Source organism: Pantoea sp. ICBG 985 (genome assembly GCF_002928365.1).
Taxonomy (GTDB): Bacteria; Pseudomonadota; Gammaproteobacteria; order Enterobacterales; family Enterobacteriaceae; genus Pantoea; species Pantoea dispersa.
Genome location: NZ_POWM01000004.1, coordinates 458,654 through 572,381 on the forward strand (window position 1 = coordinate 458,654; position 113,728 = coordinate 572,381).

The 113,728-nt window shown below is 58.4% G+C and carries 107 protein-coding genes, 3 tRNA genes and 1 other RNA gene (2 of these 111 cut by a window edge); 44 read left to right on the forward strand and 67 right to left on the reverse strand.

The annotated features are described in order from the left end of the window. The 3 genes from C1Y42_RS14700 to C1Y42_RS14710 all read left to right on the forward strand — a co-directional run. Positions 1-1,237, forward strand: partial view of an ATP-binding protein gene (locus C1Y42_RS14700; protein WP_104093851.1) — the final stretch only. Its footprint begins 2,438 nt before the window's first position; 1,237 of the gene's 3,675 nt are visible here — the last part of the coding sequence; its start codon lies off the left edge, out of view; its stop codon occupies positions 1,235-1,237. Positions 1,238-1,336: 99 nt separating this feature from the next. Further along, complete coding sequence (locus C1Y42_RS14705) at positions 1,337-1,960, forward strand: response regulator transcription factor (RefSeq protein ID WP_021509694.1); 624 nt, start codon at positions 1,337-1,339, stop codon at positions 1,958-1,960. A 318-nt stretch (positions 1,961-2,278) separates the two neighbouring features. Next, positions 2,279-4,285: an NADPH-dependent 2,4-dienoyl-CoA reductase gene (locus C1Y42_RS14710; RefSeq protein WP_104093852.1), complete on the forward strand. Its 2,007-nt coding sequence runs from the start codon at positions 2,279-2,281 to the stop codon at positions 4,283-4,285. Here C1Y42_RS14710 and rlmG read toward each other — a convergent pair whose 3' ends face one another. Beyond that, positions 4,286-5,404: a 23S rRNA (guanine(1835)-N(2))-methyltransferase RlmG gene (gene rlmG, locus C1Y42_RS14715; RefSeq protein WP_104093853.1), complete on the reverse strand. Its 1,119-nt coding sequence runs from the start codon at positions 5,402-5,404 to the stop codon at positions 4,286-4,288. It lies immediately after the preceding gene. Positions 5,405-5,485: 81 nt separating this feature from the next. On the opposite strand from rlmG, the gene C1Y42_RS14720 reads away from it, so the two are divergent. Beyond that, positions 5,486-5,986: a M48 family metallopeptidase gene (locus C1Y42_RS14720; protein WP_021509697.1), complete on the forward strand. Its 501-nt coding sequence runs from the start codon at positions 5,486-5,488 to the stop codon at positions 5,984-5,986. On the opposite strand, the gene C1Y42_RS14725 is transcribed toward C1Y42_RS14720, so the two are convergent. Continuing rightward, complete coding sequence (locus tag C1Y42_RS14725) at positions 5,983-7,671, reverse strand: chloride channel protein (RefSeq protein ID WP_058771350.1); 1,689 nt, start codon at positions 7,669-7,671, stop codon at positions 5,983-5,985. The genes C1Y42_RS14720 and C1Y42_RS14725 overlap by 4 nt on opposite strands. 137 nt (positions 7,672-7,808) lie before the next feature. Between C1Y42_RS14725 and C1Y42_RS14730 the strand changes: the two genes are divergently transcribed. The 3 genes from C1Y42_RS14730 to sstT all read left to right on the forward strand — a co-directional run bounded on the left by C1Y42_RS14730 (position 7,809) and on the right by sstT (position 11,486). Beyond that, a complete protein-coding gene (locus C1Y42_RS14730) occupies positions 7,809-8,795 on the forward strand; it encodes a Gfo/Idh/MocA family protein (protein WP_104093854.1) in 987 nt (328 codons plus the stop codon). Between the two features lie 255 nt (positions 8,796-9,050). After that, positions 9,051-10,022 carry a TerC family protein gene (locus C1Y42_RS14735; protein ID WP_021509700.1) on the forward strand — a complete coding sequence of 324 codons (972 nt, stop codon included), beginning with the start codon at positions 9,051-9,053 and terminating at the stop codon, positions 10,020-10,022. A 228-nt stretch (positions 10,023-10,250) separates the two neighbouring features. Beyond that, entirely contained in the window at positions 10,251-11,486 is a 1,236-nt protein-coding gene (gene sstT, locus C1Y42_RS14740) for a serine/threonine transporter SstT (RefSeq protein WP_031280144.1), read from the forward strand. A 46-nt stretch (positions 11,487-11,532) separates the two neighbouring features. Here the strand turns inward: sstT and C1Y42_RS14745 are convergent, their stop codons facing one another. Continuing rightward, positions 11,533-13,023, reverse strand: coding sequence for a UxaA family hydrolase (locus tag C1Y42_RS14745; RefSeq protein ID WP_059009853.1), 1,491 nt, complete (start codon positions 13,021-13,023; stop codon positions 11,533-11,535). Between the two features lie 4 nt (positions 13,024-13,027). Next, positions 13,028-14,476, reverse strand: a complete 1,449-nt coding sequence (locus tag C1Y42_RS14750; RefSeq protein ID WP_059009854.1) for a tagaturonate reductase — start codon at positions 14,474-14,476, stop codon at positions 13,028-13,030. Between the two features lie 298 nt (positions 14,477-14,774). Here C1Y42_RS14750 and exuR point away from each other — a divergent pair, with 298 nt between their 5' ends. From exuR to C1Y42_RS14800, 9 genes are all read left to right on the forward strand, one after another. After that, positions 14,775-15,527, forward strand: coding sequence for a transcriptional regulator ExuR (gene exuR, locus C1Y42_RS14755; RefSeq protein WP_104093855.1), 753 nt, complete (start codon positions 14,775-14,777; stop codon positions 15,525-15,527). A gap of 335 nt (positions 15,528-15,862) precedes the next feature. After that, positions 15,863-16,537: a DedA family protein gene (locus tag C1Y42_RS14765; RefSeq protein ID WP_021509705.1), complete on the forward strand. Its 675-nt coding sequence runs from the start codon at positions 15,863-15,865 to the stop codon at positions 16,535-16,537. After that, a complete protein-coding gene (mzrA, locus tag C1Y42_RS14770) occupies positions 16,537-16,905 on the forward strand; it encodes an EnvZ/OmpR regulon moderator MzrA (RefSeq protein WP_031280145.1) in 369 nt (122 codons plus the stop codon). The genes C1Y42_RS14765 and mzrA overlap by 1 nt, the downstream gene beginning before the upstream one ends. 173 nt (positions 16,906-17,078) lie before the next feature. After that, positions 17,079-17,453 (forward strand): DUF1090 domain-containing protein, encoded by a 375-nt coding sequence (locus C1Y42_RS14775; RefSeq protein ID WP_146068801.1) that lies wholly within the window; start codon positions 17,079-17,081, stop codon positions 17,451-17,453. A 34-nt stretch (positions 17,454-17,487) separates the two neighbouring features. Beyond that, positions 17,488-17,793: a YqjD family protein gene (locus C1Y42_RS14780; protein ID WP_021509708.1), complete on the forward strand. Its 306-nt coding sequence runs from the start codon at positions 17,488-17,490 to the stop codon at positions 17,791-17,793. Position 17,794: 1 nt separating this feature from the next. After that, the gene (locus C1Y42_RS14785; protein ID WP_059009861.1) at positions 17,795-18,190 is read left to right on the forward strand and encodes a phage holin family protein; all 396 of its coding nucleotides are present in this window, start codon (positions 17,795-17,797) and stop codon (positions 18,188-18,190) included. Beyond that, positions 18,187-18,471, forward strand: a complete 285-nt coding sequence (locus C1Y42_RS14790; RefSeq protein ID WP_010618800.1) for a YqjK-like family protein — start codon at positions 18,187-18,189, stop codon at positions 18,469-18,471. The genes C1Y42_RS14785 and C1Y42_RS14790 overlap by 4 nt, the downstream gene beginning before the upstream one ends. A 206-nt stretch (positions 18,472-18,677) precedes the next feature. Further along, the gene (locus C1Y42_RS14795; RefSeq protein ID WP_010618799.1) at positions 18,678-19,088 is read left to right on the forward strand and encodes a DoxX family protein; all 411 of its coding nucleotides are present in this window, start codon (positions 18,678-18,680) and stop codon (positions 19,086-19,088) included. A gap of 81 nt (positions 19,089-19,169) precedes the next feature. Further along, positions 19,170-20,144 carry a glutathione S-transferase family protein gene (locus tag C1Y42_RS14800; protein WP_021509710.1) on the forward strand — a complete coding sequence of 325 codons (975 nt, stop codon included), beginning with the start codon at positions 19,170-19,172 and terminating at the stop codon, positions 20,142-20,144. 70 nt (positions 20,145-20,214) lie between these two features. Here C1Y42_RS14800 and mdtI read toward each other — a convergent pair whose 3' ends face one another. The 4 genes from mdtI to rsmI all read right to left on the reverse strand — a co-directional run bounded on the left by mdtI (position 20,215) and on the right by rsmI (position 22,714). Beyond that, entirely contained in the window at positions 20,215-20,544 is a 330-nt protein-coding gene (gene mdtI, locus C1Y42_RS14805; RefSeq protein WP_021509711.1) for a multidrug/spermidine efflux SMR transporter subunit MdtI, read from the reverse strand. After that, a complete protein-coding gene (gene mdtJ / locus C1Y42_RS14810) occupies positions 20,531-20,881 on the reverse strand; it encodes a multidrug/spermidine efflux SMR transporter subunit MdtJ (RefSeq protein ID WP_058759849.1) in 351 nt (116 codons plus the stop codon). The genes mdtI and mdtJ overlap by 14 nt, the downstream gene beginning before the upstream one ends. Positions 20,882-21,440: 559 nt before the next feature. Continuing rightward, positions 21,441-21,817, reverse strand: an RNA gene (gene rnpB / locus C1Y42_RS14815) — RNase P RNA component class A. A gap of 33 nt (positions 21,818-21,850) precedes the next feature. Beyond that, positions 21,851-22,714 (reverse strand): 16S rRNA (cytidine(1402)-2'-O)-methyltransferase, encoded by an 864-nt coding sequence (rsmI, locus tag C1Y42_RS14820; RefSeq protein ID WP_058759850.1) that lies wholly within the window; start codon positions 22,712-22,714, stop codon positions 21,851-21,853. Between the two features lie 62 nt (positions 22,715-22,776). Between rsmI and C1Y42_RS14825 the strand changes: the two genes are divergently transcribed. The 4 genes from C1Y42_RS14825 to dolP are packed head-to-tail and all read left to right on the forward strand — an operon-like array spanning position 22,777 to position 26,364. Next, positions 22,777-24,822 carry a penicillin-binding protein activator gene (locus C1Y42_RS14825; RefSeq protein ID WP_104093856.1) on the forward strand — a complete coding sequence of 682 codons (2,046 nt, stop codon included), beginning with the start codon at positions 22,777-22,779 and terminating at the stop codon, positions 24,820-24,822. After that, complete coding sequence (locus C1Y42_RS14830) at positions 24,780-25,175, forward strand: YraN family protein (RefSeq protein WP_021509715.1); 396 nt, start codon at positions 24,780-24,782, stop codon at positions 25,173-25,175. Before C1Y42_RS14825 ends, C1Y42_RS14830 begins: the two co-directional genes overlap by 43 nt. A 14-nt stretch (positions 25,176-25,189) precedes the next feature. Then, positions 25,190-25,777: a DnaA initiator-associating protein DiaA gene (gene diaA / locus C1Y42_RS14835; RefSeq protein ID WP_021509716.1), complete on the forward strand. Its 588-nt coding sequence runs from the start codon at positions 25,190-25,192 to the stop codon at positions 25,775-25,777. Between the two features lie 14 nt (positions 25,778-25,791). Continuing rightward, a complete protein-coding gene (dolP, locus tag C1Y42_RS14840) occupies positions 25,792-26,364 on the forward strand; it encodes a division/outer membrane stress-associated lipid-binding lipoprotein (RefSeq protein WP_021509717.1) in 573 nt (190 codons plus the stop codon). Between the two features lie 30 nt (positions 26,365-26,394). Here the strand turns inward: dolP and C1Y42_RS14845 are convergent, their stop codons facing one another. Further along, positions 26,395-27,096 carry a pirin family protein gene (locus tag C1Y42_RS14845; RefSeq protein WP_031280148.1) on the reverse strand — a complete coding sequence of 234 codons (702 nt, stop codon included), beginning with the start codon at positions 27,094-27,096 and terminating at the stop codon, positions 26,395-26,397. A gap of 129 nt (positions 27,097-27,225) precedes the next feature. Between C1Y42_RS14845 and C1Y42_RS14850 the strand changes: the two genes are divergently transcribed. After that, positions 27,226-28,125, forward strand: a complete 900-nt coding sequence (locus C1Y42_RS14850) for a LysR family transcriptional regulator (protein WP_021509719.1) — start codon at positions 27,226-27,228, stop codon at positions 28,123-28,125. 347 nt (positions 28,126-28,472) lie between these two features. On the opposite strand, the gene C1Y42_RS14855 is transcribed toward C1Y42_RS14850, so the two are convergent. From C1Y42_RS14855 to pmbA, 11 genes are all read right to left on the reverse strand, one after another. Further along, positions 28,473-30,383 carry a transcription antiterminator gene (locus C1Y42_RS14855; protein ID WP_021509720.1) on the reverse strand — a complete coding sequence of 637 codons (1,911 nt, stop codon included), beginning with the start codon at positions 30,381-30,383 and terminating at the stop codon, positions 28,473-28,475. 24 nt (positions 30,384-30,407) lie between these two features. After that, on the reverse strand, positions 30,408-31,145 hold the full coding sequence (locus C1Y42_RS14860) for a KDGP aldolase family protein (protein ID WP_059012418.1): 738 nt from the start codon (positions 31,143-31,145) through the stop codon (positions 30,408-30,410). Then, on the reverse strand, positions 31,142-32,263 hold the full coding sequence (locus tag C1Y42_RS14865) for a DgaE family pyridoxal phosphate-dependent ammonia lyase (protein WP_058759854.1): 1,122 nt from the start codon (positions 32,261-32,263) through the stop codon (positions 31,142-31,144). The genes C1Y42_RS14860 and C1Y42_RS14865 overlap by 4 nt, the downstream gene beginning before the upstream one ends. Further along, entirely contained in the window at positions 32,247-33,380 is a 1,134-nt protein-coding gene (locus C1Y42_RS14870) for an amidohydrolase/deacetylase family metallohydrolase (protein WP_104093857.1), read from the reverse strand. Before C1Y42_RS14870 ends, C1Y42_RS14865 begins: the two co-directional genes overlap by 17 nt. 92 nt (positions 33,381-33,472) lie before the next feature. Further along, positions 33,473-34,120 (reverse strand): DUF4310 family protein, encoded by a 648-nt coding sequence (locus tag C1Y42_RS14875; protein WP_021509724.1) that lies wholly within the window; start codon positions 34,118-34,120, stop codon positions 33,473-33,475. 12 nt (positions 34,121-34,132) lie between these two features. Continuing rightward, positions 34,133-34,909 (reverse strand): DUF4311 domain-containing protein, encoded by a 777-nt coding sequence (locus C1Y42_RS14880; RefSeq protein WP_021509725.1) that lies wholly within the window; start codon positions 34,907-34,909, stop codon positions 34,133-34,135. A 25-nt stretch (positions 34,910-34,934) separates the two neighbouring features. Beyond that, on the reverse strand, positions 34,935-35,231 hold the full coding sequence (locus C1Y42_RS14885; protein ID WP_104093858.1) for a DUF4312 family protein: 297 nt from the start codon (positions 35,229-35,231) through the stop codon (positions 34,935-34,937). A gap of 2 nt (positions 35,232-35,233) precedes the next feature. Next, positions 35,234-35,590 (reverse strand): SFCGS family glycine-rich protein, encoded by a 357-nt coding sequence (locus C1Y42_RS14890; protein WP_021509727.1) that lies wholly within the window; start codon positions 35,588-35,590, stop codon positions 35,234-35,236. A 19-nt stretch (positions 35,591-35,609) separates the two neighbouring features. Next, positions 35,610-35,948 carry a glycine dehydrogenase gene (locus C1Y42_RS14895; RefSeq protein ID WP_010617110.1) on the reverse strand — a complete coding sequence of 113 codons (339 nt, stop codon included), beginning with the start codon at positions 35,946-35,948 and terminating at the stop codon, positions 35,610-35,612. A 263-nt stretch (positions 35,949-36,211) separates the two neighbouring features. Beyond that, entirely contained in the window at positions 36,212-36,598 is a 387-nt protein-coding gene (gene cybC, locus C1Y42_RS14900) for a cytochrome b562 (RefSeq protein ID WP_104093859.1), read from the reverse strand. A gap of 72 nt (positions 36,599-36,670) precedes the next feature. Further along, positions 36,671-38,011 (reverse strand): metalloprotease PmbA, encoded by a 1,341-nt coding sequence (gene pmbA / locus C1Y42_RS14905; RefSeq protein WP_058775743.1) that lies wholly within the window; start codon positions 38,009-38,011, stop codon positions 36,671-36,673. Positions 38,012-38,126: 115 nt separating this feature from the next. On the opposite strand from pmbA, the gene yjgA reads away from it, so the two are divergent. Continuing rightward, positions 38,127-38,669 (forward strand): ribosome biogenesis factor YjgA, encoded by a 543-nt coding sequence (gene yjgA / locus C1Y42_RS14910; RefSeq protein ID WP_010617112.1) that lies wholly within the window; start codon positions 38,127-38,129, stop codon positions 38,667-38,669. Between the two features lie 237 nt (positions 38,670-38,906). Here the strand turns inward: yjgA and mpl are convergent, their stop codons facing one another. After that, complete coding sequence (gene mpl / locus C1Y42_RS14915) at positions 38,907-40,262, reverse strand: UDP-N-acetylmuramate:L-alanyl-gamma-D-glutamyl-meso-diaminopimelate ligase (RefSeq protein ID WP_058759858.1); 1,356 nt, start codon at positions 40,260-40,262, stop codon at positions 38,907-38,909. 168 nt (positions 40,263-40,430) lie between these two features. On the opposite strand from mpl, the gene fbp reads away from it, so the two are divergent. Beyond that, positions 40,431-41,438 carry a class 1 fructose-bisphosphatase gene (fbp, locus tag C1Y42_RS14920; RefSeq protein ID WP_021509731.1) on the forward strand — a complete coding sequence of 336 codons (1,008 nt, stop codon included), beginning with the start codon at positions 40,431-40,433 and terminating at the stop codon, positions 41,436-41,438. A gap of 177 nt (positions 41,439-41,615) precedes the next feature. Here fbp and C1Y42_RS14925 read toward each other — a convergent pair whose 3' ends face one another. After that, a complete protein-coding gene (locus C1Y42_RS14925; RefSeq protein WP_168715054.1) occupies positions 41,616-41,906 on the reverse strand; it encodes a helix-turn-helix transcriptional regulator in 291 nt (96 codons plus the stop codon). Between the two features lie 64 nt (positions 41,907-41,970). Here C1Y42_RS14925 and C1Y42_RS14930 point away from each other — a divergent pair, with 64 nt between their 5' ends. Then, positions 41,971-42,261, forward strand: coding sequence for a helix-turn-helix domain-containing protein (locus C1Y42_RS14930; protein WP_021509733.1), 291 nt, complete (start codon positions 41,971-41,973; stop codon positions 42,259-42,261). A 97-nt stretch (positions 42,262-42,358) separates the two neighbouring features. Here C1Y42_RS14930 and C1Y42_RS14935 read toward each other — a convergent pair whose 3' ends face one another. Then, positions 42,359-43,918: a methyl-accepting chemotaxis protein gene (locus C1Y42_RS14935; RefSeq protein ID WP_104093891.1), complete on the reverse strand. Its 1,560-nt coding sequence runs from the start codon at positions 43,916-43,918 to the stop codon at positions 42,359-42,361. 172 nt (positions 43,919-44,090) lie between these two features. On the opposite strand from C1Y42_RS14935, the gene C1Y42_RS14940 reads away from it, so the two are divergent. The 3 genes from C1Y42_RS14940 (at position 44,091) to ppa (ending at position 45,652) form a co-directional block, all read left to right on the forward strand. Beyond that, positions 44,091-44,504, forward strand: a complete 414-nt coding sequence (locus tag C1Y42_RS14940) for a lysozyme inhibitor LprI family protein (RefSeq protein WP_021509735.1) — start codon at positions 44,091-44,093, stop codon at positions 44,502-44,504. A gap of 67 nt (positions 44,505-44,571) precedes the next feature. Next, a complete protein-coding gene (locus tag C1Y42_RS14945; RefSeq protein WP_021509736.1) occupies positions 44,572-45,021 on the forward strand; it encodes a DUF441 domain-containing protein in 450 nt (149 codons plus the stop codon). A 100-nt stretch (positions 45,022-45,121) separates the two neighbouring features. Next, positions 45,122-45,652 (forward strand): inorganic diphosphatase, encoded by a 531-nt coding sequence (gene ppa, locus C1Y42_RS14950; RefSeq protein ID WP_021509737.1) that lies wholly within the window; start codon positions 45,122-45,124, stop codon positions 45,650-45,652. Positions 45,653-45,732: 80 nt separating this feature from the next. On the opposite strand, the gene C1Y42_RS14955 is transcribed toward ppa, so the two are convergent. From C1Y42_RS14955 to C1Y42_RS14965, 3 genes are read right to left on the reverse strand one after another with little or no spacing between them, the layout of a single operon-like run. After that, positions 45,733-46,086 carry a gamma-glutamylcyclotransferase gene (locus tag C1Y42_RS14955; RefSeq protein WP_031280151.1) on the reverse strand — a complete coding sequence of 118 codons (354 nt, stop codon included), beginning with the start codon at positions 46,084-46,086 and terminating at the stop codon, positions 45,733-45,735. Positions 46,087-46,088: 2 nt separating this feature from the next. After that, positions 46,089-49,859: a translocation/assembly module TamB domain-containing protein gene (locus C1Y42_RS14960; RefSeq protein WP_104093860.1), complete on the reverse strand. Its 3,771-nt coding sequence runs from the start codon at positions 49,857-49,859 to the stop codon at positions 46,089-46,091. Further along, entirely contained in the window at positions 49,856-51,595 is a 1,740-nt protein-coding gene (locus tag C1Y42_RS14965) for an autotransporter assembly complex family protein (protein WP_031280152.1), read from the reverse strand. Before C1Y42_RS14965 ends, C1Y42_RS14960 begins: the two co-directional genes overlap by 4 nt. A gap of 454 nt (positions 51,596-52,049) precedes the next feature. Between C1Y42_RS14965 and C1Y42_RS14970 the strand changes: the two genes are divergently transcribed. Continuing rightward, positions 52,050-53,393 (forward strand): hemolysin family protein, encoded by a 1,344-nt coding sequence (locus tag C1Y42_RS14970; RefSeq protein WP_104093861.1) that lies wholly within the window; start codon positions 52,050-52,052, stop codon positions 53,391-53,393. Between the two features lie 56 nt (positions 53,394-53,449). On the opposite strand, the gene C1Y42_RS14975 is transcribed toward C1Y42_RS14970, so the two are convergent. Beyond that, the gene (locus C1Y42_RS14975; RefSeq protein WP_031280153.1) at positions 53,450-53,656 is read right to left on the reverse strand and encodes a DUF1107 domain-containing protein; all 207 of its coding nucleotides are present in this window, start codon (positions 53,654-53,656) and stop codon (positions 53,450-53,452) included. Positions 53,657-53,969: 313 nt separating this feature from the next. Here C1Y42_RS14975 and C1Y42_RS14980 point away from each other — a divergent pair, with 313 nt between their 5' ends. Next, positions 53,970-54,527, forward strand: coding sequence for a YtfJ family protein (locus tag C1Y42_RS14980; protein WP_058759862.1), 558 nt, complete (start codon positions 53,970-53,972; stop codon positions 54,525-54,527). Between the two features lie 31 nt (positions 54,528-54,558). Here the strand turns inward: C1Y42_RS14980 and cysQ are convergent, their stop codons facing one another. Next, complete coding sequence (gene cysQ, locus C1Y42_RS14985) at positions 54,559-55,305, reverse strand: 3'(2'),5'-bisphosphate nucleotidase CysQ (protein WP_021509744.1); 747 nt, start codon at positions 55,303-55,305, stop codon at positions 54,559-54,561. 281 nt (positions 55,306-55,586) lie between these two features. Here cysQ and C1Y42_RS14990 point away from each other — a divergent pair, with 281 nt between their 5' ends. Then, positions 55,587-57,545 (forward strand): bifunctional 2',3'-cyclic-nucleotide 2'-phosphodiesterase/3'-nucleotidase, encoded by a 1,959-nt coding sequence (locus C1Y42_RS14990; RefSeq protein ID WP_104093862.1) that lies wholly within the window; start codon positions 55,587-55,589, stop codon positions 57,543-57,545. Positions 57,546-57,579: 34 nt separating this feature from the next. Here C1Y42_RS14990 and fklB read toward each other — a convergent pair whose 3' ends face one another. Then, positions 57,580-58,200 (reverse strand): FKBP-type peptidyl-prolyl cis-trans isomerase, encoded by a 621-nt coding sequence (fklB, locus tag C1Y42_RS14995; protein ID WP_021509746.1) that lies wholly within the window; start codon positions 58,198-58,200, stop codon positions 57,580-57,582. Between the two features lie 184 nt (positions 58,201-58,384). On the opposite strand from fklB, the gene C1Y42_RS15000 reads away from it, so the two are divergent. Next, complete coding sequence (locus C1Y42_RS15000; RefSeq protein ID WP_150360361.1) at positions 58,385-59,044, forward strand: OapA family protein; 660 nt, start codon at positions 58,385-58,387, stop codon at positions 59,042-59,044. A gap of 55 nt (positions 59,045-59,099) precedes the next feature. On the opposite strand, the gene rplI is transcribed toward C1Y42_RS15000, so the two are convergent. The 4 genes from rplI to rpsF are packed head-to-tail and all read right to left on the reverse strand — an operon-like array spanning position 59,100 to position 60,540. After that, a complete protein-coding gene (gene rplI, locus C1Y42_RS15005) occupies positions 59,100-59,549 on the reverse strand; it encodes a 50S ribosomal protein L9 (RefSeq protein ID WP_021509748.1) in 450 nt (149 codons plus the stop codon). 39 nt (positions 59,550-59,588) lie between these two features. Further along, a complete protein-coding gene (gene rpsR / locus C1Y42_RS15010; RefSeq protein WP_000135199.1) occupies positions 59,589-59,816 on the reverse strand; it encodes a 30S ribosomal protein S18 in 228 nt (75 codons plus the stop codon). Between the two features lie 4 nt (positions 59,817-59,820). Further along, complete coding sequence (priB, locus tag C1Y42_RS15015) at positions 59,821-60,138, reverse strand: primosomal replication protein N (RefSeq protein WP_031280155.1); 318 nt, start codon at positions 60,136-60,138, stop codon at positions 59,821-59,823. A 6-nt stretch (positions 60,139-60,144) separates the two neighbouring features. Further along, positions 60,145-60,540 (reverse strand): 30S ribosomal protein S6, encoded by a 396-nt coding sequence (rpsF, locus tag C1Y42_RS15020; RefSeq protein ID WP_021509750.1) that lies wholly within the window; start codon positions 60,538-60,540, stop codon positions 60,145-60,147. A 386-nt stretch (positions 60,541-60,926) separates the two neighbouring features. Between rpsF and C1Y42_RS15025 the strand changes: the two genes are divergently transcribed. Then, positions 60,927-61,133, forward strand: coding sequence for a hypothetical protein (locus C1Y42_RS15025; RefSeq protein WP_021509751.1), 207 nt, complete (start codon positions 60,927-60,929; stop codon positions 61,131-61,133). A gap of 51 nt (positions 61,134-61,184) precedes the next feature. Here the strand turns inward: C1Y42_RS15025 and yjfP are convergent, their stop codons facing one another. Next, on the reverse strand, positions 61,185-61,934 hold the full coding sequence (gene yjfP / locus C1Y42_RS15030) for an esterase (RefSeq protein WP_021509752.1): 750 nt from the start codon (positions 61,932-61,934) through the stop codon (positions 61,185-61,187). Between the two features lie 159 nt (positions 61,935-62,093). Between yjfP and C1Y42_RS15035 the strand changes: the two genes are divergently transcribed. Both C1Y42_RS15035 and bsmA read left to right on the forward strand, forming a co-directional pair. Further along, complete coding sequence (locus C1Y42_RS15035) at positions 62,094-64,025, forward strand: methyl-accepting chemotaxis protein (protein WP_104093863.1); 1,932 nt, start codon at positions 62,094-62,096, stop codon at positions 64,023-64,025. A 55-nt stretch (positions 64,026-64,080) separates the two neighbouring features. Beyond that, entirely contained in the window at positions 64,081-64,407 is a 327-nt protein-coding gene (bsmA, locus tag C1Y42_RS15040; protein WP_104093864.1) for a biofilm peroxide resistance protein BsmA, read from the forward strand. Here the strand turns inward: bsmA and C1Y42_RS15045 are convergent. From C1Y42_RS15045 to nnr, 15 genes are all read right to left on the reverse strand, one after another. Beyond that, a complete protein-coding gene (locus tag C1Y42_RS15045; protein ID WP_104093865.1) occupies positions 64,381-66,009 on the reverse strand; it encodes an isovaleryl-CoA dehydrogenase in 1,629 nt (542 codons plus the stop codon). The genes bsmA and C1Y42_RS15045 overlap by 27 nt on opposite strands. A 95-nt stretch (positions 66,010-66,104) precedes the next feature. After that, positions 66,105-66,839, reverse strand: coding sequence for a 23S rRNA (guanosine(2251)-2'-O)-methyltransferase RlmB (gene rlmB / locus C1Y42_RS15050; RefSeq protein WP_021509756.1), 735 nt, complete (start codon positions 66,837-66,839; stop codon positions 66,105-66,107). Positions 66,840-66,977: 138 nt separating this feature from the next. After that, on the reverse strand, positions 66,978-69,416 hold the full coding sequence (gene rnr / locus C1Y42_RS15055; protein WP_058771339.1) for a ribonuclease R: 2,439 nt from the start codon (positions 69,414-69,416) through the stop codon (positions 66,978-66,980). Between the two features lie 16 nt (positions 69,417-69,432). Next, entirely contained in the window at positions 69,433-69,876 is a 444-nt protein-coding gene (nsrR, locus tag C1Y42_RS15060; protein ID WP_021509758.1) for a nitric oxide-sensing transcriptional repressor NsrR, read from the reverse strand. 195 nt (positions 69,877-70,071) lie between these two features. Continuing rightward, a complete protein-coding gene (locus C1Y42_RS15065) occupies positions 70,072-71,370 on the reverse strand; it encodes an adenylosuccinate synthase (RefSeq protein WP_058759868.1) in 1,299 nt (432 codons plus the stop codon). A gap of 175 nt (positions 71,371-71,545) precedes the next feature. Then, positions 71,546-71,746 (reverse strand): DUF2065 family protein, encoded by a 201-nt coding sequence (locus tag C1Y42_RS15070; protein WP_031280157.1) that lies wholly within the window; start codon positions 71,744-71,746, stop codon positions 71,546-71,548. 57 nt (positions 71,747-71,803) lie between these two features. Further along, a complete protein-coding gene (gene hflC, locus C1Y42_RS15075; protein WP_021509761.1) occupies positions 71,804-72,808 on the reverse strand; it encodes a protease modulator HflC in 1,005 nt (334 codons plus the stop codon). 3 nt (positions 72,809-72,811) lie between these two features. Next, positions 72,812-74,047 (reverse strand): FtsH protease activity modulator HflK, encoded by a 1,236-nt coding sequence (gene hflK, locus C1Y42_RS15080; RefSeq protein ID WP_021509762.1) that lies wholly within the window; start codon positions 74,045-74,047, stop codon positions 72,812-72,814. A gap of 79 nt (positions 74,048-74,126) precedes the next feature. Further along, the gene (gene hflX, locus C1Y42_RS15085; protein WP_021509763.1) at positions 74,127-75,407 is read right to left on the reverse strand and encodes a ribosome rescue GTPase HflX; all 1,281 of its coding nucleotides are present in this window, start codon (positions 75,405-75,407) and stop codon (positions 74,127-74,129) included. A gap of 80 nt (positions 75,408-75,487) precedes the next feature. After that, positions 75,488-75,802: an RNA chaperone Hfq gene (gene hfq / locus C1Y42_RS15090; RefSeq protein ID WP_010618006.1), complete on the reverse strand. Its 315-nt coding sequence runs from the start codon at positions 75,800-75,802 to the stop codon at positions 75,488-75,490. A gap of 110 nt (positions 75,803-75,912) precedes the next feature. Beyond that, the gene (gene miaA, locus C1Y42_RS15095; protein ID WP_031280158.1) at positions 75,913-76,854 is read right to left on the reverse strand and encodes a tRNA (adenosine(37)-N6)-dimethylallyltransferase MiaA; all 942 of its coding nucleotides are present in this window, start codon (positions 76,852-76,854) and stop codon (positions 75,913-75,915) included. Then, positions 76,847-78,706, reverse strand: coding sequence for a DNA mismatch repair endonuclease MutL (mutL, locus tag C1Y42_RS15100; protein ID WP_104093866.1), 1,860 nt, complete (start codon positions 78,704-78,706; stop codon positions 76,847-76,849). Before mutL ends, miaA begins: the two co-directional genes overlap by 8 nt. 42 nt (positions 78,707-78,748) lie before the next feature. Further along, complete coding sequence (gene amiB, locus C1Y42_RS15105) at positions 78,749-80,404, reverse strand: N-acetylmuramoyl-L-alanine amidase AmiB (protein ID WP_370445709.1); 1,656 nt, start codon at positions 80,402-80,404, stop codon at positions 78,749-78,751. Next, positions 80,404-80,880: a tRNA (adenosine(37)-N6)-threonylcarbamoyltransferase complex ATPase subunit type 1 TsaE gene (gene tsaE, locus C1Y42_RS15110; protein WP_058771343.1), complete on the reverse strand. Its 477-nt coding sequence runs from the start codon at positions 80,878-80,880 to the stop codon at positions 80,404-80,406. The genes amiB and tsaE overlap by 1 nt, the downstream gene beginning before the upstream one ends. 3 nt (positions 80,881-80,883) lie before the next feature. Then, positions 80,884-82,401, reverse strand: a complete 1,518-nt coding sequence (gene nnr / locus C1Y42_RS15115) for a bifunctional ADP-dependent NAD(P)H-hydrate dehydratase/NAD(P)H-hydrate epimerase (RefSeq protein ID WP_104093868.1) — start codon at positions 82,399-82,401, stop codon at positions 80,884-80,886. Here nnr and queG point away from each other — a divergent pair. Beyond that, entirely contained in the window at positions 82,400-83,539 is a 1,140-nt protein-coding gene (queG, locus tag C1Y42_RS15120; protein WP_104093869.1) for a tRNA epoxyqueuosine(34) reductase QueG, read from the forward strand. The genes nnr and queG overlap by 2 nt on opposite strands. A 431-nt stretch (positions 83,540-83,970) precedes the next feature. Here the strand turns inward: queG and C1Y42_RS15125 are convergent. The 4 genes from C1Y42_RS15125 to orn form a co-directional block, all read right to left on the reverse strand. Continuing rightward, positions 83,971-84,046 (reverse strand) — tRNA-Gly (locus tag C1Y42_RS15125). 199 nt (positions 84,047-84,245) lie between these two features. Then, positions 84,246-84,321 (reverse strand) — tRNA-Gly (locus C1Y42_RS15130). Positions 84,322-84,412: 91 nt separating this feature from the next. Further along, positions 84,413-84,488 (reverse strand) — tRNA-Gly (locus C1Y42_RS15135). Between the two features lie 236 nt (positions 84,489-84,724). Further along, positions 84,725-85,273, reverse strand: a complete 549-nt coding sequence (orn, locus tag C1Y42_RS15140) for an oligoribonuclease (protein WP_021508132.1) — start codon at positions 85,271-85,273, stop codon at positions 84,725-84,727. 102 nt (positions 85,274-85,375) lie between these two features. Here orn and rsgA point away from each other — a divergent pair, with 102 nt between their 5' ends. The 3 genes from rsgA (at position 85,376) to mscM (ending at position 90,768) form a co-directional block, all read left to right on the forward strand. Then, positions 85,376-86,425, forward strand: a complete 1,050-nt coding sequence (gene rsgA / locus C1Y42_RS15145; protein WP_104093870.1) for a small ribosomal subunit biogenesis GTPase RsgA — start codon at positions 85,376-85,378, stop codon at positions 86,423-86,425. Positions 86,426-86,518: 93 nt separating this feature from the next. Continuing rightward, entirely contained in the window at positions 86,519-87,415 is an 897-nt protein-coding gene (asd, locus tag C1Y42_RS15150) for an archaetidylserine decarboxylase (protein ID WP_021508134.1), read from the forward strand. A gap of 17 nt (positions 87,416-87,432) precedes the next feature. Continuing rightward, positions 87,433-90,768, forward strand: coding sequence for a miniconductance mechanosensitive channel MscM (gene mscM / locus C1Y42_RS15155; RefSeq protein WP_104093871.1), 3,336 nt, complete (start codon positions 87,433-87,435; stop codon positions 90,766-90,768). Positions 90,769-90,814: 46 nt separating this feature from the next. Here the strand turns inward: mscM and mdh are convergent, their stop codons facing one another. Next, on the reverse strand, positions 90,815-91,750 hold the full coding sequence (mdh, locus tag C1Y42_RS15160; RefSeq protein ID WP_021508136.1) for a malate dehydrogenase: 936 nt from the start codon (positions 91,748-91,750) through the stop codon (positions 90,815-90,817). 420 nt (positions 91,751-92,170) lie between these two features. On the opposite strand from mdh, the gene argR reads away from it, so the two are divergent. The 4 genes from argR (at position 92,171) to yhcN (C1Y42_RS15180) (ending at position 94,124) form a co-directional block, all read left to right on the forward strand. Further along, the gene (gene argR, locus C1Y42_RS15165; RefSeq protein WP_021508137.1) at positions 92,171-92,641 is read left to right on the forward strand and encodes a transcriptional regulator ArgR; all 471 of its coding nucleotides are present in this window, start codon (positions 92,171-92,173) and stop codon (positions 92,639-92,641) included. A gap of 492 nt (positions 92,642-93,133) precedes the next feature. Continuing rightward, the gene (gene yhcN / locus C1Y42_RS15170; RefSeq protein ID WP_021508138.1) at positions 93,134-93,397 is read left to right on the forward strand and encodes a peroxide/acid stress response protein YhcN; all 264 of its coding nucleotides are present in this window, start codon (positions 93,134-93,136) and stop codon (positions 93,395-93,397) included. Positions 93,398-93,487: 90 nt separating this feature from the next. After that, positions 93,488-93,754 (forward strand): YdgH/BhsA/McbA-like domain containing protein, encoded by a 267-nt coding sequence (locus C1Y42_RS15175; RefSeq protein WP_021508139.1) that lies wholly within the window; start codon positions 93,488-93,490, stop codon positions 93,752-93,754. Positions 93,755-93,857: 103 nt separating this feature from the next. After that, the gene (gene yhcN / locus C1Y42_RS15180; protein ID WP_021508140.1) at positions 93,858-94,124 is read left to right on the forward strand and encodes a peroxide/acid stress response protein YhcN; all 267 of its coding nucleotides are present in this window, start codon (positions 93,858-93,860) and stop codon (positions 94,122-94,124) included. A gap of 59 nt (positions 94,125-94,183) precedes the next feature. On the opposite strand, the gene C1Y42_RS15185 is transcribed toward yhcN (C1Y42_RS15180), so the two are convergent. The 5 genes from C1Y42_RS15185 to aaeX form a co-directional block, all read right to left on the reverse strand. Next, positions 94,184-94,453 carry a hypothetical protein gene (locus C1Y42_RS15185; protein WP_021508141.1) on the reverse strand — a complete coding sequence of 90 codons (270 nt, stop codon included), beginning with the start codon at positions 94,451-94,453 and terminating at the stop codon, positions 94,184-94,186. Positions 94,454-94,468: 15 nt separating this feature from the next. Then, positions 94,469-95,923: an NAD-dependent succinate-semialdehyde dehydrogenase gene (locus C1Y42_RS15190; RefSeq protein ID WP_081316069.1), complete on the reverse strand. Its 1,455-nt coding sequence runs from the start codon at positions 95,921-95,923 to the stop codon at positions 94,469-94,471. 111 nt (positions 95,924-96,034) lie between these two features. Beyond that, positions 96,035-97,987 carry a p-hydroxybenzoic acid efflux pump subunit AaeB gene (aaeB, locus tag C1Y42_RS15195; RefSeq protein ID WP_021508143.1) on the reverse strand — a complete coding sequence of 651 codons (1,953 nt, stop codon included), beginning with the start codon at positions 97,985-97,987 and terminating at the stop codon, positions 96,035-96,037. Positions 97,988-97,998: 11 nt separating this feature from the next. After that, complete coding sequence (aaeA, locus tag C1Y42_RS15200; protein WP_058759877.1) at positions 97,999-98,928, reverse strand: p-hydroxybenzoic acid efflux pump subunit AaeA; 930 nt, start codon at positions 98,926-98,928, stop codon at positions 97,999-98,001. A gap of 8 nt (positions 98,929-98,936) precedes the next feature. Next, complete coding sequence (gene aaeX, locus C1Y42_RS15205) at positions 98,937-99,140, reverse strand: p-hydroxybenzoic acid efflux pump operon protein AaeX (protein ID WP_021508145.1); 204 nt, start codon at positions 99,138-99,140, stop codon at positions 98,937-98,939. A gap of 258 nt (positions 99,141-99,398) precedes the next feature. Here aaeX and aaeR point away from each other — a divergent pair, with 258 nt between their 5' ends. Then, entirely contained in the window at positions 99,399-100,316 is a 918-nt protein-coding gene (gene aaeR / locus C1Y42_RS15210) for an HTH-type transcriptional activator AaeR (protein ID WP_104093872.1), read from the forward strand. 326 nt (positions 100,317-100,642) lie between these two features. On the opposite strand, the gene tldD is transcribed toward aaeR, so the two are convergent. The 8 genes from tldD to csrD form a co-directional block, all read right to left on the reverse strand. Continuing rightward, complete coding sequence (gene tldD, locus C1Y42_RS15215) at positions 100,643-102,088, reverse strand: metalloprotease TldD (RefSeq protein ID WP_104093873.1); 1,446 nt, start codon at positions 102,086-102,088, stop codon at positions 100,643-100,645. A 64-nt stretch (positions 102,089-102,152) separates the two neighbouring features. Continuing rightward, complete coding sequence (gene yhdP / locus C1Y42_RS15220) at positions 102,153-105,971, reverse strand: AsmA2 domain-containing protein YhdP (RefSeq protein WP_104093874.1); 3,819 nt, start codon at positions 105,969-105,971, stop codon at positions 102,153-102,155. A 47-nt stretch (positions 105,972-106,018) separates the two neighbouring features. Then, positions 106,019-107,488 carry a ribonuclease G gene (gene rng / locus C1Y42_RS15225; RefSeq protein ID WP_021508149.1) on the reverse strand — a complete coding sequence of 490 codons (1,470 nt, stop codon included), beginning with the start codon at positions 107,486-107,488 and terminating at the stop codon, positions 106,019-106,021. Beyond that, the gene (locus C1Y42_RS15230; RefSeq protein ID WP_021508150.1) at positions 107,478-108,071 is read right to left on the reverse strand and encodes a nucleoside triphosphate pyrophosphatase; all 594 of its coding nucleotides are present in this window, start codon (positions 108,069-108,071) and stop codon (positions 107,478-107,480) included. The genes rng and C1Y42_RS15230 overlap by 11 nt, the downstream gene beginning before the upstream one ends. Before the next feature lie 8 nt (positions 108,072-108,079). Then, positions 108,080-108,568 carry a rod shape-determining protein MreD gene (gene mreD, locus C1Y42_RS15235; protein WP_031279826.1) on the reverse strand — a complete coding sequence of 163 codons (489 nt, stop codon included), beginning with the start codon at positions 108,566-108,568 and terminating at the stop codon, positions 108,080-108,082. Continuing rightward, positions 108,565-109,599, reverse strand: coding sequence for a rod shape-determining protein MreC (mreC, locus tag C1Y42_RS15240; protein ID WP_021508152.1), 1,035 nt, complete (start codon positions 109,597-109,599; stop codon positions 108,565-108,567). Before mreC ends, mreD begins: the two co-directional genes overlap by 4 nt. A 268-nt stretch (positions 109,600-109,867) precedes the next feature. Beyond that, on the reverse strand, positions 109,868-110,911 hold the full coding sequence (gene mreB / locus C1Y42_RS15245; RefSeq protein WP_003855260.1) for a rod shape-determining protein MreB: 1,044 nt from the start codon (positions 110,909-110,911) through the stop codon (positions 109,868-109,870). Between the two features lie 311 nt (positions 110,912-111,222). After that, positions 111,223-113,169, reverse strand: a complete 1,947-nt coding sequence (gene csrD, locus C1Y42_RS15250) for an RNase E specificity factor CsrD (protein ID WP_058775722.1) — start codon at positions 113,167-113,169, stop codon at positions 111,223-111,225. Positions 113,170-113,474: 305 nt separating this feature from the next. On the opposite strand from csrD, the gene msrP reads away from it, so the two are divergent. Then, on the forward strand, positions 113,475-113,728 hold the 5' portion of the coding sequence (gene msrP / locus C1Y42_RS15255) for a protein-methionine-sulfoxide reductase catalytic subunit MsrP (protein ID WP_021508154.1). The gene runs 751 nt beyond the window's last position; only the first 254 of its 1,005 coding nucleotides appear in the window; its start codon is at positions 113,475-113,477; its stop codon lies beyond the right edge, outside the window.

Sequence of the window (113,728 nt, forward strand, 5' to 3'; positions counted from 1 at the left end):
CGCGGCCTACTGGGTACAGACCGATCCGCTGATGATCAACCAGATCCTGTCTAACCTATTGAGTAACGCCATTAAATTTACCGATCGCGGCAGCGTAACCGTGGTGCTGATGCAGGGGATTGGCCAGGAAGAGGAAGGTTGTGAGTTCGTCATAGAAGTGAGCGATGACGGCTGCGGCATGACCGAGGAGCAGCAGCAGGCGATTTTTGAGCCATTTGTCCAGGTCGGAGAACGTCAGCAGCAGCAGATTGGCACCGGTCTTGGCCTGAGCATCTGCCGCAATCTGGCAGAGCTGCTGGATGGCGAACTGATTGTGGAGAGTACGCCAGGTGAAGGATCGGTGTTCTCCTTCTACTTCCGCGCGCCGGCCGGCGAACCGCGCGATCAAACCCAACCGCATCTGTCACAGCCGCTGGTCACCGACAAGCTGTCGGTGCTGGTGATTGATGATCATGCGCCTAATCGCCTGCTGCTGGGTAAACAGCTGGAGCTGGCGGGCCATCAGGTGGTGGTGAGCGAAAGCGCCGTCGAAGCGCTGAAGCTGTGGCAGCAGGATCCGCTGCGCTTTGACCTGATCATTACCGACTGCAATATGCCTGGCATGAACGGGTTTGAATTTGCCCAGGCGCTGCGCCAGCATGAACGCCACTATCATCTGCCGCCGATCACGCTATACGGCCTGACCGCCTCCGCCGAGCAGCACATCATGCAGCGTTGCCTGCAGGCTGGCATGAACGACTGCCTGTTCAAGCCGCTTAATCTGGATACGTTGCTGGCGCAAATCACCCACTGTCCGCGCCGCACGCCAAACGCGCCTGACAGCGAGGCAGCAGCCGTGACCGGGCAACCTGTTGCTGATACCGCCGTCGCCGCGCTGCCGGCCCCTGCGGCGGTTCCGACTTTTGCGCCGCTGCTGATGCAGCTGGCTGAGCGCGATCCTGCCAGCTGCATCACCCTGCTGGAAAGTATTCGCACCAGCCACGATGAATTGCTGGCGGCGCTGCAGCAAACCACTGATGCTCACGCGCTGTCACAGCTTGGCCATAAGCTGAAAGGCGGTGCCAGTATTCTTAATGCCAGCGCGCTGATGGAGCTGGGGCGCAAGCTGGAGAAACACCAGCAGGAAGGACACGATGTCGCGCAGCTGATTGCCGCCATCGCGTGCGAAATTAACGCCGTCAATGAAACATTAATTATCTTTGAACAATATCGGCTGAAAAATCAGCAGGTTTTATAAAAACATAATCTTATCAAGACATTTCTCGGTTCGCCGGGATAAGCCGCCAGACATAATGTCCGCCAGCGCCATCATATCGGTGTCGTAAAAGGGAGATCTATGTTTAATGCAAAAATTCTCATCGTTGATGAGCATCGCCTTGTTGCGGCTGGGGTGCAGGCTTTATTATTAATGAATGGCTTTAATTGTGTCACTACAGCAAACACAATTAATGATGGTATTGACGATGTTATTCATCAGCACATCGACATCCTGATTTTAGATCCTGATTTTAAAGAGAAAAATGGCATCGCCTTTTTACGCGATATCGTAAAATCTAAAACCTGGATGAAAGTCATTCTGCTCAGTCAGAGCAGTAACAATCACCTGCTTATACAATCGCTTAGTCAGGGCGCTAACGGCTTCGTGTCGAAATACGACCCGATTCAGACGCTGATCGCCGCCATTGGCTGCGTATTTAATAATGTAAATTATCTGCCCGGCGATATTCTTGACCGGCGCCAGCGCTATGTGAATGAACAGGATATGCTGTCGCGCCTGACCGAGCGGGAAACGCTTATTTTACGTCAGCTGGCGCAGGGAAAATCCAATAAAATCATTGCCTGTGAATTAGGATTAAATAACAAAACTATCAGTACTTATAAAACTAAGATTTTTCAAAAGCTCGAATCAAAGAATCTGGTCGATATTATCGAACTGGCACGGCGAAATGGTGCCTGCTGAAGCCAAAATCAAGACCAGTCTTGCGGATTAATTCGACTGAGGCATGGCATCATCACCTCGTCCTCACCCGGGATTGTTATAGAGATTGAGTCATACAGGAATTTATAACCACAGAGCTAATTTATTAGCCCAATCTTCATGCCATTACAGGGCGCGCAGGTTTCTTCCCGTGCCTGGCGAAAGTGGTCCGATACTTTCGTCTGCGACTTGCCGCCCTGCTTTTTTTTGATGTTTCTCACAGGCTGAGCGCCGCAAATTTCCAGCCCGCACTTTTCCCGCTAGAGTTCACTCATCCGACCACTCACTGAGTAAGTGATCATGACTGAGCGTTATCCGCATCTGTTTGCCCCGCTGGATCTGGGCTTTACGCAACTGAAAAACCGTTTCCTGATGGGCTCAATGCACACCGGTCTGGAAGAGCATGCTGATGGCGCTCAGCGCCTCGCTGCCTTCTACGCCGAGCGCGCCCGGGAAGGCGTTGCGCTGATTGTGACCGGCGGCATCGCGCCCAATGCGCAGGGCGTGGTGGCGCAGGGCGGAGCCATGCTGACGAACGAAACCCAGTGCGGCTGGCACCGCCAGATAACTGATGCGGTACATGCTCAGGGGGGCAAAATTGCGCTGCAGATCCTGCACGCCGGGCGCTACAGCTATCAGCGCGATCTGGTGGCGCCCTCGGCGCTACAGGCGCCCATCAACCCGTTTACACCGCAGGCACTGAGCGAAGCGCAGATTGAACAAACCATCGCGGATTTCGCGCGCTGCGCCCGGCTGGCGCAGCAGGCCGGTTACGACGGCGTCGAAATCATGGGTTCCGAAGGCTACCTGATTAATCAGTTCCTGGTCGCCCATACCAATCAGCGCGACGACGGCTGGGGCGGTGATGTGGCGCGCCGGCAGCGCTTTGCGCTGGAAGTAACACAGGCGGTGCGCGCCGCCGTCGGTGATGCCTTTATTATTATTTTTCGCCTGTCGATGCTCGACCTGGTGAATAACGGCAGCTCGCTGCAGGAGACGCTGCAGCTTGCCACGGCGCTGGAGCAGCGCGGCGTGACGCTGTTCAACAGCGGCATTGGCTGGCATGAAGCACGCATTCCCACCATTGCCACCTGCGTGCCGCGTGCCGGTTTCGCCTGGGTCACGCAGCATCTGCGCCAGCACGTCAGCGTACCGGTTATCGCTACCAACCGTATTAATCATCCCCAGGTAGCGGAGGAGATTGTGCGCGACGGTATTGCCGACATGGTGTCGATGGCGCGGCCATTTCTTGCCGATGCCGCGTTTGTCAGCAAAGCGCAGGCGGGCCAGCCCGACGCCATCAATACCTGCATCGCCTGTAATCAGGCCTGTCTCGATCAAATCTTTGCCGGCAAGGTCACTTCCTGCCTGGTCAATCCGCGCGCCTGTCACGAAACGCTGATGCCGGTCATCGCCGTCGCGCAGCCAAAACGGCTGGCGGTGGTGGGTGCCGGTCCGGCCGGTATGGCGTTCGCGCTGCAGGCGGCGCAGCGCGGCCATCGCGTCACCCTGTACGAAGCCGATGCGCAGATTGGCGGCCAGTTCAACATTGCCCGCCAGATCCCCGGCAAGGCGGAGTTCAGCGAGACGCTACGCTATTTTCGCCATCAGCTGGCAGCAGCAGGCGTTGCGTTGCGCCTCAATCACCGCGTCAGCGCCGAAGAGCTGGAGCTGGCGGATGAAGTCATCATTGCTACCGGCATCACACCGCGCCAGCTAACCATTCCCGGCATCGATCACCCCAGCGTTCTGAGCTACCTCGATGTGATACGCGATAAAAAACCGGTTGGCCAGCGCGTGGCGATTATCGGTGCCGGCGGCATTGGTTTCGACACCGCGGAGTTTCTGCTGCAGCACGCCGGTCGCGAGGAAGACTTCTACCAAAACTGGGGCATCGATCGCAGCCTGCAGGCGCGCGGCGGTTTAATGCGTCCACAGCCGGCTCCTGCCGACCGCCAGATCTGGCTGCTGCAGCGTAAATCCGGCAAACCGGGCGCCGGGCTGGCGAAAACCACCGGCTGGATCCATCGCGCCAGCCTGCAGGCGCACGGCGTGCAGATGTGGGGCGATGTCGAGTATCTGAAGATTGATGATGACGGGCTGCACCTGCGCCATCAGGGGGAAGCGCTGACGCTGGCGGTAGATAACATCGTGATTTGCGCCGGTCAGGAACCGCTGCGTACGCTGGCGCAGGCGCTGACCGCACGCGGCAAAGCCGTGCGGCTGATCGGCGGCGCCGACGTCGCGCAGGAGCTGGATGCACGGCGCGCCATTGCTCAGGCCACCGAACTGGCGCTCAGCTTGTGATTAACGCAGCTTGACCGAACGCAGTACCACAAATTTGGCGTTAGAGGCCACCAGTTCGCAGTTGCCAAACAGCTTCTTCATTTTCTGATGATAGCCAAGGTGGCGGTTGCCGACGATGCGCAGCTCGCCGCCATACTGCAGGCAGCGTTTGGCGTCACGCAGCATCTGCCACGCCAGGTGGTCGGTCACCGCGTGCTGCTGATGGAACGGCGGATTGCACAGCACCGCATGCAGCCGGTCCGACGGAAAACCGCTCAGCACGTTGTTAACCCGAAACTGGCAGCGCGCCAGATCCTGTGGTCGGTTCAGCTCAACGTTGAGCTGGCTGGAGGCCACCGCCATGTAAGATTCATCGACGAACAGCACCTCGGCCTGCGGATTCTGTTCCAGTGCCTGCAGGCCGATCACGCCGTTACCGCAGCCGAGATCGACGATTTCGCCTTCAATATCGTGCGGCAGATGTTGCAGAAAGAAGCGCGCGCCAATATCCAGCGCCGCGCGGGCGAACACATTGGCGTGATTGTGGATGTGATACGGCGTCTCGTCGAGCGGCCACACGGTGGTCGCCGGCACGTCCGCCAGCGCCGGGGCGCTGAAATGGCTGTAAATCAGACGCGCTTTTTTCCACGCCAGCGAGGTTTTGCTCTCACCGAGAATGCGTTCAAACAGCTGCAGCGTGGAATTATGGATATCTTTGGCTTTACCGGCCGCCAGAATCAGGGTATCCGGCGTGACGACCGTCCGCAGCGCGCGCAGCTGGTGCTCAAGCAGCGCCAGCGCTTTGGGCAGCTTAATCAGTACCGCCGCCGGGGCAGCCGGCAACGGCGCCAGGCTATCAAGAAAGTGTACCGACGCTTCATCCAGACTGTTGAGACGCAGATTCTGCCGGGCAGCCTGCTGGCTGAGCCACGAGTCGCTGACGTGCCAGATTTCCCGATCGCTCAGCCCGCAGGTCAGCGCGCCAAAGCTGTCATTGAATACCAGCACCGGGCCTGCCGGCAGCGCCTGCTGCAGCAAATATTCATCTGCGGCGTCCCACGCCTGTAGCGGGCTCTCTTCGCGCATCGGCGGGAAGCGCTGAAGCGTCAGCGTGCGATCGGTCAGTTCAAGTTGGCTCATGGAATCTCCGGCGTGGTACACTTTGCGCGATTTTCGCCCTGAAAAGGGGGCGCAGTATACTGTCTTTCGTCGGGAATCCCAATGTCATTAATCTATCTGCAGGGTTACCCTGAAAACATCCTCGAACAGGTGCAAGTGCTGATTGATAATCAGCGATTAGCCGCCTTTTTGCAGCAGCGTTATCCCGATACGCACGACGTCGTCAGCGACCGCGCGCTTTATGACTACACGCAGGCGCTGAAAAACCGCTATATGCGCAGCGCACCGCCGGTGAGCAAGGTCATCTGGGATAATAAAATCAAAGTGATGAAGCATGCACTTGGCCTGCATACCGCCATTTCCCGCGTGCAGGGCGGTAACCTGAAAGCCAAGGCCGAAATTCGCATCTCGACCTTTTTCCGCCTCGCGCCGGAACCCTTTCTGCGCATGATCGTGGTGCACGAACTGGCGCACCTGAAAGAGAAAGATCACAGCAAAGCCTTTTATCAGCTGTGCTGCCACATGGAACCGGACTACCACCAGCTGGAGTTCGACGCGCGCCTGTGGATGACCGAACAGGCGCTGCGCGGCAACGCGGCCTAAAGAAACTCCTGCGCTTTCTGAATCAGACTGGTTTTGGTCAATGCGCCGAGGAAGCGACGCTCCTGCGCATTATTCAGCACCGGTAAACGCTCCAGCGTCACGCGTGCAAACGCCTCCCAGCCTTCACGCATGCTCTGATGCTGGTAAATGCAGGGGAAATTATCATCCATCACGCTGCTGACCGGCGAATCCAGCGTGATCTCCTGTGCCAGCACTTTGCGCGAAATGTCATGAATTGATACTACGCCAAGAAACTGACCGGCCTGATTAATGACGTAGACGTAGCGCTCGCGCTTGAGTGAACTCACCGCCAGCGCCTGCCCGACCGATTCCGCCGGCTGCAGCGCCGCGCCGGGGATGATCAGCTGATCAACCCGCATATTATCAAAATCATATTTCGCTTCTGAACGATTAAGGTGATGGCTTACCACCGGATAGGTACTGGCAGACTGCAGCCGGTAGACCAGCATTGACGCCAGCACCGAGGCGATCATCAGTGGGAACAGCAGGCTGCTGTTGAGCGTCATCTCCAGCACCATCAGCATCGCCATCAGCGGCGCCTGACTGACCGCTGCCAGCACCGCCGCCATGCCCACCGCCGCATACAGCAGTGTATTGCCCACCGGCAAATGCAGCAGCACGCCAGTCTGCGCCAGCGCCACGCCGAGCAGCGCACCAATCAATAATGAGGGCGTGAACAGGCCGCCTACCGCGTTGGAGCCGACCGAGAGCGTGGTCGCCAGCATTTTCAGCACCAGCAGGCCGAGCAGACCCGCCAGCAGATAGTTGCCTTCAATGATTTTCACGATCACTTCATAGCCGTTACCGAGGATATCGGTGGAGATCAGCGCCAGTAAGCCAACCGCAAAGCCGCCTGCGCCCAGCCTGAACGGCAGCGAGTGCACGCGGCTGAATAACGCTTTGCTGCGCGCAATCAGCTTGATTAACAGCCAGCCTGCCACGCCCGCAGCAAACCCAATGATTACCGTCATCAGCAGGCTGGTGAGATCCATTTGAAACAGCGTGTCGGAGAGCGGATAGAGCGCGCTGCGAAAGCCCAGTGACCACATGGTCATCACCGCCACTGCCGAGGCGACAATCAGCGGAATCAGCCGCTGTAGCGCAGAGATACCAAACGCAATTTCCGCGACAAAAATCGCCGACGCCAGCGGGGCGTGATACACCGACGACAGACCGGCGGCGGCGGCCATCGCGACGATGTCGCTGTTGCGCATATTGAGGGACGCTGGCAGCCAGCGCCCCAGCAGGCTGCCGCTCAGCGCCGACAACTGCACCATCGGCCCCTCTTTACCAATCGACGCCCCGCTGCCGATACTGGCAATCGACGACAGTGCGCGAAACAGTGAGGTTTTGGTGGGCACCGCATCCAGCCGCGCGTTAATCACTTCAAGGTAATCGGTTTTCACCGTCTCCTGCTGCTCAATCGCCACCGCGTAGCGCAGGAACCAGCCGGCCAGCAGCCCGCCCGCCCCCACCAGCAGCGGCCAGAAGATCCACGGCCAGACGTGCATCGCGACCGTGATTTCGCTGTCGCTGTGAAACAGCAAATGATTGATGAGATCGATGATGCCGCGAAACGCCAGCGTGACCAGCGAGGCCACCAGGCCCACCGGAATGGCGATCAGCAGTGTGGTCCAGTTCAGTGCGTGTTTGCTTCCGCTCACCCGGCGTCCCCGCATATCGGTTAAAAAAGGGTTTGGCATCATCATATTGGAATGCGGATCGCAGGATCAAATTTCGCCTGCCTGCGCCGCCAGGGAACATGCTACTCTGCCGCTTTCAGAGTGCAGGAGAGCCAGCCGTGATACGTTTTGCCATTGTGGGAACCAACTGGATCACCCGCCAGTTTATCGACGCCGCGCACGAGAGCGGCAAAATGAAACTGAGCGCCGTCTATTCACGCAGCCAGCAGCAGGCCGACGCCTTTGTCGCGGATTATCCCTGTCCGCTGACCTTTACCTCACTGGAGGCGCTGGCGGCAAGTGCGGAAATCGACGCGGTGTATATCGCCAGCCCCAATGCGCTGCACTGTGAGCAAGCGCTGCTGTTCATGTCGCACGGCAAACACGTCATCTGCGAAAAACCGCTGGCCTCTAACCTGCGTGAAGCTGAGGCGATGATTGCCTGTGCGCGTCAGCATCAGGTGGTGCTGTTTGAGGCGTTCAAAACCGCCAGTCTGCCGACATTCCTGCGCCTGCAACAGGCGCTGCCGCAGTTAGGCACGCTGCGCAAAGCGCTGTTCAACTACTGTCAGTATTCGTCACGCTATCAGCGCTATCTCGACGGTGGGAACCCAAATACCTTCAACCCGCGCTGGTCCAACGGTTCGATCATGGATATCGGCTACTACTGCCTCGCCGCTGCCGTTACCCTGTGGGGCGCGCCGCAGCAGGTGAAAGCTGAGGCCTCGCTGCTGGCAAGCGGCGTCGATGCGCACGGCGTGGTAGTGCTGGACTACGGCGATTTCGACGTCACGCTGCTGCACTCGAAAGTCAGTGATTCCCTGATTCCCAGCGAAATCCAGGGCGAAGCCGGCTCGCTGGTGATAGAGAAAATTTCCGAGTGCCAGCAGCTGCGCCTGATTCCGCGCGGCGGCGAGAGCCAGAACCTGACGCAGCCACAGCACATCAATACTATGCTGTATGAAGCAGAGACCTTCGCCCGGCTGGTGGAAACGCGCCAGGTGGAGCACCCTGCGCTGGAGGTGTCACGCATTACCGCCCGGTTGCTGACAGAGATTCGTCGCCAGACCGGCGTGGTATTTCCGGCGGATCGGAAAGAAGTGTAAATATTGCAAAATATTACAGCTCCCCCATTGAATCTGCTCGCGGTTGCACGTATGTTGGCCGCAGCAAAGGGGAGTAACTTGTAAGCTGACCGATCGTCATTACGATGCGTAGCGCATCCGGTCGTCAGGCAACCCGGAATTGATTCTGTGTTGTAAGTGAGACCTTGCCGGAAGGCGAGGTTTGCTTGCAGCTCTATAAAGCGGCTGACGTCTTCTGACTCAGCCGTTTTTTCATTTTCAGGACAGGATACGACTATGCACTCTGTAGGCACACCGTTACTCTGGGGCAGCTTCGCTGTCGTCGTGCTCATCATGCTGGCGATCGATCTCTTCTTACAGGGACGACGCGGCGCACAAACCATGTCATTCAAACAGGCCGCCGTCTGGTCGCTGGTGTGGATCTCCGTTTCTTTGCTGTTTGCCGCCGCGTTCTGGTGGTATCTCGACGGCAGCGCCGGGCGCGAAGTCGCAACCGCGCAAACCCTGGCTTTCCTGACGGGTTACGTACTGGAAAAAGCGCTGGCGGTCGATAACGTCTTCGTCTGGCTGATGCTGTTCAGCTACTTCGCCATTCCGTCTAATCTTCAGCGCCGCGTGCTGATTTACGGCGTGCTGGGCGCGATTGTGCTGCGTACCATCATGATCTTTGCCGGCAGCTGGCTGGTCACACAGTTCAGCTGGATTCTCTACATCTTCGGCGCTTTCCTGCTGTTTACCGGCATCAAAATGGCCTTCGCTAAAGAGGGCGATGACGCTGCCGTCGGCGATAAGCCGGTGGTGCGCTGGCTGCGTAAGCATCTGCGCATGACCGATGAACTGCATGGCGAAAAGTTCTTCACCCGCAAAAACGGCGTGCTGTTTGCCACACCGCTGCTGCTGGTGCTGATTATGGTGGAGCTGAGCGATGTTATTTTCGCTGTCGACAGTATTCCGGCTATTTTTGCCGTCACTACCGACCCGTTCATCGTGCTGACCTCTAACCTGTTCGCCATCCTTGGCCTGCGCGCTATGTACTTCCTGCTGGCCAACGTGGCAGAGCGCTTCTCGATGCTGAAGTACGGTCTGGCGATCGTGCTGGTGTTTATCGGTATCAAGATGCTGATCGTCGAGTTCTACCACATTCCGGTGGCGATCTCGCTGACGGTGGTCGGCGTGATTCTCGGCGGTACGCTGCTGATTAACGCCTGGGTAAACCACAGAAACGACCAGAAAGGCATCTCACGATAATCTTCTGCAGGGGCGCTAATCGCCCCTGCTTTGTTTCGCCAGCGCCAACCTTCGCGTTTCATATCTCTGTCACACTTCCCGTCATCAGCAGATCAAAAAACCGATCTGGCGCTCACCGGCAGAATTATCTCTTTTCTCGTCAGCTCTTTTCCTTATACTCCGCCGGGCAAACCGTTTGGCGCGGAGCAACCGCGCACAACACTCATACCGCGATAAAAAGACCGTAATATGCTAAATAATCTTCTTCGACCGCTGGGTGCGCTGTTCTCAGGAAGCCTGGTAAAACAAATCATGATCGGCCTGATTGCCGGCGTGGCGCTGGCGTGGCTTTCACGCGATGCCGCGCTGGCCGTCGGCCTGCTGGGTGAACTGTTCGTGCGCGCGCTGAAAGCCGTGGCACCGCTGCTGGTGCTGGTGCTGGTGATCTCTTCGATTGCCAACCATCAGCAGGGGCAAAAAACCAATATTCGCCCGATCATTATGCTGTACCTGCTCAGTACCTTCTTCGCGGCGGTGGTCGCGGTGATTTTCAGCCATCTGTTCCCACAGACGCTGTCGATGGACGTCGGCGCGACCGAAATTACCCCGCCGTCCGGCATCACCGAAGTGCTGCACGGCCTGCTGATGAGCATGGTCGCCAATCCGATTGAAGCGCTGATGAACGCCAACTACATTGGCATTCTGGTGTGGGCGATTGGTCTTGGCCTGGCGTTTCGTCATGCCAGCCCGAGCAGCAAAGCCTTCCTGAACGACGCGTCGAATGCCGCGACCTGGGTGGTGCGCTGTGTGATTCGCTGCGCGCCGTTGGGCATTTTTGGCCTGGTGGCATCGATTCTGGCCTCAACCGGCTTCGGCGCGCTGTGGCAATATGCCCACCTGCTGACGCTGCTGATTGGCTGCATGCTGATTATGGCGCTGGTGGTCAACCCGATGCTGGTGTTTCAGAAAATCCGCCGCAATCCTTATCCGCTGGTGTTTACCTGCCTGCGCGAAAGCGGCGTAACGGCATTCTTTACCCGCAGCTCGGCGGCGAATATTCCGGTCAACATGGCGCTGGCCAAACGCCTGAATCTGGATGAAGACACTTATTCGGTATCGATTCCGCTCGGTGCGACCATCAGCATGGCGGGTGCGTCAATCACCATTACCGTACTGACGCTGGCTGCGGTGCACACGCTGGGCATTGCCGTGGACGTGCCCACCGCTATTCTGCTGAGCCTTGTCGCCTCGCTGTGTGCCTGTGGCGCGTCCGGCGTGGCGGGCGGTTCACTGCTGCTGATTCCGGTTGCCTGCAACATGTTTGGCATTCCTAACGATCTGGCGATGCAGGTGGTTGCGGTCGGTTTTATCATCGGCGTACTGCAGGATTCCGCCGAAACCGCACTGAACTCCTCAACCGACATTCTGTTTACCGCCGCCGTATGTCAGGCGGAAGCGGAACGTCAGCCGCGTACGGCCGGTTAACCCGCGTCGCGGCACCCACCGGTGCCGCGCTTTAACCGCTGCCGCTTTAAAGCGTCACGCCACTCTTGAAGATCGCCAGCTCGCGGAAATCATTGACTTCATTGCGCACCGGCTGGCCGTTCGCAATCGCCACAATAGTCTCAACAAACTCCGCCAGCAGCGTCTCCATGCTGGTGCCCTCCAGCAGTCGTCCGGCATTGAAATCAATCCAGTGCGGCTTTTTCTCCGCCAGCGGCGTGTTGGTGGCGATTTTCACGGTGGGCACGAAGCCGCCGTACGGCGTGCCGCGTCCGGTGGTAAACAGCACCATATGGCAGCCGGCTCCGGCCAGCGCGCTGGTGGCGACCGCATCGTTACCGGGCGCGCTGAGTAAATTGAGCCCCGGCGTGCGCAGCCGCTCACCGTATTTCAGCACATCCACCACCTGACTCTGCCCGGCTTTTTGCGTACAGCCCAGCGACTTCTCCTCCAGCGTGGTAATGCCGCCCGCCTTGTTGCCCGGCGATGGATTTTCATAAATCGGCTGCTGATGATCGATAAAGTAGCGCTTGAAGTCGTTAATCATCGCCACCGTTTTGTCGAAAATCGCCGCATCACGGCAGCGGCTCATCAGGATGCGCTCGGCACCAAACATCTCCGGCACTTCGGTCAGCACCGTGGTGCCGCCGTTGGCGATCATCTGGTCAGAGAAACAGCCGAGCAGCGGATTAGCAGTGATGCCGGAAAAGCCGTCCGAGCCACCGCATTCGAGACCAAACTTCAGCTCGCTCAGTTTGCCCGGCTGGCGGCGGTCGTGACGCATCACGTTGTACAGCGCATGCAACCGCTGCAGGCCGGCTTCCACTTCATCATCCTGTTTCTGACACTCCATAAACTGCACGCGCTGACTGTCGAAGTCGCCCAGCGTGTCGCGAAAGATATCGACCTGATTGTTTTCGCAGCCGAGCCCAATCACCAGCACCGCGCCGGCGTTAGGATGGCGCACCATATTTTGCAGCATGGTGCGGGTATTTTCGTGATCCTGCCCCAGCTGTGAACAGCCGAAGGGATGACTGAACAGGTGCACGCCGTCGATGCCGGCCGCGTCGTCACTCTCCCGCAGAAAACGTGACACAATCTGCCGGGCGATACCGTTCACGCAGCCGACGGTCGGTAAAATCCACAGCTCGTTACGAATGCCAACCTCGCCCGTGGCGCGACGATAGATCTGCACCTCACGATCCGCCGCCTGCGGTGGCAGCGTGAGGTGTTCCGGCTGGTATACGTACTCGTCGACATCGCTCAGATTGGTGCGCGCATTGCTGGAGTGAATCAGCTCGCCAACGGCGATCGGCTGAGTGGCATGGGCAATCGGCAACCCATACTTAAGCACCTGCTCGCCACTGTTGAGCGGTTGCAGCGCAAACTTGTGGCCGCGCCCGATATCCTGATGCAGCGTAATCCGCTGTTCTGCGACGATAACCTGGATGCCAGCCGCCAGATCCTGCAGCGCGACGGCGACGTTGTCGCGTGAATGTATTTTGATTGCCTGTTGCATCGCGTTATCTCAGTTGGCTAAGGGCCGTCCGCATGCCGTGGACGAGAATGTTGTGCAGTTGCTGGCTGACCGCCGGGACCAGGCCGGGCCGCTGGGTTAAATCTTCGCCCCAGTGCTGCGCGTCGCTCAGTACGTCGCTCACCAGCTGCTGCGGGGTGAGTTGATCGGTGAGGACCGCCGGCCACAGCCGGGCAAAACGCTGCAGCCAGTGCGCGTCATCCTGCAGCGGCCACTGCCGGTCATCCTGCTGGCCGCGATAAAACGCCAGCAGCGCGGCAAAGGCAAAGATGAGGCGCGGCGGCCAGTCGCCACGCTGCTGCTGCGCCTGCAACAGCGCCGGCAGCAGGCGCGTACGGAATTTGGTCATGCCGTTGAGCGCAATCGCCAGCAGCGCATGGTGAATAAACGGATTGCGAAAGCGGCGCTGCACCGCATCGGCAAAGGCGTGCAGCTCGGCACGCGGCAAATCCAGCGTCGGGATCACCTCTTCGCGCAACAGGGCGTCGACAAAAGCGGCCAGCTGCGCATCGTTCATTGCCTCGCCCACGCTCGCCAGCCCGGCCTGAAACGCTACCGGCACCAGCGCAGTGTGCGCCCCGTTGAGGATCGCCACCTTCTGCGCTTTGTACGGCGTGATGTCATCCACCCGCCTGACGGCAGGTGCCAGCGCCGTCAGCTGCAGCTCGTGCATCAGCGTATCCGGTCCCTGAAGCACCAGCTGATAGTCGCGCTCCCCGGCCACCAGATAGCGGTCGACATAGCCCAGTTGCGCTGCAATCTGTGCGCCATCCGGCGGATAGCCGCTGACAATGCGATCCACCAGCGTGTTGTAAAAGGCGCAGTGCTGCGTCACCCACTGCGCAAAGGCCGCTGGCAGCTGCCACTGCTGGCAATAACGCAGCACTAACGCGCGCAGCGTGTCGCCATTATGGTCGATCAGCTCACACGGCACGATCAGCCAGCCTTTATCGGCGGCACCGGCAAAGTGCTGATAACGCGCCCACAAAAGCTGCGTCAGTTTGCCGGGAAACGACGACGCAGGTTGATCCTCCAGCCGATCCTGTTCGGCATACGCGATGCCGGCCTCGGTGGTGTTGGAGAACACAAAACGCATCTGCGGCGCGCGTGCCAGAGCCAGGAATTCTCCGAACTGCTGATAAGGCTGAATTTCACGATTGAGGCTGCGGATCAGCCGGGTTTCGCTGAGCGGTTCCCCGGCGTCATTTAGCCCGCGCAGCAGCGTGGTATAGAGGCCATCCTGCTGATTGAGCGTCTCCGTCTGCATCCGGTTGCGCGGTCGCACCACCACCACGCCGGCATCGGTGCCCTGATGTTCATTGAGCCAGTCGAGCTGCCAGTCGATAAAGGCACGTAAAAAGTTGCCTTCGCCGAACTGGATCACGCGTTCGCTATAGCGTGCGCCGGGGAAATCGCGGCGGTTGAGTCGCAACATGTCGCTTCCTTGAAGATGAAATCGGTCAGCTAATGCGCAAAAGTTATCATACCAATTTCAGCGACAGGGAGATTTGTTTGCCAACTGCGTCACATTATCCATCATTGCCATACGGCGAAAGCCGGCGTGCCTCTTATTTTCATCAACTTAAATATATGTATATTCTATAAATTAAACATAAAACCTGAGCAGGCGCGCAGGTTCTTAACTTGCCAGATGGTATAACAGCTTCAGCGCTTTGCGACATCGCAGGGTAAGTGGTATAACAACTTACCGTCTTTCACAGAACCGAAAAATCATGGACCTGAACGAATCCCGCCGCCTCTACCAGCAACTCGCCAGCGAACTCAAGCAGCGCATCGAAGCGGGCAGTTATGCCGTGGGGGCAAAGTTACCGGCAGAGCGGATGATTGCGGAATCGCACCAGGTGAGCCGCACCGTGGTAAGGGAAGCGATCATCATGCTGGAGGTGGAAGGCTACGTGGAGGTGCGCAAAGGGTCGGGCATTCATGTGATCAGCGACCAGCCACAACCGCGCGACAGCGCCGCCGATCAGCTGGAGTTTGCCAGCTATGGCCCCTTTGAACTGCTGCAGGCGCGCCAGTTGATTGAGAGCAATGTCGCCGAATTTGCCGCCACGCAGATCCGTCCACAGGACATCGTGGCGCTGCTGGCAATTCAGGAAAAAGCCCGGCAGGAAGATCACGCGCGCGATTCGACATGGGATATGGAGTTTCACGTGCACATTGCCCAGGCCACCCAAAACAGCGCGCTGGCCGCCATCGTAGAGAAAATGTGGCGGCACCGGCTGCATAATCCTTACTGGCTCAAGCTGCACGAACACATTGACGCGCGCCATATCACCAGCTGGTGCGACGATCACGACCAGATTTTAAAAGCGCTGATGCGCAAAGATCCCGCCGCCAGCAAACTGGCGATGTGGCAGCATCTGGAAAATACTAAACAGATGTTGTTCGACGCCACCGCCGATGATTTCGAGTTCAACGTTGACCGCTACATGTTCGCAGAAAATCCGGTGATCCTGCCCTGAAGCCGTAATGGCTGAAACGCTGCATTTTCAGGCTAAAAAGTCAGTTAATCTGCAATAGTGTCAGCTCGTGTAAAGCTCCTTTTGACCATCTGCGTCAAAAGGTAAAACTCCTGTGCGACCGCGACTTTACACTGTCTGAATCCCGCGATTTTTGTTACAGTTATCGCCCTTTTCTTACCCTTTGCGACAGGGCTATAAAAAGTCGCTGATTTAACAATCAATTCTGGATGGATCCGGAAATCCTGCTCAGGTGGCATACCTAAAATGTATAACTTAACCCGCCTGCGCCTAAGCCCCTCACGGGCACGTTTAACAATGATGTTCAGGAATGATTGATGGATATTTTGCAAGCATTGCTACATGCCCTGTGGCAGCAGGATTACGAAATGCTCTCCGACCCCACGCTGGTGTGGGCGATTTATGGCGTGTTGTTCATGATTCTGTTTCTCGAAAATGGCCTGCTGCCCGCCGCGTTTCTGCCCGGTGATAGTCTGCTGATTCTGGTCGGCGTGCTGATCGCGAAAGGCACCATGAGCTTCCCGCTCACCCTGCTGGTGCTGACCACCGGCGCCAGCCTTGGCTGCTGGGTCAGTTACATTCAGGGCCGCTGGCTTGGCAATACGCCGACGGTGCAGAAATGGCTCTCCCATCTGCCCGCGCAGTATCATCAGCGCGCCCACAGTCTGTTCCATCGCCACGGCTTGTCTGCGCTGCTGATTGGCCGCTTTATCGCCTTTGTCCGTACCCTGCTGCCGACCATTGCCGGCCTTTCCGGCCTGAGCAATGCCCGCTTCCAGTTCTTTAACTGGATGAGCGGCTTCCTGTGGGTGCTGATTCTTACCGTGCTCGGCTTTGCGCTGGGGAAAACCCCCATTTTCCGCCGCTATGAAGATGAGCTGATGTTCTGCCTGATGCTGTTGCCGCTGGTGCTACTGGTCATCGGTCTGGTGGGTTCACTGGTAGTGCTGTGGCGTAAACGTCAGGCGGGTCAGAACGGGAAGTCACAGTAATGACAGGGTTGCGTAATTTCCCCAGGCGTTTACTCCCCTGGCTGTGCGCTGGTGTGCTGGCGCTGCTGGCTATCGGCATTGTGCCCAAACTGATGCAGCATGAAACGGTGGTGAAGATCCGCGTGGCACACAGCGGCACCAATCTGCCGGACGGCTTTTATCTCTATCAGCAGCTTTCTGCGCAGGGCGTGCGGATTAAAAGTATTACCTCGGCAGGCGATGCGCTGGTCATTCATTTTGAGAATGAAGAGCAGAGCCTGGCCGCGCAGAAAGTACTGCGCCGCCTGCTGCCACAGGGCTTTGTCGTGGCGGCGGGTCCGCAGGCGTCACAGCAGGTGGTGGACGCTAATCGCCCCACTTATAGCTGATCCCCGCCGTCGGGTTCACCGCCCGGCGGCACCTCAATCCTCGCTATCCCCGCGTGTTTTTTGAATTTTTTCGTCTGCTGTCTATTCTTAAGTAAGCGCGAGCAGACGACAAGCTGGGATGCCCCTCCTGTCCGGTTTGCGACAGGTCGTCAACAATGGAAGGTAAAAACCTGATGAAACAACAACTACTGCTGGGTGCGATTCTTTTCTCTCTCTCGGGTTCACTGCTGGCAGCGGAATCGCTGTGTCAGCAAAAACAGCAGGATATTCAGCACGAAATTGAGATGGCGAAACAGCACGACAACCAGCGCCGGGTCACCGGACTGGAACGCGCACTGACCGAAGTCCGCGCCAACTGCACTGACGAGAAACTGAAATCCGCCCACGCTGAACGCATTGAAGCCCAGCAGCATAAAGTGGCTGAGCGCGAGCACGAACTGCAGCAGGATCGCCAGGAAGGCAAAGACCAGGAGAAGATCGGTAAGCGCGAACGGAAGCTGGAAGAGGCACGCCAGGAGCTGAAAAAGCTGCAGGCCGAGCCTTATTAATCGGACTTAAATAAATGATGTAATGGAGAACACCATGGCTAAAGACACCACATCTGAACATCTGCGTGCGGAACTGAAAAACCTTGCCGACACCCTGGAAGAAGTGCTGAGCAGCTCGGCTGATAAGTCGAAAAGCGAGCTGGATAAACTGCGTCACAAAGCACGCGGTGCCATTGAGAGTTCACGCGAGCGGCTGGGCGAATCCGGCGAACGCATCGCGCAGACCACGCGTGAAGCGGCGGAGAAAGCGGACGTCTACGTGCGTGAAAATCCGTGGCACGGCGTGGGTATCGGCGCAGCAGTCGGCGTGCTGATCGGCATCCTGATTTCACGTCGTTGATATGAGCGAGAATCAGAGCCACGGCCCAGGCAAAGGGGTCTTCAATGTAGGTCAGCGCGTGGTGACAACGCTGGTTGGCATGGTCGAGACACGCGTGCGGCTGGCCGTTGCCGAGCTGGAAGAGGAAAAGGCCAATCTGATCCAGATGCTGATCATGATAGGCCTGACCATGCTGTTTACCGCTTTCGGATTGATGAGCCTGATGGTACTGATTATCTGGGCGGTGGATACGCAGTACCGGCTGATGGCGATTGCCATCACCACCGGCGTGCTATTCGCGCTGGCGCTGATTTTTGGTTTATGGACGTTGCGTAAATCCCGGCAGTCCACGCTGTTGCGCCATACGCGCAAAGAGCTGGACACCGATCGCACCTTACTCGAGGAGCATCGCTCATGAGTCAGCGTGAACGTGAAGCACGCATTCATGAATTGCTTAATCAGGTACAGCAGCAGCGGCTGGATCTCAGCGCTGCCCGCCGCGACTGGCTGGAAAGCACCGCGCAGTACGATCGCGGCTGGCTGACGTTTCTCAGCCTGCGCCGCTATCTGGCGATTGGCAGCAGCGCGCTCGCCATCTGGTCGATCCGCAGCCCCAACCGCATCATGCGCTGGGCCAAACGCGGACTCGGTCTGTGGAGCACCTGGCGCATGATCAAATCGGCGATGCCGCCACGCTAACTTCCCCACCTTAAACCGGATCGAAAAGGTTCGGTTTTCCTCTTTCAGAATTCCTGAATAACATCGACAGTTTATCTCGCTTACAACTATTGCTGCGCGCGACTATCATCTCCCTCCATCAGCCCGACGAACTGTTTAACGCGGTTTAGCGGGAAAATAACCCGGCAGGCCAACAACCTGCGCCAAAAACCTTGTTGGAGTAAATGATGAAAAAATTCGAAGACTCAGGCCTGCTGCTGGCACGCGTATTAATGACCATCCTGTTTATTACTGCCGGCTGGGGCAAAATCACCGCCTATGCAGGCACCGCACAGTACATGCAGGCGATGGGCGTGCCGGGCTTCCTGCTGCCGCTGGTGATTCTGCTGGAACTGGGCGGCGGCCTGGCGATTCTGTTCGGCTTCCTGACGCGCTTCACCGCGCTGTTCACCGCCGGCTTCACGCTGCTGACCGCGTTCCTGTTCCACAGCAACTTTGCGGAAGGCGTTAACCAGCTGATGTTCATGAAAAACCTGTCCATCGCCGGTGGTTTCCTGGTGCTGGGTCTGGTAGGTCCGGGCGCCTACAGCATTGACCGTCTGATTCGTCAGCGCTTTATGCCAGCAACCGCACGCTAAGCACACAAGCTGTGCAACAGCACATATACTGAATAGCAGGGGCGGGGATTTTCCTCGCCCCGTTTTTTTTATGGAGGGCTTATGGGACAACTGATTGACGGTGTCTGGCATGACACCTGGTACGATACGAAGTCAACCGGTGGCCGCTTCAAACGCACAGAAGCAGTCTGGCGTAACTGGATCACGGCAGACGGCAGCGCCGGGCCAACCGGGAAAGCCGGCTTTGCCGCCGAGCGCGATCGTTACCATTTATACGTTTCGCTGGCCTGCCCGTGGGCGCATCGCACCCTGCTGATGCGTCAGCTGAAGGGGTTAGAAGAGATGATTTCGGTGTCAGTGGTGCACCCGCTGATGCTGGAGAACGGCTGGACCTTTGACGATGACTTCCCCGCCGCGACCGGCGATTCGCTGTATCAGAACGAATTCCTCTATCAGCTCTATCTGCATGCCGATCCGCAGTACAGCGGGCGCGTGACCGTGCCGGTGTTGTGGGATAAAAAGCAGCACACGATTGTCAGTAATGAATCCGCCGATATCATCCGTATGTTTAACAGCGCCTTCGACGCGCAGGGCGCTCGCGCCGGCGATTACTACCCGCCCGAGCTGCGTGACAAGATCGACGAACTCAACGGCTGGATTTATGACACCGTCAATAACGGCGTCTACAAAAGCGGATTTGCCACGTCACAGTCGGCCTATGATGAAGCCGTAACCGCGCTGTTCCATTCGCTGGCACGGCTGGAGCAGATTCTGGGTCAGCATCGCTATCTGACCGGCGATCGCCTCACCGAAGCCGATCTGCGCCTGTGGACCACGCTGGTGCGCTTTGACCCGGTCTACGTGACCCACTTTAAGTGCGATCGTCATCGCATCAGCGATTACCGTAACCTGAACGGCTTCCTGCGCGATATTTATCAAATGCCGGGCATTGCCGATACGGTGAACCTGCCGCACATCCGCCATCACTACTACTGCAGCCACAAGACCATCAATCCGAACGGCGTTATTTCGCTGGGACCGGCTTTTGACTGGGATGAGCCGCACGGCCGCGGTTAACGGCTGGCTTACGCATGCCTGCCCTTCTCTCCCGCCATTGGGAAAGGAAGGCAGGCAGTATCGCGCTGCCTCAGGCAAATTTAATCAACACCATCCCGGCCAGCAGCAGTGCCACGCCCAGCCAGCCGCGGGTGTTCAGGCGTTGCCCGAACAGAATCCAGCCTGCCGCTACGGTAGCCACCAGACCGAAACCGCCCCACAAGGCGTAGGCCACCGAGAGATCGATCCCCTTCACTGCCTGCGACAGGGCGCTAAATGCCGCCAGGACAGCCACCAGCGATACCACGCCATACAGCGGACGACGGAAGCCGTTGGCGTATTTCAGCGCGATGTTCGCCACAATTTCCAGCACGATGGCCAGCGCCAGCCAGGCCAGATGCACGACGTTAAGCGTGGTCATGACGCAGCTCCTTACGGCTGAATGTCCCCGCTTTGATCAGCGCGATACCCGCGATCAGCGTGATCAAACCCGCCGCCTTCATCACCGACAGCGCCTCGTCAAACAGCATCACGCTGAACAGGGTGATAAACAGAATACCGACGCCTTCCCACATGGCATAAGCCACGCCAAGGGCAATACGTTTAACGGCAAAGGTGAGGAAGATGTATGACAGGGCGATCATCAACAGCATAAAAATATAGCCGGCGCTGCCGCCATTAACGCTGGCCCATTTCATTGAGACGGTGCCCGTAATTTCGGCAGCAATCGCTAACGCTAATAAAATCCAGTACAGCATGATTTCTCTCCTGTGAGAAATAAACGCCATCCACGCACAAACCGCAGCGTGATAGCTGAAAAAGATAAAAAGCTAAGAAGGAGAGAAAAAACTACAGCGCGAAGCGCCAGTGCCGATCGCTCAGTGAGCAGGAGAAAACGCAGGTGGGTGAAGAGGTTAATACGTAAAGTGTAACGAAATGGTTATCCATAATTTTACAACTTATCCACGTTGTTGCTTTTCCCGGTGTGGATGAAAAATTGTCCTCAGTAGTTGAACACGCGCCTATTCTGGCACAGGGAAAAGAATGTTTTTGCGGATTTGCGTTTCTTTACGCAGAGAAATGGGGGTTTTGTGCTGTTTTATCTGGCTACGTGCGGTTTTCTGCCCTCACCCTAACCCTCTCCCACGGGGAGAGGGAATAGTTAAGTGTGGTGTTGGAGGCCGAATACTCAACTCATCCCACACACAATCGGTCCCTTCTCCCGCTTGCGGGAGAAGGTTAGGATGAGGGGCAGCACGCACCCTCCCCCAAAAACAAGACGCCCGCAGATTCTCACCTGCGGGCGTCTTTATAAAAAGTCGAAACTGACCGATAAGCCGGGTTCTGTCGTGGACAGTCATTCATCTAGGCCAGCAATCGCTCACTGGCTCAAGCAGCCTACCCGGGTTCAGTACGGGCCGTACCATGTGAACCCCTATTTGGCCTTGCTCCGGGTGGAGTTTACCGTGCCACGGACTGTTGCCAGCCGCGCGGTGCGCTCTTACCGCACCCTTTCACCCTTACCTGATCCCATTACTGGGCCATCGGCGGTTTGCTCTCTGTTGCACTGGTCGTAGGCTTGCGCCCCCCAGGCGTTACCTGGCACCCTGCCCTATGGAGCCCGGACTTTCCTCCCCTCTGCCCGTCTCCCCCGAAAGGGACGACGACAAAGCGGCGACTGTCTGGTCAGCTTCGGCGCGGGATAATAGGCGATCCGCCCGCGTTTGTCACGCCTCTTGCTGCTCCAGCGCATACTTGTACAGGGCGTTTTTCTTAACGCCATGAATTTCCGCCGTCAGCGCCGCCGCCTTTTTCAGCGGCAGCTCAGCCTGCAGCAGCGCCAGCGTGCGCAGCGCCTCTGCCGGCAGCGTCTCTTCATCCGCTTTATGGCCTTCGACAATTAGCACCATCTCGCCCTTGCGGCGATTCTCATCCGCCTGCACCCACGCCAGCAATTCCCCCACCGGCGCACCGTACAATGACTCCCAGGTTTTGGTCAGCTCCCGTGCCAGCACCACGTAGCGCGCCGCGCCCCATACGCTGACCATATCCTGTAGCGTATCCAGCACGCGATGGGTCGATTCGTAGAAAATCAGCGTGCGCGGCTCGTCACTCAGTGCACGCAGCGCATCGCAACGTCCTTTACTTTTGGCCGGCAGAAACCCTTCGTAACAGAAACGATCGGACGGTAATCCCGCCGCGCTCAATGCTGTGATCGCCGCGCAGGCACCGGGCAACGGCACCACACGCACCCCGGCCTCGCGGCAACGGCGCACCAGATGGTAGCCCGGATCGTTGATTAACGGCGTGCCCGCATCGGAAACCAGCGCAATGCTCTGGCCCTCCTGCAGCTTCGCTAACAGCACGTCGGCCTTCTGCTGTTCGTTATGGTCGTGAAGTGCGAACAGTCGCGCATTGATGGCGAAATGTTGTAGCAACAGCCCGGTATGACGTGTATCTTCCGCAGCGACCAGATCGACGCTCGCAAGCACCGTCAGCGCACGCTGCGTGATATCACCCAGGTTACCGATCGGGGTAGGAACGATATAGAGCGTGCTGGCAGAAATCTCTGCCCGATCGAGTTGTTTCATTGTTTCATCCGAATTGCCGATTTAATATTGAGCATCTTGAAAAAAACATCACTGGATACAGTATGCTTCCTTCGAAAGTCGTACGTCATAAAGCAGGACGCCTGGTCCCTGTTTTGCTCGCGGGCCTGATTCTGGCCGCCTGTAGCGGCCAGGGACCGCAGCAAACCTCAAGCGTAAACGTTCAGGGGCCTGCCACGGGCCGCTCTGACTATTATCTGCAGCAGGTGCAGCAAAGCAGCGATGATAGCAAGACCGACTGGCAATTACTTGCCATCCGTGCCCTGCTGAAGGAAGGAAAGTATCCACAGGCGCAAAACCAGCTCGGTCAGCTGCCACAGCAGCTCTCTGATGTACAACAGCAGGAACTGCTGCTGCTGCGCGCCCAGCTGCAAATTGCCCGGCAGGATTTCAACGGTGCTCAGCAGCTGCTGGGACAGATAAAAGCCGCTGACCTGTCGCAGGATCAGCAGGTGCGCTACTACGCGCTGCAGATTGCCGCTGCGCAAAATCGTCCGTCGCTCGCGCTGCTGCGCGCCTATATTGCTCAGGAACCGCTGCTGAAAGGCGCCGATCACCAGAGCAATATTGACGCCACCTGGCAGGCGCTGACCCAGCTAACCCAGGATCAGCTCAACAGCGTGGTGATCAACGCCGACGAAAATACGCTGCAGGGCTGGCTCGACCTGCTGAATACCTGGCACGCCAACAGTCAGGATGCCCAGATGCTGAAAGCCGCCATTAGCGACTGGCAGACGCGCTATCCGCAAAACCCTGGCGCGAAAACCCTGCCGACCCAGCTCAGCCAGGTGCAGAACTTCACTAAAGCTTCGACCAGCACTATCGCGCTGCTGCTGCCGCTTAATGGTCAGGCGCAGGTGTTCGCCAGTGCCATCCAGAAAGGCTTCAACGATGCGAAAAACGGTGTGCTGACTGCGCCGGCAGCCCCTGCCGCACCCGCCAGCAGCGATGCCAGCGCCTCCACGCAACAGCCCGCCAGCACGGCAACACCAGCCAGTGGCGATGCCAACGCGGTAGTCAGTCCGTCGGCCGCGGCCATCACGCCGTCAGACAGCGCACAGCCGCAGCAGCCCGCCGCACAGCCAGCCGTCGCGCAGCCTGCCAGCAGCGCCCAGGTGAAAGTGTATGACACCAGCAGCCAGCCGATTGCTCAGGTGATGCAGCAGGCGCAGCAGGATGGCGCCACCCTGGTGGTCGGTCCGCTGTTAAAAAATAACGTGGAACAGGTCGCCAACAGTCAGACACCGCTGAACGTGCTGGCGCTCAACGAGCCAGAGCAGATCCAGAACCATCCGAATATTTGCTATTTTGCGCTTTCTCCTGAAGACGAAGCGCGCGATGCCGCGCACCATATCTGGGATCAGGGCAAACGCCAGCCGTTGCTGCTGATGCCGCGCAGCAGCTATGGCGACCGCGTGGGCAAAGCGTTTGCGCAGGAGTGGCAGAAGCTGGGCGGCGCAACCGTGCTGCAGCAGCGTTTCGGCGGCGTGGGCGAGCTGAAACAGGGCATCAACAGCGGTGCCGGTATTGCACTGAGCGGCACACCGCTGACGGTCCAGCCGGACCAGCCGCAGGGCGTGGCGGTCGCCGGTCTGACGATTCCGGCACCGCAGACCAGCGCTCCTGCACCTGAGAGCGCCAGCAGCAGCGGCAGCGTTGATGCGGTTTACATTATTGCCACTCAGGACGAACTGCAGCTGATCAAGCCGATGATTGCCATGCGCACCAGCAGCCGCAATAACATCGCCCTGTATGCCAGCTCGCGCAGCGCGCAGGCCGGTGCCGGTCCGGACTTCCGGCTGGAGATGGATGGCCTGCAGTTCAGCGATATTCCGCTGCTGTCCGGTGCCAATCCAGGCCTGATGCAGCAGGCGGCGCGCAGTTTCAACAATGACTATTCGCTGGTACGCCTCTATGCGATGGGCATTGATGCCTGGACGCTGGCGAACCAGTTTAACCAGATGCGTCAGGTACCGGGCTTCGCCATTGATGGCAACACCGGCAAGCTGAGCGCCGACACGGATTGCGTGATCAACAGGAAGTTGGCATGGAACCAGTATCGTCAGGGACAAATCGTTCCGGTGCAGTAAACCGCCAGCGCCTCGGCGCTGAGCAGGAGCAGCAGGCGCGTCGCTACCTTGAGCGCGCCGGACTGCAGTGGGAAGCCAGCAATGTGCGCTGCCGCAGCGGGGAAATCGACCTGATTATGCGCGACGCAGATTGCTGGGTGTTTGTTGAAGTGCGCTATCGGCGCGATGCACGTTTTGGCGGCGCGGCTGCCAGCGTGACGCGCCAGAAACAACAAAAGCTGCTGCGTACCGCTGCGCTGTGGTTGCTGGCACGCGGCGGCAGTTTTGATACGGTGAATTGCCGTTTTGACATCATCGCCATCACCGGGCGCGAACTGGTGTGGCTGGCCGATGCCTTTCGTGCGGATGGATAGAACCAGGTGGTCTTGTGCAGGACAGAATTAAAGCGTGTTTTACCGAAAGTATTCAGACGCAAATCGCCGCAGCCGAAGCGCTGCCAGATGCGATTTCCCGCGCCGCGATGACGCTGGTGCAGTCACTGCTGAACGGCAACAAAATCCTCAGCTGCGGTAACGGCGCCTCGGCGGCTAACGCCCAGCATTTTGCCGCCAGCATGATTAACCGTTTTGAGACCGAGCGTCCCAGCCTGCCGGCGCTGGCGCTGAGTGCGGACAATGTGATGCTGACGGCGATCGGTAACGACCGTCTGCACGACGAAATTTATGCCAAGCAGGTTCGTGCGCTTGGACAGGCCGGCGACGTTCTGCTGGCCATCTCCACCCGTGGCAACACCCGCGATATTGTTAAAGCGGTGGAAGCTGCGGTTACCCGCGATATGACTATCGTCGCGCTGACCGGCCATGACGGCGGTGAGCTGGCGGGCCTGCTCGGTCCGCACGATGTGGAAATTCGCATTCCGTCACATCGCAGCGCACGCATTCAGGAGATGCATATGCTGACGCTGAACTGCCTGTGCGATTTGATTGATAACACTTTGTTCCCACACCAGGAATGACTGAAGGAGCTCAAATGAAAGCATTGAACGCTATCGCCATTCTGTTAACCGCCATGCTGCTGCAGGGCTGCGTGGCGGTTGTCGCCGGCGGCGCTGCGGTCGCCACCAAAACCGCCACCGACCCGCGTACCGTGGGCACGCAGGTTGATGACGGCACGCTGGAGCTGCGCGTCACTAACGCGCTGGCAAAAGATGAGCAGATCAAAAATCAGGCGCGCGTGGTCGTGACCGCGTATCAGGGCAAAGTACTGCTGACCGGTCAGGCACCGTCAGCCGATCTCGCCAGCCGGGCGAAACAGATCGCCATGGGCGTTGATGGCGCGACAGAGGTGTATAACGAGATTCGCACCGGGCAGAAAGTGAGCCTTGGCACGTCTTCATCGGATACATGGATCACCACCAAAATCCGCTCGCAGCTGCTGGGCAGCGATCAGGTGAAATCGTCCAACGTGAAAGTCACCACTGAGAACGGGGAAGTGTTCCTGCTGGGTCTGGTAACGCAGGAAGAAGCGAAGGCAGCAGCAGATATCGCCAGCCGTGTCAGCGGCGTGAAGCACGTCACCACCGCCTTTACCATTCTGAAATAATGCCACAGGCGGCCAGCAGGGCCGCCTTTTTTATACCGGAATATCAATCACCAGCGCGCGCAGCGGCGTTTCCGCCTGCAGCGTAATCTGCGCCTCTTCACTGACAAACGCCCCATCGCCACAGCGCAGCTGCTCCTGATGCGCACTGCTGGCCCGTACCTCAAGCGCACCGTGAATCGACTGCAAATAGGCGCGCGGTCCGTGCAGCGCCAGGCTGTACTGCTCGCCCGGTGCCAGCGTGACCTGATGTACCCACACCTGCTGGCGCAGCTGCAAACTGCCGTCCGCGCCATCCGGTGACGCAATCAGTACATGGGTTTGCTGCGGCAGCGCGCGTTTTTGCAGCAGCGGATTTTCCCGTTCCGGACAGGCGGCCAGCCACAGCTGCATGCGCGTCAGTGGGCGATCCTTGCTGATATTGTGTTCGCTGTAATTGACGCCCTGGCGGGCCGACAGCAGCATCGCTTCGCCCTCGCGCGCCACCAGGTGATTGCCTTCGCTGTCGCGGTATTCAGCTTCACCCTGCAGCACCAGGTTGAGCACATCCACCTGCGGATAGGTGCGCGGCTGAAATGCCGCACCGGGTGCCAGCACTTCCTGATTCAGCACGCGCAGCGAGGCGTAGCCCATCAGCTGGGGATCAAAATAGTGGCCAAATGAGAAGCTATAGCGCGCCTGCAACCAACCGAAATCGGCCTGGCCACATGCGGACGCGCAGCGGGTTGTCATCATGCTTTACCTCCGACGCACTGCGGTGAGAATCCACCACAGGCTTTATACGTCAATGGTAAAAGGCTGGACGCCGGATTGTTAGCCAGTTAATCTGCCTGGCATATTCAAATTTACTGACAGAGAGTCGGCATGGCTAAAGAGCGCGCGTTAACCCTGGAAGCTTTACGTGTGATGGATGCTATTGACCGTCGCGGCAGCTTCGCCGCTGCGGCCGACGAGCTGGGACGCGTGCCATCGGCGCTGAGCTACACCATGCAGAAGCTGGAAGAGGAGCTGGATGTGGTGCTGTTTGACCGCTCCGGCCATCGCACCAAATTCACTAACGTCGGGCGGATGCTGCTGGAACGCGGCCGCGTGCTGCTGGAAGCCGCCGATAAACTCACCACCGATGCCGAAGCGCTGGCGCGCGGCTGGGAAACCCATCTGACCATCGTGGCCGAAGCGCTGATCCCGACCGAGCTGCTGTTCCCGCTGGTCGAGAAGCTGGCCGAGAAAGCCAATACGCAGATTTCGCTGGTCACCGAAGTGCTGGCGGGCGCGTGGGAACGACTGGAACAGGGGCGCGCCGACATCGTGATCGCGCCGGATTTGCATTTTCGCGCCTCCACCGAAATCAACACGCGCAAGCTGTACAGCATTATGAGCGTGTATGTTGCCAGTCCGGATCACCCGATTCATCAGGAAGCCGAGCCGCTGTCCGAGGTCACGCGCGTTAAGTATCGCGGCATCGCTGTGGCGGACACCGCGCGCGAACGTCCGGTGTTGACGGTGCAGCTGCTGGACAAACAGCAGCGTCTGACGGTCAGCAGCATGGATGATAAACGCCGCGCGCTGCTGGCGGGTCTCGGCGTAGCGACCATGCCCTATCCGATGGTGGAGAAAGATATCGCCGAAGGCCGCCTGCGCGTCGTCAGCGCCGAGTACACCCGTGAGGTGGATATTATTATGGCGTGGCGCCGCGATAGCATGGGTGAAGCCAAAGCATGGTGCCTGCGTGAGATTCCGAAACTGCTGGCGAAACGCGGCTGATTTTGGGTGCTGGCGGCATTTCGCCCTCACCCCAGCCCTCTCCCGCACGCGGGAGAGGGAGCCGACCGAACACGGTTTTAAGAGGGAATCTACTTACACACCGCTGAATCGGTCCCCACATGCGGGGAAGAATTATTTGAGCAGGATTTGAGAGGGAAGCTGAGGATCAGCGCCTGAACTCACACGCCGCTGGATCGGTCCCCTCTCCCGCTTGCGGGAGAGAATAATTTGAGCAGGTTTTGAATATGTAGCCAGGCTTAGTGCCTGAACTCACTCACCGCTGGATCGGTCCCCTCTCCCGCTTGCGGGAGAGGGTTAGGGTGAGGGACAAACCGCACCCATCCCCATCACAACCGGCTCAGACAATCCATCGCCACCGCTTTAAAGCTGACGAAATCAGCGCAGTCGCGCAGTCTTGTCACCGCCCTTTCGCGCAGGAAGGTGACAAACAGATCGTAAATCGCCATCGCCTCCTCATATTCGCTCTTACTGATCGCCAGCAGGAAAATCACTGAGGCCGTCTCATCGCCCCAGCTCACGCCGTGCGGTGCCAGCACGGTATAAACCACGGTTTTTTTAGCCAGTAATCCCAGCGAGTGTGGCAGCGCAATCCCTTCGCCCAGCATGGTACTGACAATCGCTTCACGCTCTTCGACTGAAGGATAAAAATCAGCATCGACATAGCCCTCCGCCTCGAGCCGATCGCACAGCAGGCGGAACAGCGCCGACTGGCTCATTGGCCGGTCGAGCACCATGAAATGCTGCGCGTCGAAGTACTTCTCCAGCATGTAAGGCCGGGTGCGATCCACCAGCACCAGCTTGCCGAGCTGTTCCAGCTGAAACTCCGTAGGGAATGGCGACATCATCACTACCGGCTTGTTCTTCTCGCTGAGCCGCGCGGTTGAAATAACAAAATCTTCATCAATGTGTGCACGCACTTCGTAGTCGCGCTGCGACAGCCGCGCCGTCACCACCAGCTGCGGGTATTTGCGCAGCAGCAGCGCCTCGATCATGCGCAGCGTGGAGTTGCCGCTGTCGCAAACCAGCAACACCTGCGGGTGTCGCTGGTAGCCGACATCATAATGTCGCTCCAGCCCGACGCCGATGTGCAGCACCAGAAAGCCAATCTCGTTTTCGCTGATGGTATACGGCGTGTATTTGCCCCAGCTGGTGACGGCCGCCAGCGTCACATCGTAGGCCATCGGGTAGTGCTGTTTGATGTTACTCAGCAGCGGATTGGGGATGTGGATCTGATAGCGCACGCGGGTAATCATGGTTTTGATGTGCGTGAGCAGATCGGCGCGCAGCTGCTCATCCTGCTGCAGCCGGTAGTTGTAATGGGTGTTGATGTAGTTAAGCAGGTAATCCACCAGCGCATCCGCGTCATCGGCGTTGATGGTGCTGGGGGCCAGCGCCTGAATCTGCCGCGCCGCAATATTGACGCGCAGCCAGTTCTCTTCCGCCTGCGAGATGCCTTTGCCCACCAGCGGGCGCATCAGATTAACCAGATCGTGCGCCGCCTCGCGTATCTCCTCGCCGACATCCTCCGCGCCGGGATCGCTGAGCGGGAAGCCTTCGCTGATGCGGCGCACCGCCACCGCGCAGTAGATCAGCAGATAGCGCTCGCCCTCATCGCTCAGCCGGATGGCGTGCTGCGTGAAGCACTGCGCCAGCAACGGCTGCAGCTGCGCCAGCATGCCGCTGTGCAGCGCCTCGACCGTCAGCAGCGGGCTGTCCGGCGTCTGCTGGTCGATTTGCCACAGCAGATCGGTCAGGCAGGTGCGAATCGCCGCCTCGCTGCCAAACAGTTTCATACCGTAGCGCGGCTTGGTTTCGATGTTGAGATGATAGCGGCCCAGCCACTCGCGCACTTCCGCCATATCGCTCTGCAACGTGGCGCGGCTGACGAACCACTCTTCCGACAGATCTTCCAGCTTGAGCGAATACGCGGCGGTGAGAAAGCGGCTCAGCAAATAGCGCACCCGATCCTGCGAGGTGCGCGGCACCCGCAGCGGTGCCGCACTCTCCTGCTGCAGGCGGCCGAAGCGCACCGCGTCGTCGATTTTTAGCTGATAGCCCGCGCCGCGCGCCAGCACGAACTGAGCGCCGTGCTGTTCCAGCAGCGCATTGAGCGCGGTGATGTCGGTGCGCACCGTGCGCGTTGAAACGGAAAAACGCCGCGCCAGCTCATCCTGTGGCAGCGTTTCGCTTTGCAGCGCCGCGAAGAGTTGAGCTAAACGCTGATTGGGAAATCTCACGGAGCCTCACCTGTTACTCATTTGTTACAGCAGTTTCTTGCACGTTGCCAGAAGCTGACGCACATCGTCAATGCGCGTGTCGCCGCTGGCGCTATCAATGATCGAGCTGTAAACGTGCGGGATGACTTTACTGACCCCGGCCTCCAGAGCAATCCGCACGATCTCTTCGAAATTACTAAGATCGATACCGCCGGTCGGCTCCAGCCAGAAATCATGGCGCGCACAGGCGTCCGCCACCGCGCGATACTCCTCCACCGCTTTCAGGCCGCCCATCGGGAAATACTTCACCGAACTGCCGCCCATATCCTGCAGCATGGCGATCGCCGTGGCGATCGGCACAATACCGTCCGCCGCCTGCGAACTGCGCGGACCGGTGGAGATTTTCACCTTGCCCGGCGTGCCGGTTGGTGAAACCAGACCGTTCACGATGGTGTGTGGCTGTCCGAGCAGCGCGCGGCTGGTGGCCACGCCGGTAAAGACCTGATTAACGTGCTGCGGCTGCAGTTCTGCCGAGATTTCACTGACCATCGCCGACTGATTCGGGTCGCCCGCGCCCAGCCCGACCGACAGCGCATTATCAATCAGCGCCGCATACTCGCGCATATCGGCAATCGCGGCCTCATTCGAGGCATAGTTCTTCGACAAAACGCCGACCAGCACATGCCCTTCTGCCGCCTGCCAGATCGCCTGCGCATTCTGCTTTGAACCGGCCAGCACGTTGAGGCACAGACGGCCCTGATAGAAATTGGGGTTGAGATTCATGCGCGTTTTCCTCCGCTGAGCAGCGCCTGGATGCGGCTAAAGATGATGTGCAGCTGTTCCGCGCTGACGCTGCGCACATCCGCTTCGATAATGCCTTCGTTGGCTTTATAGCCGCGGAAATAGATGGCGATGTCGCCGTTTTTCAGCGCCTGCACCAGCTCGCCGGTTGGCCAGCCCGTCACCGCTTCATCAAATTTGATCTCGGCGCGGGCGATATCACGACCGGCCGCATCCCACACCACGCGCGCGCTGACGCCGTTCAGCGTGTTGAGGTTATCGATAAAGGGCGTCATCTTCGCCACCATGTCGGCACCGCTGGTTTTGCTCTGCAGCAGATAGTTTTCAATCGCCTGAGTCAGACCGAGAATGCCCTCTTTGCCAACTTTCATCGCGCGGCCAATGCCGTTGCTCTGGCGTTTCACCCACTCGACGTACTGGCTGCGGCCAATCACCAGGCCGCTGGTTGGCCCTTCAATGGCTTTGGCACCGCTGTAGATCACCAGGTCGGCGCCCATCTGGTAATAGCACTGCAAATCCTCTTCGGCCGCCGCATCGACAATCAGCGGAATACCGTGTTTGCGCGCGACTACTGCCGCCTGTTCGACGCTGAGATGGCTTTTCTGCACACAGTGATGCGACTTGACGTACAGCAGCGCCGCGGTGGTCGGCGTGATGGCCGCCGCCAGCTGTTCTGGCGAGCACTCATTACTGTAGCCGGCCTCAATCAGGCGTCCGCCGCCCAGCGCCACCATGCTGCCCACCGGCGCGCCGTAGTTCACGTTATGGCCTTTCGGCACAACAATGTCGTGCGGCACGCTGAGCGGCGCGGCGTGCAGGTTATCCAGCAGCCAGTCGTTATCTTTGACGATCACCGCCGCTACGCACTGGGCAATACCGGCCGAGGCGCAGGACACCACCACCGCGTTTTCGACTTCCAGCAGGCGCGCGATGTAGGCGCCGGTTTTGTTGACCAGATCTTTGATCTCAAAGTAGTGATTGAGGCCGTAGCTGACGGTATCCACCACGTCGGCGGACGGCGTCGACACGCCGAGAATGGTCATACGGCCGGAGGCGTTGATCACCTGTTTCAGGTCATATTTCTCATAAATCGAAGACATGATGCGCTTTCCCTTCCTCAGTCAGATGCCACTGGCCCGCGATCACCACGGCCAGCGGCAGCAAATGTTGCTCACCCGTGACCCGTTCGCCTTCAGCATCGACGAACGGGCGGGCTTCCTCTTTGACGGTAAAAATGGTCAGATCGGCGTCATAACCGGCGGTCAGATGCCCTTTACCGGCCAGACGCAGACCCGCTGCGGCATTAACGGTGACGCAGGCGATCACCTGCGGCAGCGTCATGCCGATGGAGAAAAATTTCGACATCACGTGCGCCAGGCTGTGTACCGGGCCATTTATGCGGTTGCGACAATAGATATCGGAGCTGATGGTGTCCGGCAGAATGCCCTGGGCAATCGCCTCGCGCGCCACCGCAAAACTGAAGCTGGCGCTGCCGTGGCCGATATCCAGCTTCACGCCGCGCGCGATCGCCTGCTTAACCGCCGCTTTCAGCTCGCCCTGCGGTGACAGAATGCGGTTCGGCTTGCCGTTAAAGCAGTGAGTGATGATGTCGCCGGAAGTGAGCAGCGCGGCGATCTCCTCCAGCACCGGCGGGTTGTTACCGATGTGCACCATCAGCGGCAGATTGCCCGCCGCCTGCTGAATGGCTTTGGCGCGCACCAGCGGCTGAATGCCGTTGTCGCCGACCACGCTGCTGCTCATGCGCGCCTTCAGGCCGACGATAAAGTCCGGGCGACGCTGTACCGCCTGCACCACCGCTTCGCCGTCGATCTGCGCCATGTCGGCCAGCTCGTTCTGCGTGACGATGCCGGTGCGCGAGATGTTGATCAGCGCGCGCACTTCGGTCTTCGCGCTGCGCGTCAGCTGATAAAAGTCGTCGATATGATCGGCACCGGTGCTGCCCGCATCCACCACGGTGGTGACGCCCTGCGCCACGCCAATCGCGTCGGCTTCGTCGTGGTAAATCGGTGATTTGGGATAGCAGTGTACGTGGCTGTCAATCCAGCCGGCGCTGACGTAGTAGCAGCCGCCGAGATCGCGCTCCTGTTGCGCTGCGCCGTCCACCTTACCGACCGCCGCGATTTTGCCGGCGTTAATCGCGATATCCACCAGCTGTTCATCACACAGACGCGCGCGGCGCAGAATCAGATCAAACATAAAACCCCCATTTACAGAGCGCACATGCCGTAGCGGCGCAATTTATTGCGCGATAAATCGCGCCGCTACGGGATTGTGCAGCTATTTCGCGCTTACAGAGAAACCGGGAAGATAGCGCCAAGCACCATGGCACCGAGAATCGCGCCGCCGGTAATCGGCTTGTTCCACAGGTAAAACAGCAGTGCACCGACCAGCGAACCGAGGCCGATCGGAATCGACGCCGCCATGGCAGACAGAATAATCAGTGGACCAAGGAAGCGACCGGAGGCATTCCCGGCGCCCATCATTACGTCCGCGCCGTAGGTGGAATCGCTCTGGTTGATGGTGAATTTGCGTGCGAGGATAATTACGTAGCCAATCGCCACGCCAATCACCAGCCCGGTTGCCAGCGAGGCGGCAAAGTTCGCCACCGGAAACACGATACCGGCTCCCAGCAGCAGCGCTGGCACACCGAGGCCGACGCCGGTCTGAATCGCGCCGCCGATATCCAGAATCCCTACCAGCGAGCCTTCAATGATGCGGGCAAACAGGAAGCTGGCACCAAACGCCGCCACCGCGCCGTACACGCCGGTTTCCATGCCGGAGCGCAGCATCGAAACGAATGCCACTTCGTTAAAAGCACCGATGCCGTACAGGTAGTACATGTGCGTCCCGGCGAATACGCCGGAGGAGAGCAGGCCGACAAACAGCGGGAAAGACCAGTCGGCGTACCAGAACCCTTTGTTTTCGTTCTCGTTCATGCTGAAGGCTCCTTATTTGCCGCTCAGGCTGTTGTGGATCATGTCCAGCCAGCCAGGGATGCCGAGCTGGAAGGATTGCAGCAGTTTCACATCGAAGCCACGGAAGAAGCCGCTCAGCACAAACAGCAGGACAATCGCAGCCATCATCACTTTGGTGACTTTGTTCCAGCCGCTCTCTTCCACGCCTTTACCGATCAGAATGCCCAGCACCAGACCCGGCACGGCGTTACCCATGATCAACTGCGCCAGACCACCAAAAATGGTTGCCCAGAAGCCCGATTTCTTACCGGCATCAATTGCCGCCAGCCAGAAGATCACCGGCATCACCGTGTTCACCAGCAGATTCGCCGCCGGCACCAGCACTTTTACTGCGGTCACCTGCAGCGCAGCCGGTACGGCGGAAGCGGTACTGTTCAGGAAGGCCACCACGATCATGCCGATGATGCCGCAGGCAATCGCCATGCGTTTCGGGTTATGCAGCGTTTCCGCGACGTTGCGGTTCTTTACCATCAGTGCGGCCGCGCCCCAGTTCGGCAGAATGCGGTGATCCACATCCTGCGTGAAGGAGCCCGCGGCAACGGAGGATGCCCAGGCGTTAAAGAAGAAGCCGAGACCAAAGGAGAAGTGCGAAGCCGGATCGCCCTCGCAGGAGTTGAGCTCGCCCAGCGTACGGAAGGCACCCATCCCCTGCGTGACAGGCGCGTGGAACATGCGCGCCGCGCCCGCTCCAACGCCCACGCCGACTAATCCACCTATGATCAACGACTTAAACAAAATGATTAAAAACATATTGTTACCCTTGTTGTCGTTATTCTTACGTTGCTATGAAGGTCACGCTCTCGGTGTCGATCACAGTGACGCTGACGGTAATTTCCAGCTCCACGCTGTAATTCCGCCGTTCACGCGCGAGGAAGAAGAACAGAAATTTCTCCTTCCGCACGCTCTCCTGCGCGCGCAGCACCCGCACATCAAGCGGTTCAATGCGCAACAGAATTTTCTGGCTGGTGCGCAGCACCTGCTGCTGCACCTTGCTGAGCGCATCGGCGAAGGCTTTTACTTTGCTGTCGCCTTTGCCCTGCACCGTGACCTGCGTCTCATACTGTTGTTTCATGCTTAGCTGCCGTGTTTTTTATTCCAGGCCTGAACCAGACGCTCACCCAGCTCTTCTTTATCCATGAAGCCAAAACCGAGCACGGTGGCGCCTTCGTTGATGGCGGTTACCCCTTCGTCAACCGAACGCATGCCGTGTTTGGCTTTGTAGCCGTACTTGTTCTGCGCGGTGATGGCACCGGCGCCGCCGCTGCCGCAGAAGGAGATGCCGAAATCAGCGTTTTCCGCCTTCATCACGTCGCCCAGTTTCATATCTGCCGCCACGCCCGGTACTACTACTGCCCGGCCGCCGGCTTTTTCGACGCCAGCTGCCACTTTCTGTCCTTTACCCAGACGATCGCCAATCACTACCGTTACCATATTCCGTTCCTCTCTCAATTCATGCTTCGTTCGATTTCGCCACTTCGATATGCACCGACAGCAGCCAGGCTTCTTCGACAGGCAAATTGCCAAACAGATCCACCACCTGCTGCGCCAGCGCCATGGTCTCAGGCGAGATGTCCTCAAACAGTTCGGCTTCGACGTCCGGCAGCGCCTCTCCGGTGAGAGAGCGAGCCGCCATGGCGCGGACATGTGAGGCCAGCATTTGCTGTTGCACCGCATTGGCTGCAATGTGGTGCGCGGCATACAGCGCCGCGATTTGATTCATCACCTTATCCGCCAGCGCCTGGATTGCCTCCGGCGTGCTCGGTTTCAGCGGGACAGCATCACTCCTCACCTTGTTACTCCTGTTTACAGCGGACAATGTCAGATAATTCGCGTTGAGAAGAAATTACGCTGTCCGCCTGGCGGTGTGGAGACGCAACATTTCCACCTCAAAGTGGAAATCCCACGGGCGACTGTGCGCCAGATCGCACGATGCACGAACTATGCGAGATCGCTCACGAAATGCGTGAAATGACGTAAAGAGCGGGATAAAAACGGTGGAATGATGCGAGGCCGCGGCAGGAATAAGGCCAGCCTGCAGGCTGGCCCGGTTTATCAGCGGAATTTCTTATGGTTGGCGTTACGGATATCTTCCAGTTTCTTCGCTTCGGTTTTCGCCTCGTCCAGCTTGTTAGCCTGCGCCAGCTGGTCGACAACGTCAATCTGGGCAATCAGTGAGTCCAGACCGGCGTGGTAATCCTTGATCTGTGCGCTGTCAGCGCCCTGACCTTCCAGTTTTTCCGGCGTGGATTTTTTTGCATCCTGCGCAGCGGCACGCATCTTGCCCAGTGCAGCGTGCATTTCCTGCGCGTCAGAGGTTTTCTTAACGACACTCAGCCCGTCTTTCAGAGTATCCATATCCTGCTCCAGGTCAGCCGCGAACAGGCTGGCTGAAGAGAACAGCAACGACAAAGACAACACAGCAATCACATGCTTACGCATAACGTTTTCCTTTAATTATTATCAGGCGAAAAAAAAGCAGCCGCTGTGGGCTGCTTTCATCAAGCGATGTCTTTATTGTCCGGCGATTTTCATCTCCGGCAGCAGCACCGATCCGCATTGTATATTGCTGCGCGTTTCAATGTCGTTACCGACCGTTACCATATTGAGCCACATATCTTTGAGGTTGCCCGCAATTGTGATCTCGCTCACAGGGTATTGAATTTCACCGTTTTCAACCCAGAAGCCCGCCGCACCGCGCGAGTAGTCGCCGGTCATGGCGCTGACGCTGGAACCCATCATCTCGGTAACGATCAAACCGCGTCCCATCTGCTTCACCAGATCGTCAAAGCTGTGGCCCTGACCGGCGATGCGCCAGTTATGAATGCCGCCCGCGTGGCCGGTGCTTTGCAGGCCGAGCTTACGCGCCGAATAGCTGGTCAGCAGCCAGTTCTGCAGCACGCCATCTTTCACGATTTCGCGCGCTTCGGTGCGTACGCCTTCGCTGTCGAACGGCGTCGACGCCAGCCCTTTCAGCAGGTGCGGCTTCTCTTCAATCGTCAGCCACGACGGCAGAATCTGCTGGCCCAGCGCGTCGAGCAGGAAGGTGGATTTGCGGTAAACGCTGCTGCCGCTGATCATGCCCACCAGATGGCCGAACAGGCCGGTAGCCACTTCCGGCGCAAACAGCACCGGCGCTTTCATGGTCGGCAGCTTACGTGGCGAAAGACGTGCCAGCACGCGGCGCGCGCACTCCGCGCCCACCCAGTCGGCGCTTTGCAGATCGCCCATCGCGCGGCCAATGGTGTAGGCGTAGTCGCGCTCCATGTCACCATTGTGCTCGGCAATGACGCAGCTCGACAGCGAATGCCGGCTCGAGCAGTAGCTCTGCAGCATGCCGTGACTGTTACCAAAGACTTTGATACCGACGTGGCTGTTAAAGCTGCCCCCTTCGGTATTGGTGATGCGCTTATCAGCCTGCAGCGCGGCCTGCTCGGCTTGCGCGGCCAGCTCAATGGCGCGATCGGCGTCGATCTCCCACGGGTGATAGAGATCAAGATCCGGCGCCTCAAACGCCAGCAGATCGCGCTCGGCCGGCGCAGCACAGGGATCGGGCGAGGTATAGCGCGCGATATCGATCGCCGCCTGCACGGTGCGCTTAATCGCGTCCGGGCTGAGATCGGTCGAGGAAGCACTGCCTTTGCGGTTTTGGTGATAGACGGTGATGCCAAGCGCGCCATCGCTGTTGAATTCGACGTTTTCCACTTCGCCGTAGCGGGTACTGACACCGATTCCGGTGGTTTTGGTGACCGCCACTTCTGCTCCGTCGGTGCTGGCTTGCGCCAGTTCCAGCGCCTGCGCGACAGCCTGTTCCAACACTTTACGTTGTTCTGCAACCTGAGTAGATACGTTCATCGACCTGCCGTCTAATCTTAAGTATGAATTTATTGAGTCTATCAGACTCAGAGAACAATTTCGCAGTCGCCCGATAAACTGGTAGGATTAGCCTCTTTTTTTAGGGAGCCAACAGATGACGAAGCAGCCCGAAGACTGGCTCGACGATGTGCCGGATAATCAGGAAGAAGAAGACGAAGAGATTATCTGGGTCAGTAAAAGTGAAATTAAACGCGACGCCGAGGAGCTGAAACGCCTGGGCGCCGAGTTAGTGGATTTAGGGAAAAACTCCCTGGATAAGATCCCGCTTGATGAACAGCTGCGTGACGCCATTGAACTGGCGCAGCGCATTAAGAAGGAAGGCCGCCGCCGCCAGCTGCAGCTGATTGGTAAAATGCTGCGTCAGCGCGACGAAGAACCAATTCGCCTGGCGCTGGATAAGCTGAAGAACCGCCACAACCAGCAGGTTGCGCTGTTCCATAAGCTGGAGCAGCTGCGCGATCGGCTGATTGAACAGGGTGATGATGCGGTGGCGGAAGTGCTGAATCTCTATCCGCATGCCGACCGTCAGCAGCTGCGCAGTATGATCCGCAACGCGCAGAAAGAGAAAGCCGCAAATAAGCCGCCAAAAGCCGCCCGTCAGATTTTCCAGTACCTGCGCGAGCTGGCTGAAGCGTAAGTCCGCTGCGGACGGCTGCCCTGCCCTCACCCTAACCCTCTCCCGCAAGCGGGAGAGGGAATCTAAAGCGCAGTGCTGAGGTAGCTGAGGAGAGCGCTGAAGTAGCTGAAGCAGAGTGCTGAGGTAGCTGAGGACGAACGCTGGATGTGACGTCCGCACCGGACGGCCCCTTCTCCCGCTTGCGGGAGAAGGCTGGGATGAGGGCAGATCGCCTCTCGGCCCAGGGCCGGCCACGCGTTACTTACCTAACCGCTCCAGCAGTTTCTGATGAATCCCGCCAAAGCCGCCGTTGCTCATCACCAGAATCGAATCACCCGGCTGCGCCGCTTTAGCCACCATCTCCACCAGCGTATCAATGTCCGCGCTCCAGTGCGCAGGCTGAATGCAGGCGTCCGCAACGTCGGCGACCTGCCACGGAATGTGGTGCGGCTGGAACAGGAATACCTCATCGGCACGCCCTAACGAAGGGGCCAGTTCGTTCTTGCTCACGCCCATCTTCATGGTATTAGAGCGCGGCTCAAGCACCGCCAGAATGCGTGCGGTACCGCCGACTTTACTGCGCAGCGCCGCCAGCGTAGCGAGAATCGCCGTTGGGTGATGGGCAAAATCGTCATACACCTTAATCGCGTTCACTTCGCCGCGTAGCTCGAGGCGACGACGCGCGTTAATGAAGCTGTTCAGCGCCTCACCGGCATCGCACGGCTTCACGCCAACGTGACGTGCGGCGGCAATCGCCATCAGGCCGTTGTGCATGTTGTGTTCGCCGACCAGCGCCCAGTTCACTTCCGCCACTTTCTCACCGTCGAGCCACGCTTCCCAGCGCGAGGCATCCGGCACCAGCTTCTTCGCCTGCCAGCGGCCGTTGTCGCCCACGCTCTCCTGCTCGCTCCAGCAGCCCATCGCCATCACCTGCTTAATGTTGTGATCGTGTTCCGGCAGCAGGATCTTGCCCTGACCCGGCACGATGCGCACCAGATGGTGGAACTGCTTCTGGATCGCCCGCAGATCGTCGAAGATGTCGGCATGATCGAACTCAAGATTGTTGAGGATCAGGGTGCGCGGGCAGTAATGTACAAACTTGGAACGCTTGTCGAAAAACGCGCAGTCGTACTCATCCGCCTCAATGACGAAGAATGGACTTTTTCCTAATTTTGCCGATACGTCGAAGTTACCCGGCACCCCACCAATAATAAAGCCCGGTTCCAGGCCGCAGGCCTCGAGAATCCACGCTGCCATGCCGGCTGTGGTGGTTTTGCCATGGGTACCGGCCACCGCCAGCACCCAGCGATCGCGCAGCACGAAATCGTGCAGCCATTGCGGTCCGGAAAGGTAAGGAATGTTGCGTTCCAGCACCGCTTCCACGCACGGGTTGCCGCGCGTCATGGCGTTGCCAATGATCACCAGGTCCGGTGCCGGCTCCAGCTGCGAGGCGTCGTAACCTTCTGTTAATTCAATGCCTTGCTGTTGCAGCAGCGTGCTCATCGGCGGATAGACATTGGCATCTGAACCGGTCACTTCGTGTCCGAGCGAGCGGGCCAGCATCGCCAGTCCGCCCATAAAAGTGCCACAAATCCCAAGGATGTGAATGCGCATAAAAAGATCCATTACTCAAAAGTTCGGCGCACAGTGTAACGCCGAGTCCGGAGGGAAGAAACGGATTAGGACTATGGTTTTTGAAGTTCAATCGGCTAAACTGCGTACGCATACGTTGGTAGCTTGTTACAGCTGCTGCCACTCCATCGTAGATTCAGGGAATGTGTTATGAAAACGTTAGGCGAATTCATCGTCGAGAAGCAACACGACTTTCCTCACGCCACAGGTGAACTGACGGCGCTGATTTCCTCCATCAAGCTGGGCGCAAAAATCATCCACCGCGACATCAACAAAGCGGGTCTGGTGGATATTCTCGGTGCCAGCGGCGTAGAGAACGTGCAGGGTGAGCAGCAGATGAAGCTGGATCTGTTCGCTAACGAAAAGCTGAAAGCGGCACTGAAGGCGCGCGGTGTGGTCGCGGGGATTGCTTCCGAAGAAGAAGATGAGTTTGTCATCTTTGAAGGTTCGGAGAACGGTAAGTACGTAGTATTGATGGACCCGCTGGATGGTTCCTCGAACATCGACGTTAACGTTTCCGTCGGCACCATTTTCTCGATTTATCATCGTATTAGTGAGCCAGGCACGCCAATCACTGAAGCCGATTTCATGCAACCGGGCCACAAGCAGGTTGCCGCAGGTTACGTGGTGTACGGTTCCTCAACCATGATGGTGTACACCACCGGCGTGGGCGTTCATGCCTTTACTTACGATCCGTCGCTCGGTGTGTTCTGCCTGAGCCACGAACGCATGACCTTCCCGGAAAAAGGCTACACCTACTCGATCAACGAAGGGAACTACATCCGCTTCCCGCAGGGCGTGAAAAAGTACCTGAAGTTCTGCCAGGAAGAAGATGTATCAACGAAGCGCCCTTACACCTCGCGCTACATCGGTTCGCTGGTGGCGGATTTCCACCGCAACCTGCTGAAAGGCGGCATTTATCTCTATCCCAGCACCGCCAGCCACCCGAAAGGCAAGCTGCGCCTGCTGTATGAGTGCAACCCGATGGCCTTCCTCGCCGAACAGGCGGGCGGTAAAGCCAGCGACGGTAAAAACCGTATCCTCGATATTCAGCCGGAAACGCTGCATCAGCGCTGCCCGTTCTTCTGCGGTAATGATGCGATGGTCGACGACGTTGAACGCTTCATGCGTGAGTTCCCGGACGAACATCAGGCGTAATGTCAGCAGGCATTTAAAATGCCTGCGTGTGAAGCCTGTCAGTAAATGATTTTCGGTCGCCATTAATGGCGACCCTACAGGTTGATGGCACGGTTTATGTTGGGTGCGCATTTATGCGCACCGGCATACAGAGATTAATTGCAATTAAATCGGCACTACGCCGTTGCCCAGGCTTACTTATTTTTTATTTCTGATTCTTGCCTGACGATTAATTAATTCACCATTCTCCGCATAATAACGACTCGGCCAGATCTCAGCCGGCGAAATACCAATTGCTTCGGCAATAATTAATTCTCCTTTCGGCCACGGACGCGCCAGCGCGTTGGCTAACGTGGTGGAACATAATCCCGCCTGTCGGGATAACGCCGCCATTGAGGTTCCCTTTTTACGCAGCGCCGCAATGATATCGGCCGGATGCCAGTCTGACTTCGCATTATTCACGCAACTCTCCTTAGTTCGCTTATCCATTCCCGTAACGATACTACGTTACTCGTAGTATCTGACAAGCGCTAAATCTACGATTCTCGTAGTCATGAAACCGACCTCCTCGCTGCAAGACACTTTTTGTCGACGCCTGAAACAAGCGCGTCTGGCGAAAGGTTTGTCGCAGAAAGGATTGGGTATTGCCGCAGGGATTGAAGAGTTTTCTGCCAGCGCGCGTATTAATCGCTATGAACTGGGCGTGCATAAACCGGATTTATTAACGCTGCAATTACTGGCGCAGGTACTGGAAGTGCCGGCAGCCTATTTTCTGGCGGAAGATGATCGGCTGGCCGCCATGATTCTGGCATTTCCCGCCGGTCTGAACAGCGGTGCACCATAAGACGCACCGCGTAAATTACCGCGTTATCTTCTCCCGCGTCGCCATCCATCAGGGCGAACGCAGGCAACGTTACCGGTCATCCCTGACCCCACCCTGATTATGCTGTCGCCACGCGGAACTGTGCCATAGATGCCTGCAACTGCTGCGACTGCGCTTCCAGCGACTGCGTAGCGGCGCTGGCCTGCTCCACCAGCGCGGCGTTTTGCTGTGCGGCTTCATCCATCTGCGTCACCGCCTGGTTAACCTGTTCAATACCGCGGCTCTGCTCTTCCGAGGCGATGGAGATCTCCTTCATCAGCGCGGTCACCCGCATCACTTCGCTGGAGATCTCATCCATGGTTTCGCCAGCGCGCGTGGCCATGTCGCTGCCCTCTTTGACCCGCGTCTGTGATTCGCTGATCAACTCACGAATCTCTTTGGCGGCGCTGGCGCTGCGCCCGGCCAGGGTGCGCACTTCGTTGGCAACCACGGCAAAACCGCGCCCCTGCTCACCGGCACGCGCCGCTTCCACCGAGGCGTTGAGCGCCAGGATGTTGGTCTGGAACGCAATGCCGTCGATCACGCTGAGAATATCGGCGATCCGATCGGAACTGTGGGTGATCTCACGCATCTTCTCCATCACGTAGCACACCACTTCCGCGCCGCGGTCGGCGGTATCGGACACGCTACTGGCTAGCTGGTTGGCCTGCTGCGCGTTGCTGGCGTTAAGCCGGACGGTGGCCGTGAGCTGCTCCATGCTGGCGGCAGTCTGCTCCAGCGAGGCCGCCGACTCTTCCGTGCGCTGCGACAGATGCACCGTGCCCGCGGACAGCTCGCGGCTGCCGACGTCAATCTGCAGGCTGGCTTCACGCACCTGGCTGACCGAGTTGCGCAGCGCCAGCTGCATTCCCGTCAGCGCCTGGTTCAGACGGCCGATTTCGTTATTGGCCGCAGCCGGCAGCGGCTGTGACAGATCGCCGGCTGCAATCTGCTCCAGATGCTGGATCGCCCCGTCCAGCGGACGCAGCAGCGCGCGGCGCAGCAGCAGCCAGGCCAGCGCAATCAGCACCAGGGTCAGCGCGACGGCGACGCCAATCATGATCTTCATCTGCAGTTCATTGTGCGCCGCTGCCGCCAGACGTGCGGCAGAGACTTCGTCGGCATACAGGCTGAAGTCGTTCACTGCCTTCGAATAGTTAGCCGCCAGCTGCGACAGGTTGCCTTCCAGCACCTGGTAATACTCATCGGTATACTGCTTTTGCAGCGCATCCATCATGGGTGCCATGGCACCTTTTTGATACGCGTTGAACGCGGCCGCGACCGCATCGGCGAGGCTTTTGCCCTGCGCGGTGACGGTACCGGCATCAATAAACGCGGTCAGATGACGTTGCGAGCTGGCGACATCTGCCTGCGCTTGTTTAGTAACTGTGGCGCCCTCATCCAGCAGGCCGATTTCGATTTTGCGCACCGCCAGCGCGGCGCTGGCGCGGGCACGCATCAGATCGGCGTTGCTCTGATACAGGCTGTTGAGTTCAATGCCCTGAATACGGTTGATGGCGTCAAGTGACTGGTTGCCGGAATTGATGGCGTAGATGCCCATAGCGCTCACTGCCAGCAGCAGCAGCGTCATAAAGGCCAGAAGAGAGAGTAAAGCCGTGCGTATAGATAGCTGTGTGATCATGATAATTCCCGTGCGCTTTAAAAAAGGGAGAATCCAGTAGCCCTAAAACGGAGAGATTATCGGCAGTGACCGGGGGAAACTTTATCCTTCATTGATGGTCAACCTGATTACGATCATCTACGCTTCAGATTTCCTGAAGTTCGTAGCGCTAAAAGCAAGGAATGTAACGATGAAAAAATGGCTTCCGCTCGCCTGTCTGTTCGCGTCCAGCGTGGCAATGGCACAGCAAAACCCTATCGATCAGCAGCTCAATCAATGCCTGAATAAAGAGTCCAGCACCGCCGGCATGTCGCAGTGCTACAGCACGGCCAATAAGGCGTGGGACAAAGAGATGAATGCGCAATATAGTCAGCTGATGAAGAAATTAACCGGTGAGCCCAAAGACAAACTGCGCAATGCGCAGCGCGCCTGGCTGGCCTACCGTGATAGCTGGACCGATGCCAGCCGCAGCTATTTCCTCAGCAGTCAGGGCTCCATGGCGGCGCTGTCAGTGGGCGCGCAGGGCGTCAGTCTGGTGCGCAACCAGGCGCTGATGCTGCAATCAATCAACAAAGGCAGTTGCGCCAATCCCGATGATTGTTGATAAATGGGGGCGTTAAACACGCTTAGCGCTGGCCACGGTCAGCGCGCCCATTATTCACGGAGAAACCATGGCTGCCTACGCCTCGACCCTCATTCTTATCTGCCTCGCCATCCTGAGCTACTTCGTCCACAACAGCGCCGTTACCATTTCGATTCTCATCCTGCTGGTGATTAAGCTCACGCCGCTGGCACAGTTCTTTCCCTACGTCGAAAAGCAAGGCATCCAGATTGGTATCATTATTCTCACCGTGGCCGTCATGGCACCGCTGGCAAGCGGCACGCTGCCGGCCTCGTCGCTGCTGAAATCCTTTGCTAACTGGCAATCCATTGTGGCGATTATCGTTGGCGTATTTGTTGCCTGGCTCGGCGGTCGCGGCGTCAGTTTAATGAGCGTGCAGCCGTCGGTGATTGGCGGGTTGCTGATTGGCACGGTGATTGGTGTGGCGTTCTTTCGCGGCGTGCCGGTCGGGCCGCTAATCGCCGCAGGGATTGTGTCGCTGTTTGTCACCACGAAGTAGCCTGCTGGACCATTCCGAAACGCCAAAAAGGGGGCATACTTTCAGAGTCAGTTGGCTATAATAGCCGTCACTCAACTTACGACTAATGAAGGAAAGCCAGATGAGTTTGAACCAGGTGCCTGCAGGTAAAGATCTGCCAGAAGATATCTATGTCGTCATCGAGATCCCGGCCAACGCCGATCCGATCAAATATGAAGTGGACAAAGAGTCTGGCGCCCTGTTTGTAGACCGTTTCATGTCTACCGCCATGTTCTATCCGTGCAACTACGGTTACATCAACCACACGCTGTCTCTGGATGGTGACCCGGTTGACGTACTGGTGCCAACCCCGTATCCGCTGCAGCCAGGTTCAGTGATCCGCTGCCGTCCAGTGGGCGTGCTGAAGATGACCGACGAATCAGGTGAAGATGCCAAACTGGTAGCGGTTCCGCACACCAAGCTGAGCAAAGAGTACGATCACATTAAAGATGTGAACGACCTGCCAGAACTGCTGAAAGCGCAGATCACCCACTTCTTCGAGCACTACAAAGATCTGGAAAAAGGCAAATGGGTGAAGGTTGACGGCTGGGACAACGCGGAAGCGGCTAAAGCTGAAATCATCTCCTCTTTCGAGCGCGCACAGAAGAAGTAAGTTTTCTGTCAGCGCTGTCGCATCGCTATGTATGGCGATCGGCAGATAAAAAAACACCGCCCACTGGGCGGTGTTTTTATTTACGCTTCTGCGGCGTCATCGCGCCGTAACCAGTCGCCACTCGCGATGCGGGTGCGACCGGCAATCGAACGCTGATACACGTACAGCCAGGCGCTGCCGTAGGGCGTCTGGATCAGCTGGCGCTTATACTCGCCGTTCTTGCTGCGCAAGGCATCCAGCTCGCCGAGGGTGCTGGCGTCGATGCGATACACTTCGCAGTACACCGTGCCGTCCCCCTCAACCACGCCCGGATAGTGACCGAGATTGTAGAGCGCAAACCCTTCAATCTGATGGTCGCCGAGCCATTGCGCATTGGTCATCCAATGACTATTTCCCTGTTTGCGCCGTAAACTGCCGTAGACAATTATTCGCATTGCTAAAACTCAAACTGATAGAGCAAATCCAGTGCCTGATCGAGACCCGACACGGCTTCCAAATAGAGTTTGGGCATCAGGCGATAACGCAAAGTGAGCGTCGCCAGTGAATCAAATATGCCAACACCGTATTTTACCTGCAGACCCGGCAGCACATAACCACTCACCTGCACCTGCTGGCTGTCGCCGACACCGGTGGTATCAAGCGCAAGGTTACTGACGCCGAAGGTCTCGCCGATTTTACCCATAACCTGACCACTTTGTGCAACCCCCAGTCCAACCAGCGCCGAGGTTAAGGCGTTGCTGTCGCCATCGCTGCTGAGTCCCTGACCGCGTAACAGGTAAGACAGCGCCTCCTGCTGCGACATTGCCGGGTCGGAGAAGACCTCCACCTTCGGCTCGTCGGCCAGTCCGGTGACGCGCAGACCGGCTGTCACATCATCCTCGGTGGCTTCCGGGTTACGAATCGCCTCCAGGTTGACGTACGGCTGATCCGGCGGACCGGCGAACTGCAGCTCGCCTTTACGCACAATCAGATCCTGACCATACGCGTGGAAACGGCCGGAAGGAATATTGATTTGTCCGTTTAAGCCCAGGCCGGTTTTATCCTGCACCAGTTTGAGATCGCCGTTGAGGCGCGCTTTCAGGCCAAAGGCCGAGAGACGCACATCGTTGCCGACGTGGATCACCAGATTGCTGTTGATCGGGATTGCGGCAGTTTTCGGCTGAATCGGCTTGAGGTTCTCATCCAGCATCACCTCATCCGACGACACGCCGGTAGCGCTCTCCGGCACTTCCTGCACCGTGATGCGCGCCCACGGAATATCAACCTTGCCGTCAAGATTGAACGCCGCCGGTGTGGCTTCAAACGCCAGGTCCGGCGAAACGTCCATCCGCACCATCGGCGGAACGGTAACGCGAATACGGCTGCCCTGCGCAGTAACGCGCGCGCGCCAGTTATCCAGCTGGCTCCAGTCCGCGTTGCCACCCAGATTGAGGTTACCCTGCTGCGTCTGGATCAGGCCGTTGAGCGTGGAACTCATGCCGTTAAACACCAGGTTGAGATTGGCCGAGGTGAGATCGACTGGCATAAAGCTGCCGTCCACATCAACATCGCTCAGTCCCAGCTGACCAAAGATCTGCGGCTGCTGCAACGTGCCGCCGAGACGCAGATTGCTGTTGAGGTTGCCTTTGATCTTCTCGCCCTGCATCAGCGCCGGGTTGAGCATCGCCAGCGAAATGTTGCTGATGCCGATGTTGCCTGACAGCTGGCGGCGATTCTCCGGATCGGCGATCTGCACGTTGCCGCTCAGCTGACCGTTATTCACGATGTGAATCAGCCAGTCGAGCTGCGCGCGTCCATTACGCAGCGCCGCATTCAGGTTGAGCGTGTCGAAGGCGATCGGCAGGTTATTCCCCTGCACATCCTGCACCACTTTTACGCCGTTTCCTTTAAGCGATACCGTGCCGGTCGGCAGCGCGCCGTCGGCGGTCCAGTTCACGCGTGCATCACCGCTGAATACGCCGTTCAGCTGGGTGGCATCGGTGAGGAACGGCTTGATCATCGCCAGATCGAAGCGGTTCAGCACCACGTGCGCATGGCCGCTGGCACCGGCCTCGATCGGCTCCGGCACGCACAGCTGCGCGTTGGGGTTTTGCCAGCAGTGCGGCCCGATGGTGGCGCTCTGTTTGCTGTTCAGGTAGTCAATCGTCATCGCGCGCGTCAGGCGCCATTCGCCCACCGGCGTGTCAAAACGCGTATTGTTGAGATTACCCTGCCAGCGCTGCGTCTGGCGGTCAAAGCTGCCGTTGAGCGCCAGCTGGCCGGAGACCGGCTCGCCCTGCACGTTGAGTTTCAGCTGATGCTGCTTCTCGTTACCGTCGGCGTTGAGCGTCAGCAGGCCGATCTTAAGCGCGTCCTGCTGTAGCTGCTCCACGCGCAGCTGCAGTTTACCGGCGACCTGATCGCTGGATTTCACATCGCTCTGCAGCGTGACACGGCGGATCTGCAACTGCTGCCAGCGCAGGCCGCTGGCGGTAAGATCGGCCAGAAGCTGGGGCGCCTGCAGCGTACCGCGCGCTTTGATGGTGCCTTTGGCTACGCCGCCGAGGCCCGGCAGCGCGTTATCCAGATGCGGCGCATCGACACTGGCATCGAGATTTAGCGCGTCGCCCAGTTCGCCCTTCACGTCGAGATGGTTGCGCCCCAGCGCGATGTCAATGCCGGGGATTTTCCACTGGTTGTAACTGTTGCCGGTCAGCGAGCCTTCGGCGCTCACCGCGTTCTGTTTCACATTGCCCTTCAGCGCCAGCTGCGGCACGCTGAGCTGCCAGCTTCCGCCGTACAGGCTACCGCGCGTGGTGATTTTACCGTCGAGCTTCGCCGGCCAGTCAGGATACTGTTTAGCGGTATTGATGCCCGCCAGCGTCAGCTCGCTGCGCCAGCTGATGGCTTTGCTCCAGTCCACCAGCGCGCTGAGGTCAATGTTGCCCTGCAGCGCCGCCACGCGAAGTTTATCCAGGCTGAACTGCTGCACGTTGCCTTTACCGTCCAGCGTAATGGTGGCCGGCGGCACGGCTTCGCCCTTTACCGCGGTGCGCAGCGACATCACATAGTCGGTGGCTTTGCCGCTGAACTGGTAGTCGAGATTATCCGCCTGATACTGCACCGGACCGGTCAGCGGCCAGCGCAGCTGCGGGCTGGTGAGTTTGAGCGACAGCGGCAGACCGGCGACCGCCGGCTGCGCGGCGGCGTCCAGTTGGGCACGCACCGGCCCCGAAAGATTCAGGCCCAGCTTCAGCTCGTCGCGCATTGCCCCGGCGAGGTTCAGTTTGATCTTCTCGCCTTTAATCGGATCGAGATTCAGCGAGCCGTTGAGCACAAAATTGACCGGCCAGTTATCCGCCAGCCGGGCATCACCGCTGGCGTTGATCTGCCCCTGCGGCGAGTCGACGTCAAAGGTCTCCAGCTGCACATGCCGGTCGGTAGTTTTGGCCTTCAGCAGCAGACGCGTAATCGCCACGTCCGTATCGCCGGTGATGCGCAACTGCTCACCTAACAGCTGCTGCACGTCGATGTCGAGCGGCAGCTGGAAATCCGGCAGTGCCGGCAGCAGCGGCTCGGCAAACATCGCCTGCAGCGTTTCGCCCAGCGGTTTCTCATCCGGCTGCGGCTGCTGCACTTTAGGCTGCACCACCTGTTCGTCCGCCACTTTCGCCGCCTTCGGCAGCGCGATCAGCAGGCTCTGGATATGGGTGGGGTTGAGCGTCAGCGCGCGATCCTGCCACTGCAGGCCACTGGTGAAGTCGAGCAGCGAAATGGCGGTGTCATCGACTTTGACGTTAATGTTATGCAGGCTGACCCGGCTCAGCGTAATCGGGTATGGCGTGCTGAGATTGCTGCTGCCGCTCTCTTCTTCCGGCGGCGGCGCACTGGCGGGCGTCATTTTTTTGCTGTCGACCACCACGCTGACGTCCTGCAGCGCGATATCGTTCACGCACACCGAGGAGTGCAGCAGGCAGTTGAGGTTGAGCGCCAGATGGAAGCGCCCGGCATCCACGCTGACGCCCGGCATCTGGTATTTCACGCCGCTCAGCGTCAGATCGCGCCAGCCGCCTTCCACCTTGTTAATCGACAGGCCCGGCACCCAGCGATCGGCACCTTTAAACAACAGATGCAATCCGGGCGTGGTGCCCACCAGAAACGCCACGCTGGCCAACAGCACCAGCACGAAAATACCGATACCGATCAGGACCTTTTTCCACAACTTCATAGTTCAGGCCCCAGTCCTACATAAAATTGCAATCCATGCTCCTTGTCGTCACCAATCGGGCGCGCGATATCAAACTTGATCGGCCCTACCGGAGAAGACCAGCGCACGCCGAAGCCTGCACCGGTTTTAACATTACTCTGCTTGATGTCGTTGACCGCTTCGCCGGAGTCGACGAATACCGCGCCCCACCATTTGCCCGAGACGTTGTACTGATACTCGAGCGAGCCGGTGGCCAGTTTTGAGGCACCGGTGAGTTTGCCTTCGTCATCGCGCGGCGAGATATCTTTGTATTTGTAACCGCGAATGCTGCGGTCACCGCCGGCGAAGAAGCGCAGATCGGGCGGCACTTTTTCGAAATCGTTGGTTTCAATCCAGCCAAGGTTACCGCGCGCCACAAAGCGATGCTTCTCGCCCAGCGTGCGGATCCACACGTTCTGCGCCTGCAGGATCAGGAAGTCGACGTCTGAACCCCAGGTGGTGTCCGACACGTCTACCGAGTAGCGCTGTGAATCGCCCCAGGTCGGCATCAGGCCGCCGCGCGAACGGGTGCGGTTCAGGCTGACGCCCGGATAGAGCAGCATGGTGGTGTTGGTGACGCTGCCCTGAGTAAAGTGGTCGAGACTCCAGCGCAGGTTAACCGCGCGCTGCCAGCCGGAGCTGCTGTCCCAGTTACGCGACATCGCCAGCGTGGTGGTGTCCGATTTGGTGTCGTTGAGATCGGTGCGTTTCAGGCCGCCGGAGAAGGTGTAGTACTGCTCCAGCGGACTTTTCAGCAGCGGCACTTTATAGCTGAGATCAAGCTGCTGCTCCGGCGCGGAGATATAGGCGCTGGAGGTCAGGCTGTGGCCGCTGTCGTTGATCCACGGCTTTTTCCACGTGCCTTTCAGCCGCGGTCCGACGTCCGTCGAGTAACCGACACCGGCTTCGATGGTGTTCTCCACGCGCGGCGACACGGCGGCGCTGAGCGGCAGCACTTTGGTCTGGCGCCCTTTATCGAACTCGGGTGCCACGACGACAGAATTAAACCAGCCGGTGGCGGAGAGGCGACGATTGAGTTCGGCCAAATCGCGTGAGCTGTAGGGATCGCCCTTTTTGAACGGCACCAGGTTGCGCAGATAGGCTTCATTGATTTGCGAGCCTTCAAAGCTGACATCGCCGAAGCGATAGCGCGGGCCGCTGTCGTAGTCGATATCCCAGAACGCTAAGCGCCGTTCTACCGAGACACCAAGCTGGCTCTGCTTAAAGTCACCGTCGAAGTAACCATTACGCAGCGCCAGGCTGGAGAAGCCGTTTTTGAATTTATCGTAGTCGCCGTGATTGAGCTGGCTGCCGACTTTCGGCCGGCCCTGCTTCACCCACGCCTGATAATCAGGATCGTCTTTTGCGGCGCCTTCCACCACGATGGTGCTGCCGCCAATCTTCACCGGCTCACCGGCGGTGACGCGGGCAATCAGCACCGGACGGCCACCCTGCGGCGGTGCCGGGCGTGATTCAAAGTCGATCTGCGGCTCGTAATAGCCTAGCGCGCGCAGGCCTTCTTTGATCGCGGCAGCCACGCGCGCCTGGAAACGGCCGTCGTTCGACACCTCGTCACTGCCGATAGTGGACAAGCGCGCCCTGACGTTTTTCTGTAACTCCCCGGTCAGGCCTTCCAGCTGCAGTCGCACTTTGGCTGCCTCAACAGCAGGTGCGGCAAGCAGCAGGCTGGCCAAGCAATAAGCATGAAATCGCGGCACGCGTACTCCTGTTAATAATGCCTGCCCCTATTCCGCAGGGGCGTTAACTCTGGTGGAAAGGGTATCACCACACCTTGCATACCCATCAGCATAGCCGCTCTTTTTTGCGAGCGGCTGCGTAAAAACGGCCGCTAAGCCAAATCGACTGCTATTGTCGGTAAATGTGCGTACCGATACAACAACGAAGCCGTGCTTCTGCGCACCACCAGCCGCCACTCGGATTAATCCGAGCCGGCCAATCACGCCGCTGGCGGCAGCAATAGCGCTGCTGCTATAATCAGCGACCAGCAGGCCTCGCCTGCACGCATTTCTGCCCCGACGTTAACGTGACTTTGTCGAACTGGCGCAGACATTTTTGGCACGGATAGCCCTGTTTGACGGGTAAGTACCGGATGTACGCCTCTTCGCGCTGCCCAGGCCAAAAATGACAAGTGATTAACCCAACGGATCTTTTATGCTTGATAGCCTGCTTGTCATTCTTTTACTGATCGTAATCAGTTCATTTTTTTCTCTGTCGGAGATCTCGCTGGCGGCTGCCCGCAAGATCAAACTGAAACTGCTGGCCGATGAAGGCAACATCAACGCGCAGCGCGTGCTGAAGATGCAGGAACAGCCTGGCACGTTCTTCACCGTGGTACAGATTGGCCTCAACGCCGTGGCGATTCTCGGCGGTATCGTCGGCGATGCGGCGTTTTCGCCCGCCTTCAGCAGCCTGTTCAATCGCTTTATGGAGCCGGAACTGGCGGATCAACTCAGCTTTATCTGCTCCTTCACCATCGTCACCAGCCTGTTTATTCTGTTTGCCGACCTGACGCCAAAACGCGTCGGCATGATCGCGCCGGAAGCCATCGCGCTGCGCATCATCAATCCGATGCGCTTCTGCCTGCTGGTTTTCCGCCCGCTGGTATGGCTGTTCAATGGCCTGGCCAACGTGTTCTTTCGCATCTTTAAGCTGCCGATGGTGCGTAAAGATGACATCACCTCGGATGACATTTACGCGGTGGTAGAAGCGGGCGCGCTGGCCGGCGTGCTGCGCAAGCAGGAGCACGAGCTGATCGAGAACGTGTTTGAGCTGGAATCACGCACCGTGCCTTCGTCCATGACCTCGCGTGAAAATATCGTGTGGTTCGATCTGCACGAAGACGAAACCAGCCTGAAAACCAAAATCGCGCAACACCCGCATTCGAAGTTTCTGGTATGCGACGGCGATATCGACCATATCGTTGGTTACGTTGATTCCAAAGAGCTGCTGCTGCGCGTGCTGGGCAACCAGAGCATGACGCTCAACAGCGGCGTGCAGATTCGTTCGGCGCTGATTGTGCCGGATACGCTGACGCTGTCAGAGGCGCTGGAGAGTTTTAAAACCGCCGGCGAAGACTTCGCGGTGATCATGAACGAATATGCGCTGGTGGTCGGGATTATCACGCTTAACGACGTGATGACCACGCTGATGGGCGATCTGGTCGGTCAGGGGCTGGAAGAGCAGATTGTGGCGCGTGACGAGAATTCCTGGCTGGTGGAAGGCGGTACGCCGATTGATGACGTAATGCGCGTGCTGGATATCGACGAGTTCCCGCAGTCCGGCAACTACGAGACCATCGGCGGCTTTATGATGTATATGCTGCGTAAGATCCCCAAACGCACCGATTTCGTCAAATTCTCCGGCTACAAATTCGAGGTGGTGGATATCGACAGCTACCGCATCGACCAGCTGCTGGTGACGCGCATTGACGATCGCCCGCCGGTGCTGAATGTGTCGAAGAGTACGCTGGATGAGTCTGAAGGGCCTGCCGCGTAGCAGTGATCGTGCAGTTACAGAAAGATTCAGGGCGCCAGCGGCGCCCTTTCTTTTGCTTAGTTGTACTCGGCTTGCAGCCGCAGCACCTGGCGGTTGATTTCTGACATCACGCTAAGGTGCTGTTTATCCTTGACGCGCGGCAACATGACTTTGCCTTTGTCGAACTCAAACGCGCCAACATCCTTGATGTACAACCTTCCTTTAAATAGCGTCTTTACATATTTCGCAATTTGCAGCGGATTATAGCGCTGGAAGATCTTCATGCTGTTTAACTCCTGAACAGATGTAATACGCTTCGCCGTTGCCAAATTCGGTACGAGCCCTTGAAGCGCAAATGAGGCATAACTATAGAACATGATTCCTTGCCGATGTTCCGAAAAAATGGATTTTTTACTGAATTGACACATCATTACAGAGAACTCTGTCATAACGATCACAAAATCCAGTATAAACCTTCATTGGTTAAGGAATTGTGGCATGGGTTACAAAGCTGCTATCTCATCGCGACAGGCGCATCATCCACGCCTAATATTGCAAAAACATGAATAACTGGTCGGATCACTAAGGAGCATTACCATGCGTTTGGCACATTCCGTGATAGCCCTGGCGCTGCTGCTGCCCAGCCTTGCCTCAGCCCACGCGTTTAAGGTTGGCGAGCGCGTACCGGCAGTCGGTGTTAACGACAAAGGAGAACTGCTATATCAGCAGGAGAAGTTTCGCTACCAGCCCTGGAACAGCGCCCAGCTGAGTGGCAAAGTGCGGGTCATCCTGCATATTGCCGGACGCTCGTCAGCCAAAGAACAGAACGCCGCGCTGATTGAAGCCATCAAAGCCGCCCAGCTACCGCACGACCGCTATCAGACCACCACGGTGGTGAATACCGATGATGCCATTCCCGGCACCGGGATGTTTGTGCGCAGCAGCATTGAGAGCAATAAACAGCAGTATCCGTGGTCGCAGTTCATTGTCGACAGCAACGGCAACGCGCGCAAGGCGTGGCAGCTGGAGAAAGGCGGTTCGGCAATTGTGATTCTGGATAAGACCGGCCATGTGCGTTACGCCAAAGACGGTCCGCTGACGCAGGATGAAGTGCAGCAGGCGATGAAACTGATCCATCAGCTGCTGCAGGCGTGATCGCGCCACAGCGGGTGGCGCGCATAGCGTATCAGAACAGCGAGACGCGGAAGCCCGGATTCAGGAACGACTCGCGCGGGGCGTAGTCGAGGGTTTTGCCCTGCCAGTCATGCACGTGTGCGCCAGCGGCAATCGCCACCGCATGGCCGGCACCGGTATCCCAGATATTGGTCGGCCCGAAGCGCGGATAGAGCTGCGCCTTGCCCTCTGCCACCAGGCAGAACTTGAGCGAGGAGCCGATAGCGGTGGTCTGGTGCTCGCCCAGCTGGGTCAGATACTCTTTCAGCTCTTCGTCTTTATCGGCATGCGAACGGCTAACTACCACCAGCAGCGGTCGCGCTTCACGTACGTGGATCTGCGTGGTGTGGCCGCCCTCTTCTTTCCACGCTTTGCCTTCGGCCGCAGAATACATCACCCCCAGCGCCGGCGCGTACACCACGCCCAGCACCGGTTTGCCGTGCTCAATCAGCGCGATATTGACCGTGAACTCGCCGTTACGCTTGATGAACTCTTTAGTGCCGTCGAGCGGATCGACCAGCCAGTATTGCTGCCAGTGCTGACGCACATCCCAGCCGGGTGGATCCTCTTCCGACAGCACCGGCACGTCAGGCGTCAGCGCCGCTAAGCCCTGCACGATAACCTGATGTGCCGCCAGATCGGCCGCCGTGACCGGTGAATCATCCGATTTACGCGTCACGTCCAGCGGTTGTGCGCCATCGTAGACCTGCATAATGGCATCGCCCGCGCTGCGCGCCAGCTGGCAAATTTTATCTAACATTGTTCACCTCATTTCGGCTGATGCTGCCGCTGAAACCCCGGCAGCCCGTCTCCAGATATTTTAGCAGGTGCGCTGTGACAGCCGCAGCTAAGCGTATTCGCTTTGATTATCAATATCATAGTTCGGTCGTGGCGGCTATGGCGCAATGCTGAATGGCAGGCACTCCGTCAGCTTGCGCAGAAAAGAGGCAAAATCCCGAGCCTCATCACAAATTGAAATGATAATTCGTCATGGTTTTACATTATTTTGAGAGGCCCATTAAAGCGAACAAGGAGCAAGCCATGTTCAAAGCGAGCATGTCGTTACTGGCACTGTGCGTTGCAGCCGCCACGGTGCAGGCTGCCACGGTGGATTTACGCATTCTGGAAACCACCGATCTGCACAGCAACATGATGGATTTCGATTACTACAAAGACACGCCGACCGAAAAGTTTGGTCTGGTGCGCACCGCCACGCTCATCCAGCAGGCGCGCGGTGAAGTAGCAAACAGCGTGCTGGTGGATAACGGCGACATTATTCAGGGCAGCCCGCTGGGTGATTACATGGCGGCCAAAGGCCTGCAGCCGGGAGAAATCCATCCGGTGTATAAAGCCCTTAATACGCTGGATTACGCGGTCGGCAATCTCGGCAACCACGAATTTAACTACGGCCTGCCCTATCTGCAGCAGGCGATTGCCGGGGCACGTTTTCCCTACATCAACGCCAACGTTATCGATGAAAACAGTGGCAAACCGCTGTTTACCCCCTATTTAATTAAAGAAACCGCGGTAAAAGACCGCGACGGCAAGCCGCACACGCTGAAAATCGGCTATATCGGCTTCGTACCACCGCAGATTATGGTGTGGGATCGCAACAATCTGCAGGGTAAAGTGCGCGTTGATGACATCACCGAGACAGCGAAGCGCTATGTGCCGGAAATGCGCGCAAAAGGTGCTGAAATAATCATCGCTATTCCGCACTCCGGTCTGAGCAGTGAGCCGTACCATGCCATGGCGGAAAACTCGGTGTATTACCTCAGTCAGGTGCCAGGTATCAATGCCATCATGTTCGGCCATGCGCACGCGGTGTTTCCCGGCAAAGAGTTTGCGGCGATTAAAGGCGCGGATATCGCTCAGGGCACGCTTAACGGCGTACCGGCGGTGATGCCCGGCATGTGGGGCGATCATCTCGGCGTGGTTGACCTGGTGCTGAAAAATGACGGCGGCAACTGGCAGGTGACCCAGGGTAAAGCCGAGGCACGGCCAGTTTACGATGCGGTAGCGAAAAAATCGCTGGCGGCGGAAGATGCCGATCTGGTGAAAGTGCTGGCCGACGATCATCGCGCTACGCGTGAGTTTGTGGCAAAACCGATCGGCAAGTCGGCGGATGTGATGTACAGCTACCTGTCGCTGGTGCAGGACGATCCCACCGTGCAGATCGTCAATAATGCGCAGCGTGCTTACGTCGAACGCTTCATTCAGGGCGATCCCGATCTGGGCCGCTTACCGGTGCTCTCGGCAGCGGCACCGTTTAAAGCCGGCGGCCGTAAGAACGATCCGGCCAGCTACGTTGAAGTGGAAAAAGGCGATCTCACCTTCCGTAATGCCGCCGATCTCTATCTCTACCCGAATACGCTGGTGGTGATGAAAGTCAGCGGCGCGCAGGTGAAAGAGTGGCTGGAGTGCTCGGCAGCGCAGTTTAATCAGATCGACGTGCATCGTCGTCAGCCGCAGTCGCTGATCAACTGGGATTTCCGCACCTACAATTTTGATGTAATTGACGGCGTGCAGTATCAGATCGATGTAACGCAACCGGCGCGCTACGACGCCGAATGCCAACTGATTAACCCGGCGGCATCACGTATTCAGGATCTGCGCTGGCAGGGCAAACCGATCGACCCCAAAGCGACCTTCCTCGTTGCCACCAATAATTACCGTGCCTGGGGCGGGAAATTTGCCGGCACCGGTGAGCAGTATGTTGCGTTTGCTTCGCCGGATGAGAACCGCTCGGTGGTGGCCGCCTACATCAGCAGCGAAACCCGCGCCCACGGCGCGGTGCAGCCACAGGCCGATCACAACTGGCGGCTGGCACCGATCGCCAGCGCAACGCCGCTGGATATTCGCTTTGAGACCGCGCCGGGCGCAAAAGCCACGCAGTTTATTGAGAAGTATGCTGATTATCCGATGAAAGCCGTCGGCAGTGATGAAACGGGCTTTGCAATCTGGCAGGTGGATTTACAGAAGCAGGCAGAGAAGAAGTAGTGACAGGGGCGCCAGACACGGCGCCCGCTGTTTATTACAGGATTTCCAGCAGCTCGACTTCGAAAATCAGGGTGCTGAATGGTGGGATAGAGGCACCCGCGCCGCGCTCGCCGTAAGCGAGATTGTGCGGAATGGCCAGCTCCCACTTCGAGCCTACCGGCATCAGGGTCAGCGCTTCAATCCAGCCAGCAATCACGCCGCTGACCGGGAATTCAGCCGGTTCGCCACGGGCAACAGAGCTATCAAACACGGTGCCGTCAATCAGCTTACCGGTGTAGTGCACGCGTACGCGATCCTGACGTGATGGGATCGGACCATCGCCCTGGGTGATGACGCTGAACTGCAGGCCGGATTCGGTGCTGCTCACGCCTTCACGCTGTGCATTCTGCTCGAGGAACTGCTGACCTTCGGCCGCCATGGCTTCGACGCGCTCACGACGTACGCCTTCGGCACGCTCGTGGACTTCACGCAGCGCACGGTGTACCACGTCAACCGGAACTGCCGGTGAGTTCCCTTCCAGCGCGTCGCGCAGGCCCGCAAGCAGCGCTTCTGGCTGCAGACCCTGCAGTCCAGACTCTTGCAGCTGCTGACCAACCTGTAAACCGATACCGTAACTTGCTTGTGATTCGACGCTGTCAAATGAAGGGGTCGTCATCTTGTTTCCTTAATCCCGGAGAAAATAGAACCGGCAGCATAACAGCGCAGGCGGCTGGCGTAAAATCTCGCGCGCCGCGGATGACATTTCCCGGGGAAAGAGAAACAATATGCAGGTCAAATTTTTCAATGCTGGCAGGCACTTCGCGCCCGCTTTGCCCATACTATAGAACAAGAGAGCATCCATGGGCCAAATCGCCCCACGACGTCGCAGGACGCGCGCACCGCGTACCTTATTTTCCCGGTTGCAACGCTGGCTGCCTGACAGGCGCGTCACGACCGCCAGCGAGGAGGAGGAAAGAATGGCTTCTGAAACCCCGTCGCGTATACCCGCTGTGCTGCAGCGCATCTGGCATCTGCTGGATAACGTACGCTGGATGGATCCGCTGCCGCCGCTGCACCGACGCGGTATCGTTATTGCCCTGCTGGTGATGCTGCTGGCGTTTCTCTGGCCTGCCAGCACGCCGCAGTATCCGGTGGAACGTCCGGCGGAGAGCAGCGGCAAAGAGGTGCCGATGCAGGCGGAAATCTACGATAACAATGCGCAGCCGCCGCAGAATACGACGCCGAAAAGTGATGCCCAGGGCGAATGGCACAGCTATACCGTGGCCTCGGGCCAGACGCTGGCACAGCTGTTCCGTGACAACAATCTGCCAGTCAATGATGTGTTTGCCATGGCGCGGGTGGAAGGCGATGGGCAGCCGCTGAGCGCGCTGCAGAGTGGTCAGCAGGTGAAGATTCGTCAGAACGCGCAGGGCGTGGTGACCGGCTTAACGGTCGAGAGCAGTAACGGTCCGGTGTTGTTTACCCGCCAGCCGGACGGCAGCTTTATCCGCGCACAGTAAGCGACAGAAACAAAAACGCCGGCACAAGGCCGGCGCTTTCAAACTAAGTAAAAAATTACTCAGCTACTACATTCACAACCAGTTTCGCGAATACTTCGCTGTGAACCTGGAAGTCAACTTCGTGCTCACCGGTGGTGCGCAGAACGCCGTTTGGCAGGCGAACTTCGCTCTTCGCCACTTCAACGCCAGCTGCAGTAACTGCATCAGCGATGTCGCGGGTACCGATGGAACCGAACAGTTTACCTTCGTCGCCTGCTTTAGACGCGAGAGTAACGGTGCCCAGTGCATTGATTTTCTCTGCACGTGCGTTAGCAGCAGCCAGAACGTCAGCCAGTTTGGCTTCCAGTTCAGCGCGGCGCGCTTCGAAGAACTCAACGTTTTTCTTGGTAGCAGGAACAGCTTTACCCTGTGGAACCAGGAAGTTACGAGCGTAGCCCGCTTTAACGTTAACCTGATCACCCAGGCTGCCCAGGTTTGCTACTTTATCAAGCAGAATAACTTGCATTACCTTATCCTCTTAAAGTCGTTAATGGACAGTTGCCGATTACTGATGACGATCAGTGTACGGCAGCAGAGACAGGTAACGCGCGCGCTTGATAGCACGAGCCAGCTGACGCTGGTATTTTGCACGAGTACCGGTGATACGGCTTGGAACAATCTTGCCGCTTTCAGTGATGTAGTTTTTCAGCGTTGCGATATCTTTATAATCGATCTCTTGAACGCCTTCCGCGGTGAAACGGCAGAACTTGCGACGACGGAAATAACGTGCCATTTGGCTAGTCTCCAGAATCTATCAATTCAATCTGCTCGGCATGTAACACAAGTTTGCTCTGGCCATTGCGTGCCTGATGGCAGCTAATAAAACCTTCGAGTGTGAGTTGCGTGCCGACCGTTATATGTTGAGTAATCGCCTGATGGGCGCTGCCGCTGATAATCACCGGCATCTGACACCAGGCTTGCCGGTGAAACCCGGCTTCCTCCTGCACAGAACGATGCTCAAGCACGAACTGGCAGTGAGGAATCCCTGACGGACTGACTTTTCGAACTGGCGTCTTGCACACGGTGCCAGACAGGCGCAGCCGATTGGCCGTCATCGTGGATTACTCTTCAGAATCCCCAGCATCTGAGTCTTCTGCCGATTCGTTAGCGAAGTCTTCGCGGCGCTCACGACGCTCGTCTTTCGCTTTAACCATCGGAGAAGCTTCAGTTACCGCGTGCTTAACGCGCATAACCATGCTGCGGATAACGGCGTCGTTGAAGCGGAAGTTAGTTTCCAGCTCGTCGATCACTTCCTGCGGTGCTTCTACGTTCAGCAGAACGTAGTGTGCTTTGTGCAGTTTGTTGATCGGGTAAGCCAGCTGACGGCGACCCCAGTCTTCCAGACGGTGGATCGTGCCCTGTGCACCAGTGATAGCACCAGTGTAACGCTCGATCATGCCCGGAACCTGCTCGCTCTGGTCAGGATGGACCATAAATACGATTTCGTAATGACGCATCGATAGCTCCTTACGGATTATTCAGCCTCCTGTCAGGGTCAGCTGCGGCCCACGGAAGCAAGGAACGTTATAGGTTGCGAATCACCCAAAAGATGAAACACACCTCTGAATGCAGCTGAAAAATTGACGCGTAATCATACTGACCTCGCCGGGGAAACTCAAGCGCACAATTCATCAAATTGTCGCTGTCGTGCCAGGCGGGGACACCTTTTGTGCTAAGGATTGAGATTCAGCAGGTTAATCAGAGATTGTTCAAAATCCCTGAACGAGGCGTTCAGCACGACGATCTGGCGTCGTACGGGTGAAGCACTAAACTATTTACAGGCGCAACGGTTTGGCTTAATCAGCGCGCCTGAGAGTGAAATCCCTGGAGTGAGGAGTCGATTATGAAAGCTGTCATTATCGCCACTTTACTGGGTCTCTTCCTGTCTACCCCCGCTCTTGCCAGCTCCGCTGACCAGGCGCTGCAGATGAGAAGTAACAGCAGCAAAGCGGCTTCAGGCTATGTCTACGTTAACCGGCTGGATGCGCCAGGCGGTAACCCGGTCAGCGCGAACACCAGCGCCGCCGACCGCTTGTCGTCACAACTGTAGTCCGGCCTGTTATCCCGGGCTGGCGTGCTCCGCGCCGCCAGCCCGTTCCGTTTACAAATGATGTTTAAAGAAACTGACCAGCGCGGTGAGTGCTGGCGGCGTGATTTTGTGCCCGATCTGCTTTTCCGCCAGAAAGGTGAGCCGGCTGTCGAGCTGCGCCTCGCGCAACGCCTTCTCCAGCCGTACCGTTTCGGCAAACGGTACGACTTCATCCGCTTCACCGTGCCATAACAGCAGCGGCCGGTTAGCCAGCTGCGCCAGCTGCTGACAGGGATCGTAGGCCGCCAGCGGGGCCAGCCGCGCCTGTAACGCCGCTTTTTGCTCTGGCGTGTGCGCCACCAGCGGCGGGAACAGCGTCTGACTGAGCTGCATGAAGTAGCCGGAGCCCATCAGACAGGCAACGCTGTGCAGGTGTGGATAGCGCGCCATCGCGCCCAGCGCGGTCATCCCGCCCATTGAGGCGCCGGCAATAGCGAAACGCTCGTCCGCCACCCAATCGTTGTCGCGCAGCGCCGCTTCCAGCAGCGGCACTTCATCGATGTTCTGGCGTAAAATCTCCCAGAAGTGCGTCATGCGCGCGTCGGTATCACCGTTGTAGCGCGCGCCGTGCATCTCTGCATCCGGCATCACCACACGGAAACCGGCCTGCGCCAGCGCCACGGCAAAGTAGCTGTACACCTCTTTCGACGAGGTAAAGCCGTGATAAAACAGGATGGTGGGTAAGCGCGCCAGCCGCTGTCCGGCCGGTGCCGCGTGAATACACTCAATGCCCGCCAGGTTCTCCGTTGCCAACTCAATCATACCGTCTCCGTTGAGAATGATTATCACTGGTCTCAGTGTACGTGCTGCCGGCCAAAACGCGAGCCACATCACATTTATTTCGATTAATTTCTGCCCTAAACATTTGCCGCATTTTGCCGTTGATCCTGTACCCCTCCAGTTATTTATTAAAGGTACTTTATGAAGCGTCTCTCTCTCAGCGCCATGAGTCTCGGAATTAAGCTGTCTGTATTGACGTCTTTCAGTGTGGCAATCGTGCTGTTTGCCCTGACGTTAACGCTCAGCCATAACGCCGCGCGCCAGCTGGAGCAGCTGGCTGTCGACGATATGCAAAACCAGGTGCTCGGCATTAATGAAATGGCCACGATGTTTAACGCGACCTTATCGGAAGAAGTGGCGAACTATACCCGGCTGTTTCAGAGCTTTTTACCCAAGCGATTCAGCCGTGACGACAGCTCACGCATTCAGGTGGGATCGTTCAGCACGCCGACGCTGCGTGCCGGACTGAAAACCCTCAACCTCGATCAGATCGCCGTGGACGATTTTCTCGATCGTACCGGTGCAGTCTCCACCATTTTTGTGCGCGACGGCGAGGATTACATTCGCATCGCGACCTCACTGAAGAAAGAGGATGGCAGCCGCGCGGTGGGCACCCAGCTTGATCGCAGCAGTGCAGCGTGGCGCAGCGTGAATAAGGGCGAAGTGTATCGCGGCCTGGCGACGCTGTTCGGCCATCGCTACATCACCCAATACCAGCCGGTGCAGGACGACAGCGGCGCGGTGATCGCCATTCTGTTTGTTGGCGTGCAGATTGATAAACAGTACGCGCTGATGCGGGACAAAGTGCTGGCGCGACGTCTCGGCGACAGCGGCAGCTTCTTCGTGCTGAACGGCACGCCGGGCAGCGCACAGGGCCAGTATCTGTTTGCCCGTCAGTCAGAAGGCAAGCTGCCGGACTGGGATCGCAGCGTACAGCAGCAGATCCTGACGCAGCCGCACGGCCTGCTGGAGATCGCGCATCAGGGCGAAACCCGCCTGCTGGCATGGCAGCAACTGCCGGGCTGGAACTGGATTATCGCCGGTGAAGTCAGCCGCGCCAGCCTGCTGGCACCGATCACCCACAGCCGCAATCTGTTCATGCTGATTGGCCTGGCGCTGGTGCTCGCCTTTGCCATTGGCTTTGTGCTGTATAGCCGGCGCGCCATTACCCGGCCGCTGCAGCAGGTGATCCATCTGGCCGAGCAGTACGCGGCGGGTAATCTGCAGGCGCACCTCGACTCAGCGCGCCGCGACGAGATCGGCCAGCTGGTGAGCGCAATTAACGGCATTGGCGACGGCCTGGAGAAAGTGGTGGGCCAGGTGCGCGCCGCCGCGCGTGAGATCAGCGACGGCACCGACACCATTGCGGCCAGTAGTTCCAGCATCAGCGAGCAGATTGGCCGCCAGGCGAGCAGCGTTGAAGAGACCTCGGCCAGCATGGAGCAGTTTGGCGCAACCGTGGCGCAAACCGCCGCTAACGTGCGTCAGGCGATGGCGCTGGTCGGTGAAGCCGCCAGCACCGTCAGCCAGGGCGGCAGCACCGTGGCGCGCTCGGTAGAGACCATGGCGGAGATTCGTATTGCCTCTCAGAGCATCGCCGACATTACCCATGTGATCGAGTCGATTGCCTTCCAGACCAATATTCTGGCGCTCAACGCTGCGGTTGAGGCGGCGCGCGCCGGTGAGCACGGCAAAGGCTTCGCGGTCGTCGCTGCGGAAGTACGTGCACTGGCGCAGCGCAGCGCCAATGCGGCGAAGGAGATTGACGGGCTGATTGCCAGTTCGATCGACAAAGTGGCCGCCGGCCATGCGCTCTCGGAACAAACGCGTGACGCCATGAGCCATATTGTCAGCCATATCGAACAGGTGAAAACCCTGATGGGGGAAATCAATATCGCTGCCCAGGAGCAGGCTGCGGGCATTGGTCAGGTCAATCTGGCGATGAACCACATCAGCCATGCGACCCATCAGAGCAGCGATATGATTAACCAGTCCGAACACACGGCGCAGCACCTGAGTCAGAAAGGCCATCATCTGACCCAGCTGGTGAGTATTTTCCGCCTCAACGACTGATGAGCCGGGGCAGATGGCTTACACTTGAGTCATCTGCCTGCTTTCCGGAGCCACCATGCGTACGCTTATTCTGCTGCTGGGCCTGCTGCTGAGCGGCTGTGCCGCACTGCACAGCACGCCACAACCCCCGCCAGCGCCCACCACTCAGGCGCAGGAGATCACCCGCGCGCAAAGCTATGGCCTGCCGAAGCTTGGCACCGTCAGCGCCCATTCACGCGGCTCGCCGGATGATGTGCAGCGTGCGATCGCTGCACGCGCCAATCAGAGCGGTGCGGTTTACTATCAGATCCTGATGGTCGATGAGACCACCATGCCTGGCTTCTGGTATGCCACCGCCATTCTGTACGGCGCGCCCTCAGGCGGCAGTAGCACGCTGCAGTAAGCGTGCGTTCAGATCATCACTCAGCGCCTGCGCCGGGCGCGATGAGAGATAACGCGCGCACCAGCTGTCTGCCAGCGGCGGTTCTGCCGCTTTCAGCAGCACCGCGGCACTCGCCAGCCGAATCAGCATGTCGCTAACCTGCCGTGCCTGCTCTTCGCGCAGGTTGCCGAGCTGTAGCCGCAGCTGACGCCAGCAGCGATCGAAGTGGCGATTGCTGCCCTTCACCGCATCAAACTCATCCTGCAACATGCTAAGCACCTCTGCATGCCGCCCCAGTACACGCAGCACATCTAGGCACATCACGTTACCCGAGCCCTCCCAGATGCTGTTCACCGGCATCTCGCGATACAGGCGCGGCAGTTCACTCTCTTCGCAGTAGCCAATGCCGCCTAGCACCTCCATGGCTTCAGCCACAAACGGCATACCGGCTTTGCAGATCACGAACTTGGCCGCCGGGGTGAACAGGCGTGCATACAGCCGTTCATGCGCGCTGGCCGGCGTTGACCAGGCGCGCGCCAGACGCAGCAGCAGCGCGGTTTGTCCCTCCAGCTGCAGTGCCTGTTGCGCCAGCACCGCGCGCATCAGCGGCTGATCGCTAAGGTTTTTACCCATCACCTGGCGCTGACCGGCGTGATGCAGCGCAATCGCCAGCGCGCGTCGCATCTGGCCATGGCTGCCGAGCGCGCAGTCAAAGCGCGTCATACCGCCCATTTTCAGGATCAGCCGCACGCCATCGCCCTCCTCACCCAGCAACCAGCCGAAGGCATCCTGAAACTCCACTTCGGCGCTGGCATTGGCGCGGTTGCCCAGCTTGTCTTTCAGGCGTTCAAGACGAATGGCGTTGCGCGTGCCGTCCGGCAGCAGGCGCGGCAGAAAGAAGCAGCTCAGCCCGGCGGCGGTCTGCGCCAGAATCAGGTGCGCGTCGCTTTGCGGCACCGAGAAGAACCATTTGTGGCCGGTGATGCGCCAGGGTTCGCCCGGCGCACGCGTGCCAGGCGGTTCGGCACGCGTGGTGTTGCTCAGCACATCGGTGCCGCCCTGCTTCTCCGTCATGCCCATGCCAATTAGCAGGCCGCGCTTCTGGCTGCCGGGCAGATGATGCGCATCATACCGATCGCTCAGCAGTCGATCGTGCCAGTCGGCGTAGGGAGCGGGCAGATGGGTTTGCAGCAGCGGGATCGCGGCGTGAGTCATGGTTACCGGGCAGAGCGAACCGGCTTCCACCTGCGCATGCAGAATGAAACGCGCCGCGCGCGCCACCATGGCGCTGCCCTGCACGTCGGGCTGCCAGCTCAGGTTATGTAACCGGCTGGCGCACACGCCCTGCATCAGCAGATGCCAGGCAGGATGAAAGCGCACCTCGTCGAGCCGCTCACCGCGCGCGTCGTAACGCAGCAGCTCCGGCGGCTGTGCATTGGCCAGGCGACCTAATTCCAGTGACTCCGCGCTGCCGAGTTGCAGGCCGACGGATGCCAGCCATTCGCGGTCCCAGCCGGCCCCTTCACGCACCACCGCCTCGCACAGCGCGCTGTCGCCGGTGAAGAGATTACTGTTGCTGAGCGGAGATGGTTGATTGAATACGCTGTGAGTGGTCCAGGCCATGGCACTCTCCTCTCCTGTTGCCCGTACTGATGTGGCTATAAGTATGGAGAGGATGTGCAGTTATGCCTGGTACAGCTGAGGTTTTGCGGCGGCGATCACGCCTGGCGCTGGCGCACCGCTTCGAACAGACAAACGCCGGTGGCCACCGAAACGTTGAGGGAAGAGACGCTGCCGGCCATCGGGATGCTGATCAGCTCATCGCAGTGTTCGCGCGTCAGGCGGCGCATGCCTTCTCCTTCCGCACCCATCACCAGCGCCATCGCACCGGTCATTTTGCTCTGATACAGCGTGTGGTCTGCTTCACCGGCCGTGCCGACGATCCAGACGTTGTACTCCTGCAGCAGACGCATGGTGCGCGCCAGATTGGTGACGCGAATCAGCGGCACGTTTTCCGCCGCCCCGCTGGCGACTTTTTTCGCCGTGGCGTTGAGTGGTGCCGAACGGTCTTTCGGTACGATCACCGCATGCACACCCGCCGCATCGGCGCTGCGCAGGCAGGCGCCCAGGTTATGCGGATCGGTGACGCCATCCAGAATCAGCAGGAACGGCTGATCCAGTGAAGCCAGCAGATCCGGCAGATCGCCTTCCTGATAGTTTTTACCCGGCTTAACGCGCGCCACGATGCCCTGGTGCACGCCGCCTTCGACCTGGCCGTCGAGCCACTGGCGGTTGGCCAGCTGAATCACAATTCCCTGAGCTTCCAGTGCGGCGATCAGCGGCTGCAGGCGGCGGTCATCGCGGCCTTTAAGGATAAAGACTTCCTGAAAACGCTGGGGATCACGCTCCAGCAGCGCCTGCACGGCGTGAATGCCAAAAATTATTTCACTCATTACTTTGCTCAAGGTTGGATGTATATCGTTGAATACAGAACATTAATCAGGCTGCGCGTTGGGGCGCAGCCTGCGAAACAGGGTTGAGCAAGGTGCGTCAGCGCTGACGCACCTGGCCGCTGGCGGGTGAAGAGGCCATCAGGCTTCGCTGGCCTTCTTCTTCACTGCGCGCTTCGCCTTGGTTGCGGCGGCGATTTTACGGGTTTTTTCGGAGACTTTTTTGCTTTTTTTCTCGCTTTTATTCGCCGCAGGTGGCTGCTTCTCACCGCGGAAAGCGGCGTCCGGCTCAAAGTTGCCCTTACGACCCGCATCGCGACGCCGCTTCGCCGGTGGCTTGCCGCCACGCTTCTCACGCTCGCGCGCGGTTTTCCCTTCACCGCGCGGTACGCGTTTGCTGGAGATCAGCGCGAAATCGATCTTGCGCTCATCCATGTGCACCGCGTCAACGCGCACTTCCACCGCATCACCCAGACGGTAAGTGCGACCACCGGATTCGCCAATCAGACGCTGGCCCACCGGATCGAAGCGGTAGTAATCATTGTCCAGCGTGGAGACGTGCACCAGGCCATCAATGAACAGATCGTTGAGGCGAACAAAGAAGCCAAAGCCGGTCACGCTGGAGATCACGCCGTTGAATACGTTACCCACCTGATCCTGCATAAAGTCACACTTCAGCCAGTCGGCCACATCGCGCGTCGCTTCGTCGGCACGGCGTTCGGTCATCGAACAGTGCTGACCCAGCTGCAGCATCTGCTGCATATCGTAGTGATAACCACCGGTTGGCGTGGTGTTGCCTTTTACCGTGCCCTGCTCTTTGGCCAGCAGATACTTAATGGCACGGTGCAGCAGCAGATCCGGATAACGACGGATCGGCGAGGTAAAGTGCGCATACGACGCCAGCGCCAGGCCAAAGTGACCGCGGTTTTCCGGATCGTACACCGCCTGCTTCATCGAACGCAGCAGCATGGTTTGCAGCATTTCAGCATCCGGACGGTCGGCAATCTGCGTCAGCAGATCGGCATAATCGATCGGCTGCGGTTTCGACCCACCCGGCAGGCTGAGACCCAGCTCGCCCAGCACGGTACGGAAGCTGGTGATGCTGTCTTCGCTCGGGCGATCGTGATCGCGGAACAGCGCCGGCTCCTGATGTTTCTCAACGAAACGCGCGGAGGCGATGTTGGCCAGAATCATGCACTCTTCAATCAGCTTGTGCGCATCGTTACGTACGGTGCGCTCCACGCGCTCAATGCGACGCTCAGCGTTGAAGATGAATTTGGCTTCGTCGGTTTCAAACGAGATGCCACCGCGCTGTTCACGGGCGGTTTCCAGCACCTCATACATGCGGTGCAGCTCTTCGAGGTGCTTCACCTGCGCCGCATACTGTTCACGCAGCTCCGGGTTGCCCTGCAGAATGCTCCACACTTTGTTGTAGGTCAGACGCGCATGTGAGTTCATCACCGCTTCGTAATGTTTGAAGCCGGTGAGTTTACCGCTGGCCGAGATGGTCATCTCGCACACCATGCACAGGCGATCCACCTGCGGATTGAGCGAGCACAGGCCGTTCGAGAGGATCTCCGGCAGCATCGGTATCACCTGCGACGGGAAGTAGACCGAGGTGCCGCGCTGCTGCGCTTCGTTATCCAGCGCGGTGCCGGGACGCACATAATAGCTGACGTCGGCAATCGCCACCCACAGGCGCCAGCCGCCGCCGCGTTTTTTCTCGCAGTAAACGGCGTCATCGAAGTCACGCGCGTCTTCACCGTCGATGGTCACCAGCGGCAGTTCACGCAGGTCGACGCGGCCTTTTTTCGCCGATTCCGGTACCTGCTCTTTCAGTCTGGAAATCTCTTTCTCGACTTCTTCCGGCCATGAGTGGGGAATTTCATGGGTGCGCAGCGCCATATCCACGGCCAGACCGGTGCCCATGTTGTCGCCGAGAATTTCAGTAATTTTGCCGATGGCTTTGCTGCGGCGCGTCGCGCGCTGCACGATCTCCACCACCACCACCGATCCCATGCGCGCATTCAGCGTCTCTTCCGCCGGGATCAGAATGTCAAAACTCAGGCGGCTGTCGTCCGGTACCACGAAGCCGGTGCCGGCATCGGTGAAGTAGCGGCCAACAATCTGGCTGTTGCGCGGTTCCAGCACGCGAACCACGCGCGCTTCACGCCGCCCTTTGCGGTCGGAGCCGCCCGGCTGGGCGAGGATGACATCACCGTGCAGGCAGAACTTCATCTGCTCCGCCGAGAGGTAGAAGTCATCTTTCTGACCATCAACGCGCAGGAAGCCGTAGCCATCGCGATGGCCAATCACTTTGCCGCGCAGTAAATCCAGACGCTCCGGCAGGGCGTAGCACTGGCGACGGGTGAACACCAGCTGGCCGTCACGCTCCATGGCGCGCAGGCGGCGACGCAGCGCTTCAAGCTGATCTTCGCTGGTGATGTTTAACTCTTCGGCGATCTCTTCGCGGCTCGCCGGCTTTTCACGCTTTTCTAATAGCGCGAGGATAAATTCCCGACTGGGAATAGGATTTTCGTACTTTTCAGCTTCTCTATCCTGAAAGGGATCTTTTGACATTACGGTTCCTCCGATGTCATTTATGTGGAATTGCCACCGGCGGTTCGGACAATAAGATGTGGTAAAGCGAATCGTTGTTTTGCACCAGGTCGGCGAGCGTATATTTATCCAGTTCCTGCAGGAATAGCTGGACCGCATTATTCAGCGCGCTACGCAGGCGACAGGCGGGATTTATCGCACACTCTTTACAGTTTACCAGCTGCAAAGGCTCCATTTTTCTCACGACATCGCCAATGACGATTTTTTCCGGGTCCATGCCTAAACGAATTCCGCCGTTTTTACCGCGTGTCGCGGCAACAAAGCCGGCCCGGCTCAGTTGATTGATGATTTTAACCATATGGTTACGCGATACCCCGTAGGTATCGGTGACTTCGGTAATGTTGGTCTGCTGACCTTGCGGCAATGTCGCCATGTAAATCAGGGCGCGCAGACCGAAATCGGTAAAACTTGTTAGCTGCACATGTACCTCAGTGAATCATCGATATTGTTGTTATAACGCCCGTGAGCGCTTCGATTAACATTGATGATAAACCAGTGTGGAAAACCCGGAGCGCTTTTTTCCTGCAACTCCCGAAACCAGCAGGAAAAAATGAAGTGAGCGGAGTCAAAGAGCAGATAAACGAAGGCCGGACAGTGTCCGGCCTGCAAAACGTGATTAAGCGTCGAACGGATCGCGCAGAATCATGGTTTCACTACGGTCGGGACCGGTTGAAATAATATCAATCGGCACGCCAGTCACTTCTTCAACACGTTTGATGTAATCACGTGCTGCCTGCGGCAGGCCTTCCAGTGTTTTAACACCAAAGGTGTTTTCACTCCAGCCCGGCAGAGTTTCATAAATCGGTTCGATGCCTTCCCAGCCTTCTGCCGCCAGCGGCGTGGTGGTCATTTCGCGGCCATCCGGCATACGGTAACCGACGCAGATTTTCACCTCTTTCAGGCCATCCAGCACGTCCAGTTTGGTCATGCAGAAGCCGGACAGGGAGTTGATCTGCACCGCACGGCGCACTGCAACCGCATCCAGCCAGCCGGTACGACGACGACGGCCGGTGGTGGCACCAAACTCGTTACCTTTCTCACACAGGAACTCGCCGGTTTCATCAAACAGTTCGGTCGGGAATGGACCGGCACCAACGCGGGTGGAGTAAGCTTTGACGATGCCCAGCACGTAATCCACGTAACGTGGACCGATACCTGAACCGGTCGCCACGCCACCAGCAGTGGTGTTGGACGAAGTCACGTACGGATACGTACCGTGGTCGATATCCAGCAGCGTACCCTGTGCGCCTTCGAACATGATCAGGTCGCCACGCTTACGCGCGCCGTCCAGCAGTTCAGACACGTCGACGACCATGCCGGTCAGGATGTCGGCCACCGCCAGCACATCGCTCAGCACTTTATCGTAGTCTACCGCATCTTCTTTGTAGTAGTTCACCAGCTGGAAGTTGTAGAAATCAACGATCTCTTTCAGCTTCACGGCGAAGGTTTCTTTGTTGAACAGGTCGCTGACGCGCAGACCGCGACGGGCAACTTTATCTTCGTAGGCTGGGCCGATACCACGACCGGTGGTACCGATAGCTTTGGCACCGCGCGCTTTTTCACGCGCCAGGTCCATCGCCACATGGTATTGCAGAATCAGCGGACAAGCTTCAGAGATCAGCAGACGTTCACGTACCGGCACACCGCGCGCTTCCAGACCGTTCATCTCTTTCATCAGGGCTTCAGGCGACAGCACAACACCATTACCAATGATGCTGGTGACGTTTTCACGCAGGATGCCAGAGGGAATTAAGTGGAGGACGGTTTTCTCACCGTTGATGACAAGTGTATGGCCTGCATTGTGGCCACCCTGGTAACGCACAACATATTTCGCGCGTTCAGTCAGAAGGTCTACGATCTTACCTTTACCTTCATCACCCCATTGGGTGCCCAGTACGACGACGTTCTTACCCATTTTCTAAAATCACCGATTGCTTAAAAATGGATTCTACCATCGGATTTTCACTCTTTCAGCACTTTTAGCATACGATTGCGCTGTTTTTTGCCTGAGTTTTGATCACTACAACATGTTGGGGGCAATGCTCTGCAGCAGACACAATTTAGCCGTGCGGCAGCGCGCAGATTTTTGCTCAGCCATTCGCGTGCGTGCTCAGCATGGCGTAAATCACCACGCCCGCCACCACCAGCCCGCCGCCAAAACGGTGCAGTATACGGTCCGGTAACTGCGTCATCGCCAGAATCATGCGACGCCACAGGCGCGGCAGCAGCATCGGTCCTAATCCCTCCAGCACCAGCACCAAAGCCAGCGCCATCCAGACGGTTGTGTTCATTCTGTTTTCCCAAAAAAAAGGCCGACATCAGTGTCGGCCTCAAGGTTATAACAGTTATTAACGCGAGACGTTAGTTGGCGCCTTCATATAGCGGAAGAAATCGCTATCCGGGCTCAGCACCATCACGTCCTGATTGTCCGCGAAGCTGTTCTCATAGGCACGCAGGCTGCGGATAAAGGCATAGAAATCAGGATCCTGGCTGAAGGCGTCAGCGAACAGCTTGGCCGCTTCACCATCCCCTTCACCACGGCTGATCAGCGCCTGACGCTGCGCTTCTGCCAGCGTACGGGTTACCTGATAATCGGCCTGAGCGCGCAGTTTTTCCGCCTCTTCCTGACCCTGTGAACGCTGACTACGTGCTACCGCTTCACGCTCGGCGCGCATACGGTTGTAGATCGCGTCCGACACTTCGGTCGGCAGGTTGATCTGCTTGATGCGCACGTCGACCACCTGAATACCCAGCGCCGCCATACTGTTCGGGTTTGGCGCCGGCTCATTGCTGTTGGTCTCACGCTCAACGCGGGCAGCCGCGCTGGCAATCGCATCGTCAGCGGCTGGCGTCTGCACTTCGTCGTCATTGCCGGCACTGCCGGTGTTCAGCGCATCGCGTACGTCAGTAGTCAGACGGCCACGCGAGTCGGTGACGATGTCTTTCACATCAAGGCGGCCCATTTCTGAACGCAGACGGTCGCTGAACTTACGTTTCAGCAGTACTTCCGCCTGAGATACATCGCCACCGCCGGTCGCGAGGTAGTAACGGCTGAAATCGCTGATGCGCCACTTGATGTAAGAGTCCACAATCAGGTCTTTCTTCTCTTTGGTGACGAAACGATCGGCCTGGTTATCCATGGTCTGGATGCGCGCATCCAGCGACTTCACGGTTTCGATAAACGGAATCTTGAAGTGCAGACCCGGTGCGTACACCTGCGGCTTGTTCTCATCATCACGCAGCACTTTACCAAAGCGCAGCACGATACCGCGCTGGCCTTCCTGCACCACGAACAGTGAGGCGTACAGCACCACCAGAACAACAATAATTACGGCGATGATTGGCTTACGCATCGATTACTCCCTCCCTTCGCGCTGGGTATCGTTACGCAGCGCATTGGCGCGACGCTGATCCATGATGCTGTCCGGACTGTAGGATGAAGTGTCGCCGCGGCCGGCATTGCTGCCCGGTGACGACGGTAACTTCATCAGATTGGCATTGTTCTGACCGCTCTGGCCGCCTGCCTGGCCGCCGCGCATCAGCTGATCCAGCGGCAGCACCATCAGGCTGTTGCCACGGTCGTTAACCAGCACTTTGCGGGTATGGCTGAGCACGCGCTCCATGCTTTCAATGTAGAGACGTTCTTTGGTGATCTGCGGTGCGGCTTTGTACTCCGGCAGCAGACGCGCGAACCGCGCCACTTCACCCTGCGCTTCCAGCACAGTCCGCTCTTTGTAGGCTCGCGCCTCTTCAAGAATACGCTGCGCCTGGCCGTTAGCACGCGGCTGCACTTCGTTGGCGTACGCTTCAGCTTCACGCACGTACTGCTCGCGGTTTTCGCGGGCGGCAATCGCATCGTCAAACGCGGCTTTGACCTCTTCCGGTGGACGCGCCGCCTGGAAGTTGACGTCAAGCAGCGTAATACCCATGTTGTAAGGACGAATGGTTTCGTCGATTTCACGCTGGGTATCGCTACGCACGACGGTACGGCCTTCGGTGAGGATACGGTCCATGGTCGAGCGGCCAATCACGCCGCGCAGCGCGCTGTCAGTAGCCTGACGCAGGCTGTCATCGGCACTGGTCACCGCATACAGGTAGCGCTCCGGATCGGTCACGCGGTACTGCACGTTCATCTCCACGCGCACCACGTTCTCGTCCGAAGTCAGCATCACGCCAGACGCCGCCAGCTCACGCACCGCTTCGACGTTGACGGCCCGCACCTGATCGATAAAGGTCGGTTTCCAGTTGAGGCCAGGCTCAACCAGATGGCTGAATTTGCCGAAACGCGTCACGACCCCGCGTTCCGCTTCTTTAATGGTGTAGAAACCACTGGCTGCCCAGATGACCACTGCCGCCACGGCGACAATGCCAACCAGTTTGCCACCGCTGCCGCCGCTGCGCTGGCCGTTATCGCTCTGTTTGCCACCGCCCAGTCCGCCGAGTTTTTTACTCAGCTTACGGAAGATATCATCCAGATCAGGAGGTCCCTGATCGCGACCTCCTTTATTTCCCCCAGAGTTGCCGCCTTGGTTATTGCTGCTTCCCCACGGGTCGCGGTCCTGTCCGTTATTTCCGGGCTGATTCCACGCCATGTCTCTACTCCATTTATTGTATATAAGTTTACCCTGCCACGTGCCGGGCACGTCTTGGGGTAAATGAGTTGGGCAACGGTCAAACAATATAACTGGCGAGCTGCGGTTCCTGCTTGCACAAGCGGCGCCAGTCAACAATCGGCATTCGCACCTGCAAACCTACGCAGCCATCTTCTTCATTCCACTCTTTTTCAATCGCCTGCAGCTGATAGAAGCGGCTGCGCAGGCGGCCCGCTTCCGGCGGCAGACGTAAATCATACTGCGCCACTTCACCGGCTAAGCGCTCGGACAGCGCCTGCCACAGCAGCGGCAAACCGGCACCGCTCTGCGCCGACAGCCACACGCGCGTCGGCCGGTTCTCTTCGTCGCGATCGATACGCGGCTCAAAGCCATCCAGCATATCGATCTTGTTCATCACCAGCAGCACCGGAATCTCATCGGCTTCAATCTCTGCCAGCACTTCGTTTACGGCGTCGATGTTGTCATTGACGCGCAAATCCGCGGCGTCAATCACGTGCAGCAGCAGCGACGCCTGACGGGTTTCCTGCAGGGTGGCTTTAAACGCCGCCACTAAGTCATGCGGCAGGTGACGGATAAAGCCTACCGTATCCGCCAGCACCACTTCGCCGACATCGGCCACGTTGAGGCGGCGCAGCGTCGGGTCCAGCGTGGCGAACAGCTGGTCGGCAGCATACACGTTGGCTGAAGTGATAGCGTTGAACAGGGTGGATTTGCCGGCGTTGGTGTAGCCCACCAGGGAGACGGTCGGCACATCGGCTTTCGCACGCGCCTGACGTCCCTGTTCACGCTGTTTTTCCACGCGTTCAAGGCGGGACAGAATCTGGCTGATGCGGCCGCGCAGTAAGCGACGGTCGGTTTCCAGCTGGGTTTCACCCGGTCCACGCAGGCCGATACCGCCTTTCTGCCGCTCAAGGTGAGTCCATCCGCGCACCAGACGGGTGGCAAGATGGCGTAACTGTGCCAGCTCGACCTGCAATTTCCCTTCATGGGTGCGGGCGCGCTGGGCAAAAATATCGAGAATTAAGCCGGTGCGATCGATTACGCGACATTCGCACAGCCGCTCAAGATTACGTTCCTGAGCAGGGGATAAGGCATGATCGAATAAAACGACCGATGCTCCACTCGCTTTCACCGCATCGGCAATTTCAACTGCCTTTCCTTCACCGACAAAATATTTGGGATGTGGCGCTTTACGGCTGCCGGTAATCACTTGCAGCGCATCGACGCCCGCAGAAGAGACAAGAGTTTCAAACTCCTGCAAATCTTCCAGCTCTTTGTCTTGGGAGAACCAGATGTGTACCAGTACGGCCTGCTCACCGGCATCATAACGGTCAAACAAGCTATAACCTCGCTAAAATAAAATAACCAGGACGGGAAAACGCACTCGCTCCCCAGCCCTGGCTTTACGGCCGTGCAGAATTACTCTGCGTTATCGCCGTCTTGTTGTGGCTGCGACTGAGCGCCCTGGTTGCTTCCGCCATGGTGGTAGTTACTGCCACCGCTGCCGCCCGCGTTGTTGCTATGGTGCGAAACCGGACGAGAAGGAACCACTGTAGAGATGGCGTGCTTATACACCATCTGGCTTACCGTGTTTTTCAACAGAATGACGAACTGATCAAAGGATTCAATTTGTCCCTGCAGCTTAATACCATTCACCAAATAGATCGAAACCGGTACACGTTCACGACGCAATGCGTTCAAAAACGGGTCTTGTAATGATTGCCCCTTAGCCATTCTATCTTTTCCTTATATGCTTGTTGTTTGTTACTTTGTGAACCGTGGTTCAGAAAAACTGCGTAAAAATTTGCGCACGATAACGGACCAATTGTACACAATCATCCCTGCTACGCACTAACAACCTGAAGCACCGCATTACGCGCTAATTCTGGCGCGTCACTGTCTAACCAGTGGACGTCGGGCCAGCCACGTAACCAGGTCATCTGGCGTTTAGCGAGCTGCCGGGTGGCGCAAATTCCCCGATAAACCATTTCGTCGTAATCGATTTCGCCAGACAGATAAGACCACATCTGACGGTAACCAACACAGCGAATGGAAGGCATGTCCGTATGCAAATCACCTCGTGCAAACAGTGCCCGAGCCTCCGCTTCAAAACCTGACGCTAACATCTGGTCGTAACGCAACGCGATGCGCTGGTGTAACAGTTCGCGGCTCGCCGGAGCGATAGCAAACTGGTACACATCGTAGGGTAACGCTTCACCGGCCGTTTTTGTCAGTTCCGTTAAAGTTTTACCCGAAATAAAAAAAACTTCCAGTGCTCGCGAAAGTCTCTGCGGATCATTCGGATGAATACGACTACCGGCGACCGGATCGATTTCACACAGCTGGCGGTGCAGGGCTTCCCAGCCTTTTTCCGCCGCCATTTGCTCTATTCGCTGACGCACTTCCGGATCGGCCGAGGGCAGCGGCGACAATCCTTCCAGCAACGCTTTGAAGTAAAGCATGGTTCCACCAACAAGCAGCGGAATCTTACCTTTTTGGGTAATCTCCGCCATTTCTGCCAGCGCATCGCGACGAAACTCAGCAGCGGAATAGCTCTCCGCCGGGTCGCGAATGTCCAGCAAGCGATGGGGTGCCTGCGCCAACTCCTGTGCCGACGGTTTCGCCGTGCCAATATCCATCCCGCGATAGATTAAGGCAGAGTCAACGCTAATAAGTTCCACCGGAAGTTGCTGACGCAGCGCAATGGCTAATGCCGTCTTACCGGAGGCGGTCGGTCCCATCAAAAAAATTGCCTTTGGCCGGCTAGCCTGGTTCAGTTCACTCATGCTTCAACGCGTTTAGCGCGCTCTCAATCTCAAGGGTCTGTAACAGACCTGAAGGCGGCGATTTCAGCAGATGCGGGCAGAGCCGTTCGAGCTCTGCCAGCAGCGTGATCGCCTGCGAGTGATTCCAGTGAGGTTCTGCCGCATCGTCGCGTCGCGCCAGCCACTGGGCCAGTGCGGAAGCAGAAACCTCTTGCTGCCGGGCGAGATAGCCTAACAGGTCTGGAATCAAGATTTGTAAATTTTGTGTTCGTAACGGTAAAGGGACAGCGCGCAGCGTCACATGCTGTCCTTCCCGTTGTAAATCAATGCCCATCTGGCTTAACAGCGCCGCCTGGGCAGCAATCACGCTTAACTCTTCGTGAGCGATTTTCAGCCGTACCGGGATCAGCAGCGGCTGCGGTTTGAGCCCCTCATCGCCGGGTTGCAGCTGGGCCTGTTTGAGCCAGCGCGCCGCTACGCTTAATGACAGCAGCTGCAAGGTCTCCCCGCGCTCCAGCAGCGCATAGCGCTCGCGCACCACGCTGAGCACCCGGCCAAAACTTTGCATATGGGCGGCCAGCGGCGCTTCACGCGCGGGTGCCGGGCGTGGCGCGGGCGCGGGTTCAGCGGCCGGTACGCGTGGCGTCTCCGCCGCCGGTGTTTTTATCAGCTGCTGATAAACCGCCCCTTCACGCGCGCGATAGCCCGGCTCTTTCGGCTGCCACTGGCCGCCCGTGCCGCCGGATGCCGCACTGCCACCGCTGCGCGCGCCGGTTGCCGGCTGAGCAAAGTGATTTGTCCCGGCGGCCTGGCGGTTTTCCGGCTGCCACTGCGGCGGCGGCTCTTCGGCATGGGCCAGCGGCAATTCGGCGCTGCGACTGGCCTGCAGCACGCTCATCACACCCTGCCAGATAAAGTCATGTACCAGCCGCGACTGATGAAAACGCACCTCGTGCTTGGCGGGATGCACGTTGACATCCACCTGGTGCGGGTCAATCTCCAGATACAGCACATAGGCTGGCTGCTGATCCTCACCGAGCTGGGTTTGATAGGCCTGGCGGATGGCGTGATTAATCAGCTTGTCGCGCATCATGCGACCGTTAACGTAGCAGTATTGCAGGTCGGTAACCTGACGCGACCCCGCCGGATCGGCCACCCAGCCGCGCAGCGCCAGATCGTCGTGCTGCCAGTCAATGCGCAGCGCGTGCTGCATGAAAGGTGTCCCGCAGATGGCGCCAAGACGCCGCTCGCGCTGCGCCTCCTGCGTCACGCCGCGATACTGACGCACCAGCTTGCCGTTGTGCGTCAGCGAAATGGCAACGTCGAAACGCGCCAGCGCAATGCGGCGAATCACCTCATCAATATGGGTGAACTCGGTCTTTTCGGTGCGCATGAATTTACGGCGGGCAGGCGTGTTGTAGAACAGATCGAGCACTTCCAGCGAGGTTCCCACCGGGTGGGCGGCGGGTTTGACCGTCACCGCCATATCGCGCCCTTCGGCATAGGCCTGCCAGGCTTCCTGCTGATCGGCGGTGCGCGACGTCAGCGTCAGGCGCGACACCGAGCTGATACTCGCCAGCGCTTCGCCGCGAAAGCCGAGGCTGACAATCGCCTCCAGATCATCCAGCGAGGCAATTTTGCTGGTGGCGTGGCGGGCCAGCGCCATCGCCAGTTCATCTCTGGCAATGCCGCAGCCGTTGTCGCGGATGCGGATCAGCTTTGCACCGCCTTTCTCAATATCGACCTCAATGCGTGTCGCTCCGGCATCAAGGCTGTTTTCCACCAGCTCTTTTACGACCGAGGCCGGGCGCTCAACCACTTCGCCAGCGGCAATCTGGTTCGCCAGCTGAGGCGGTAAAATCTGTATTGGCATGGTGGTGATCCTTATCAGGTATGGGCTGCGCGCAGCCCCTCATCAGGATTGTGGAATCTTTAAATTTTGCCCCAGCATCACGTTGCTCGACTTCATGTTATTCGCCTGCATGATGGCTTTCGGGCTGACGCCGTACTTCGCGGCAATCGCCGTCAGCGAATCACCGCGCACCACTTTGTGCCGCGCCGGACGGCTGGCCGCGCTGCTGACGACGGAACCGGCCGGCACTTTCAGCCGCTGGCCGACCCACACCACATCGCGCTTCAGGTTATTCAGCTCGCGCAGCGTCGCCATGCTGACCCCGTATCGCGCGGCAATGCCGGACAGCGTCTCGCCGCGCGTCACGGTATGGCGCTGGGTAGCACCGGTATACTGCACGGTGCCGGTCGCCGGGTTGCTGGCGACGCTAACCGCTGGTGCGCGATCCAGCGGCCGGTTTTCCTCCTTTGGGACCGATTGCAGCGGATGCGCGAGGAAATAGTTACGCAGTCCTTTGTAAATCGACTGGGCAATCTTTTCCTGATACGCGCTGCTGCCAAGCAGCCGCTCCTCCCCGGCGTTACTGATAAAGCCGGTTTCAACCAGTAAAGAAGGGATGTCCGGCGAACGCAGCACGCCGAGGCTGGCATGTTCCGGCAGACGTTTGTGCAACGGCGTTACGCCGCGCAGCTGCTGCAGTACTTTGACCGCCACGTCATAGCCGACGCGCTGTGAATGGCCAAACTGCAGATCCAGCACCGCCTGGCTCAGGTAAGGATCGGCCTGGCTGTTCGCCAGCAGATCGCCCGCGCCGCCCAGCAGCTCAGACTGTTTCTCTTTCTGCTCCAGCCAGTTAGCCATTTCGCTGTTGGCGCGACGGTTGGACAGCACCCAAACCGAAGCCCCGGTGGCAGAGTGATTCGGTGCGGCGTCGGCGTGAATCGATACCAGCAGGTTAGCGTTCTCTTTACGCGCCACCTCGGAACGGCCCATCACCGAAATAAAGTAGTCGCCGTTACGCGTCAGCACCGGTTTAAACATCGGGTCCTGATCCATCAGCGCCTTGAGCTTCCGCGCGATGGCGATGGTGACATTCTTTTCATGTAAGCCGTGCTGGCCCGACGCGCCAGGATCCTGACCGCCGTGACCGGCATCAATCGCCACGATCACCGCATCATTACGGCTGACAGCACCGCCCGGACGCACCGTGGTGTTGCTGCTGGTCACCGCCGTCACCGGATTGGCGTTGAACGGATTGCCCTCGCTGGTTGTGGCGCTGTCGCTCTGGCGCGCACGCGTCACCGGTGCCGCCGCGGTGCTGCGTCTGGCTGGCTGGGTGCCGCTGATGGTGAAGACCACGCGGTACTGATTGCCGTCGCGCTGCGTACTGGCGCGCGTTTTTGCCGCCTGAGTCAGCTCAAACACCAGCCGGATGCTCTGCTTATCCTTCGGCTGGCTATTACGAATCCGTTTAACGATGTTTTCGCCGCTAAAGTTGAGCGGCAGCCCCTGAATATTGCCGCTCTGGCGAATATCCAGCACTACCCGGTTCGGGTTGTGTAGCGGAAAGAAGCCATACACCGGCTGGCCGTTGAAGCTCAGGGTCACCGTCGCCTGGCTGTCGCCGTTATCGACTTTGATATCCGATAGTGTCGCGGCCAGCGCCGACGAGGAGAACAGACACAGCAGGGCGAGCATCATCCCGGTAACGCGTGACATCATGCCGGTTCCCTGCCCTGCTGAAACTGCTGCAGCAGCGTGTTGCCGAGCGGCGAATGCGCGCTGATTTCCGCTGCGCGCGCGCTGGCGACGTAGCTTAGCGTCAGTGCCAGATCTGGCTCTGGCAGCACACCCGCGCCCTGCTGCGGCCACTCAACCAGACACAGCGCGTCGCCGCTGAAGTAGTCACGGATGCCCATAAACTCCAGCTCTTCCGGGTCGGCGAGGCGATAGAGATCGAAATGGTACAGGCTGCGGTCGCCCAGCTGATAGGGCTCAACCAGCGTATAGGTTGGACTTTTGACGTTGCCCTGATGGCCAAGCGCCTGCAAAAAGCCGCGGCTGAAGGTGGTTTTACCGGCACCCAGATCGCCATACAGATAGATCACCACCGCGCTGCTGCAAACGCGGGCCAGTTGCGCACCCAGATTCAGGGTTGCCGCCTCATCGGGCAAAGGAATAACACAGGTCTTCATGCTTTATTGTTGGATCATCTCTGGATTAACAAACTGCCACAGCAGTGCGAACAGATCAGTGGCTAACATGCCGCGCGTCCCGCGCTGTCGCGCCACCGCATCCGCCGCGGCACCGTGCGCGACACAGCCCGCACAGGCGGCGTCAAACAGGGTGGCCTGCTGGCCCAGCAGGGCGGCGATAATACCGCTCAGCACATCGCCCATACCGCCGGACGCCATGCCTGCATTGCCGACATCCGCAATCGCCATGTCGCCCGTCGCGCTGGCAATTACCGTACCGGCACCTTTCAGCACCACCACGCCGCCGTAGCGGTTTGCCAGGGTCTGCGCGGCGTGTAAGCGGTCACTCTCAATCTCTGCGGTTTTCACCCCGAGCAGGCGTGCTGCCTCGCCGGGATGCGGCGTAATGATGCGATTCTGACGGTTATCTGCATTGATTGCCAGCAGGTTAAGCGCATCAGCATCCCAAAGCATCGGCTTTTCACTCAGTGCCACCTTTTTCAGTGCCTTCTGAGCCCATTCACGCTGGCCAAGACCGGGGCCGATGGCGATGACATCCGCCCACGCCAGCGCGTCGTCCAGCCGCGCGTCGCTCAGGGCATCCACCATCAGCTCCGGTCGTGCGCTGAGAATCGGACCAATATTATCTTCATGCGTTAACACCCGCACAAGCCCGGCACCGCTGCGCTGCGCCGCTTCGCCGGTCATGCGGATCGCGCCGGCCGTGCCGCTGTCGCCGCCGACCACCAGCAAACGGCCGTGATCGCCTTTGTGCGAGGTGGCTTTACGCGGCTTCAGCCAGCGCGGTAAATCCGCTGCCGCGTAGCGATGAATCGGCGCCGGCTCGCCAGCCAGAAACGCGTCCAGACCAAGAGTCGCGCAATGCAGCACGCCGACGTGGTCACGCGCTTTGCCGGTTAGCTGACCGGGCTTCAGCGCAATCATACTTAACGTACAGTCCGCCACGACCGCCGCCCCTGGCGTGGTGCCGGTCGCCGCCACCAGCCCGGAAGGGATATCGACGGCAAACACCGGCGCGGCGTGCGCATTGATCTGTTCGATTAGCGACTGATAAGGCGCGGCAGGCGCGCGATTCAGCCCGGTGCCCAGCAGCGCATCAACAATCACGTCGATGTGTTCCGGCCAGGCAGCGTCGGCGGCATGAATCACGCCGCCAGCCGCCAGCCAGCCGTCGCGCGCCTGCTGTGCTTCTTCCGGCAGCGGACGTTCGCTGTCACAGGCCAGCAGCGTCACGCTCAGCCCGGCGGCCTGCGCCAGCCGCGCCACCACGTAGCCATCGCCGCCGTTATTACCGTGGCCGCATAAAATCAGCCAGTGCTGCGCCTGCGGCCACTGCTGGCGAATCCGTTCATAACTGGCCTGCCCGGCGCGTTGCATCAGTTCATACAGCGTCAGTCCCAGGCTATCGGCGGCGTCGCACTCCAGTTGCGGCATGGCCTGCGCAGGCCAGACAGAGTGTGGTAAACTGCGTGCGTTTGCTTCAATTGCCTGGTCTCTCATGTCATACCCTCTCGATCTTCAACAGCTCGCTCAACAGATTAAACAGTGGGGGCGCGAACTCGGCTTTCAGCAGGTGGGGATTTGCGATACCGACCTGAGCGCCGAAGAGCCGAAACTGCAGCAGTGGCTGGAGAAACAGTATCACGGCGAGATGGACTGGATGGCGCGTCACGGCATGATGCGCGCCCGTCCGCATGAACTGCTGCCCGGCACGCTGCGCGTGATCAGCGTGCGCATGAACTATCTTCCGGCCAAAGCCGCGTTTGCCAGCACGTTAAAAAACCCACAGCTGGGTTATGTCAGCCGCTACGCGCTGGGCCGCGATTACCACAAAGTATTGCGCAATCGACTGAAAAAGCTCGGAGAAAAAATCCAGGCCCACTGCGGCGAACTCAATTTTCGTCCGTTTGTCGACTCTGCGCCGATTCTGGAGCGGCCGATTGCCGTCAAAGCCGGACTCGGCTGGACCGGCAAACATTCGCTGGTGCTTAATCGCGAAGCCGGCTCGTGGTTTTTCCTCGGCGAACTGCTGATTGATCTACCGCTGCCGGTGGATGAGCCGCAGCAAGAGCAGTGCGGCCGCTGCGTCGCCTGCATGACCATCTGCCCGACCGGCGCCATCGTCGAACCTTATGTCGTCGATGCGCGCCGCTGCATCTCCTATCTCACCATTGAACTGGAAGGCGCCATTCCCGAAGCGCTGCGTCCGCTGATCGGCAACCGCATTTACGGCTGTGACGACTGCCAGCTGATCTGTCCGTGGAACCGCTATGGTCAGCTGACCGATGAAGAGGATTTTTCGCCGCGCGCTGTGCTGCACGCGCCGCAGCTGGTCGAACTGTTCGGCTGGGATGAAGCCCGTTTTTTGCGCGTCACGGAAGGCTCTGCCATTCGCCGCATCGGCCATCTGCGCTGGCTGCGTAACGTAGCGGTGGCGCTGGGTAATGCGCCCTGGGCACCCGAGAATCTTACGGCATTAGAACAGCGGCGCGGTGAACATCCGCTGCTGGATGAGCACATTGACTGGGCGATAGCGCAGCAGCGGCAAAAGCGCGCGGCGCAGGCGATAGAGGTGCAATCGGCACAGCAGCAGCGGCTGGTGCGCGCCGTCGAGAAAGGGTTACCGCGTGATGCATGATTGAGCAATCGCGCAGGATATTATGCTTTTCCACATGCTGTGAATAAAATTATTTCCCCGAATAGTGACGTGGATCGTTATTTCGTCTAAAAGGGGCATTCACAGTCTGAAATATCATTTACCCAATAAAAAACATAAGGTTAGATAATTACTGTAAACATTTACGTCGGGTTTTGCGCGCAGGGGCTTGTCCAGAGCTTGTGGATAACTCTGTTCAAAACGGTTTTGCAGATAGGGTAAAACGCCGTCAGCACGTTGCGGGCGCATTGTGGATAACCTGTAAGATTACTGCAACAGACGCAGACATCTCAGGCACTCACGCAGCGTGCAAAATTTCCAGATAACAAACGGAACCGCACAGGTAAAACGACTGCAGCAGTTGTATGTCTGATTGTGCCCGGGGGCAAATAACTTTAGTGAATATGAAAATCTGGAGCGGGAAACGAGACTCGAACTCGCGACCCCGACCTTGGCAAGGTCGTGCTCTACCAACTGAGCTATTCCCGCATAATCTTCGTATTTTAGTCTGCCACGGCGTTGGCTGCCTTCGCTCACCCAGGTTACTTACTCGTGTAAGCTCCCAGGGATTCGCTCAGTTGCCGCCTTGTTGCAAACTCAAATACTCGATTATGTACCGGCATTCTTAAGTCACAACAACCGCAAAAAGACTAAATCCGTGATTTGGATGGCGTACTGCAACAGAGACTGGAGCGGGAAACGAGACTCGAACTCGCGACCCCGACCTTGGCAAGGTCGTGCTCTACCAACTGAGCTATTCCCGCATAATCGTCGTCTTTCATTGCGCTGCGGCTTTAACGGCCTGGACGCAGTTGAAATCCTTAATTCTGATGCATTACTTTTTACTGCACGTTCTGGAGCGGGAAACGAGACTCGAACTCGCGACCCCGACCTTGGCAAGGTCGTGCTCTACCAACTGAGCTATTCCCGCATCATTGTCTTTCAATCTGCTGCGGCGTTGACCGCCTTAGCGCAACTGAACTACCTGATTCAGAACATTTGTTACTTTTACTGCTCCGTACCTGTTGTAAATTCTTCACCGGTACGGGGTGCGCATTATACGAGAATTCCTTCCCGCCGCAAGCGTTGCAAAGCAAAATTTTGCGCTTTGCGCGCGTTTGCTGTTTTAATCGGCAAACTGCTGCTTTCCTGCGCACCCGCGTTGATTTACAGCTGCAGGAAGTGCTCGCGGTAGTAGGCCAGCTCGGCAATGGACTCACGAATGTCGTCCAGCGCCTGATGCGTACCGGCTTTTTTAAAGCCTGGCAGAATCTCTGGCTTCCAGCGGCGCGCCAGCTCTTTCAGCGTGCTGACATCCAGATAGCGGTAGTGGAAATAGGCTTCCAGCTCTGGCATGTACTTAAACAGGAAGCGGCGATCCTGGCCAATGCTGTTGCCGCAAATCGGCGAGGTGTTGGCCGGAACCCACTGCTGCAGAAACGCAATCGTCGCCTGCTCCGCCGCACGATCGTCATGCTGGCTGGCCTTTACGCGCGCAACCAGCCCGCTATTGGTGTGGGTGCGCACGTTCCAGTCATCCATCAGCGCCAGCTGCGCATCGGACTGATGCACCGCCAGTACCGGACCTTCGGCCAGAATGTTGAGGTTGGCGTCCGTTACAATGGTGGCGATCTCAATAATGCGATCGCGCTCCGGATCCAGTCCGGTCATTTCCAGGTCGATCCAAATCAGATTGTTTTCATTTCCCGCTGTCATGCGTTTCCCGCCTGTTGCCAAAGTCGTCATTAGCCTGAATTAAGGTGTATCATAGACGTTTTGCCCAGCGGGGCGAAGCCTGGCGAAAGCGTGAGAGGATGCGTGAGCAAAAATAAATTGTCGAAGGGTCAACAACGTCGCGTCAGCGCCAACCATCAGCGTCGTCTGCAGCAACGGAACGAAAAGCCGGAACCGGACGACAGCCTGTTTGGTGAAGCCTCTGAGGGCGTAGTGATCAGCCGCTTTGGCATGCACGCGGATGTGGAAGACAGCGACGGCGAGGTGCATCGCTGTAATATCCGCCGCACCATTCGCTCGCTGGTCACCGGCGACCGCGTGGTGTGGCGCGCCGCCGGCGAAAACGGTGGCAAAGGTATTGTTGAAGCCGTGCACCCGCGCCAGACGGTGCTGACGCGCCCGGACTTCTATGACGGCGTGAAACCGATCGCCGCTAACATTGATCAGATCATTATTGTGTCGGCGATCCTGCCAGAGCTGTCGCTGAACATTATCGATCGCTATCTGGTGGCCAGCGAAACGCTCGGCGTGGAGCCGCTGCTGGTACTGAATAAAACCGATCTGCTGGATGACGACGCGCGGGCGTTTGTCGATGAGCAGATGGATATCTATCGCCACATTGGCTATCGCGTACTGATGGTGTCGAGCCGCGCCAAAGATGGACTGAAGGATCTGGAAGCGGCGCTCACCGGCCGGGTCAGCATTTTTGCCGGCCAGTCGGGCGTGGGTAAATCCAGCCTGCTGAACAACCTGCTCGGCCTCGACCTGGCAGGCGATGAGATCCTGACCAATGATGTATCGGATGTGTCCGGCCTCGGCCAGCACACCACCACCGCCTCACGGCTGTATCACTTCCCGCACGGCGGCGATGTCATCGATTCACCTGGCGTGCGCGAGTTCGGTTTGTGGCATCTGGAGCCGGAACAAATTACCCAGGGATTTGTCGAATTTCGTGAATTTCTCGGCGGTTGCAAGTTCCGTGACTGCAAGCACGACAACGACCCAGGCTGCGCCATCCGCGAAGCGGTGGAGAACGGGATCATCGACATTTCACGCTTCGATAACTACCACCGTATTCTGGAGAGCATGGCGCAGGTAAAAACGCGTAAAAACTTTTCCGCCAGCGAAGATTAACGGGTACAACGGCACATTCGCCAACTGACCGGGGCGCTGCTACAATCCGCCCCCTTTTGTGTAAACCAAACGTTATTAAGCCAGGAGGCAACGGTGTTTGATCGTTTTAAACTCGGCCTGAATCACATTCTGCCTAAAAAAGCGCTGACCGAACTCGCCGGTTGGGGCGCCAGCCGCCGCGCGGGCTGGCTGACCAAAGCGGTCATCGACATTTTTGTCTGGTTCTACAAAGTGGATATGGCGGAAGCCAGCAAGCCGCATACCGGCAGCTACCGCACCTTTAATGACTTCTTTGTACGCCCGTTAAAAGAGGGTGCACGCCCTATCGATCCGGACGCTTCGCTGCTGGCCTTGCCAGCCGATGGCGCCATCAGCCAGCTGGGCCGTATTGCTGGCGATCAGATCTTCCAGGCCAAAGGCCACACTTACTCGCTGCAGGCGTTGCTGGCCGGCAATGACGATCTGGCGGAAAAATTTGTCGACGGTGAGTTCGTTACCACTTACCTCGCGCCGCGCGACTACCACCGCGTGCACATGCCGTGTAACGGCATCCTGCGCGAAATGATCTACGTGCCGGGCGATCTCTACTCGGTTAACCCGCTGACCGCGCGCAACATCCCGAACCTGTTTGCCCGTAATGAACGCGTGATCTGCGTATTTGATACCGATCACGGCCCGATGGTGCAGATCCTCGTGGGCGCCACCATTGTCGGCAGCATCGAAACCGTCTGGGCCGGCACCGTGACGCCGCCGCGCGAAGGGGTGATCAAACGCTGGCGCTACCCATCGGCCGATCATGATGGCGCGGTCGTGCTGCTGAAAGGTCAGGAGATGGGCCGCTTTAAGCTGGGCTCGACGGTGATCAACCTGTTCGCGCCGAACCGCGTCAAGCTGGCTGAAAGCCTTGAAGCCGAAAGCAAAACCCGCCTGGGTCAGCCGCTGGCTATCGCCCTGCCGCAGCCCGGCGACAGCGCTCCGCTCATCGACTAATTCCGGGAAACACCGCCGTGCGCGCCTCTCTTTTTCTGCTGCTGAGCCTGGTGCTCAGCAGCACCGCCTTTGCCGCCACCGTTCCACCCGCCAGCCAGCTGAAACAGGATCTGGAAACGGCGAAATCCGCGAAAAGCTCGCCCAGCCAGGCCGAACAGGTGCAGGCGCTGGAAGCAGCAATTAACTTCCTGTCCGAACGCGACGACTCGCTGGAACGGGCGAAACAGTATCAGCAGGTAATCGATGATTTCCCGCGGCTGGCGCGCGAGCTGCGTCAGCAAATCGCCACGCTGACTGACAGCAGCAAGCCAGTGCGCAGCAACATGAGCAATGCCGAGCTGGATCAGGAGATCCTGCAGGTTAGCAGCCAGCTGCTGGAGGAGAGCCGCCAGGCGCAGCAGGAGCAGGATCGCGCCCGCGAAATCAGCGATTCTCTGTCGCAGCTGCCGCAGCAGCAGACCGATGCGCGGCGCGCCATGACCGAAAGCGAACGGCGCGCACAGGGCGTGGCGGCTGCCGCTACCCCGCTGGCGCAGGCGCAGATTTATGCGCGTCAGACCGAGAGCGCTGCCAGTAAAGCGCGGGTCGATGAGCTGGAGCTGGCGCAGCTGTCGGCCAATAACCGTCAGGAACTGGCGCGTATGCGCGCGGAAGTGCATCAGCGCAAAGCCACCCAGCTGGATAACTATCTGCAGGCGCTGCGCAATCAGCTCAACAACCAGCGTCAGCGCGAAGCCGAACTGGCGCTGGAGCGCACCGAACAGCTGGCGGAAAACAGCGGCGATCTGCCGGCCTCCATCAGCGATCAGTTCCGCGTTAACCGCGAGCTCTCCGCCGATCTGAATCAGCAGGCGCAGCGTATGGATCTGGTGGCCTCGCAGCAGCGTCTCGCTACCAATCAGACATTGCAGGTGCGCCAGGCGCTGAGCACGCTGCGCGAGCAGTCACAGTGGCTGGGCGTGTCGAACCTGCTGGGTGAAGCGCTGCGCGCGCAGGTGGCGCGCCTGCCGGAGATGCCCAAATCCCAGCAGATCGACAGTGAAATGGGCCAGCTGCGCGTGCAGCGGCTGCATTATGAAGACCTGCTGGAGCGCCAGCAGGCGCTGCGCAAAGAGAAACAGGCGGACGGCACGCCGTTCACCAGTGAACAGACGCGCATTCTGGATGCCCAGCTGAAAACCCAGCGTGAACTGCTGAACTCACTGATTTCCGGCTGCGACACGCTGATTCTGGAAATCACCAAGCTGAAGGTTTCCAATACGCAGCTGCAGGACGCGCTGAGTGAAGTTAAAGAGGCGACGCACCGCTATCTGTTCTGGACCGCCGACGTCAGCCCGGTTGGCCTGAAATACCCGCTGGACGTGGCAACCGACCTGACGCGCCTGCTGTCGCTGGACACGCTGGGCCAGCTGGGCAAAGCGCTGGCGATGATGTTCACTAACCGCGAAACGGTGCTGCCGATTATTGGCGCCATTCTGCTGGTGGGCTTTAGCATCAGCACGCGTCGTCACTACAACGCCTTTATGGCGCGCGCGGCCAGCCGCGTGGGGAAAGTGACGCAGGACCGCTTCAGCCTGACGCTGCGCACCGTCTTCTGGTCGATTCTGGTCGCGGTGCCGCTGCCGGTGCTGTGGGCCGCGCTCGGCTTTGGCCTGCAGCACGCCTGGCCTTACCCGTTTGCCGTGGCGATTGGCGATGGCATCACTGCCACCCTGCCGCTGCTGTGGGCATTCATGATCAGCGCGGCGTTTGCCCGTCCTGACGGCCTGTTTGTCGTGCACTTCCGCTGGCCGCAGGCGCGGGTCGCGCGCGCCATGCGTTATTACTCGCTGACGGTCGGCCTGATCGTACCGCTGATTATGCTGCTGATTGCTTTCGCCAATCTCGACGATCCGCAGTTCTCCGCCACGCTGGGGCGCCTGTGCTTTATTCTGATCTGCGGGGCGCTGAGCATTGTCACCGTCAGCCTGAAACGCGCCGGTATCCCGCTCTATTTAGATAAAGAGGGCGACGGCGACAACTTCGTTAACCGGATCCTGTGGAACCTGATGATCGCCATCCCGCTGGTGGCGGCGCTGGCCTCCTGCATTGGCTATCTGGCCACCGCGCAGGCGCTGCTGGCGCGTCTGGAAACCTCGGTCGGCATCTGGTTCTTCCTGCTGGTGATTTACCACATCATTCGCCGCTGGATGCTGATTCAGCGCCGCCGCATCGCCTTTGACCGCGCGCGCCAGCGTCGTGCCGATATGCTGGCCAACCGCGCGCGCAGCGAAGAGGAAAAAGAGCAGCAGTCTGCCGTCAGCACCGATACCGTGGAAGTCGAAGAGCCGATCATCGATCTGGATGCGATCAGCGCGCAGTCGCTGCGGCTGGTCCGCTCGATTCTGACGCTGATTGCGCTGGTGTCGGTGATTGTGCTGTGGTCTGAGATTCATTCCGCGTTCAGCTTCCTCGACAACATCCCGCTGTGGGATGCCAGCCCCACGGTGCAGGGCGTCGAGAGCGTACAGCCCATTACGCTGGGCGCCGTGCTGATCGCCATCCTGATCTTTATCATTACCACCCAGCTGGTGCGCAATATGCCGGCGCTGCTGGAGCTGGCGCTGCTGCAACACCTCAGCCTGTCGCCCGGCACCGGTTACGCCATTACCACCCTGACCAAATACGCGCTGATGCTGGTCGGCGGTCTGATTGGCTTCTCGATTATTGGCGTGGAGTGGTCAAAACTGCAGTGGCTGGTAGCGGCGCTGGGTCTGGGACTGGGCTTTGGGATGCAGGAGATCTTTGCCAACTTTATCTCCGGCCTGATCATCCTGTTTGAGAAACCAATTCGTATTGGCGATACCGTGACCATTCGCGATTTGACCGGCAGCATCACCCGCATCAATACGCGCGCCACCACCATTACCGACTGGGACCGCAAAGAGATTATTGTGCCGAACAAGGCCTTTATCACCGAGCAGTTCGTCAACTGGTCGCTGTCGGATTCGGTGACGCGCGTGGTGCTGACCATTCCGGCACCGGCCCACGTTAACAGCGAAGAGGTGACGACCATCCTGAAGCAGGCGGCCGATCGCTGCACCTACGTGCTGGATATGCCAGCGCCGGATGTGTTCCTGGTGGACTTGCAGCAGGGCATTCAGCTGTTTGAGCTGCGCGTGCACGCGGCGGAGATGGGCCATCGTATGCCGCTGCGTCATGAGCTGCATCAGCTGATTCTGCGCGGCTTTGAAGAGCATGGCATTGAGATGCCGTTCCCGCCTTTCCAGGTACGGATGGAAACGCTGGGGCGCAAAACGCCCGCCAGCAACGGTTCGACTGCCAGCCGGACCTTCAAATCCGGTGGCCTGTAAAACAAAACGCCCGGCATGCGCCGGGCGTTTTTTCTTTACGCGCGGGTTACTTCACAAACTCTTCGCCCTGCGCGATATCTTTTTTCAGCGTCTCCAGCATGCCGTTGAGCGCCTGCTGTTCGAAATCACTGAGCGGCCCGAGCGGACGGCGTTCGGCGATACCGTTTTTGCCCAGCAGCAGCGGCTGCGAGAAGAAGCGCGCGTACTCGCCGTCGCCTTCCACATAGGCGCATTCAACGACATTAGCTTCGCCCTGCAGTGCACGAATCAGCGACAGACCAAAGCGCGCCGCCGCCTGGCCCATCGACAGCGTCGCCGAGCCGCCACCGGCTTTGGCTTCCACCACTTCGGTACCGGCATTCTGAATACGTTTCGTCAGGTCGGCGATCTCCTGCTCGCTGAAGCTGACGCCTTTAACCTGCGACAGCAGCGGCAGAATGGTCACGCCTGAATGCCCGCCGACCACCGGCACTTCAATCTCCGTAGGCTGTTTGCCCTTCAGGGCAGCGACAAAGGTGTTGGCGCGAATCACATCCAGCGTCGAGACGCCAAACAGCCGGTTTTTATCGTACACACCGGCTTTTTTCAGCACTTCGGCGGCAATCGCCACCGTGGTATTTACCGGGTTAGTGATGACGCCAATCAGCGCTTTTGGCGCGGTGGTCGCCACCTGTTCAATCAGGTTACGCACGATACCGGCGTTGACGTTAAACAGATCGGCGCGGTCCATGCCAGGTTTGCGTGCCACACCGGCCGAGATCAGCACCACATCGGCGCCGTGCAGAGCCGGCGTGGCATCTTCGCCACTGAACCCTTCGACTTTCACGGCAGTAGGAATGTGGCTGAGATCAACCGCGACGCCTGGCGTCACCGGGGCAATGTCATACAGTGAGAGGGCTGAACCTGCGGGTAATTGGGTCTTGAGCAGCAGAGCGAGTGCCTGGCCAATACCACCAGCTGCACCGAGAACGGCAACTTTCATCCTGAACTCCTTATTAAGGTGGGGCAGAGATATGCCGGAAATCCATCAGGTTACGAGTTTAATCAACTTCTCAGGCGATAGCGACACACCTGTCGCGCAATAACATTACGCCGCAATCGGCTCCCGAGACATCTCCACTTCAGAAGTCGCCTGAATGATCCAGTCGCAGCCAGAAGACTATGGACGGCAATGATCATCGTTTTGTTGTTACCACTTCAATAATATAACAACTTTGCAACCTTCGCTTTGCGCGCCAGCGCGCGATTTTGGTGCAGGATAAAACTCTGTTATCATGCCCGCCCCACACGCGCATGCCATGAATTCACGCATCCGCTTATTGCATAAAAATTCATATAAATGCATAATAATTTATCTGCGCCGGGCCTGTTGCCTGCTGCAACCCTCTTTTATTGGTAGCTTATGCGAAACCCATCTAAACAAGACGATCTGATAAAGGCGTTCAAAGCCTTACTGAAAGAAGAAAAGTTCAGCTCTCAGGGCGAAATTGTCCAGGCGCTGCAGGAAGACGGCTTCGGCAACATCAACCAGTCAAAAGTTTCTCGTATGCTGACCAAGTTTGGTGCGGTGCGCACGCGTAACGCCAAAATGGAGATGGTGTACTGCCTGCCAGCCGAACTGGGCGTGCCCACCACCACCAGTCCGCTGAAGAATCTGGTGCTGGATATCGACTATAACGATGCGCTGGTAGTGATTCATACCAGCCCGGGCGCGGCCCAGCTGATCGCCCGCCTGCTCGACTCCCTCGGCAAAGCCGAAGGCATTCTCGGCACCATCGCCGGCGACGACACCATCTTTATTACGCCAGCGCGCGCCTTTACGGTGAAGCAGCTGTATGACGCCGTGCTGGTGTTATTCGAACAGGAACTATAAAACCCTGTCTGTTACCGGCGGTTTACCTGCCGGTAACCTTGCCTGCCCGCCCGCGCTTCTCCCGCTGTTTTACCGCCAACACCTTACAAAATAACTGCTTAGCCATATTCCGCCGGGTTCTCAATGCGCGAAATTATTGGTACGACCTTTTCGCCTGCTTAACCCTTTGCGCTATTTTACGCTGCTTTACAATTAGTGCTTAGCGGTTATCTCTTGCTTTTAGCGCACAGCCAGCTTGATCAACCACATTGTTTCGCACAAAAAGATAATTTGATGCAGATCATTGTTTTTGCATGGAAATACACCCTCCCGGTTAAGATCCAGGCGGTTTTAATAACTTTGCGTTATAAAAATGCGCCATAAGGATAAAGAATTACAACCAATCATTATTAGCGGGATATTAATTTCATGGGTGATTAGATCTATACTTCTTTTCGTGATGCAAATCACACGAAATCAAAAAGAGAAAAACATAAGACGAGGAAAAATACCATGAACGTTAAAACTACTATCGCCACCCTGAGTGTTCTATCTGCCCTGTCATTTGGTGCTTTCGCCGCAGATTCTATCAATGCCGAACAGGCAGCGAACCTGCAGCCGGTCGGCACCATCAGCGTCAGCGGCATTGGCGGCTCACCGATGGATATCCATCAGCAGCTGAACGCCAAAGCTGAAGCGCAAGGTGCTAAAGCCTATCGCGTTGTTGAGGCTTATAACGACAACAGCTACCACGCAACCGCGGAACTTTATAAATAAGTTTGCCGGAACAAGATGCAGTGTGAACGGCGACCCGTTTGAGAGGCGTTTGCCTCTCAGGTTGCCCACCCCATTTCAGGAGAGTGAATCATGAAAACCAAATTATCTATTGCTGTATTGAGTCTGGCTTCCGTTCTGTCTTTTGGCGCCAGTGCTGCCACCCTGGTAACCAACACCCAGGCAGAAAATCTGCAGCCGCTGAATCAGACCATTAGCGTGAGCGGCGTCGATGGCGACCAGACCAATATCCGTCAGGAACTGTCCCAGAAAGCCGATGCTCAGGGTGCCAGCCATTACCGCATCATTGAGAACAATCAGGACAACACCTTCCACGTGACGGCTGAACTGTACAAATAAACTTAAACTATCGATCCGGCGTTATGCAGTCGCCGGGAGAAGATCGACGACCCGCTTACCCTCTTCGTGCCGCAGGTTGTTGATTCTAATGAGGAGACGAATTATGAAAATCAAAACAACCATCGCAACCGCTACGCTGCTTTCTCTGTTCGCTTTTGGCGCTTCGGCTGCCCAACTGGTAACGGATGAATCCGCGCAGAATCTGCAATCTACCGGCCAGACTATTACCGTTAGCGGAACAGGCGGCTCACCTATGGATTACCGCGCTCAGCTTTCTCAGAAAGCCGATGAGCAGGGTGCCAGCGCGTATAAAGTGATTGAAGCGCGCACCGGTGACAGCTATCACCTGACTGCAGAGCTGTACAAATAATTCCTCGTCAATTCTGACGAACCCTTTGGCCCCGCCTGCCGGGGCCCTTTTTGGTTGTGCTACTGAACATTAAAGCGGAGCTGGCCTTCCAGCTCCTCTTCTGCCTCATCGAATAGCAATATCAGCGCACCATAGCGGCGTTTCTGCCCTTTCCCCAGATTGATGAACGCAATTTCCAGCGGCAGCGGGATCTGCTCGCCGATGATCATTTCCCACAGATCGTCCAGATCGTGAATGGTGCGATCCGCCAGCGCGAAACGTTCGCAAAACTGACGGTAGAAATGAGCCTGATCGACGATTTCATTGAAGTCGAAACGCTCGGTTCTCATGGTGACATCCTCTCGCTACGCCAGACCGCCGAGGTGCAGCGCTTTGACTTCCAGATACTCTTCCATGCCCAGCACCGATCCTTCGCGTCCCAGTCCGGACTCTTTCACGCCGCCAAACGGCGCCAGCTCGGTTGAGACCGCGCACTCGTTGATCCCAATCATGCCGGCTTCCAGCGCCGCCGAAACGCGAAACACGCGCTGCAGATTCTGCGTATAGAAGTAAGCCGCCAGACCGTATTCGGTGTTGTTGGCGCGCGCGATTACCTCAGCTTCATCGTCAAAGCGGAAGCAGGCAGCCACCGGACCGAAGGTCTCTTCCCGCGCCAGCTGCATCTCTTCATGCGCATCGGCAATCACCGTCGGCTGCCAGAAGTTGCCGCCCAGCGGATGGCGCTCGCCGCCCACCAGCAGCTTCCCGCCTTTGCTCAGCGCATCTTTGACATGCTCCGCCACTTTCTCCACCGCAGACGGCTCAATCAGCGGCCCGACCACCACGCCCGGCTCCACGCCGTTGCCCACTTTTAGTTTGCCCACCGCCTCAGCCAACTGATGCACAAAGCGGTCGTATATTGCGTTGTGGATATAGAAGCGGTTAACGCTGACGCACACCTGGCCGGCGTTACGGAATTTGTTGGCGATAGCCCCCTGCACCGCCGCGTCGATATCGGCATCGTCAAACACGATATAGGGCGCGTTGCCGCCCAGCTCCATCGAGACTTTCTTCATGGTTTCGGCCGCGTTCCGCATCAGCGTTTTCCCCACTGCGGTGGAACCGGTAAAGGAGATTTTACGCACCGCGCGGGAAGCCATAATGGCGTCGCTGATGGCGTGCGTGTCGCCAGCTACCGCGTTCAGCACGCCGTCCGGCACGCCCGCTTTTTGTGCCAGCGCCACCAGCGCAAAGGCGCTGAGCGGGGTGTTATTGGCCGGCTTGATGATGCCGGTGCAGCCGGCCGCCAGCGCCGGGCCGAGTTTGCGCGTCAGCATCGCCATCGGGAAATTCCACGGCGTGATGGCAGCGACCACGCCAATCGGCTCGCGCGTCGCCAGAATGCGTGAACCGGCTTTGGCCGGCGGGATAATTTCGCCGTTGGCGCGCTTCGCCTGCTCGGCAAACCATTGAATAAAGCTGGCGGCGTACTCTACTTCACCCTCGGCTTCCTGCAGCGGTTTGCCCTGCTCGGCGGTCATCAGCTGGCCCAGCCAGCTTTTGTGCTCAATGATCAGCTGGTACCAGCGATAAAGGATTTCGCTGCGCTGTTTGGCGGTTTTGTCGCGCCACGCCGGAAAGGCGCGCTGCGCGGCGGCAATCGCCTGTTCGGTTTCAGCCTTGCCGGCTTTCGCCACCTGCGCCAGTACCTCGCCGGTGGCCGGATTGGTGACATCAAAGGTGCTGCTGGCGGTGTGCCACTGGCCGTCCGCGAAGTAGCCAGTGTTGAACAGTTCGTGTTGTTGCAGGGAAGTGGACATCGTTATTCTCCTGTCAGTGAGCATCCTGTCAGGAAAGTATAGATGGCAATAATCGGGCAATGAGGGTCAGCGTGGCATCAGGCCAGCCGCTGCGCCAGGCAGCGGCCAGTTTCAGATTTGGATGAGGGTGTTCTGGTACTTATCCAGCATCATCGACAGCCGTTTCACCGGTTCCGTCACGCTGGCCGGGGCGGCATAGTGCTGCAGCTTCTGCTGATAAACGTCCAGCTCCTGCAGCAGGCGCTCAAAGTAGTAGCGCCGTTTATCATCGCTGCTGGCCGCAATAATGCGGTCGGCGGTGGCGCGCAGCTGGCGGTGATACGCCGACAGGTCGGCATTGACCGGCACCTCTGCGTTGCGCAGGCGCTGATGACCAATAATCAGCGTGAGCGCAATCCGGTATTTGTCGATATCGCCCGGGAACAAATTAAGCAGCAGGAACAGCTGCTGATAAAGCGCCGGTAAATGGTTCTCACGCCGGCGCGCCTGATTGGTGGTCAGCGCTGCCACCGCAGCATACATAAAGCGATTCAGCAGCTTGCGTCCGGTGCGGGCTTTGGATTTGTCACGAATCAGTAAAATCACCATCATCGCCACAAAGCTGCCAATCCACTGGCCGAGCGCGTTGTCGAGAAACACGTTGAACTCAAACTTCATCGGGTTATCCAGCACCAGCACGTTGATGGTGCCGATCAGCGCGCCCAGCGTACCAATCTGCCGCCGCTGTACAAAGATGCCGCCGATAAAGCCGAGTGCGCCAATCGCGATACACAACAGCAAGGCACTTTGCTGGGTGCCTGGCAATACCCAGATGAAGTAGAGCATGCCCAGCGGCACCGCAAAGGCCATGCCGTAGAAGAAGTCTTTCGCCATCATCAGCGGATTCGGCATACGCATCGCCAGCGCGGTAATCACCGCCAGCATCACCATACAGCCGCTGCCGGAGGTCCAGCCGGTATACAGCCAGAACAGCGAACCGAGTGCGGTGGCGACAAAGGTGCGCACGCCATTGATCATCGCATGATGCGTCTCCGCTGAGCGCGCCTGGATCACCACCTCACGCTGCAGAATGCTCTCCTCCAGCGTGGTGATACGGCTGTTGCTTTTAACGCCATTGATCAGCAGCAGATATTCGGTCGCGGCGCCGACCCAGCTGGCCAGGGTAAACGGCACGCTTTTACTGCTGACGCCAATAACGCGGCGCATCAGCTTCATGCGCTTATGTACGTCGCTGACGCTGGTTACCTCTTTTTCAATCAGCAGGCGATACTGCGGCGGGATGTAATCCGGGCGCGAATTCTGAATCAGGAAGGTCTCAGCGGCCTGAGTAATCAGCGTCAGCGATAGCGTGTTGAGCATTTGCAGCCGGCGGCTGGTGTTGCTCCAGCGCGACGACTCCATCAGCAGCTGGCTGCGCATACCGTTGAGCGCGGTCGTGCGGCGCACCAGTGCGCTCCAGGCTTTGTCGACTTCCTCTTTATCCTCGTGTGCCACGCACAGCTGCAGCAGGCGGTAGTGCGCTACCAGCAGCGCATCCACTTCCGCATCAATCACTTTCTTGATCGAGCGCGGAGAGAACAGCATGTCGGCGAGAATGGCGCACAGGATACCGAGCACAATTTCGCTGCAGCGCTCCACGGCGAACTGCGGCGCCAGCGTCAGGCCGCCGCTGGCATCCGCGGTCACCACGATGATCAGCGCGGTGTAACCGGCGAGGCCCAGCGCATAGGAGTTTTCGACTTTAATCAGCGATGAGAGCCAGACGCACATGCCGGCCCACAGGCAGCACAGCAGCAGCATCACCACCGGCGCGCGCACCGTCGCAATCATGATGGTGAGTGCCGCGATACAGCCGATAAAGGTGCCGATAATACGCAGAACGCCACGGTAGCGCAGCGCGCCAGAATAAGGATCGCCGCCCGCGGCAAAGGCGGTGCCGCCAGCCACGATGCCGGCGGTCATCACCGCCCAGCGCGGCGTTTCCAGATTGAAGTGAAAGCCAATCATCAGCGCTGCCACCAGCGCGAAGGTCAGCTTTACCGGGAAACGCAAAAACTCAATCATATCGCCCCCGCTTAACCAAACTCACGCAGGCGGTTGAACAGCTGCGCCATCGGCGACACTTTGGTCTGGCGGTCTTTGTCACCGGTGATCACCACGGTGGCGGTGGTCCCCGCCGGGAAGCGGTTGCCGGGTTGATCGTCAAGGCGAATACGCACCGGTACGCGCTGCGCCAGACGCACCCACTCAAGGTTGGAGTCCACGGTGGCCATGCCTTTACTGTCAACGCTGCTGCTGCTGTTGGTCACGCCAGCCGCGATGCTGTCAACTGTGCCGCGCAGCACCGTGTTGCTGCCCAGCGGAGTAATTTCCGCACGGAAGCCGGGACGCACGCCATCCAGCTTGGTCTCTTCCATGTAGGCCAGCACGTAGAACGAGTGCTGCTGCACCAGCGCCACGGCCACCGAGCCGCGCGTGATGAATTCCCCCTGATAGACGTTGAGGTTGGTGACCCAGCCATCGGACGGCGCTTTGATGGTGGTGCGATCGAGGTCGATCACCGCCAGATCGCGCGTCGCCACCGCTTTGGCCAGCTGATGTTCGCTGGTCTGCAGGTCGCTATTCGACTGCTCAATGGCTTCACGCGACATCGCGCTGGTACCGAGCTGGTTACGCCGCGCCGCTTCACGGCGTTTTTCGCTGACCAGCGCCTGGTAATATTCGACATCCGCCTGCGCCTCATCCAGCGCTTTCTGGTAGCGCGGACGGTCAACGATAAACAGCGTATCGCCTTTTTTCACCAGCTGGTTGTCGTGTACCGGGACGTCGGTGATCAGTCCGGTCACGTCCGGGGAGATCGCCACCACGTCGGCGGAGAATTTGGCGTCACGCGTCCACGGCGACTCGGTATAGAACACCCAGGCGCGGAAGATGATAACAACAGCGATGATAACCAGCAGGAGCGTAATGGCGTAACGCGCGATTTTTCTTATAAGCGCTTTCACTTAAAACCTCAGACGAATAGACGGGATACAAGGTAAAACACACAGCAATACAGCGCTGTGTTAAAAAGTGCCGGATGCCACACCAGATCGTAAATCCCGCTGGGCGTCAGCACGCGTTTCACCAGCCAGAACAGCGCCAGCGAAACCAGTAGTTCAATGAAGATGGGCGGAAAAGACAGCCCGAATACGACAAATACCGGAAGCACACTCATTTCGGTTCCTTAGTTCGACCTTGCCGGATTGCACCGATACCTGCCCTCATGCCCTCTGGCACGTCGGGTTGATGATAGTGGGATGACGGATAATCTGATGACAACATTCAGGCCGCGTTGAGCTAATCATAGCGTATCATCGGGTAAACACTGCCGTGTTCAGGTGCGGTGAAGAGACCCAGCGTGCGTATAGTAACGCGCTTGACTATACGTTTTCTACATATTGTGAGCTAAATCACTTTTTAGCCAGAGTAAACAATGGAACGACTCAAAGGCATGTCCATTTTCGCCAAAGTGGTTGAATTGGGCTCATTTACCGCCGCCGCACGCCAGCTGCAGCTCAGCGTCTCGTCAATCAGCCAGATTGTTGCCAGACTGGAAGATGAGCTGCAGGTGAAGCTGCTTAACCGCAGCACCCGCAGTCTGGGCCTGACCGAAGCCGGTAAGATTTATTATCAGGGCTGCCGCCGCATGCTGGCAGAGGCCTCGCAGGTGCACGAACAGCTGTACGCCTTCAACAACACGCCGATCGGGATTTTACGCATCGGCTGCTCAACCACCATGGCGCAAAATGTCCTCTCCGCCATGACCAGCGAGATGCTGCACGAATATCCGGGACTGAGCGTCAACCTGATGACCGGCATACCGGCGCCGGACCTGATTGCTAACGGGCTGGATGTGGTGATACGCGTCGGTGAGTTGCAGGATTCCAACCTGTTCTCGCGCCGGCTGGACGCCATGCCGATGGTGGTATGCGCGGCGAAGAGCTACCTGGCCCAGCACGGCACGCCGGAAAAGCCGGCTGAAATCGACAACTTTTCCTGGCTGGAGTACAGCGTGCGCCCGGATAACACCTTCGAGCTGGTGGCGCCGGAAGGCCAGGTGACGCGCCTGACGCCGCAGGGCCGTTTTGTCACCAATGATTCTCAGACGCTGATTCGCTGGCTGAAAGCGGGCTGCGGTATTGCCTATGTGCCGCTGATGTGGGTGATTGATGAGATTAACGCCGGAGAGATCGATATTTTGTTCCCGCAGTATCACTCGGAGCCGCGCCCGGTGTATGCCGTCTATACCGAGAAGGATAAGCTGCCGCTCAAGGTGCAGGTGTGTATCAATTATCTGACCGAGTATTTCAGGCAGGTGGCGAGGCAGTATCAGCAGCACCGCAAAAGTTAGCCGCCGTCTGGCGCTGGTGTGGTCGGCCTGAAGGGCGCATACGGGAAAATGCGGGGCAGTTATGCATGCCAGGTCACCACGAAGGGTGACCTGACAAAACAATTGCGTAATGCCGATCAGTTAAGTACCAAATTCAATTACCGCAGATTTCGTAGCAGCGCGATTAATCGCGCGTACTACTAGCAGCACCGTTCCCATCCATGCTTCGCGCAATAAATTGCGCCGCTACCAAAGTGTGCGTGCTGTTTACTCATAACTGACAAGCATTGTACAAACCCATTGCGCGGTTTTGACAGGGTGCGCACTGATGCGCACCAGCATGAACCTTAAGCCGTTCCGCCCACGGTAATTTTATCCAGCTTGAGCGTGGGCTGACCTACGCCGACCGGCACGCTCTGGCCCTCTTTACCGCACACGCCGACGCCCTTATCCAGCGCCAGATCGTTACCGACCATGGAAATCTGCTGCATCGCCTCAATGCCGGAGCCGATCAGCGTCGCGCCTTTCACCGGTTTGGTGACTTTGCCGTTCTCGATCAGATAAGCCTCGGAGGTGGAGAATACAAACTTGCCGGAGGTGATATCGACCTGGCCGCCGCCAAAGTTAGGGGCATACAGACCATACTCCACACTCTCAATGATCTCCTGCGGCGTCGATTTGCCCGCCAGCATATAGGTGTTGGTCATGCGCGGCATCGGCAGGTGCGCATAGGATTCACGACGACCGTTACCGGTAGGCGGCACGCCCATCAGACGCGCATTGAGCTTGTCCTGCATGTAGCCTTTCAGCACGCCGTTTTCGATCAGCACATTGTACTGTCCCGGCACGCCTTCATCATCCACCGCCAGTGAACCACGCAGCCCTTGAAGGGTACCGTCGTCAACCACGGTGCAGAGTTCGGACGCCACCAGCTGGCCCATCTTACCGCTGAAGACGGAAGTCTCGCGGCGGTTGAAATCCCCTTCCAGACCGTGGCCCACCGCTTCGTGCAGCAGCACGCCTGGCCAGCCCGCACCCAGCACCACTGGCAGCATACCGGCTGGTGCCGCGACGGCAGACAGGTTAACCAGCGCCATGCGCACCGCTTCGCGCGCCCAGGCATCGGCCCGTACATCACCGCTCTCATCGGCAAGGAAGAATTCGTAGCCGGTACGCGCACCGCCGCCGCTGGCGCCGCGCTCGCGTTTACCCTGATCTTCCACCTGAACGCTAATGGACAGGCGCACCAGCGGACGAATATCCGCCGCCAGCGTACCGTCGGTGGCGGCGACCAGCACCTGCTCGTAGACGCCGCTCAGGCTGGCATTCACTTCCTGCACGCGCGGATCGGCGGCGCGTGCCACTTTATCAACCCGGTGCAGCAGCGCGATTTTGTCTTCGCGCGTCAGGCTGTCCAGCGGATTGACCGGGGCGTACAGCGAACGGTTAAGCACCGCAGAGAGCGCGTGCGCTTTGCCATTGCCCTGCTCGCGCACAATACTGCGCGCCGCTTCGGACGACTGGCGCAGGGCGTTGAGGCTGATTTGATCGGCATAGGCAAAACCGGTTTTCTCCCCGCTTACCGCGCGGACGCCCACGCCCTGGTCGATGTGATAAGAGCCATCTTTAATGATTTTGTCTTCCAGCACCCAGGATTCATGGAAGCTGGACTGAAAATAGAGATCGGCATAGTCCAGACGACGTTCTGAAAGCTGCCCTAACAGGGAAAAAAGGTCCTGCTGATTAATGCTGTTCGCAGCTAGTAACTGCTCACTTACCAGATTCAGAGTCATCGTTTCTCACTCATTATGTGCTCGGATAGTCATAGCCTGCGGCAATTCCCCGACGGCGTCAAATTCACTTCTTATCGGCTTCGCGCGGTTTGCGCAGCACTTCATTGATTTCCGGCTTATCCAGCGGTCCGCTGATGTGATAGCGCAGCAGCGAAATCTTATTCCACAACGGTGCCAGCACTTTGCTGGCGGCAAATACCGCCGCGCCGACCACCGGGTTAATCACAAACGCGGTGGCCACGCCAACCGAGGCGCCGATCTCCGGTGCCACCACCGCTTCCATGTCGATTTGCCGCTGCACCAGATCTATTTTGCCCTGCATGGCGATATCCGCTTCGAGGCCATCCACCAGCAGGTTATCGGTGCGCATCACGCCGTTTTCAATCCACGCCGTGCCGTTAATCGAATCAAACCAGAAACCTTCATTAAAGGTATCGCTAAAATCGAAGCGCAGTTTACGCAGCAGGGCATCGAAGCTCACCAGCCGCAACAACTGTCCGGCACGACCGGTGTTCACATCCGCAATCTGCCCTTTGCCGAAATGGGTTTTCAGCGTGCCGCTCAGCGTCTTTTCTGAAGGCTGCCACGGTGCGGAGCGCCAGTGCAGGTCATAATCAATTTTAAACGGCGCATCGCGCAGCGGCGTGTTCATGCCAAACCAGTTGGTGGCATCATTGATATTTTTGCCGCTCAGGCTGCCTTTTAGCGAAGTGCGCTGCTCGCCCGCTTTGTTCACCCATTCACCCGCGACATTGAGCTTCGAGCTGCCGGTGTCGACGCTGCCGTTAGTGAGTGCTAACGTCTCTCCCTGCGGCTGGAGCCTGGCCTGAATGTGGCCGAACTTCTGGCCGCGCAGCCAGCACTCAGCGCAGTTGAGCTGCAGCGCTGGCCAGCTGCGGAAATCAATGCCACTGTCCCCGCTGAACGGCGAGGAGGCCTTGCCCGCTTCACCGTCACTCCATTGCGGATTGTAATAAAGATAGCTCAGGTCGATTTGCCACGGCGCGCGTTGTGCGGTTCGCAGGCTGCCGCGCGCTTCGCGGCTCTCCAGCTGCAGCTGCGTGCTGCCGCCCGCGCCCTGGGTCACCGTGGCATTAACATCGTGCCACTGCTGGCCGCCGAGCGTCAGGGCCGGGGTACGCAACGTCACATCGCCCGGCAGCAGTGCGCCGCCGATGTCCGTTTCGCCCTGCGCATTGCGTGAACCCGTCGCGCCGGTCATCAGCCCCAGCCAGGCTTCGCCGTCCAGCGCCGGCAGATTAAGCACCATCCCGCGCCGATCCGGTAGCGCCGGCGTGCTTTTGGCATCATTCAGCCAGATACCGCGATCGACGCGCAGCTGCGGCTCCAGCAGCCAGCGGCTGTTAAAGCGATGGTGCTCACGCACGCTGCCGCTGAGGTTAAAACTGTGCAAATCGCCGCTGGCATTAATGGCGATAGGCAGTGCCTCACCGGCCTCTTTATCCAGTGGTGGAGGTAAGTGACTGCTCACTGTCTTGCCGTCACCGTTGATATCAACCTTGTAGCGCGCCCCACCCTGATGCGGCAGCGTGATGTCGACATTGCCCTGCCACGCCAGACTGCCGCCCAGCTTACTGCTTACGCTGGCAGGCAGCATGGCCAGTTTTGCCGGCTGCCAGTCACCCAGCAGTTTGACGTTAACGCCAAAATCATCGGGATTTTCTGTGGTGCTGAAACGCACGCCGGTGGGCTGACCGAACCAGTTGGCCTGCAGCTCTTCACTCTCCAGGTTCCCGTTGTTGTAGCGGAAACGTCCGGTCAGTTTTTTCAGCGTGGTGTTAAGCGGCTTAATGTGCAGACTGTTGTTATTCAGCACCACGTTGCCGCTGGCGTGCACCAGTTCCCCATCCAGCGGAATATCCAGGTTGAGCGAACCACGCACGTTGCCGCCAATCTGCAGCTGCTCCAGCGCCGCACCCAGCGTGGATTTGAGCGGTGTGCGGGCGAAATAGTCGGCGATATCTTTACCTTCGCCGCTCAAATCACCGTCAATGATCAGCTTCTCTTTCAGGTAATCCGGGATTACCGCACTGACGTTGCGCGCGTCCACCGCGCCCAGTCGGGTTTGCGCCGCCTTCATCCACAGACCGTCGTTGATAAAATCGAGGTCGATATCGAGATTTTGCAGCGCCGGCCAGCCTGGCTGGAACTGAAAGGTGGCATTGCGCACCGGCACGGCCACTTCAAACATGCCGTCGTGGTGCTTAAACGGGAACAGACGCGGATCGCCGGCAAACAGCAGCGTGGCATTCTCCACCTGGCCGCCTTTGACCGCTTCGCTGAGATACTGCGTCAGATCGTGGCCCATCAGCGGCTCAGGGAAGTAGCGCCACGCATCACCGGCGTCGGTGACGCGAATCCCGGCAAGAATGTCGAGGCGCGGTGCTTTACCGACATTTTGCTGATAGCGGAAATCGCCGCGCGCCCATAGCGAACGTGCCTGCACGTCCAGCTGCTGGCCATCCAGCGTCAGGCCGTTGCCATCGCGCAGCCAGTTAATCCTGCCGGTGACCTGCTGAATCTGTAACGGCGCCTGGAACATATCGCCGTACGGCACTTCCGCCTGGCCCATCTGCACATCCAGCTGGCCGTGGTTCAGACTGCCGCTGGCGCTGCCGCTCAGATTGCTGATGCCCGGCAAAAGCTGCCAGTGCTGCCACGCCAGATCGCGCCAGCGCGCCTGCAAACGCGTCTGCTCCGGCTGCGCCAGCGGAATATCCAGCGCCAGCGCATCGATATAGCCGCGCGGCTGCAGCGCCCGCCAGTTGTCCAGCAGCGTAGGTGAGAGCGGCGCAAACAGCGGCACCAGCGGTGCCAGACGCTGCAGATCAAGACGGGTGGCACGCACCCGCACTTCCGCTGCACTGTTCGCGCCGATCATCTGTTTATCTTCCGGCTTCCACAGCAGGGCGATATGGCCGGCATCCCAGGCCACGCCGTCAGTCATCAGCCGGGTTTGCGGCACCGTCAGGCTCCAGCCATTCTGGTAGCGCGCCAGATGCGCGGTCAGGCCATCCACCTGCAGCTGATGATCGCCCTGCTCGCCGCGCCAGCGCGCGCCGCCTTTGCTCAGCAGCAGATCGCCTGCATACACCTCGCCGTCGCGCAGGTTGACCCACGCGGCCAGGCTGAAACGCGCGCTTTGCAGGCTGGTATTATCACGCAGCCAGCGGCCAATCCACGGCCGCACGTCCACGTCATCGGCCTGCATCCAGATGCGGCCGTCGTTAAGTAACCCGTTGGTATCGTTAAGATCGAGCCGTACCTGCACCACGCCGTGCTGGCCGGTGAAGCTGGACAGGCTCACTTCGCCTTCGGCGCGATGGCGGTTGTCCTCGTTCAGCCAGGTAAGGCGGGGAATCGCCAGTTCGGCATGCTGGCCGGAAGGCGTGAGAAAACGGATGCTGCTGTCGCGCAAATCGAAATGGTCAAACTGGCGTAAGAACAGATCGTTGATTTGGGCCGGTTTGAAGCTGTTTTTTTGCTCGTCGCTGGTGAGCAACGGACGGTTGGTTGCCAGCCGCAGCTGCCAGAAGGTGAGATCGCGAAACTGCCAGCGCCAGTGCAGCAGCGACTGCCACACATTGAGCGCCAGCGTAACGCGGCCAATCTGCAGCTCGCCATCTTTTTCCATGTCGATACGCAGATCGCGCACCTGCAGGGTCGGGCCAAAATTCTCCCATTTTCCCTGAATTTCACTGGCATCGATGGTGACGCCGCTGACGCGCGAAAGGGTGTGCAGCACCTCGCCGCGATAGCTGTTGAGATGCGGCATCACAAGGCGCAGCCCGCTGACCAGCAGCGCCACAATGACGATGATTGCGGCGAGCAGCAGTAACAAAATCCCCGGCAACCGCCTCACACACCTCTCCTTGCTTTCCGTTGGGTTACGGCGTTCAACCTCACGACTTACATCATGACGACGTCAAACTGCTCCTGCGTGTAGAGCGGTTCAACCTGTACTTTGACCTGCTTGCCGACAAAAATTTCCACTTCGGCCAGCGCGTGCGACTCATCGCTTTTCAGCGCTTCACCCACTGCGGGCGACACGTACACCAGGAAGCTGTCGGAGTCGTAAGCGTGATGGACGCGGACGATTTCACGCATGATTTCATAGCACACGGTCTCCACCGTCTTCAGCGAACCGCGTCCCTGGCACACCGGGCAATCGGCACACAGCACGTGCTCAATGCTTTCGCGCGTGCGTTTGCGCGTCATCTCGACCAGCCCCAGCGCGGAGAAGCCGTTGATGCTGGTTTTGACGCGATCTTTGCTCAGCGCGCTCTCCAGCGAGTGCAGCACGCGCCGGCGATGATCGTCATTATTCATGTCGATAAAATCGATGATGATAATGCCGCCGAGATTACGCAGCCGCAGCTGGCGCGCAATCGCCTGCGTGGCTTCGATATTAGTATTAAAAATGGTTTCGTCGAGGTTGCGGTGGCCGACAAACGCACCAGTGTTAATGTCCACCGTGGTCATGGCTTCGGTCTGGTCGATAATCAGGTAACCGCCAGATTTCAGTTCCACCTTGCGCTCGAGCGAGCGCTGAATCTCGTTCTCCACGTCATAGAGATCGAAAATCGGCTGCTTGCCGTTGTACAGCTCCAGCTTGCTGGCCATCTCCGGAATATATTCGCTGGTAAATTCCACCAGCAGATCGCAGGTCAGGCGCGAATCGACGCGGATGCGATCCAGCGCTGCGCCGGCGAAATCGCGCAGCACGCGCTGCGCCAGCGCCAGCTCGCCGTAAAGCAGGCAGCGCGTCTGGTTGCGCTTCTTACGCTCGCTGACTTTGGTCCACAGGCGCTTTAAAAATGCCGCGTCCTGCGCCAGCTCTTCTGCGCCAATGCCTTCTGCGGCGGTACGAATAATAAAGCCGCCGAGATCGTCACAGTAAGCGGCAACCACCGCTTTCAGCCGCTCACGTTCGGCCTCGCTTTCAATGCGCTGTGAGACGCCCACGTGTGAAGCCCCCGGCATAAAGACCAGGTAGCGCGACGGCAGCGTGATATCGGTGGTGAGACGGGCGCCTTTGGTGCCGAGCGGATCTTTCACCACCTGCACCATTAAATCCTGTCCCTGACGCACCAGCTCGGCGATATCGCGCACGATAAAGTTCTTCTTCTCATCACCCGCCACGCATTCGGTGTGCGGCATGATGTCCGAGGCGTGCAGAAAGGCCGCTTTGTCCATGCCGATATCGACAAACGCCGCCTGCATGCCCGGCAGTACCCGGCTGACGCGCCCTTTGTAGATATTGCCGACAATACCGCGCCGCGCTTCGCGCTCAATATGGATTTCCTGCAGAATGCCGCCGTCAATATAGGCAACACGGGTTTCAGAAGGTGTCACATTTACCAGCAGTTCAGCCGTCATCTTGTCCCCTTAACGCACGCAGCGACTGAAAATGGCTCAGCAGTTCGCTGGTTTCCACCAGCGGCAATCCCACTACGGCGTGATAACTTCCATTGATGCGGCGCACAAAGTTGCCGCCCAGGCCCTGAATACCGTACGCGCCGGCTTTATCCATCGGCTCGCCGCTGGCGATATAGTGCGAAATTTCCTCTGCCGTGATAGTGCGGAATGTCACGTCTGTGGTCACCAGGCAATCCAGTTCACCCTGCGCATCGGCCAGCGCCACGGCCGTCATGACCTGATGGGTTTGCCCGGCCAGTTTACCCAGCATCTGTGCGGCATGCGCCGCATCGCGCGGTTTCTCCAGCACTTCGCCATTCAGCACCACGATGGTGTCAGCGCCCAGCACCGGCAGATCCTGCGGTGCTATCCGCACGCCGGCCCGCGCCTTATCGCTGGCCAGACGCCGCACATAAGACTCCGCCGCCTCACCCGGCTGACGCTGCTCTTCAACATCGGTAATCAGGCGCTCAAACTGCAGGCCAAGCTGCGTTAACAGCTCGCGCCGACGCGGTGAGCCGGAAGCCAGGTAGAGGGTTATCATTGTATTCCTTATTGCACAGCAAACTGACGGCGAATCTTTCTCATCAGTAAGAATAGCCAGGGCCACAGGATACCGTCGACCACGCTACTCCAGAAGATTTCCGGGCGGAAGGAGACGTTGATGACCAGAAATTCTGCCCAGAAAACAATCACATCAACCGCCAGCGACAGCACCATAACCATTAATGCCTGCTGCCACAACGCCAGATTACGGAATAGCTGAAATTTAAAGGCCACCAGATAGGCGATAATGCTGAACGCCAGCGCACGCACGCCCAGCGTTGAGCCGGCGACCAGATCCATAATGGCGCCGAGGAAAAAGCCGGTGCCCACATTGACCCGGTGCGGCAGCGCCAGCACCCAGTAGATCAGGATCAGCAATAGCCACGATGGCCGGAACATGTAAATCTGATCCGGCCACGGCATGATTTGCAGGATAAGCGCAACAAGGAAGGACAGCCAGATCACCCAACGCCCCTGGCTGCGATATCGACTCAAGGCTGGCCTCCGCGCGAGTTCGCCGGATTACCCTGCGAACGGCTGCTGGCGGCGGGCTGTGGCGGCCCCATCTGCTGATTTTGCTGCATCATGGCGGGTGCCGGCGGCCCCATTTCGCCCGCGGGCGGCAGCACCTGCGGCATCATCTGCATCAGGCGCTCGTTGGCCACGCGATGCACTTCATCCGGTGCCATCGGCATGTCGCCGTTCTTATCCGCACCCCACAGCAGCAGCAGGTAGCGCAGACGCTGCAGACCGGCGGTCGGACGCGCCTGAATCACGGTATAGGCACGCTGCGTATCCACTTTCACTGACGACACCACGCCGACCGGATAGCCTTCCGGGAAGCGTCCGCCCAGGCCTGACGTCACCAGCACATCACCGACGCGAATATCCGTATTGCCCGGCAGATGCTCCAGCTGCAGATCTTCGCTGCAGCCGTTACCGGCGGCGATGACGCGAATATCGTTACGCAGCACCTGAATCGGCAGGGCGTGCGAGGCATCACAAATCAGCAGCACGCGGCTGGTCATCTGCCCTACCGCCACCACCTGGCCGACCACGCCTTTATCGCTGATCACCGGCTGGCCTTCATACACGCCGTTGACGCTGCCTTTATCGATGATCACCTGATCGGTGTAAGGATCGGTGCCGGTGGAGATCACCTGGGTCACCATTTTGTGCTCATCCTGACGCAGCGGCGAGCCGAGCAGCTCGCGCAGACGCGCGTTTTCCTGCTTGTATTGCCCCAGCATCAGCAGGTCACTGTTTTTCAGGAAGAGCTCACGGCGCAGCGCTTTGTTTTCCAGCTCCAGCTGCTGGCGCGAGGCCAGCGTTTCGGAAACGCCGTCAAGAAGCTGTCGTGGCCCGTTGGCCAGGAAGTAAAATGGACTGACCGACGTGTCCAGGTAGTTGCGGATCTGGGAGAACGTGCTGATCCGGCTATCGGCGACAATAATCGCGATAGCCACAATCACGGCCAGAAACAGGCGCAACTGCAGGGAAGGTCCCCTGCTAAAAATCGGCTTCATAAATTCTGCGAATTCCTCGACATCAGGGAAGAAGCGTGAGTGTCAGCACTCACGCCTCCAGGGCTGGACGCTATACGCCGTCGTGCGCAGCGTCGCCAGTTACCCCGCATCCTGCAAACCGCAGTGACGACGTTGTGCCGCTGCTGCCCGGTGCCTGCTGCTGAGGCTGCCGAGCGGCATGCGATGGCCATCGTCCTGCCGTTGTGCTGATTTTGGGTATCGTCGCTATTCCCTGCGCAATTTGACCACGGTCTCAGCCGGAGAGGAATTACTCCTCGCTGAACAAATCGCCGCCATGCATGTCGATCATTTCCAGTGCTTTACCGCCGCCGCGCGCTACGCAGGTCAGCGGATCTTCTGCGACCACTACCGGAATACCGGTCTCTTCCATCAGCAGACGATCCAGGTTACGCAGCAGCGCGCCGCCACCGGTCAGCACCATACCGCGCTCGGAGATGTCAGACGCCAGCTCCGGCGGGCACTGCTCCAGCGCGACCATCACGGCACTGACGATACCGGTCAGTGGCTCCTGCAGCGCTTCCAGGATTTCATTCGAGTTCAGCGTAAAGCCACGCGGCACGCCCTCAGCCAGGTTACGGCCGCGCACTTCGATCTCGCGCACTTCGTCACCCGGATAAGCCGAACCGATCTCATGCTTGATACGCTCAGCGGTGGCTTCACCAATCAGCGAGCCGTAATTACGGCGCACGTAGTTAATGATAGCTTCATCGAAGCGATCGCCACCAATACGCACAGAAGAAGAGTAAACCACGCCGTTCAGGGAGATAACCGCAACTTCGGTCGTACCGCCACCGATATCCACCACCATCGAGCCGGTCGCTTCTGACACTGGCAGACCCGCGCCGATTGCCGCGGCCATGGGTTCTTCAATCAGGAACACTTCACGGGCACCGGCGCCCTGCGCCGATTCGCGGATGGCACGACGCTCAACCTGGGTCGCACCAACCGGCACGCACACCAGCACACGTGGGCTGGGGCGCATAAAGCTGTTGCTGTGCACTTGCTTGATGAAGTGCTGGAGCATTTTTTCAGTCACGAAGAAGTCGGCGATAACGCCATCTTTCATCGGACGGATTGCTGCGATGTTACCCGGCGTACGGCCAAGCATCTGCTTTGCATCATGACCAACAGCCGCTACGCTCTTTGGGGAGCCGGCGCGATCCTGACGAATGGCAACCACAGAAGGCTCGTTCAGCACGATGCCTTGTCCTTTTACGTAAATCAGGGTATTCGCGGTACCCAGGTCAATGGACAAGTCATTGGAAAACATGCCACGAAATTTTTTAAACATACTAAGGGATAATCCTGCAAGCTGGGGGCGGAAAATAAAATCCGCCTACTTTACCAACCACGCGAAGCCGCTACAAGGCGCAAAAACGTTCTGCTTCGGTGAAAAACCAGGCTGAATAATTTTTCGCGGCGGTGCTGCCGTCCGACACCGGCGTTAAACGGCGCTAAGCTGCCGCTCTAAACGCAAATTCACCCGCCGGTCGCGGGTGAATTCCGACATAAAATCTAACATTTCCCGCCGCCGATCGCGCCGGCTGCGCATGGCATAAAGGCGAAAAATAGCCGCCTGCTGCCGTATCTGTGGCTGACGCGCTAAATCCGGTAACGTTGTGAGTGTTTCTTCACGTTACTGTTCACCGGCAGCGAAGGAGCAAAAAAGTCGCCCTGGCCGCCCGCGACGCCCAGCCCGGCCAGCGTTTGCCACTCCGCGCGCGTGCGTACACCGGCGGCAAAGACTTTGGTGGGCGTGGATTTACACACTTCCAGCAAACTTTGCACGAACAGCTGATTTTCTGTACGGCGCTCAATGTTGCGAATCAGGCCCGGATCGAGCTTGATCAGCTCAATCGGGAACTGCTTGATGTAAGCGCTACTCACCACCGTTAATCCGGCCTGATCTACCGCAATCCGACAGCCAAACGCGGTCAGCATACGGAAAACCGGCACTAAACGATTGATGTGTTGACAAACATCCGCCTCAGCAAGTTCAAATAAAAATCGTTTTCTTTGCGATTTACTGCACTGCAGTAGCAATTTTTGCAGCCAGCGCTGGAACGGCCGTTGCAGCAGCGAATCGATATTCACCGGCAGCGCCAGCGTTTCATCCGGCCAGACCTCCGACAGCGCCGCAATACGCATGACCAGTTGGCGATCCCAGCTGTCGGCCATGCCAAGCTGCAGCACCAGCGGCATGAACTCTGCCGACACCACCTCTTTATCGCCGTCGAACACGCGCGCCAGCATTTCACGGTGATGCACTTTGCCGTCCAGCAGCACCGCCGGTTTCTGGTACAGACGCGGGCCCCCGCGGTTTACGGTGTTTTCCAGCAGGGTGCGCCAGCGCACGCTGCCGCGCCCCATCTCCAGCGTATTGCCCTCGCCCACCGACCAGTTGTTGCCGCCCTGCAGCGCCGCCCGGCGCGTGGCCAGTTCGACGTTCTCCATCACCTGCGACACCGACTCGCCGCTGCGCCAGGCGCTAATGCCAATGTGGATCAGATCATCGCGATCCACCATGCGCATCGGCGGCAGCGAATCCACCGCGTTGATCAGCTGGTCGGCAATGCTGTTGGCCTCTTTCAAAGTGCGGTGCGGCAGCAGTACGGCAAAGTCGCTGCGGAAATAGCGCGCCAGCAGCGCCCCCGGATAGCGCAGCACGAAGGTGGAGAGCATGTTTACCAGGTCGAACAGGTATTCATCGACCAGCGTCGGTCCGAGGGTTTCATGCAGGGTATCGAGGTCCGGCAGCCGCACCATCATCACCACACCGTGCGTGCCAACATCTTCCTGGTCTTCCAGCAACGTGGCCAGTTGGTTATCGAAAAACAGGCGATTATTCAGGCCGGTACGCGAATCCTGCGCGGCAAAGGTGCGGATTAAGGTGTCGATACGCAGACGCTGCTCGCCGGCTTCCTGTAAATCCCCCAGCAGCAGATCGATAGCGCGGCTGGCTTTCGGCGGCCATTCGGCGATGGTATCGCTGCGTGGCGCGCGCTCGCCAGCCAGAATGCGCTCCGCGCGCGCCTCCAGCCGCTCCATATGCTGCCAGCGGCGGTTAAGCCAGCGGTGCGTCATCACCAGCAGCGCCGACATGATCGCCACCACCGTCAGCAGGATAATCAGCGTGTAGGCACCGGTGAACGAGCGGAACCAGGTTTTGGCGGGATCGAGCACCACCACGCGCAGCGCCATGCCCGGCGCGTGCACCAGCGGCACATCCAGTTGAATGAAACGGTTGGGCTCGTCTTCCAGCATCGGATTTTCATGACGCGCGAGGCGGAACAGCACGCTATCATCGTGATGCAGTTCCAGCTGTTCGGCATTGATGACGGGCATCAGGCGCGTCAGCCACTGCGTCAGTTCCTGCGGTGACTGGTTTGCCAGCGCTTTATCGACTTCCGTCGCCAGCGTCTGTACACGGTTCTCTACGCGCTGCTGCGACAGCCAGATAAAACTAAAAGCGCAGCCTACCAGCATCAGTAACATCGCCAGTAAGCTTAATAAGGTAATAAACGCAGAAAACTTGGTTGTTAATCGCATCCCTGTGCCTGTATCACTGCGGTTTATGAACGCCAGCCAACGGTTCGCGCCAGCCGCGCTGGTGCAAACCTGAGCAAATTATCACAATTACCGATCCAAATCAGCGCCCGCCCGGCGCCGGTTTCGCCACCCTGCGGCGCGAGTATAACGTCAAAGTGTGAAGCGCTGGCTTCCGGGGCGGCTTTTTCGTCCTATTCTCAACAGAACGCACCGGCCAGGAAATTTCACATTTTGCCAGCGAAAGTGGCGCGCCGGGCAGCGTTTGATCATGCTAGCTGCAGTTAATCGATTTGCCGGAGAACGCCATGAAGCGCACGCACATCCTTACCGAAGCCGATGTTACGCCGGAAAGCATTTTTAATCTGCGCCGCCGCCAGGTGCTGAAAGCGCTGGGGCTTGGCGCTGCCGCGGCCAGCCTGCCCGGCGGCGCACAGGCCGATGTGCTGAGCTGGTTTAAGGGCAATGACAGGCCGCCGGCGCCTGCCGGACGCGATCTGCAGTTCAGTAAACCGGCCCAGTGGCAGGCGGACCTGCCGCTGACGCCGTTTGATAAAGTCGC

What these genes read in the sequence shown, in the direction of transcription:
- C1Y42_RS14705 (WP_021509694.1), top strand. Translation starts at nt 1,337, where the DNA reads ATGTTTAATGCAAAAATTCTCATCGTTGATGAGCATCGCCTTGTTGCG.
- C1Y42_RS14710 (WP_104093852.1), top strand. Translation starts at nt 2,279, where the DNA reads ATGACTGAGCGTTATCCGCATCTGTTTGCCCCGCTGGATCTGGGCTTT.
- rlmG (WP_104093853.1), bottom strand. Translation starts at nt 5,404, where the DNA reads ATGAGCCAACTTGAACTGACCGATCGCACGCTGACGCTTCAGCGCTTC.
- C1Y42_RS14720 (WP_021509697.1), top strand. Translation starts at nt 5,486, where the DNA reads ATGTCATTAATCTATCTGCAGGGTTACCCTGAAAACATCCTCGAACAG.
- C1Y42_RS14735 (WP_021509700.1), top strand. Translation starts at nt 9,051, where the DNA reads ATGCACTCTGTAGGCACACCGTTACTCTGGGGCAGCTTCGCTGTCGTC.
- sstT (WP_031280144.1), top strand. Translation starts at nt 10,251, where the DNA reads ATGCTAAATAATCTTCTTCGACCGCTGGGTGCGCTGTTCTCAGGAAGC.
- C1Y42_RS14745 (WP_059009853.1), bottom strand. Translation starts at nt 13,023, where the DNA reads ATGCAACAGGCAATCAAAATACATTCACGCGACAACGTCGCCGTCGCG.
- C1Y42_RS14750 (WP_059009854.1), bottom strand. Translation starts at nt 14,476, where the DNA reads ATGTTGCGACTCAACCGCCGCGATTTCCCCGGCGCACGCTATAGCGAA.
- exuR (WP_104093855.1), top strand. Translation starts at nt 14,775, where the DNA reads ATGGACCTGAACGAATCCCGCCGCCTCTACCAGCAACTCGCCAGCGAA.
- C1Y42_RS14765 (WP_021509705.1), top strand. Translation starts at nt 15,863, where the DNA reads ATGGATATTTTGCAAGCATTGCTACATGCCCTGTGGCAGCAGGATTAC.
- mzrA (WP_031280145.1), top strand. Translation starts at nt 16,537, where the DNA reads ATGACAGGGTTGCGTAATTTCCCCAGGCGTTTACTCCCCTGGCTGTGC.
- C1Y42_RS14775 (WP_146068801.1), top strand. Translation starts at nt 17,079, where the DNA reads ATGAAACAACAACTACTGCTGGGTGCGATTCTTTTCTCTCTCTCGGGT.
- C1Y42_RS14780 (WP_021509708.1), top strand. Translation starts at nt 17,488, where the DNA reads ATGGCTAAAGACACCACATCTGAACATCTGCGTGCGGAACTGAAAAAC.
- C1Y42_RS14785 (WP_059009861.1), top strand. Translation starts at nt 17,795, where the DNA reads ATGAGCGAGAATCAGAGCCACGGCCCAGGCAAAGGGGTCTTCAATGTA.
- C1Y42_RS14790 (WP_010618800.1), top strand. Translation starts at nt 18,187, where the DNA reads ATGAGTCAGCGTGAACGTGAAGCACGCATTCATGAATTGCTTAATCAG.
- C1Y42_RS14795 (WP_010618799.1), top strand. Translation starts at nt 18,678, where the DNA reads ATGAAAAAATTCGAAGACTCAGGCCTGCTGCTGGCACGCGTATTAATG.
- C1Y42_RS14800 (WP_021509710.1), top strand. Translation starts at nt 19,170, where the DNA reads ATGGGACAACTGATTGACGGTGTCTGGCATGACACCTGGTACGATACG.
- mdtI (WP_021509711.1), bottom strand. Translation starts at nt 20,544, where the DNA reads ATGACCACGCTTAACGTCGTGCATCTGGCCTGGCTGGCGCTGGCCATC.
- mdtJ (WP_058759849.1), bottom strand. Translation starts at nt 20,881, where the DNA reads ATGCTGTACTGGATTTTATTAGCGTTAGCGATTGCTGCCGAAATTACG.
- rsmI (WP_058759850.1), bottom strand. Translation starts at nt 22,714, where the DNA reads ATGAAACAACTCGATCGGGCAGAGATTTCTGCCAGCACGCTCTATATC.
- C1Y42_RS14825 (WP_104093856.1), top strand. Translation starts at nt 22,777, where the DNA reads ATGCTTCCTTCGAAAGTCGTACGTCATAAAGCAGGACGCCTGGTCCCT.
- C1Y42_RS14830 (WP_021509715.1), top strand. Translation starts at nt 24,780, where the DNA reads ATGGAACCAGTATCGTCAGGGACAAATCGTTCCGGTGCAGTAAACCGC.
- dolP (WP_021509717.1), top strand. Translation starts at nt 25,792, where the DNA reads ATGAAAGCATTGAACGCTATCGCCATTCTGTTAACCGCCATGCTGCTG.
- C1Y42_RS14845 (WP_031280148.1), bottom strand. Translation starts at nt 27,096, where the DNA reads ATGATGACAACCCGCTGCGCGTCCGCATGTGGCCAGGCCGATTTCGGT.
- C1Y42_RS14850 (WP_021509719.1), top strand. Translation starts at nt 27,226, where the DNA reads ATGGCTAAAGAGCGCGCGTTAACCCTGGAAGCTTTACGTGTGATGGAT.
- C1Y42_RS14860 (WP_059012418.1), bottom strand. Translation starts at nt 31,145, where the DNA reads ATGAATCTCAACCCCAATTTCTATCAGGGCCGTCTGTGCCTCAACGTG.
- C1Y42_RS14865 (WP_058759854.1), bottom strand. Translation starts at nt 32,263, where the DNA reads ATGTCTTCGATTTATGAGAAATATGACCTGAAACAGGTGATCAACGCC.
- C1Y42_RS14870 (WP_104093857.1), bottom strand. Translation starts at nt 33,380, where the DNA reads ATGTTTGATCTGATTCTGCGCCGCGCGCGTCTGTGTGATGAACAGCTG.
- C1Y42_RS14875 (WP_021509724.1), bottom strand. Translation starts at nt 34,120, where the DNA reads ATGAACGAGAACGAAAACAAAGGGTTCTGGTACGCCGACTGGTCTTTC.
- C1Y42_RS14880 (WP_021509725.1), bottom strand. Translation starts at nt 34,909, where the DNA reads ATGTTTTTAATCATTTTGTTTAAGTCGTTGATCATAGGTGGATTAGTC.
- C1Y42_RS14885 (WP_104093858.1), bottom strand. Translation starts at nt 35,231, where the DNA reads ATGAAACAACAGTATGAGACGCAGGTCACGGTGCAGGGCAAAGGCGAC.
- C1Y42_RS14890 (WP_021509727.1), bottom strand. Translation starts at nt 35,590, where the DNA reads ATGGTAACGGTAGTGATTGGCGATCGTCTGGGTAAAGGACAGAAAGTG.
- cybC (WP_104093859.1), bottom strand. Translation starts at nt 36,598, where the DNA reads ATGCGTAAGCATGTGATTGCTGTGTTGTCTTTGTCGTTGCTGTTCTCT.
- pmbA (WP_058775743.1), bottom strand. Translation starts at nt 38,011, where the DNA reads ATGAACGTATCTACTCAGGTTGCAGAACAACGTAAAGTGTTGGAACAG.
- yjgA (WP_010617112.1), top strand. Translation starts at nt 38,127, where the DNA reads ATGACGAAGCAGCCCGAAGACTGGCTCGACGATGTGCCGGATAATCAG.
- mpl (WP_058759858.1), bottom strand. Translation starts at nt 40,262, where the DNA reads ATGCGCATTCACATCCTTGGGATTTGTGGCACTTTTATGGGCGGACTG.
- fbp (WP_021509731.1), top strand. Translation starts at nt 40,431, where the DNA reads ATGAAAACGTTAGGCGAATTCATCGTCGAGAAGCAACACGACTTTCCT.
- C1Y42_RS14925 (WP_168715054.1), bottom strand. Translation starts at nt 41,906, where the DNA reads ATGGATAAGCGAACTAAGGAGAGTTGCGTGAATAATGCGAAGTCAGAC.
- C1Y42_RS14930 (WP_021509733.1), top strand. Translation starts at nt 41,971, where the DNA reads ATGAAACCGACCTCCTCGCTGCAAGACACTTTTTGTCGACGCCTGAAA.
- C1Y42_RS14940 (WP_021509735.1), top strand. Translation starts at nt 44,091, where the DNA reads ATGAAAAAATGGCTTCCGCTCGCCTGTCTGTTCGCGTCCAGCGTGGCA.
- C1Y42_RS14945 (WP_021509736.1), top strand. Translation starts at nt 44,572, where the DNA reads ATGGCTGCCTACGCCTCGACCCTCATTCTTATCTGCCTCGCCATCCTG.
- ppa (WP_021509737.1), top strand. Translation starts at nt 45,122, where the DNA reads ATGAGTTTGAACCAGGTGCCTGCAGGTAAAGATCTGCCAGAAGATATC.
- C1Y42_RS14955 (WP_031280151.1), bottom strand. Translation starts at nt 46,086, where the DNA reads ATGCGAATAATTGTCTACGGCAGTTTACGGCGCAAACAGGGAAATAGT.
- C1Y42_RS14960 (WP_104093860.1), bottom strand. Translation starts at nt 49,859, where the DNA reads ATGAAGTTGTGGAAAAAGGTCCTGATCGGTATCGGTATTTTCGTGCTG.
- C1Y42_RS14970 (WP_104093861.1), top strand. Translation starts at nt 52,050, where the DNA reads ATGCTTGATAGCCTGCTTGTCATTCTTTTACTGATCGTAATCAGTTCA.
- C1Y42_RS14975 (WP_031280153.1), bottom strand. Translation starts at nt 53,656, where the DNA reads ATGAAGATCTTCCAGCGCTATAATCCGCTGCAAATTGCGAAATATGTA.
- C1Y42_RS14980 (WP_058759862.1), top strand. Translation starts at nt 53,970, where the DNA reads ATGCGTTTGGCACATTCCGTGATAGCCCTGGCGCTGCTGCTGCCCAGC.
- cysQ (WP_021509744.1), bottom strand. Translation starts at nt 55,305, where the DNA reads ATGTTAGATAAAATTTGCCAGCTGGCGCGCAGCGCGGGCGATGCCATT.
- C1Y42_RS14990 (WP_104093862.1), top strand. Translation starts at nt 55,587, where the DNA reads ATGTTCAAAGCGAGCATGTCGTTACTGGCACTGTGCGTTGCAGCCGCC.
- fklB (WP_021509746.1), bottom strand. Translation starts at nt 58,200, where the DNA reads ATGACGACCCCTTCATTTGACAGCGTCGAATCACAAGCAAGTTACGGT.
- C1Y42_RS15000 (WP_150360361.1), top strand. Translation starts at nt 58,385, where the DNA reads ATGGGCCAAATCGCCCCACGACGTCGCAGGACGCGCGCACCGCGTACC.
- rplI (WP_021509748.1), bottom strand. Translation starts at nt 59,549, where the DNA reads ATGCAAGTTATTCTGCTTGATAAAGTAGCAAACCTGGGCAGCCTGGGT.
- rpsR (WP_000135199.1), bottom strand. Translation starts at nt 59,816, where the DNA reads ATGGCACGTTATTTCCGTCGTCGCAAGTTCTGCCGTTTCACCGCGGAA.
- priB (WP_031280155.1), bottom strand. Translation starts at nt 60,138, where the DNA reads ATGACGGCCAATCGGCTGCGCCTGTCTGGCACCGTGTGCAAGACGCCA.
- rpsF (WP_021509750.1), bottom strand. Translation starts at nt 60,540, where the DNA reads ATGCGTCATTACGAAATCGTATTTATGGTCCATCCTGACCAGAGCGAG.
- C1Y42_RS15025 (WP_021509751.1), top strand. Translation starts at nt 60,927, where the DNA reads ATGAAAGCTGTCATTATCGCCACTTTACTGGGTCTCTTCCTGTCTACC.
- yjfP (WP_021509752.1), bottom strand. Translation starts at nt 61,934, where the DNA reads ATGATTGAGTTGGCAACGGAGAACCTGGCGGGCATTGAGTGTATTCAC.
- C1Y42_RS15035 (WP_104093863.1), top strand. Translation starts at nt 62,094, where the DNA reads ATGAAGCGTCTCTCTCTCAGCGCCATGAGTCTCGGAATTAAGCTGTCT.
- bsmA (WP_104093864.1), top strand. Translation starts at nt 64,081, where the DNA reads ATGCGTACGCTTATTCTGCTGCTGGGCCTGCTGCTGAGCGGCTGTGCC.
- C1Y42_RS15045 (WP_104093865.1), bottom strand. Translation starts at nt 66,009, where the DNA reads ATGGCCTGGACCACTCACAGCGTATTCAATCAACCATCTCCGCTCAGC.
- rlmB (WP_021509756.1), bottom strand. Translation starts at nt 66,839, where the DNA reads ATGAGTGAAATAATTTTTGGCATTCACGCCGTGCAGGCGCTGCTGGAG.
- rnr (WP_058771339.1), bottom strand. Translation starts at nt 69,416, where the DNA reads ATGTCAAAAGATCCCTTTCAGGATAGAGAAGCTGAAAAGTACGAAAAT.
- C1Y42_RS15065 (WP_058759868.1), bottom strand. Translation starts at nt 71,370, where the DNA reads ATGGGTAAGAACGTCGTCGTACTGGGCACCCAATGGGGTGATGAAGGT.
- C1Y42_RS15070 (WP_031280157.1), bottom strand. Translation starts at nt 71,746, where the DNA reads ATGAACACAACCGTCTGGATGGCGCTGGCTTTGGTGCTGGTGCTGGAG.
- hflC (WP_021509761.1), bottom strand. Translation starts at nt 72,808, where the DNA reads ATGCGTAAGCCAATCATCGCCGTAATTATTGTTGTTCTGGTGGTGCTG.
- hflK (WP_021509762.1), bottom strand. Translation starts at nt 74,047, where the DNA reads ATGGCGTGGAATCAGCCCGGAAATAACGGACAGGACCGCGACCCGTGG.
- hfq (WP_010618006.1), bottom strand. Translation starts at nt 75,802, where the DNA reads ATGGCTAAGGGGCAATCATTACAAGACCCGTTTTTGAACGCATTGCGT.
- miaA (WP_031280158.1), bottom strand. Translation starts at nt 76,854, where the DNA reads ATGAGTGAACTGAACCAGGCTAGCCGGCCAAAGGCAATTTTTTTGATG.
- mutL (WP_104093866.1), bottom strand. Translation starts at nt 78,706, where the DNA reads ATGCCAATACAGATTTTACCGCCTCAGCTGGCGAACCAGATTGCCGCT.
- amiB (WP_370445709.1), bottom strand. Translation starts at nt 80,404, where the DNA reads ATGTCACGCGTTACCGGGATGATGCTCGCCCTGCTGTGTCTGTTCTCC.
- tsaE (WP_058771343.1), bottom strand. Translation starts at nt 80,880, where the DNA reads ATGAAGACCTGTGTTATTCCTTTGCCCGATGAGGCGGCAACCCTGAAT.
- queG (WP_104093869.1), top strand. Translation starts at nt 82,400, where the DNA reads ATGTCATACCCTCTCGATCTTCAACAGCTCGCTCAACAGATTAAACAG.
- nnr (WP_104093868.1), bottom strand. Translation starts at nt 82,401, where the DNA reads ATGAGAGACCAGGCAATTGAAGCAAACGCACGCAGTTTACCACACTCT.
- orn (WP_021508132.1), bottom strand. Translation starts at nt 85,273, where the DNA reads ATGACAGCGGGAAATGAAAACAATCTGATTTGGATCGACCTGGAAATG.
- mdh (WP_021508136.1), bottom strand. Translation starts at nt 91,750, where the DNA reads ATGAAAGTTGCCGTTCTCGGTGCAGCTGGTGGTATTGGCCAGGCACTC.
- argR (WP_021508137.1), top strand. Translation starts at nt 92,171, where the DNA reads ATGCGAAACCCATCTAAACAAGACGATCTGATAAAGGCGTTCAAAGCC.
- yhcN (WP_021508138.1), top strand. Translation starts at nt 93,134, where the DNA reads ATGAACGTTAAAACTACTATCGCCACCCTGAGTGTTCTATCTGCCCTG.
- C1Y42_RS15175 (WP_021508139.1), top strand. Translation starts at nt 93,488, where the DNA reads ATGAAAACCAAATTATCTATTGCTGTATTGAGTCTGGCTTCCGTTCTG.
- yhcN (WP_021508140.1), top strand. Translation starts at nt 93,858, where the DNA reads ATGAAAATCAAAACAACCATCGCAACCGCTACGCTGCTTTCTCTGTTC.
- C1Y42_RS15185 (WP_021508141.1), bottom strand. Translation starts at nt 94,453, where the DNA reads ATGAGAACCGAGCGTTTCGACTTCAATGAAATCGTCGATCAGGCTCAT.
- C1Y42_RS15190 (WP_081316069.1), bottom strand. Translation starts at nt 95,923, where the DNA reads ATGTCCACTTCCCTGCAACAACACGAACTGTTCAACACTGGCTACTTC.
- aaeB (WP_021508143.1), bottom strand. Translation starts at nt 97,987, where the DNA reads ATGATTGAGTTTTTGCGTTTCCCGGTAAAGCTGACCTTCGCGCTGGTG.
- aaeX (WP_021508145.1), bottom strand. Translation starts at nt 99,140, where the DNA reads ATGAGTGTGCTTCCGGTATTTGTCGTATTCGGGCTGTCTTTTCCGCCC.
- aaeR (WP_104093872.1), top strand. Translation starts at nt 99,399, where the DNA reads ATGGAACGACTCAAAGGCATGTCCATTTTCGCCAAAGTGGTTGAATTG.
- tldD (WP_104093873.1), bottom strand. Translation starts at nt 102,088, where the DNA reads ATGACTCTGAATCTGGTAAGTGAGCAGTTACTAGCTGCGAACAGCATT.
- rng (WP_021508149.1), bottom strand. Translation starts at nt 107,488, where the DNA reads ATGACGGCTGAACTGCTGGTAAATGTGACACCTTCTGAAACCCGTGTT.
- C1Y42_RS15230 (WP_021508150.1), bottom strand. Translation starts at nt 108,071, where the DNA reads ATGATAACCCTCTACCTGGCTTCCGGCTCACCGCGTCGGCGCGAGCTG.
- mreC (WP_021508152.1), bottom strand. Translation starts at nt 109,599, where the DNA reads ATGAAGCCGATTTTTAGCAGGGGACCTTCCCTGCAGTTGCGCCTGTTT.
- mreB (WP_003855260.1), bottom strand. Translation starts at nt 110,911, where the DNA reads ATGTTTAAAAAATTTCGTGGCATGTTTTCCAATGACTTGTCCATTGAC.
- csrD (WP_058775722.1), bottom strand. Translation starts at nt 113,169, where the DNA reads ATGCGATTAACAACCAAGTTTTCTGCGTTTATTACCTTATTAAGCTTA.